This is a genomic window from Pseudomonas sp. SIMBA_041, assembly GCF_046535095.1.
GTDB classification, from domain to species: Bacteria; Pseudomonadota; Gammaproteobacteria; order Pseudomonadales; family Pseudomonadaceae; genus Aquipseudomonas; species Aquipseudomonas mucoides.
On the sequence record NZ_JAWRXJ010000012.1, the window covers coordinates 1 to 110,654 of the forward strand.

A 110,654-nucleotide genomic window follows, 5' to 3' on the forward strand; every position below is an offset into this window, starting at 1 on the left:
GGCGTGTCTTCAGCGTTGTGGCTGGGCGCGGCCATCGGTGTGCTCGGTTTGGCGGTGATGCTCAGTTTCGGTCTCGGTAAAGCGCCGATTGCCGAGGCGCTGCAACGCTGATTTCAGGCTTTGAGAATGTTGTCCTTGAAGTAGTCGATCAACACTCGCAACCTCGGTGCCGTCTGCTTCGACGCAGGCCAGAGCATCCACAGGTTGCCGGTGTGGTCGGTGTAGTCCTCCAGCACCACCTTCAGCCTGCCGTCGGCCAACGGCTGACGGATTGAAAAATCCGGCAGGCAGGCAATCCCCACCCCATCAATCGCCAGGTACGTCAGCGGGTCCATCGTGGTGCAGGTCAATGCCCGCGCCAGGTTCGGCTCGATGTGCGTATCGCCGACGCGCAGTGGCCAACGCTCGATCATCCCGGTGGCCGGAAATTTGTGCAGCAGGCACACGTGGCGGATCAAGTCGTCCGGGTGCACCGGGTCGCCATGGCGCTCCAGATACGCTGGCGACGCCACCAACTGCAATTGATAACCCCCCAACTTGCGCGCCATCAGCCGCGAATCCTGCGGCGCGCCCGTGCGGATCACCGCGTCGAACCCTTCCTCGATCACGTCCACCATGCGGTCGGACATGTCCACGTCCAGCTCGATGTCCGGGTAGGCACGCATGAACCCGGCCAGCACCGGCATGATCAACACGTTCTGGATCGGCACGCTGATGCGCACCTTGCCGCGCGGGGTGGCGGACAACTCCAGCAACTCCATTTCCGCCGCTTCCACTTCACTGAGGATGCGTTTGCAACGGTCCAGAAACAGTTCGCCTTCGGTGGTCAGGGTGACGCTGCGGGTGCTGCGATGAAACAGCCGCACGCCCAGGCGCTCCTCCATGCGCGCCACGCTTTTGCCGACGGCGGAGGAGGAAATCTCCAGCAGGCGACCGGCTTCGGTAAAGCTGCGGGTTTCGGCCACATGAATGAAGGCCGTGATGCCGCTGAGGCTGTCCATCATTTGAGGTGTGCTCGGTGCTGGGAGAGGGTCAAGGCAGAGTAGAGGCGGGCGGGGGAATTGGGAAGGGAAGTCTCGGGAACGGAGGTGCGGCTAATCGCGTTCAGGCTCACTCCTGCATTTGATCTACGGTGAACACTCATTTTGTGTCCGACGGAGATCAAATGTGGGAGCGAGCCTGCTCGCGATGGCGGTCTTACATTCCGCGCAAAGTTCAGGCGCTTTGTTGGTAGAACGGATAGTCAGTAAACCCAACCTCAGTACCACCGTAGAACGTGTCGCGGTCGTAAGCATTCAACGGTCGATCATGGCGAATACGTTCCGGCAAGTCCGGGTTGGCGATGAAGTCGCGACCGAATGCCACGAGGTCGGCATCACCCGCTTGCAGAATCTGCTCGGCCGATGCAGCGGTGAAGCCACCGGCGGCGATGATAAGGCCGTCGTAGTGCTTGCGAATCAACTGCGAAGCGACCGGGTTCTGGTCCTTGCTCTCATCGATCGAGTTACCCAGCACCCGTGGTTCGATCAGGTGCAGGTAGGCCAGTTTCAGCGTGGCTAATTGTTCGGCGACGTAGACGAACAGCGCTTCAGGATCGCTGTCTTTCATGTCGCCGAAGTTGCCGCTTGGGCCCAGGCGGACCGCAACGCGCTCGCTGCCCCACACCGAAATCACGGCACGGGTGATGTCCATCAGGAAACGCGAGCGCTTGGCGATGGTGCCGCCGTAGGCGTCAGTGCGACGGTTGCTGCCGTCCTGCAGGAACTGGTCAATCAGGTAGCCGTTGGCGCCATGGACTTCCACGCCGTCAAAACCGGCTTCCAGCCCGCGTTGTGCAGCGCTGCGGAAATCTTCGACCAGTGCCACCACTTCCGCTTCAGTCAGTGCGCGGTGGGGTGTGCTGGCAACCCAGCCGCTGGCGGTGTAGGCGACGCCATCGTATTCGACGGCCGACGGGGCGACCGGTTGCGCGCCATCAGGCTGCATGTCGCTGTGGGACTGGCGACCGGCATGGAACAGTTGCAGGAAGATCTTGCCGCCCTTGGCGTGAACCGCTTCGGTGATGACTTTCCAGCCAGGGATCTGTGCGTTGTTATACAGGCCGGGCGAACCGAGGTAGCCGTTGCCGGTGGTCGAGACCACGGTGGCTTCGGAAATGATCAAGCCGCCGTCAGTGGCCCGTTGCGAGTAGTACTCGGCCATCAAGGCGCCGGGCAGGTCGCCGGGCTCGGAACGCATGCGGGTCAATGGCGCCATGACGACGCGGTGGGTGAGGCTGTGTTGACCGATGTTGATCGGGGAAAGCAGGGTTGGGTGATTCATGGTGACCTCCAGTAAGTGTCTGGGCGCCACCTTAGGGCAGTGGTGAAAGCAGAAAAACAGGCCAACGATCCGCACTCTCTGGACGAATCGGTCCGTAATCGACAGGCGCCCGGTCCGCAATGAGCAGACCGGGCGCCCTCGATAACGCTTTAGTGCGCGGCTATCGGTGCGGTGACCGACTTGCCGAACGCTGAGGTGACCGTGATGGTCGGGCTCAGGCCAGTTTCACATTCATCGTGATCCGCGCCGTAAACACCTTCTTGCCTTCGGCGTCATGAATATCCACCGGGACGATCTTGTCGCCTTCGGTCTGCCAGTCCACCGCTTCACCGTCGGCCACTGCCGTCACGTCGCTCTTGGCCTTGGCCAGATACTCCACAGTCATGCCTTTTGGAATCCAGCGCGCACCCGAGGGGATCGACACGTCAGTCATTGTCCCCGCGGCCAGTTCGGCGGCGTTGCACATCGCAATCGCATGCACGCTGCCCAGGTGGTTGGTGATCTCCCGCTTGAACGGCACCTGGACCGCGGCATACCCCGGGCGCAATTCCGAGATCAGCGGGTTGATGGTGCTGAAGTAGGGCGCCACCTGACAGGCCATTTTGCTGAACGCTTCCGGACCTGCGCTGTTAAACATGCTGAGAAACTGACTCATGTTGAAGCCTCACTGACAGTTGGTTTTACAGAACGATGTTCCGTAACAGAATAATGTTCTGTGACGGAACAGTATTCTGTCGCGGTGAAATCTGTCAACCTAACGGTGCTTACTCATGGGCAGTGCTCTGCCTTGTCATGGATTTACTCGGCCTGTGTCCCGCATGGAAACTCCAGATTTACTCGAACGCTGCTACCCCGGCAGAAGAGCCGAACTCAAGCGCGATATCTTCAGAAAGGCCCTGGCCCTGTTTAACGACCTGGGGGTCGAAGCCACGACCATCGAAATGATCCGCGCCGAGTGCGACACCAGCGTCGGCGCGATCTACCACCATTTCGGCAACAAGGAAGGCTTGGTGGCGGCGCTGTTTTTCACCGCGCTGGACGATCAGGCCCAGCTTCGCGACCGCTACCTGGCCGAAGCGCAGACGACCGAGGAGGGCGTGCATGCGCTGGTGCATAGCTACGTCGACTGGGTCGACAGCCAGCCTGAATGGGCGCGGTTCCAGTACCACGCACGGTTCGCCATCACCAAAGGCCCGTTCAAGGACGAGCTCGCGAGCCGCAACAAAACCCGTAATCACACACTCGGCGAATGGCTGGCAGCGCCCGGCCGGCGCGATGAATTGCGCGCGGTGCCGGGTGAACTGTTGCTGTCACTGATCATCGGCCAGGCCGACAGTTACTGCCGCGCGTGGTTGTCGGGGAGAGTGAAGGGCAGTCCCAAGGCCTACCGCGAACTGCTGGCGCAAGCCGCGTGGCGCTCAATCTGTGACAATAGCCTGGCCGATGCCCAGTAAGTCTTTTCCCGGAGTCAGAATTTCAATGCCCCAACTCACCCACTTCGCAGCCCCGTGCCCGGAGCACATCAACAGCCAGATCCTGCAACTGGTCGTCGATAACCTGACCGACATCAGCATGGTCGGCATCGGCCCGAGCAACCCGCTGTACAACGTCTACCAATACACGGTCGGCTTCGAAGTGCACCTGTACCTGGAAGCGCTCGACGGGTCCAAGGGGATTGCGGTCGAGTTGATCGTCGCCAGCGACGACGAAGACCCGACGAAGGTCATCGGCTTTTTGCTGTACCTGCCGATCAAGGACGATCCGCAGGCGTGTGGCGTGGCCTACATGGCGGTCGACGTCGGCCATCGTCGCCAAGGTGTCGCGCGCGCCATGCTGCAAGACATGATCAAGCGTTACCCGCACGCCGAATTGACCTGCGCCGTGGCCAAGGTGCCGTGGTTCGAATCGATGGGTTTTCAGGTGCTGGGCGTGCGCGCTACGCAAGTGCTGATGAACACTCGCGACCACAGCAGCGAAGGCTTGATGGGGTTGCTGGATGTGACGTCGATCTACAGTTCGCTGGAAGTTCGGCAGATCCATCACTACTTGCTGCAGAAGCACGGCAAGCGCGCAATGATCGATGCCGAGAAGCAGCGCGACCGGCATCTGGACCAAATGACCCGCAACGCCAAGGTGTTTGTGCTGAATCGTTTGGGCCAGAACGCGGCGAACGAGCCTCGTCTGGACTAGACTCACAAGTCCTTTCGGGAGCGCACGGTCGCCGAGCCGTGATATTCTGCGCGCCAACTTGGTTTGACCTAATCAGTTTGCCCGTCTCGCAGACGCGCAAACAGGATCAATGTCGCTCAAGCAGCTGAAGCCAATAATGATAAAAAGTCAGTTCAGTAGGGACATATAACTGAGGTCGATGGAGACACATCGGCCTTGTGTGCCCACCCTCCAATCCTCATGCATGAACACCCACGACATCCTGCCTGTATGCCGTGAATCAGGGGTTTTTGACGTGAAGATGGAAGGGCGGATGGCGTTTTATCATAGGTGCTACAGATGTTTAAAAAAATGAACACGGCCCTGCTGGGGCTGGCTTTGTCGATGGGGATCACGTCCGTTCAAGCGGAAGAGGCAAAGAAAGTCGATGTGTTGCTGATTGGCGGCGGCATCATGAGCGCAACGTTGGGTGTGTGGCTCAATGAGCTGGAACCCGGCACCTCGATGGAAATGATCGAGCGTCTCGACGGCGTTGCCCTCGAAAGCTCCAACGGCTGGAACAACGCCGGGACCGGTCACTCCGCCCTGGCCGAGTTGAACTACACCCCGGAAGACGACAAAGGCAACGTACAGATCCCGAAAGCCGTTGAAATCAACGAAGCGTTCCAGATCTCCCGTCAGTTCTGGTCCTGGCAAGTTCAGCAAGGCGTGCTGAAAAACCCGCATTCGTTCATCAACTCCACGCCGCACATGAGCTTTGTGTGGGGCGATGACAACATCAAATTCCTGAAGAAGCGCTACGAAGCCCTGCAAGCGAGCCCGCTGTTCGCCGGCATGCAGTACTCCGAAGACCCGGCTGTGATCAAGAAGTGGGTTCCGCTGATGATGGAAGGGCGCGACCCGAACCAGAAAATCGCGGCCACCTGGACCCCGATCGGCACCGACGTGAACTTCGGCGAGATCACCCGCCAGTTCGTCGCGCACCTGCAAACCACGCCAAAGTTCGACTTGAAGTTGTCTAGCGAAGTGCAAGACATCACCAAGAACGAAGACGGCACCTGGCGCGTCAGCTACAAAAACCTGAAAGACGGCACCAAATCCGAAACCGACGCCAAGTTCGTGTTCATCGGCGCTGGTGGCGGTGCACTGCACCTGCTGCAGAAGTCCGGCATTCCCGAAGCCCAGGAATACGCAGGCTTCCCGGTCGGCGGCTCGTTCCTCGTGACCGAAAACCCGACCATCGCCGAACAACACCTGGCCAAGGCCTACGGCAAAGCCTCCGTCGGCGCACCGCCAATGTCGGTGCCGCACCTGGACACCCGTGTCCTGGACGGCAAGCGCGTCATCCTGTTTGGCCCATTCGCGACCTTCAGCACCAAGTTCCTGAAAGAAGGCTCGTACCTGGACCTGCTGACCACCACGACCACGCACAACGTGTGGCCAATGACCAAGGTCGGCATCAAGGAATACCCACTGGTTGAGTACCTTGCAGGCCAACTGATGCTGTCTGACGAAGACCGCATGAACGCCCTGAAAGAATACTTCCCGAACGCCAAAGCCGAAGACTGGCGCCTGTGGCAAGCCGGCCAGCGCGTGCAAATCATCAAACGTGATGAAGCCGCTGGTGGCGTGCTGAAGCTGGGTACCGAAATTGTGTCCTCTGCCGACGGCTCGATTGCCGGCCTGCTGGGCGCATCGCCGGGTGCATCGACGGCTGCGCCGATCATGCTGACCGTGCTGCAGAAAGTGTTCAAAGACAAAGTGGCTTCGCCGGCCTGGCAGGAGAAGCTGCACCAGATCGTGCCGAGCTACGGCACTCAGTTGAACGGCAGTCCTGAGAAGGTTGCGCAGGAGTGGGCTTACACTTCCAAGGTGTTGGAACTGACTCCGCCACCGGTGATCCCGCAGTTGGCGGCTCCGGTTGCTGCTCCTGGTGACGCGCCAAAAGCTCCGAAGGCTAATGCTGCTAGTGATATGGCTTTGTAAGTAGAGGCCTTGTCAAAAGCCCACTGAACCGGAGACGGTCAGTGGGCTTTTTTGTGGAGGGTGGTTTTGTGTAAAGGATAGATTCAGATTGTTTGACGGAGCGGCTTTCAGCCAGAAGCAGCCGGTGGACGGAGCGATAGCAAACGAGTAGCTATGCTTGCTCAACTGCCGGAACTGATTGAGCTTTCCGTCCATGGGGTATAAACCCCTTCAGCAGACACCCGACTGTCACAATGCCCGGCCTAGTCGAGGCTAGACGACAGAAAAAGGAATGTTATCCACCAAGCCTGTGAAGGTGTTATCACGCCACTTGGGGGCAATTTAGCGTTAGGCCCAAAGAGGAGTTCGTCATGACCGTAGTCGATAGCCTCAGGTATTTGCGCGTCGTTCTGGTTTTGGCGGGCCTCGCGTGCCTTGCTCTCTACCCACTTATGTTGTTCTGGCCGTCCGGCTGGGCCTGGCACGTCGGTCACTCGGACTACCCGATGATGATCGTTGGCATCTACGCCACACTTGGCGTGTTCCTGATCCTGGCCGCACGTGATCCATTAGCCAATCTGAGCCTAATCTGGTTCACCGTGTGGTCTAGCGCCGTACACGGAGGAATCATGGCCGTCCAGGCGTTCACCCAGCCGGAGCAAATGGGGCACTTGGCAGGTGACGTGCCGGCGCTCTTCATCGTGGCGGCTGCGTTGGCTATCTTGACGCACCGCTCACAATAAAGGGATGAAGAGGGCGGTCGTGCGTAATGCTCAATTGGCTCCCGGCAGGCATGGCTCATGACTGCGGAAAGTTTGAACCGGTATCTACCATAGCTTCAAAATCGGAAGGCTGTTGGTGTTGGCCGTTTGCTGCCTGTCACTAGTCCTTAAAATAACCTGGTTATTTCATTCAAGATCCGATCCTGCGTTTCAACACTGGGTCTATGACGATAAGCCACTGCTAAAAATGCAACGCCTTCGTAGTCGCAGCGGATCGAAAAAGTCATCCCTTGACGAAACCCAAAAACGGACCTGTCTCCGGCATCAACAAAATATCTCGCTTTTGTAAGCGCTGATTGAGCGTGCTTCAGGCATTCAGCTTGACTAAGCGAGTGTTGTATCCAGCTGGTAGTGACACGTACAGAAGACGTCTCGCTATCATCGATCGGTGGTCGAGCAATGGCTTTGGCAGGTGTATTGATATTGTCGTTACTGGAACAAGCGGTCAGCCCCATTGAGATAACAGTCAGCAAAAAGCCAAAACGAAGTCTCGAATGTTTAAGTGAGTGTCGCATCGCGGGGCGTTCCTCTGACGATGTGCAATGAATAAAAAATGCCTTGTGATGCCATGCTGCTCGTCTCTGGCGTAGAAACAGACGTTGTTAGCATAGCAGTGGAAAAGTGGCTTTCTGGCAGCCGATCTGCAAGGTCAGCTATTGGCCGGTTGCTGTCTGTCACGAAGGGCAGCAACCGGCCCAAAGCGGAAGTCACGTCTAGGTCACGGTATTCGACGGTGCGGATCGGCAAGGAAGGTATTTGCTAAATCGGTGCGCCTCGACCCTTTAAAGCGGCCGGTTAAGCACAAGTAAACGTGCTGCCAGAGCTGTCATTACCGCAGCGAAACCATAAGCACCAAGGCGTTTAGATATTATTCCTTTGCTGAGGCGCCCATGCAGCCGTCCAGCGCAGAACCCGAGTAGGGAATGGAAGATCAATGCGATCAGCGCAAGCAATAAACCCAGGAACATCAATTGCGAGGTGACGTTGCTGGCACCTACGGTGACGAACTGCGGCAGGAATACCATGAAGAACAACAGCGCCTTGGGGTTTAACAGGCTGTTAAGCGTGGCGCGGGCCACGATCTTCCGAAGCGAAGTTTGTGTAGCTAGAACATCAGTGTCCGTAGGAGGAATCTTCAATGCCTGCCAGGCCAGCCACATCAGATAACAAGCGCCCGCCCACCGTAGCAAATCAAACGCCGGCGCCCAACTCATCACCAGCGCACCGAGACCTGCACTAACCATGACGCTCATCAGCACATCGGCCAGGGTTATTCCCAGTGCTGCGGCGAGGCCGGCGCGCCAGCCGTGGGCAACTGCATGGCTACTGACGATAGCCATGTTAGGGCCAGGCACGATCAGCAACATCAAGGCGGCAGCAATGAACAGGTAGAGGTTAGTGGTGTCCGGCATAGAGCAATACCTCCTTGGGTGAGGAGTGATGCTAACCGGTAGTAGTTAGGCAGAAGCAGGTACAGTGGGGATGGATTTGGCCGCAACAGTATGGTGTAGAGAGGCCCAATCCGTTCGAAGCATGGTGAACCAGGTGATCGCAATCTTTGGTCGCAAGGAGGAGATCGGCAAGTGACCACAGTATTGGCGCAATTGCTAAACGCCAACGTTGAATCGCAATTGTGCAGTGTCTGGTTGGCTAGCGTCACCGATGAGTGAAATGCTGCTGTATGAAGTCGTGATCTACTTCGACCAGTCGAGGGTATCTGCTTTCGTCAAGCGTTTCGCGAAGTCGCCTAGAGTAGCTTGCCTGGTCAAATGCAACTTGGCAGCTGGCGTTGTCAAAGAATGACCTGAGATGGACGAGTGCCTGATCAAATGCGGGGCTTTCAATTCGCAGAAACAGACCTGTCAAATCTTGTTGGTCCGTGAGCTCTCGATACAAGTCGATTGCGAAAATACTGCCTCCGTTATTTTGAGCATGATACACATGCACGTCGCCGTAGCCGTTGTAAAGGTGGGCGAAATACAACTCGTGGAGTTCGAGAATGTTGACGGGGATTTCAAGGGTGGTAAAAACCGCCTGCAGGTCGGCGCTGGGAGTCTTCTGGTCACCTTCCCAGGTTACTAAATCTGACATCGATACGCAGATGTCGAACTCTTTGGCATAGATTTTTTTTTGGACATTCTCATTTCATCGCTGAGTGTTGGAATTTTTAAGGTTTCGGGACGGTGTAGGCGCTTTCATACTCACCCCACAGTGCTCCGGCTATGCCGCAGTATTGTGGGGTTGCTCTCTCAGGCCAGTTGAATCAAGGGGGCGCAACAATGCGCCGTCTACCGCGAACACTTGCAATCCGTTGCGCTCGCAATCCCATTGATGACCTGTCTGGCGGAACAAGGATTCGACCGGGTCGGCCTGGTGACGCTGACGTGATCGACGTCCAATCAGCGCCGGGACGACGCGATCACGCATGTTCCGCTGCCAACATTGACCTGAATTGGGAAATGCTCTCTGAAGATAGCCCGGCACTTTCAAACACTGCGCAGGTGAAGCTAACGGGGGCGGTGCCTGGAGCAGTAATGATGCGATCCGCCATCACCGCTATTAAGCTGCTTCGGTAAAGCGTGCAGCCTTCATAACTGACGGCATTCTGTAAGAAGTCAGCGCTGTTCGAGGTATGAGGAACCGTATCTAGAAGCCCGGCCCTCGCAAGTGCCAGCGTTCCTCCACAGATACCGGCAAGGGTTGCTCCACTTGAACGGCTGGCATGAAGAAAGTCTCGAATATCCGGCGCTTCTGCACTTTCCCAGACCATTCCTCCAATAACGACGACAACGTCCGGTTTCCAGTCCAGACATTGATGCAAGCTGCTGTCGACCGTCACAGCCAATCCACCTTGCGAACGAAACTCCCCCGTAGCAGGAGCGAAAAACCTAACGTCGATCCCGTAAAAAGGGGAGGCCGTACCCGCAATGAAAGCGTATTCCCAGTCCGCAAAACCGGGTGTCAGTATCAAACCCACGCGTGCCATCAGTCAGAATCCTCCATGAATACCCGTAACATATGACGAGAACAAACAGCCATCAAGGGCTGCTTCGGGTCGAAAGCGGTGAGTCCTGATCGGCAGCTTTCGACCCATTGCGGCCAGTCGTGCAGTCGCGACCTCTGCTGCCTTAAAGGTAGAATATGTAGCATTTGAAAATCTAACACTGTTGTATAGAAATTATCAGCCAAGCTTCAATGTGAGCGTTTAAAAACCGCTTTTTTCCTATTTTCTGAGGGCTTATTGAGCACCCATCGGTTTATACTGGTTACACTTCTCCTAAAACCACCCTATGTTTCTCCGGAATGTTTAAATGACCGTAATTGCACGATTCTCCCCATTGAATCAACGGCTGTTTGTCGGAGATATTGCTGAATCAAGCTTATCTGACAAAGTCATTCCTTGGCCTACTCTAGGGTGCTCATCTACAGTTTTTCCCGAAGGCTCGGGGTTCACCCTTGTTGGCTACACGCAAAAAATCTCGATCATCAACGAGTCTTTAATCATCTGTTGGGCAGGAACTAAAATTTATGCACGCTTTGCCGAAAATGAACTGAGGGAAGCCCTTAAAAAAGAGAACGACTTCCCCACTTTAAAGGCTGCTCTATACAAAATTGCCAACGAAGTCGGGGATAATATAGAACTTATCGGGTGTTATTTAGAACACTCTAATGGGCGCACCAAACTTCACGACTTTCAATATGACACAACATTGCGATATGAAGAGCAATCTGGTTGCTGGACTGCGGCGGGCACGGGCGCAGAAATATTTTTTGAGCAGTTGCGAAGTCAAAGCGCTCAGCCAGAGTCTATCAATCCTGTCCATCCAGTTGACAAAGCTTTCACAGTTACGAGCGCTATGCTTTACGAAGAGCACACCAGTAAAAGCCCGCTTTACAGGTACACTGGTGGTGCCTATGAGATCGCATATTTAGTACAAGGAAAGTTCAGAAAACTCGATCACCATGCCGCCGCTTTTTGGAGTGTTGAGATTGGCGAAGACGGATTGCCCGACGCTCCACTACTTCATTCAGTAAATTTGTATTACTACCATGAAGATATATTCGCCATAACAGCAATCAGCGAGACTCGCCCTACCAAGGATGGGGCGATTATAGAACAATTCAGTCACTTTCTTGCCGCTCCTTTGGAACGTGAGGTTACCAAAGCGGAGCTCGATAATTTTCGCCCGACATACTCGCCGCAGCATTTCAATCACATTATAGAAATCCACTACCCAGGTGTGGCTCTAAGAAAGCTAAGAGTGACTGAGTATTCGCAAGCTTCCGCGATACAGTTTATTGACGATAGCGGCTTAGTCAGCATAAAGGTGGATAGTAAGCTGATCGTTGATCAAGTCATCATATTCGAGCAACGACGAAAAGCTCATCAATCTTGTTAAGCGACAAAAAGCTTGGTTTCGACGAAACGTTTGAAATCGCCTAAGGTGAACTGGTTGGGTCCGTTAACTACCCTTTGAGTTCGCCTGTACTAGGAGGTGTGATGATTTACAGCTTGGCGGGTAGTAACTCACCTGTGGTAGTTCCTGAAAATAAAAATACCAAGTTGCCGCTGATGAAAATAGGCAACTATCGGCCAAAAGCGGACTGTGCAGAGCATCACCAATGACAGCCGTCAATTGATGCGTAGTCTAAACAAGACTAACCAACTCGACTTTTTTAATTCTTTGAGCCGAGTGAACAGTATCGAACTCGCGATCGCTCGTTTGCGGTGTGATGCCGTCAACAACTTCAATGCCAAGAAGATTCCTCAGCGGTATTAGTGATTGAGGAAATGTGGATTCCAATACAAGGATCGCTCTCGCGATTTGAGGGCGTGCTTCAGCGAGCAGCACTGCGTCCATAACAGCTCTGTATTTAACGCATTGGAATAGCCCCCTTACAATGTCAGATTCCGCAGAGACTGCAGATTTGACCTCCGCAGCTACCCAAACCGCTTTGCTATTGAACGAGACGTCAAGGCTGTCACCGGATGGTAACCGGTATTCGGTCACTCCCACTGGGATGTTAGAGCTGAGTCCGATGACGCGCGGGTTACATGCAACATAGTCTTTGAGCGCCTTATGGTCCTCGCTCTCTCCAGCGCCGTAGCCCTCACTGGCTTTTTTTAAGACAGGTGAAAAGTCGCACGCTACTGGCTCAAGCGAAAGCGCTTCAAGAACTTCGTCCCATCGAGTAAAGGAAAAGACGTGCGCAAGTTCTGCCTCAACAATGACACGCTTCTGGCGAAGCGGAAGTCCTGAAAAGTCCTCTTTTTTCACGAGAAACCAACCAATGCCCTCTCCTGGTAGGCCGGTGTTCTTGTTGATCACGAGACACTGAAGAGGTGGAACCTTGGCCTTCCATATCTTTGAGAGACGTTCTAACGATTGGCCAATGCTCCCAAGAACATAATTAAGGTTGCGCGGATTAGGCATCCCCAGTTCTTCGGCAAGATCGGAATAAAAAACTGGGACACCCGCCTTCGCTTGACGAACAAGCAGAGGAAGCGCTGCGCGGGCACGTATTTGATAGGCCTTATCACCCGAAATTGGCTCAGAAATCTTCGCGGTACTCATTTCTCTCCTTGAATATATAACTGGTTGGACGTCATGTCTCGGAAGACAGTTATGAGCGTATACAATTATTCGGGATCGAGAGTGGCCTATGGCTATCATTCGCAGCAAGGTCCGCATTGGGTCGACAGTCGTCTTCACGTGACTGACAGCTTTTGGCCGACTTCTGCCTGTCGAGACCGGTTGAATCCAGAACCCATTGCAGACGTTCGAGACAGGCTGCTGCTGGTCGATAGATTGATTCAGCTGTCGCCTAGCAGCATGATGTGAGTGGCATGGACATTCTCTGTTCGCAGGAAACCACAGTGCAGGTAAAACGCGTCTCCTTCGGACGTATCAGTGGAAAGACGCACGCTCTGAAAGCGAAGAGTGGCATGTGCGACCAGCTCTTTTACTAGCGTTTGACCCACGTGTTGCCCCCTTGAAGAAGCCGCGACGTAAACCCGTCGCAGCCTTGCCGTATTAGTCTCGCCATATGGATCAACCGAAAGGCCTCCGATGCCTATCAATTGTTGGTTGACATAAGCCGCTATAAGACATTCTCCGGGTGCATCGAAGCGATTCGCTCCGGAGCGCCATTCGGCAATCAGTCGAGTGAGAAACCTGAAACCCTCTCCAACAGCCTCTTTTTCCAAGGCCAGAATCTGTGGCGGCAGGTGCGTGATCTGATGAATCTCGACTTTTTTCATGCATCGTCCTTGAATCGGGGGTGAAACCGTTTTGTCTGGTCGAGGATCTTCGTGTGCACTCTATGAGATATGCAAGTGGCAGATATCGACCCTTTGCAGTCGTTTGAAAGGGTCTACTAGATCAGGGGCGATTCAGGATCTAGCATTCGATATAGTCAGCTAAACGCATTACGTCGCTCACATTTTCAAGCCTGACAGTAAACTCTCCGGCGTTAGTTTCTTTTGCACCGGGAATTCGACCAATGATTTCCTCACGCGAAAATTTTGGGAGCCGGAGGCATGGTTTCCTGAAATAGAACAACATCCATCTCTGGTTCGGAATGAATGCAAAATCCCAGTCGTTGCCACGCAAGAAACGAAAATCCTTGATGTGTCCGTGCGAGCCTGGAAAGCAGTCATAGCCTTTCAGCGTTGATGCCCATCCAACCATGTACAAGAACGCGTGTTTAGCTTCTGGAGTGCACAGGATCTCGTGGTATTGCCGGAAAAGCTCACTGTTCTCAGCTCCGCGCAGCATCTCGCAATCTCCCATTAGTTAGTGAAAGAGCACAAGTATGGTTTATGCACCCGGTTTCAGAAGCGCGGCCCGTCGGAACCATCCATCAGTTCCTTGCTACTGTCGGTCTGGGCCCGGCCCGGGCCTACTGGACTCATAGGAGTGACGCCGGTTTCTAGTCGCAGTAGACCGATAGGTAGATCCGATCAAGCCCACCCGGTACGGCACTAACAAGGTCGCGGGTGTCGCTACTCAAGGAGAATCACGCCCATTTCTGGAGGCGCATTGAATGACTGCTTCTGGCCGATAGCTGACTTCCACGAATGGCGGCTCTATTGCACAGGGGGACGACTATTTAGCAGGTGATTTCGAGGCCTCCACACGCAAACATTCCGGGGTACGGTATTCGAGGGTTGGCATCGGTGCCCGCAAATCTTTCCCATCGATCCGCTGCAAGCGACTCAACTGAGTGATGCACTTGTTATCATGCATGTTCAAGGTGACTTCGTATTCAGCGTTGGCTACTGGAATCAGACTAAGGTGCGTCATGCACAACCAGTTTTGGCCGCTGGTGGCGACATGGATATAACCCTCGATGCCCGGCTTGACCTTGATCTCCAGATAGCCTCGGGCTTTGGCCGGTGGCGGAATGATCATGCCCGCACGGCGCAAAGTATCAGGCACGTAAAGGTTGTTGAGCTCCCCTGTCGCTCCTTCGCAGCGCTGGTCGTCAAGATAGTAGAGACGGGCGTTTGGGGCATTGGCAACGAATCTAAGTTTGGCGGCGTCCGGCTCGGTGGCGTCGACGTAAGTGTTCTTGGCCGCACAACCCGCCAGCAAGCTGTAAAAAAGCGCAGCGATGACAATGGCGCCTGTGAAACGAAGCGTGAAAAACGGCATGAACTTCATCCTTGATATACGAAAGCTAGCGCGGGATGCTACTAAGCGGCATTGTTGCTGTCCATTTATGGAATCGCGCGTATGAATCGCCTCTAGTTTTGTTGATACCTCGAAGGGCCGATTTTGGCCGATCGCTGCCTGTCGCGAAGAGCAGCAACCGACCCGATATAGTCGGTCATGGGCCATACGAATAAGCACAAGTCAGATCTCGTACTCCGGTGTTAAATCGACCGCCTCTTGCGCTCTTGGAAAAGCAGCATCTCTGCTTCGGGCCCTTGATCGAGTGGAGTCAAGGGCCACCTATTGAGAATTATTCGAAGAATCTGTCTATGCCCATTAAATGGGGTCTTTAGACTGAATACTTCCCCGGATCGACGCGTGGTAAGCGTCGGCGATCGAAGAACTAAACGGTTCTGACGGCCAAAGGTTTGTGCCGACGATACAGAATCGTCGTCGCCGTGAACCCGCACACCGCCGCGAACATCAGCCAGTAGGCAGGTGATGCCTTATCGCCCGTGGCCTGGACAAGCAGCGTCGAGATTGCCGGGGTAAAACCGCCAAACACCGCGGTGGCCAAACTGAAGGCCAGTGAAAACCCGACGACCCGCACGTTCTGTGGCATGACTTCGGTCAGTGCCGCGACCATGGCGCCGTTATAAATGCCAAAGAAGAATGAGAAGTACAGCAGAACAGTAAGCAGTCGTTCGAAACTCGCCGCCTCTGCCAGCCAGTGCATGGCGGGATAGGCGGTGAAGATGCACAGCAACGATATCGCCAGCAACAGTGGCCGACGGCCAATGCGGTCGGAGAGGGCGCCGCCGATGGGCAGCCAGATAAAGTTGCTGATACCGACCAGCAGTGTGACCGCCAGGCTGTCGGTGGTGCTCAGGTTCAGTACTGTCCTGCCAAACGTCGGTGTGTAGACCGTTATCAGGTAGAACGTGGTAGTGGTCATAGACGCCAGCAAACCGCCCGCCAGTACGGTGCGCCAGTTGTCACGCATCGAGCGAAACACTTCGCGAGTGGTTGGACGATGGCTGCGAGCAGTGAAGGCAGCAGTTTCTTCCAGTGAACGACGAATAATGAAAATGAACGGGATGATCACGCAGCCAATGAAGAACGGAATACGCCATCCCCAATCGGCGATTTCAGCGGCTTGCATCGTGGCATTGATCGTGTAGCCCAACGCGGCCGCGACGACGATCGCCACCTGTTGGCTGGCCGATTGCCAACTGGTGTAGAAACCGGTGTGCCCGGGGGTGGAAATTTCCGCCAGGTACACGGAAACACCGCCCATTTCCGCGCCAGCGGAGAAGCCCTGTAGCAGCCTGCCCAATAACACCAGAATGGGTGCCGCCACGCCGATGGCGGCATAGCCCGGCACCAAGGCGATCAATACGGTACCGGCGGCCATGATCGACAGCGTCACGATCAGCCCCTTGCGACGACCCACCTTGTCGATGTACGCGCCCAGCACAATGGCACCTAACGGACGCATCAGGAATCCGGAGCCGAATACCGCGAAGGTCATCATCAGCGAGGCAAACTCGCTAGTGGCTGGAAAGAAGGTCCGGGAGATGTAGGTCGCGTAGAACCCGAACAGAAAGAAGTCGAACTGCTCGAGAAAGTTACCGCTGGTGACCCGCAATATGGCGCCCAATTTGGACCCCTTGGCTCGGGTTGTTGCCGTTGTCGTTTTCATCATGGCTACCGTTATGCTCACTATTGTTTTTGGAATGAGTGCTTTAACCGTCAGTCGCTGCCGGCGTTGATCGGGTTGGGTTGACGCTTCTCGATGGCGTGTTTGAGCAGCGCTGCGCTGCGGAATATTCCATGGGCGAATTTGCTGTAGGGCATGGTCAAGAAAAACGCCATGACCAGGCCGAGATGAATCGCCAACATCAAGCCCAGGGCGCTGGTTTCACGCAAAGCCAGTAGCGCCAGGCCGCTTGCGCTGACCAGAAACAGCAGCGCGATGAAGCCGCGATCCATGGGTTTTTGGTTCTCATCGCCGTGCGCAGGGTTGCGACGCAGGTTCAGCCAAAGCAGACCCGCCGGGCCGATCAGCAGGCCGATGCCACCGGCAATACCCAACATCACCGGCAAGCTGAAGATCGGATAAGGCGCCGACCACTTCAGCAGATAGTGAAAGAGCGTGGCGACACCGGTGGCGGCGAAGCACAGCATGAAGCCGTAGAAGGTGAGGTGGTGGAATCGGCGTCGCCACAAGGTGAATTGATCGTCGGCATTGTTGCAGCCTTCGCCATGGCCGCCGTCCAGGTATTTGAGCTTCGCGACGTTGGCCGTAGCCTCCAATGCCGCGGACGTTTTCAACGGCAGTGGCGCTGCGACCGGTGAAACGTTGCGCCAGAAGCGCCGTACACCCAGGGTCAGTGCCAGTACCGCAAAGCCGAACACTGAGCCGAACATCAGCGCCAGGGTGTTATGCGGGAAAATCTGGTAGAAATTGCCCCCGGGAATGGCCGTGAACAGATTGCCCATCAGCATCAGGGTCAGGCATAGAAACAAGGCCAGTCCCCCACCGGAAGCCAGTGCCAGGGTCAGGCCGTTGCGCTGATACAACCTGCCCATTACTTGCGGCCAGGCGTATTCGGCGTAGGTATCCAGGCGCACTTTGGCCATGGCTTTGGGTATGTTGACGTCGAATTCGTGTGGGGCGGCGTACTGACAGGCGTGCAGGCACGCGCCGCAGTTATGACACAAGTTCGCCAGGTAATGGATGTCGGCCTGAGTGAATTCCAGGCGCCGGGTCATCGCCGGAAATACCGCGCAAAAGCCTTCGCAATAACGGCAGCTATTGCAGATGGTCATCTGCCGCTGGACTTCACTTTCGTCGAGATTCAACACCGGGATCAACCCGCCCGACGCTTGGGGATCAAACAGTTGCATAGCGAGACTCCGTGTTTGCAGATGAAACGCCAAAGCCCACCGAAGCGGCCGCCTGTACACCGGCGATGCGGCCGAACGCGGTACCGATGGCCATGCCGATGCCGGCGGTGTAGCCCTTGCCCAGAACATTGCCGGCCATCATTTCTCCCGCGACGAACAGGTTGGGGCTCGCTTTGCCGTTGAAATGCACGGCAGCGGTTTCGTCGGTGGCGAGGCCGAGGTAGGTGAACGTGACACCCGGTTTAAGCGGGTAGGCGTAGAAAGGTGGTTTCACCAATGGCCGCGCCCAGTGGGTTTTGGCGGGCGTCAGTCCTTGGGTGTGGCAGTCGTCCAACGCCGTGTGATCGAACGTGCCAACGCGGCAGGCGTTGTTGTAGTCCTCGACAGTCTTGACGAATTTTTCTTCAGGCAGCTTCAACTGGCGGGCAAGGTCTTGCAAAGTATTGGCGGTGGTTCCGGGAAAGACCGGCGGCATGAAGCGGCCGATGGCTTGTTGATCGATGATCGAATACGCCTGCTGACCGGGTTGTCCGGCCACCAGACGCCCCCAGATCGCATAACGTTTTGGCCAGAAATCCTCACCTTCGTCGTAGAAGCGTTCGCCATCACGATTGACCACCACACCCAGCGATACGCAGTCGATTCGGGTGCAGATGCCGCCGTCGTAGAGTGGCGCGCGGGCATCAATCGCGACCATGTGTGCTTGCGTCGGATCGCCAATCACATCTGCGCCCAGGTCGAGCATGCGCCGTAGCAAAATGCCGGTGTTGAATCGGGTGCCCCGGATCAGGAAATTGTCCGATGGCCATTCACCGCGTTCGTTCTGACCCCAGGCTTCGCGCAGCCATTCACGGTTGGATTCGAAGCCACCGGCCGCCAACACGCAGGCCCGGGCTTCAATGCGTTCTGCGGCGAAACGCTGACCATCGACCTCATGTTCGCCCACATGGGCGGCGACGAATTTACCGTCGTCCAACTCGATGTCGGTCACTTGCGTGTTGTAGCGAACTTTTACACCCAGGCGCTCGGCGCTGCGGAAATAGGCATTGACCAGCGCTTTGCCGCCGCCCATAAAAAAAGCATTGGTCCGCGCCACGTGCAGCGCGCCGGACAGCGGTGGCTGAAAATGCACGCCGTGTGAACGCATCCAGTCGCGGCAAGAGGACGATGCCCGAATGGCAATGCGTGCAAGCTTTTCATCCGTGAGGCCACCGGTGACCTTCAGCAGGTCTTGCCAGTATTCTTCTTCCGGATAGGCATCGATCAGCACGTCCTGCGGTTCGTCGTGCATGCACCGCAGGTTACGGGTGTGTTGGGAGTTGCCACCGCGCCAGATTTTCGGAGAGGCTTCCAGCAGCATCACGCTGGCGCCCGCTTCTCGCGCCATCAGAGCGGCGCACAAGGCAGCGTTGCCACCCCCTATGATTAAGACATCGATCATTATCGCTCCTCGATTTGCAAGGAGGCGGGAACGAAGTGCTCCTTGCGAGTGGGGAGAACGATAGGGTGAGCAAGGAGTGGCCGAAAGGCTGTGTTTGACGCGGGGTGTTTAGTTTTTCTAAAGGCTTTGTCGTCAGAAGAGACTAATGGGGCCGGGATGAGGAAGGATCAAGCGTCTACACCTTCTATCCATGTAGCTCCAGGCCACTGTTTGTCGACCACCAGCTGTCGTGCCACATCGACGATGACCAGACGCGTTGCCAGCGCCGCCGGAGAAAGTTCGTCGTCAGCCAGCGTCGCCAGAAGATTACGCCGGCCCACATGGGGATCGGCAATCCTGATCACTGAAAGTCCGGACCCGTCTTTCAATGCAGCGGCCGCCCCCGGTTGTATCGTTGCCGCATGACCTGCCCGAACGGCGTTCATCAAAACAGCGAGACCGTCGACTTCCATAATGACGTTGGGTGTTAGCCCGACCCGCTCGAACGCGCTCATCAATGCCGAGCGCAATCCATGTTGCGCGCTGGGCATCACCAGCGGCAGGCCGCCGAGGTCTGCTAACTGCACGCTATCACCAGAAGGCGCTTGAGGCAGGCTGGGCGAGGCAATGACAAACAGCTTTTCATCCAGCAGCGGAGTCACGCTCCAGCGTTTACCCCCTTCGAGCTGGAACAGGATGGCCAGATCAATTTGCCGTGCGTTGAGCTGCGCCGCCAAGTGGCCGGAAAGCATTTCCACCAAATGCAGTTGTATGTCCGGATAACGCGCACGCATTGCGTTGATCAACGGCAACGCGAGCACCGTTGCCGTAGTCGGCGGTAAACCGACGCTGACATAACCGCTCATTCGCCCGCGATGGGCGGCCATGATTGCGTTTTCCGCCTGGCGTAGCGTCAATTGGGCATGGTGTAAAAACGCAAATCCGGCGCTAGTGGGCGTCACGCCGGTGGAGGTTCGATTCAGGAGGCGGGTGCACAGTTCGCTTTCCAGCTTGGAGATTTGCTGACTGAGGGCTGACACACCAACGTCCAGTTCAAGTGCCGCACGCCCCAGACTGCCAAGCTCGATAATTTTTACGAAATAGCGCAGTTGTCTCAATTCCAATGTGGCGGCTCCTCGCGAATTTGTTTTTCAAATACCTGAACGTTCGCCATACAAGTTGCGAAGCCCGAAGAGGCAGCATTCTCGCAGGTTTGGGCTGACCGTTGAGCGCGTGCGCGTTGTCGAGGATGGTAGCAGCTGACCCGAAGCTGTCTCGAGACTGTGGCCACCGACCCTGGATTTCATACCAGGGTGCCTTAGACGGCACTTCGATGGGTTGCTGCTTGTCGGTAAAGGTCGTGTCTAGCGGACCCAACGCTATAGATATCCAGTCTGCGTATTCACCCCGGCTTCGCGACCAGAACAGCGGCGAACCGCACTGGCGCCATATTGATGAATGCTTAGTGCTTGCTGATCGTTGCCAGCGCGTTTCGCACACTGTCTCCAACCCCACAGGAACCTACATTGTGGAATAATTTTTTACATTCATAGGATAAGCTGATCAATCTGTCTGATCCCGAGTGCGCACCATGGCCATAAACTTCGACCTCAACGACCTGCAAGCTTTTCGCGCCGTGGTCGAGCAGGGCAGTTTTCGCAAAGCCGCCGACACCGTGCGTATCTCTCAGCCTGCGCTGAGCCGGCGCATCGAAAAACTTGAGGACGCCCTCGGAGTACGATTGTTCGAACGCACTACACGCAAGGTCAGCTTGACTCAGGCCGGGCGCGGTTTCATGCCCAGCGTCGAGCGCTTGCTGGACGATCTGGACGTGGCGCTGCTGGGCATCAGCGAAGTCGCCTCGACCCGGCTTGGCCATGTCACGGTGGCCTGCGTGCCCTCGGCAGCGTATTACTTCATGCCGCGCGTGATCGCCCATTACCACCGGCAGTTCCCGAGGATCAAAGTAAAAGTGCTCGACTCCAGCGCCCACGACGTACTCAGCGCCGTCGTCAATGGCGAAGCCGATTTTGGTCTGAGCTTCATGGGTACGCTGGAGACTGAAGTCGAGTTCGAGCCATTGGTGCAGGAAGGTTATGTACTGGCCTGTCGGCGCGATCATCCGTTGGCGGGTCGAACCAGCGTGACCTGGGATGAGTTCTATCAGCAGGATTACATCTCGCTGGACAAGACCTCGGGCAATCGCTTTTTGCTGGATCAGGCGCTGACCGGCATCGTGCCGCAACGGCAGAGCATCTGTGAAACCCGGCATGTGACGACGATGATCGGCTTGGTTGAAGCGGGGTTGGGGGTCGCTGCGGTGCCGCTGATGGCGATGCCGGCAGCGGATCACCCGATTCTGACGCGGGTACCGCTGACCGACCCGCAGGTGATGCGCAGTGTCGGCCTGATCAAGCGCCGGGGTCGCACGTTGACCCCGGCTGCGTTGGAACTGGAACGGCTGGTGGTGGAAATGAAAGTTCAGGTCAGCGACTGACCGAATCCAGCCCGGTGGCCTTGACATCCGGTTGAGCGGCCGAGGACGCCAAGTACTCCAGCAACGCCTTGGCTTCAGCCGGGTGTTGCGCGCCTACGGGAATGCCGGCAGCAAAACGCGTTACCGATTGCACCGACTCTGGAATCTTTGCCACAAAACTTACGCCCGGCACGGGCAGCAATTCGCTGACCTGCTGGAAGCCCAGTTGGTAGTCGCCGGTGGCAACCACCGAACCCACGGGGATTTTCGGGATCATCTTCGATTTGGGTTTGAGTTGGTCTTCAATGCCCAGGCGCTTGAACAACTGATCCTCGATGTACACGCCGCTGGCGCTATCGGAATAGGCGACGGACTTCGCGTCGAGCAAGGTTTTCTTCAGTCCGTCAACGGAGCTGATGTCCGGCTTCGTCGCGCCCTCACGCACTACGAGCCCGATTCGGGAATCGGCCAGTTCAACCCGTGAAGCGGGATCAACTTTGCCTTGCTTGATCAGGTCATCGAGGGCGTAGCCGACCATGATCACTACGTCAGCCTTCTCGCCACGGGCCAAGCGATTGGGGATCGCTTCCGGCGCCTTGCCCATCGATGGGCCAAGGGCGGTGTCCAGCGTGTTGCCGGTGGACGCGGCGAATTTCGGCCCGAGAACTTTGTAGGCCGCGGTGAAACCGCCGGAGGTCATCACGCGGATCTCTTCTGCCTGGGCGACGGAGCTCAGGCCGAGGCTGGCCACCAGGCCGAGGGCGGCGAAATTAAATAGTTTGTTCATGGTCGTGTTCTCACAAAAGGGCAGGTTCAAGAAATCGCCGGTTGCAGGCGGCCGGTGGAGCGGCGGTAGAGATACAGCGTCGCGCACAAGGCACAGAGTGCGGCGAAACTCATCCAGTAACCGGGTGCGGCCTTGTCGCCGGTGTACTGGATCAGGAAGGTCGACATCGCCGGAGTGAAACCCCCGAACACTGCCGTGGCCAGGCTATACGCCAGTGAAAAGCCGGCAACACGGACTTCGACCGGCATGATTTCGGTGAGCGCCGCAATCATCGCGCCGTTGTACAAACCGTAAATGAACGACAACCACAGTAAGACCAACAGCATGTTGACGAAGCTTGGCGCGTTGACCAGATAAGTCAGCGCTGGATACGCCGTGGCGAGGGTTAACAGCGCCATGGCGATCAGCACTGGACGCCGACCGATGCGGTCAGACAATGCGCCGCCAATGGGTAACCAGAAGAAGTTCGAAACACCCACCAGCAAGGTCACCAATAACGCATCGGACGTACTCAGGTGCAGCACGGTTTTGCCGAAGGTTGGCGCGTACACGGTGATCAGGTAAAAAGCCGTGGTGGTGAGGGCGACCATCATCATCCCGGCGAACACGATGACCCAGTTCTGCGCGAGGGTGCGGAACACATCGCCCATACTCGGCCGATGTTTGCGCGCTTCGAACTCCTTTGTTTCTTCGAGGTTACGGCGCAGGAAAAAAATGAACGGCACGATCATGCAACCGACGAAAAACGGAATCCGCCAGCCCCAATCGGCAATCATTGCGGGCGCCATCCACTGATTCAACCCGTAACCCAAAGCCGCCGCGACGATAATTGCCACTTGCTGGCTGGCCGACTGCCAACTGGTGAAGAAACCTTTGTTGCCCGCCGTGGCGATCTCCGAGAGGTACACCGAGACGCCCCCCATTTCCGCACCGGCCGAGAAGCCTTGCAGCAAGCGACCGATCAGTACGATAGCGGGCGCAAATAACCCGATGGTTTCGTAACCGGGCACCAACACAATGAGAATCGTGCCGCTGGCCATAATCGACAGCGTCACGATCAACCCTTTGCGCCGACCCACATCGTCGATGTAAGCACCGAGTACCACCGCGCCCAACGGACGCATCAGGAAACCCGCGCCAAACACCGCGAAGGTCATCATCAAGGAGGCAAACTCACTACTGGCCGGGAAGAACACAGCCGCAATCTGCGTAGCGTAAAAACCGAAAAGGAAGAAATCGAACTGTTCGAGGAAGTTGCCCGAGGTAACCCGGAAAATGGCACTGGCGCGTGAACGCCCGGAAGGGTTTGATGTTGTCATTGACCTGTACTCCACCGCTTTTATGACGTGCGCTGCCTGGACGCGGCGCACGGTTCTTATTAGGGCGAATGGTGGAACAGGATGATCGATATGATAAGTGCATTGTTGGCATGCATTAATGCGTGAAACAGATCAATGCGAGCGAAGGAGAGGGTCGGTAAACGTAGAATCCGATCTCGTCGACGCGACTGCTAAACATGGGACTGGGGAAAAAGAGACAAGAGTAGGCTGGAGCTTACGAAGTCGTTTGCAAAATATCTATGGCCGATGTCGGTGCAAACGTCATCACCCTGCAGGTGACGGCCTCTAGCCGAAAAAAGACGTAGGCTGAGCGTTCGCTAATGGGCGAATTCTGCCGGTCGCGACCGGCAGTAAACGATCCAATGCAATCAGCCGAATCAGGACGTAGAGTTGCCGAAACATTACGTCTGCCGACGGATTTATCGCAGCCGTAACAGCGGCCATAAGGCAGGCATTAGAAGTAATACCCAATGTTGATATTGGTCCGGTAGTACCAGGTATTGCTGCCAACCGAACTGGTATTGGTAAAGCCCGTACCGTTTTCCGCGCCGCCATAGGGGTTGGCGTTTTTTGCCCAGGTCAGATCGACCCACGCCATGATCGGCATGGCCAGGAACTGTGCGCCGACAGTGTACATCTGCGAGTCGTCCCAACCGCTCTTGTCTTTCATCATGCGACTGTAGTCGTTGTAGAGCTTGATCTTCTTCAATTGCCCCAGTTTCGGCGTCGGGATGTCATAGCCGACGTTCAGCGAAGCAATGGTGGCCTTGGAGGCAATCAGATACGCGGGCGTCAGGCCGTTACCGCCCATCAGCACCGAGTCGTTGCTGACACCGGTAGGGTTTTTAGGGTCGTACTCGTAGCGAATGCCTTGGGTGGAGACGGTCCACGCGCCGGCGTTGAAGATGGCGTGGATACCGCCGGCCCAGTAATCGCCGTCGTCTTTGGTGGTGGCGTTGTAAAGCTGGGCGGTGGCCACCGACGCGCCGATTTCGGTTTTCCAGCCGTCATTAATAAAGGTCCGCGCGACCCGGGCGTTGATCTGGTTGTGTTTCTCGTTGTCCTGGCGCGACTGGGTGAAGGGGATCGCATTGTCCTTGAGGTCGGCGTAACGCCCGATTTCCGGCGAGTAGCGAATGTCGGAAGGCAACATGCGCGGGAAGTACCCCAGTTGCAGATCCCAGTCCTGATCCTTGTAGCTGTATTTCAGGCCTGTGCCGGCGCTGACGCCATAGCCCATGAAGAAGGGCAGGTGATAGCTCCAGCCAAATTGTGGATAGGGTTCCAGACCAAACGGTTTGAATGGAGCGCCCAGTTGCAGGTTTGAGTTGCTGTTCAGGCGGTAGCCGACGAAGCCCCGGTCGATGGAGCGTTTGCCGTCATCCTGAAACCAGTAGCCGACATCACTGTAGAGATTTTTGTAGGTCGCCTGTACGTCGACACGGAAGGTGTCGAAGAGAAAACGCCCGTTGTTTTCGGTGGTGTCCCAATGCTCGTCGCGGTAGTTGGTTCGCAGGGCACCACCGATGTCCAGACTGCTTTCGCCATCGTCGCTGCGCCAAGCGATATGCGGAAACGGCTTTTTACCGGTAGTCGATGTCACGGGCGCGGCGGGACCGGGTTCACCGGCGAAGCTCACGCAACTGCTCATCATCAGTCCCATACATATAAGGTAATGCTTCATGTTGACTCCGCTGCTCAATTGAACGCTACAAAGTGACTGGCAACACTTTTCCGTTCGCCTTAACAGTGGCGATGGGTGGATAACGGCAAGTGTTGCTTTGATTAAGTGCGTTTCTGTTTTTGTTGTTTTATGGGTAATACGGCGTATGGCCTATGAACTCAGGGTTACCTGAGCAGAAACTATGCCAACTGCCAAAAGTCTGTTGGGTGCTTAAAAACTCAATAAAAACAATTGTTTATATGGGAAACATATTTGTTTGTATTGCCCATGAAACAGGCGCGTCGAGGGGTAACGAAACTGCACGTTCAGTGTGCGTTTTTTATTTCACGCGCATAAAAAAGGCCGACATATCTGTCGGCCTGTTTAACCCTGGAAACTTGATACTCGCGTTATAGATCCAGGACCAATCGCCGACTCTTGCAACCCGACACACACACCATCATGGATTTGTTGGCCGCACGTTCGGCTTTGGTCAGCACGCCGTCCCGGTGGTCGACATCACCTTCCAGTACGCGTGTTTCGCACGACCCGCAGACCCCTTCGCGACAGCTGTACTCGATGTCGCAACCCGCCTCAAGCAGTACGTCGAGCAAACTCAAACCCGGCTCGATCGACAGTGTCTTGCCGGTTTTTTTCAGCTCGACGCTGTAGCTGCTCTGCGCGTCTTCAGACGGCGGCAGTTCTGCCGCCGTGAAACGCTCGATATGCGCATGAGGGTAACCGAGGCCTTCGCAGGTACTTTCGAAAGCATCGAGCATCGGCGTCGGGCCGCAGCAATAGAAGTGCGTATCGCTCGGCTGACCCGCCAGGTAGGCGCTCAGGTCTGGCGGCATGCCCTTTTCATCGTTGAAGTGATAGACGACTTTGGCACTCAAGCCGCTGAGTTCCTCAACCAGCGCGGCTTCCTGTCGCGAGCGGGCGCAGTAGATCAACTCGGCGGATTTTCCCAGCGCCAGCAGTTGCCGGAACATGCAGTAGATCGGCGTGATACCGATACCGCCAGCCACCAGCACGCTATGTCTGGCACTGAGGTCGAGCTGGAAATTATTGCGCGGCGACGAGATTGGCAGTTGCATGCCGACCCGCAGCTGCGCATGCACAAATTCCGAGCCGCCACGGCTGTTGCGATCTCGCAGAATGCCGATCACATAACGGCCTTGATCGCTTGGCGAGTTGAGCAGTGAATAACTGCGCACCAGTCCGTTGGGTAAGTGCAAATCGATGTGCGAGCCGGCTTCAAACGGGGCGAACACCGTGTCGCCAAACGGCCGCAACTCGACGCTGATGATGCCTTCGGCTTCGTAGCGCAGTGTGTGCACGCGAGCGGTGAGGGGGGAGGAATGGGACATCGGTCACCTCTTTTCGACAGTACGCAAATCGAGATCGAGACGCGCGCCGGCCTCGATCTCCACCCGCAGTTCGGGAAACACCAGCGCGCTCACTTCAACCAGCGTGGAGGTAGGAAAAACCGCCTGACCTTCGAAGAAGTCACGCCGTGCGCGACCCACTTCGTCCTTGTCGGCGATCTCGGTGACATACACCGTCAGCCGGTAAATGTTGCCGATATGCCCACCCGCCGCCTCGACCAGCGCCCGGACTTTGTTCAACACGACCAGTGTCTGGGCGTAGGCATCGAGCGGCGCGTCTGCCACAACGGCCAGGCGTGTAGCGGGATGGCCGGTCATGCCGGACATCACCACTTCATTGCCGATCAGCAAGGCATTCGACCAGGTGGCGCTGGCCGGCTCGATCAACGAGCCAGCCTGAACACGTTGCACGGCTGCGTTCATGGCACCTGCTTCGCGTCGATCAGCTCCAGTTGGGCCTTGGCCGCGTTTTTCAGGTAGCGACGCAGACGCACCACACCCAAGTCATGCTGGTAGAGGTTTTCCCGCTGGTTGGCGTCCGGTTCCATGAACTCGAGCAGCACCCGGTCCTGTTCCAGCACTGCCCAGTGGCGTGCTTCCAGGCGGTTTTTGTAGAGGAAACGCCAGGTATCGCGCTGCCAGCCGGTCAGTGGACGGCAACGCCAGTGGAACACCGCGGACAAGGAGCGGCTGCTCGGCGTGTAGCTGCCGATGATGGTGAAGTTGCCGCCCGGGCCGCCGGTTTTCGGATAGGGGATTTCCAGGCGCAGCCAGTGGCAGCCGTTATCCATGAACTCGGTCCAGTCGAAATTCACCCCGCGCTGGCCTTCTTTCTCGAAGAAGAAACCGTTGTCGGTGTCGCGGGTGACGAACTTGGCGGTGGCTTCGCCTTCGCTCATGGAGTGCGACATCTTGTGCAGGTAGGTGCCGTGCATCGGGTCCATGACGTTGTCGATGACGTAGCGATAATCGCCTTTCCATTCTGTGTAGCAGAGGAAGCTGCTCCATTCGGGGGAGGTCAGTTGCTCTGGCAGGACCAGCTCCGGAGGGGTGTCCACGTGCGGATCTGCAGCGTTGTACAGAAAGATCGCGCCAGCGGCTTCACGGGTGTGAAACATGCGTGTCGGGCGGCTGCCTTCAAGCTTGCAACCAGGGCTGCCGGGGACTTTGGTGACGGTGCCGTCACAGCGCACTTCGACGCCGTGATAAGGGCATTGCAGACGGTCACCCAGCACCGGTCCCTGGGACAGCGGCGCGCCGCGATGAGGGCAATGATCTTCAAGGGCATGGACGCTGCCGTCATTGTCGCGCCACAGGGCGATTTTGTAGCCCAGACGGCGAATTGACACCGGTTTTTCGCCCAATTGATCGGAGGGCAGGACCGGGAACCAAAGGTTTTTCAACCCGTTGGCCAAGAGGTTTTCAGCTGGATCGACGGTTGTATTCATGTTCATTTCTTATTGTCCTCCGGCGGGTCATTCGCCCAGCCGAGCCATCAGGGTTTTATAGGCGTCTGCTGTCCACTCTCCGGTGGTCAGCGGGCAGGGCGGCCCGGCCAGATTCAGGTGCGCGAGCAGATCGGGCAATTCGGTCACTCCGTTGCCGAAGGCGCGCTCGATGGAGTCGCCGAGCAACTCTTCGAACTGGGTGTTCGGACGTTTGCGGGCTTGATGGGGCTCCAGGTAGGGTTCGGTATTGCTCATCTCATTGATCTCCGTTACGTACCCGTTCGCGGATCATTTCGCGCACGGGAATAAAGTCATACGTCGGGAAAACTTCGGTGCTGAACACGCCCCAGGCCGACCGTTCGAGCTCGACGTTGAGGGTCGGCAGCAGACTCGGCGGCAACCGCAGGGTGACGATTTGGCCCAGGCCCATGGCCACGGTCCAGGACACCACCTCGACGCCTTGCGGGGGAAACCGTTCCCACCAGTCCTGCTGCTTCATGTGCCGCTGAATGTCTTCCAGGTTCTTTGATTGGTCGTGCTTGAGCAGTACGGTCACCAGCAAGGATTCGCTCATGGCTGCGGTCCTGATCACGCCACGTTCGGCATCGGCACGGCCCAGGCGTCATAGCCATAAACCCAGTCGGCGTTACCGCCGTCCTTGAGCCATTGGTTGCCGCGCGAGCCGATCTGGATCTGGCTGGTGCGTTGCAACCGCGCCTGCTGATAAGCCTGCAGGGCATCGGCGATTTGCGCGGTGCCGGTCAGGTCTTGCAAATGGCGAGCGAGCACCACCGCATCTTCGATCGCCTGGCCGGCGCCCTGAGCCATGAACGGCATCATCGGATGGCAGGCATCGCCCAGCAGCGTCATCGCCCCTTTGGACCAGAACGGTAGCGGATCGCGTTCATACAGCGCGGTCTTGAGCACCTCGTTGCACGCATCCAACAGAGCGCGAGCATCCGGGTGGAAGTCCTGATAATGGCTACGCAACTCGTCGGCATCGCCGGCGCTGGTCCAGGACTCTTCATGCCAGCTGTCTTGAGCGGTGGTAGCGAAGATGAAAATGTCCCGACCCTGGTTCAGCGGAAACGTCACGATCTGGCTTTCCGGTGTCGGGCCCCACCATTTAGTGAACGCCTGAATGTTCGGCACATGGGCCACGCGTTCGGCAGGTACGACGGCGCGGTAAGCGACCACTCCGGTAAAGCGCGGTTGCTCATCACCGAACAGCGCATTACGCACTACCGAATGGATGCCATCCGCACCGATCAACAGATCGGTGAAGTGACGGCTGCCATCCTTGAAGCGCAACTCGATGCCGTCGGCGGTTTGCACGACGTGGTCGGCGCGTTTGCCAAACTGCACCTGTTCTGGTGGAAAGACGTCCGCCAGCGCGGCCAGCAGATCGGCGCGGTGAATGGTCAGTTGCGGTGCACCGTATTTCTGTTCGGCGGCATCGGACATTTCCAGGCGCGAGGTTTCCTCGCCGCTGTCCCACAGGCGACTGATCCGGTGCGTTGGACGAGCGGCCGGAATGCGCACGGCGGCGCCCACCCCAAGACCATCCAGAGCACGCACGGCATTAGGGGTCAGGTTGATATCGGCACCGACCCGCAAAAAGGCTTTCGACTGTTCGAATACGGTGACGTTATGGCCTGCGCGATGCAGGGCGATGGCGGCGGTCAGGCCGCCGATTCCGGCACCGGCGATAGCGATATTCAGCGAAGACATGGACGACTCCTGCTCAGGATTTCGGTTTGTCGGTGAGGAACTTGCCTTGCGGCGCTTCGACATGTTGCTGGCGACGGGTATTGCCATCGATGCCGCCGGCAATCGCCCACTCAGCGAACATCGTCGGGCCCGGCTCGAAGTCCCGTGGCTGCCATTCGCCGGTCAGTTGGTCTTCGTCGGCGTAGTACTCGACCAGGGCGCCGGCCGGGTTCTTGAAGTACCAGAAGAACGCCGAAGACACCGGGTGTCGGCCCGGGCCGATTTCCGTGGCCCAGCCGCGGCGGGAGATGTGCATGCCGCCGCCGAACACTTCGTGCACATCGCGCACGGTGAAGGCGACGTGGTTCAAGCCGGCACGAGGGGCGGGCAGTTGCAGCATGAACAGGTCGTGGTGGCCACCTTCTTCGGCGGTGCGCAGGAACGCTCCGCGATCCGGATAACGGTCCGAGGCCTGGAAGCCGAAGCGCTCGTGATAGAAGGCTTCGCAGGCATTCACGTCCTTGACGAAAAACACCACATGACCGACTTCGATCGGCGTGGCGCGGTCGTAGATCGGCGCGGCTTTGTTGATCCGGCCTTTGGTCTGCCAGGTGTTATGGCCGCTGCACTCGATCTCCAGGTCACGTTTGCGGGTCACCTGCAGGCGGATTGCCAGGCCGTTAGGGTCGGTGCAACCGATGCGGCCATCGGCTTCGATGAAGCCCGGATCGTTGGCGATTCGTTCGCTATAAAGCTTCAAGTCGGCGTCGCTTTCGACGCCCCACACCACTTCGCGCACGGTTGAACCGGCTTCGATGGCAGGTGGCAAACCGGCCTTGTTGATGTCGGCGAGCACCACGCGGCAACCGTTGAGGGTTTCGAAGATCACTTCATCAGGCTGCTCGCTGACTTTAGTCAGGCCCCAGTCGCTGAAAAAACGCACGCTGGTGTCGAGGTCCTCGACGCCGTAGGTGACTTCATCAATGCCTAAAACGCTCATAACCCAACCTCTCGTTGCGCACCGGCCCAGGCCAGTGGCTGTTCATTCATGCCCCAATAAAGGCTTTTCTGTTCCATGTACTGCAGGATGCCGAGGCGACCTTTTTCACGGCCCAGACCGCTGTCGCGCCAGCCGCCGAACGGTGTGGAAATCGAGAACTGTTTGTAGGTGTTGATCCACACCGTACCGGCCTGAATTTTTCGGCCCAGTGCCCAGGCGCGTTTGTAGTCGCGCGTCCAGATGCCGGCGGCGAGGGCGTACAGGCTGTCGTTGGCCTGTTCGAGCAATTGCGCTTCGTCATCGAAGGGCATCGCCACCAAAACGGGGCCGAAGATCTCTTCCTGACAAACCTGTTGGCTGTTGTTCAGGCCTTCGAGGATGGTCGGCGGGTAGTAATAACCCTGGTCGTACACGCCGCCGCTCGGACGTTTGCCACCGAGCAGCAGGCGTCCACCTTCGGCCAGCCCCAGAGCCACATAACGCTCCACCGAGTCGCGGTGGCCGGCGCTGATCAACGGACCCATTTGGGTACGTTCATCGGCCGGATCACCGACGCGCAGTTCGGCCGCAGCGGCCACCAGGCGCGACATGAACGGCTCATACAGCGCGCGGGCGACGAACAAGCGCGAGCCGGCGATGCAGGCTTCGCCTGAAGAGCTGAAGATGCCGTACAGCACACCCGCCACCGCGTGGTCGAGGTCGGCGTCGTCGAGGACGATGGTCGGTGATTTGCCGCCCAGTTCCAGCGACACCGGCATCATCTTGTCGGCGGCGATGTGGGCAATGTGCTTGCCGGTTTTGGTGCCGCCGGTGAACGACACGCGCTTGACCAACGGATGACGGGTCAGCGCATCACCGAGCAGTGAACCTTTACCCGGCAGCACACTGAGCAGGCCTTTAGGCAAGCCTGCGTCTTCGCAGATGCGCGCCAGTTGCAGGGCCATCAACGGGGTGATTTCCGCCGGTTTGATCACCACCGCGTTGCCCGCTGCCAGCGCCGGAGCGACCTTCTGCGCCTCGCTGGCAATCGGCGAGTTCCACGGGGTGATCGCGGCGATCACGCCCATCGGTTCGTACACACTCATGCTGACGAAATCACCACGGGACGGCGTGATGGTTTCTTCGAGGGTTTCACAGGCCGAAGCGAAGAACTGGAATGTGCCGGCGGCGCTGGCCACCAGGGCACGGGTTTCGTTGATCGGTTTGCCGTTGTCCTGGCGCTGCAATTGCGCCAGTTCCTCGCTGCGCTCACGGATCAGCTCGGCGATGCGGTAAAGCACGCTGGCCCGTTCGTGAGGTTTGCGCTGCGCCCAGCCGCTGTGCAAAAACGCCTGATGGGCGCCTTGCACGGCGTCTTCAACGTCGTCGACACTGGCGGCATTCAGCCAGGCGACGGCTTCGCCCGTGGCGGGGTAGCACGTGGCATAACGCTCGCCGCGACCGAGGCGCCAGTCGCCGGCAATGCAGATCGGTAAAGTCTGTTCGAGAGTCATCGACGGTCCCCTAAATCGAAATCGCGTGGGCGTGGTTGCCCAGGGCGCGGACGACGCTGTAAACGGTCAGCGCCGAGGTCTTCGGGTTGGCCAGCAGCGGTTTGCCACGCAAGCTCAGTTCGAAACCGCCAAAAGCGCCGCGAGCCTCGAAGTGATGGACGTTCTCCTCGCTCAGCGGATCGGCGATCAGCGTCACATGGGTGCGATCCAGGCCGAGCCCGGCCAGCGACAAGGTCGCGGCGACGTTGGCGTTTTTTGGATAGAGCCGTGCCGCTTCCCGGGCGCTGCCCTGAAAAATCACCGTGGCTTCGGTAATGTTGTCCAGGTCACAGGCCTGTTCAGCGGGGGTGTTTTTCCAGGCTTTAGCCGGTTTGCGGCCGGTGTAATTGACCGAATCCAGCCCGCCGACTTTGGCCGCCGACAAGGCGTCGATGCCGCCGATAGCGCCGGGCAGCAACTCGATGCGGGTCTGGCCGCGTTCGGCTGCTGCTTCCAAGCGTTCAACCAGGCCAACTTCGGACAGCGCGCCGACCGAGACGATCAGGCAGGCAATGCCACGTTCCAGCGCCGGCAACACATGTTCTTCGATGGCGCGGTGGCCGGCGCACTCGACCAATAGGTCCGGGCGGGCGTCGGCCGGTAAGGCGGTCAGCACCTGCGGTGGTTGCTTGAAACTGGCCAGCCGCTGGCGCACCAATTCTTCAGACCCGGTCGAAGCGATGACGTAGTCAACGCACAGCTGCGGGTCCTTCTCCAATAGTTCGAGCACGCCGACGCCAATGGCGCCGCAGCCGATCATGGTGATATGCAACATGACGAAGTCCTCAGGCCGTGGCTTTTTGCGCTTTGGTTTCGCTGTTGGGCGGACCGGCGAACTGGGTAGCGAAGCTGCCGACGGCGAGCATGTCCACTTCCAGCAGGAACGGGCCGGGTTGAGCCAGTGCGCCGTCGACCACGCGGCCGAAATCCTTCAGGTCGGTGACCAGGCCGTGGCGCAGGTTCAGCGATTCCGCCAGCTTGGAATAATCCGGGGTGTGCAGGTCGACGTAGCAGTGACGGCTGCCGTAGACCGCGTCCTGAATGTTGCGGATCACGCCGTAGCGCTGGTCGTTCATCAGCAGAATCACCACGTTGGCTTTTTCTTGCACCAGCGTCGCCAGTTCGCCGAGGTTGAGGATAAAACCGCCGTCACCGGCCAGGGCGAAGACCTTGCGCTCAGGGGCTGTTTCAGCCGCAGCGACTGCCGCGCCGATGCCCATCGACAGGCCCTGGCCAATGCCGCCGCCGAGGGCATGCACGCCAGCTCGCGGGTGGAACAGGGTCAGCAGGCGGTTGCCCCAGATGCTGTTGGACAGCGTGACGTCACGTACCCAGGAGAAATTGCGCCCGGTGATGGCTTGCAGCTGTTCGACCATGGCCGAGTACGGGCCGAGGTCGGCGATCAGTTGCGTGCGGGACTTTTCGCGCACCTGCTTGAGCTCGGCAAGGAAGGTCGGATCGATTTGCAGCCGACCTTCCAGACGATCCGCCAGACCTTCAAGTGCCAGCGCCGAGTCGCCACAGATGAACAGTTCGCTGTTATAGCTGCGACCTTCGATGGCCGGGTTGGCGTCGATGCGCAAAGTGTTGCGTGGCAATTTCAACGCGTACTTGAAGGTTTCATTGCTGCGCAGACGGGAGCCGGCGATCAGCAAGGCATCGCAGCTTTGCAGGAACTGCTCGACCAGTTTGTTTTGCGAGAACGCGCCGAGGCAGCGTTCGTCATCTTCGTTGACCACACCGCGACCCTGGGTCGAGGTGATCACGCCGACGCCCATGTCCAGCAGGCGTTTGACTTGAGGCCCGGCGTGTCGTGCGCCGCCGCCGAGCCATAGCAATGGACGGGTGGCGGTGGCCAGACGTTCGGCCACCAGGTCCAGCGCTTCGGGCGCGGGGACGGCCACTGGGATTGGCAGCGGCGAGAGGTCGGTCGGCATCGTGATAAAGGTCGACTGGATGTCGATCGGGATTTCCACGCTGACCGGCCCGGTGGGAGCGGTCAGCGCAGTCTGCACGGCCAGCTTCATGGTGCTGATGGCGGTTTCGACACTGCGCACACGGAACGCAGCCTTCGATACAGCCTTGAGCATGGTCAGTTGGTCGCGGGCTTCGTGGATGTAGGCGAATTCCTGATCCAGGTACGGTGTTTCGATCTGCCCGGTGATGTGCAGCAGCGGTGTGCCGGCGGTCAACGCTTCGACCATGGCGCCTGCGGCGTTGCCGGCTGCGGTGCCGGTGGATGTCAGGCAGACACCGAGGCCGCCGGTGGTGCGGGCATAGGCGTCGGCCATATTAGTGGCGCCGGCTTCCCCACGAGCCATGACGAAGCGGATATTTCCGCGAACGGCGAAGGCATCGAGGATCGGCATGTTGTGGATCGAGATCACGCCGAACGCGGCCTTGACGTCGCACTGCTCGAGAAACGCGGTGATGGCAGCGCCAACGGTGACAGTATTTTCATTACGCATGACGGGACAGGCCTCCAGAAACATCGATATGGCTGCCTGTGGTGTAAGCCGACAGAGGCGAGGCCAGAAACAGGATCGCGCGGGCCGCTTCAATCGGCAGGCCCAGACGCCCCAAGGGAATGTGTTTTTGTTGCGCGAGCCGGGCGGTCCATTGGGTCCAGTCCAGGTCCCGCTCTTCGCGGGCCTCGAAACGTCGGCGCCATTGCCCGGACTCAACCAGGCCAATGAGGATGCCGTTGACCCGAATACCCTGACCGGCAAATTCGGTGGCCATCGAGCGCACCAGGTTCATGACCCCGGCGCGAGCGGCCGAGGTGGCGACCATGTGCGGTTCCGGCTGGCTGGCCAGCAGCGAGTTGACGCAGACGATGGCCGCGTTCGGCTGGCGTTGCAGCTGTGCCATGAAGGCGTGGACCGGGTTGATCACCGAGAAGAACTTCAGGTTCAACTCTTCGGTCCAGGCGCTGTCGGTGGTGTCGGCGAAGGTCGACACCCGACCTTGCCCGGCGTTGTTGATCAACACGCTGGCCGGGCCCAATGCGGCCAGACTGGCGGCGGCAAACGCCTTGACTGAGTCCGCATCGAGCACGTTGCAAACTTGGGTGAGCAGCCGTGCTTCGGGGAAGCGTTGACGCAATTCGGTTTCAGCGTTGCGCAACCGGTTTTCGTCCCGGCCGCAAAAGGCCACGGCCGCGCCGGCTTCGAGCAATAACTCGACGCAGGCCAGGCCAATGCCCGAAGAGCCACCGGTGACAATCGCGGTGCTGTCTTGCAGTTGATAAAGGCTCATCTCAATCCCTCATCAATGCAGTGACGCGGTGCCCGTCATGGGCAGCAGCGCTGTTGTAGTTGAGCAGGCGCGACAGTTCGTCGGCGCTACGGCGCACTTGCAGGAGCAACTCGTTGAAGTTGACGTGAGCGATCTGTGCGGTCGGGATCGTGACGCCCAGCGCGGCGACGATCCTGCTCGTCTCATCGCGCACCGGGGCGGCAACGGTCGAGATCGTTGACTCGAAGAAGCCTTCGCTGCTGACGAAACCGCGCTGGCGGTCAGCCTGAACCAGGTCGAACAGTTCCATCACGGTTTTCGGCGTGCACGGCGAGAACTGCTCCAGATGGTCTTCCGGGTACAGCTCACGCAACTCGGCCAGCGACAAGTCTTCGAGCAGAATTCGTCCGAGGACAGTGGCGTGGGCGGGCAGGCGAGTGCCGACGTTGACCGCACTGGAGAACACTGACGGCGGCGAGACCTTGGCCACGTAAACGATCGAACGACCATCGCGCACCACCAGGTTGCTCGGGTAGTTGAGGCGGTCGCACAAGCGAGCCAGCAGCGGCTGGCCCAGTTCGGTCAGTTCCAGCGAAGCCAGGTATTCAAAGCCCAGGCGTAGCACCGACATGCCCAAGCGGTATTCATTGCCGCTGCGGGTGACAAACCCCATGGTTTCCAGGGTCGACAGCAGACGAAATATGGTCGAGCGTGGCAGTGCCAGACGCCGGGCCAGTTCTGGCGCTGTCAGCGTGCGATTGCGCCGGCTGAATTCGCAGAGCAGCAGCAGACCGCGCTCCAGGCCCGGCACGATGTATTTGTCCTGAGCGTCCTTCAGCAGATCTGAATCGTTCATAGAGATGCACCTGTCAGGGATTCTTTAATGGCAAAGGCCAGACGGCCCGCCACGACATAAGGTTGTTCAATAGGGCTGGCATGCCCGGCATCGGCAATCAGGTTGAACGTGGCGCCCAACGCCTTGGCCAGGGTCAGGCAGCTTTCGGGCGCGGTGATGCCGTCGGCTTCGCCGCAATGCACTTCGCAAGGCATCGACAGCGGTGGGTGCCGCAGCAGGTCATCGCTGCACAGCAGTTCAATGGCCTGGCGATAGCCATCGGGATTGAGCCGCGCCATGTTCCATCGCACCCAGGCCAGTGCTTTCGGGCTGGCGGCGGGTGAAAGCATGTAGGGACTGCGTTGCTCGGCCATCTGCTGAATGCTCAGTTGTTCCAGGGCACGCAGGCGTTTGTTGCGCACTTCCTGACGCTGCAACGCGCGTGATGGATGGCCATAGCCTTGGGCCGGGCTGATCAAGACCAGCCGGCTGATCCGTTGCTGCTGCACGCCGCTGGCGAACGCCGTGGCAGTAATCGCGCCCAGGGAATGACCCACCAGCACACAGCGCTGGATGCCCAGTGCGTCGAGCAGTTGCAGCAGTCGTTCGGCGTAGTCCGAAGCGTCGGGGGCCAGCGATCTCAGCGGCGTGGAATCACCGTAGCCGGGCGCGTCCCAGGCAATCACCCGGGCGCTCTGGCCAAGCTCCTGCGCCACCTCTAACCACGACGCCGAGCCTGAGCCGATCCCGTGCAACAACACAATGGCCGGCCCGGACCCGCATTCGCGAAAGGCTTGGCGACCGCCGGCGATCTCCAGCGTACGCACCGGAAAATTCAGGGCCAGTTGTGCCTGGAGGTCAGCCGTGAGCGGCGGGACGAGATTATCGATGGCGTACGACATGGGCTTATCCGCGCTTGATCGAGGCCAGAGGATGTTCTGGCGGGTAGGTCGGGGTCAGCGGTTTTTTCGCGCCGAGCATCACGCACATCAGCGCGTCTTCATCGCCGATGTTGATCTCTTCGCGGTACACGCCGGGCGGCACGGAAATCACGTCGCGGTCGGTGAGGATGGTTTCGAAGCGCTCGCCGTCCTTTTCGATGATCACTTTGAGTTTGCCGCGCAGCACGAAGAACACTTCTTCAACGTCAGTGTGCAGGTGCGGCGGGCCTTCATGACCGGCCGGAATCACCATGGTCGAGAACGTGAAATTCTCCGACGGGATGGTGTTCATGTCGGTGCTCACGCCGGTGCCGCCGGTGCCGATGTAGCGCATTTGCGCACGACGGAATTTCGGATCGTAGTCGGCCTGGAACTTCAGCGCGTTCCAGTCGTACTTGCGCGTGTCATAGCGAGCGATGCGGGTTTTCATCCAGCTTTCGAGATCGCTGCCGGCTGGCTGTTCCCAGCTTTTCGGGGTGTCTTGCTGTGCTGATAAATCGGTCATGGCTGTCTCCAGATCAAGTCAAGGCATGACGAACCCGCCGTTGACCGGCAAGGTTTGTCCAGTGATGAAACGGGCGAGGTCGGACAGCGCGAACAACACGGCGCCGCTGACGTCTTCGGGAAGTTGTGGGCGTTGAATGGCCCGGTGATCGTTGTACAAACGGTGACGTGCTTCGGGCACGTAGGCGGTCGCTTCGACCAGCACCAGGCCCGGCGCGATGGCGTTGACCGTGATGTTGTCGGTGCCCAGTTCGCGGGCTAGGCTGCGGGTCATCGCGATGATTGCGCCCTTGCTGGCGACATAGGCCAGCAGGTTGGGCGCACCCCACAGCGGCGTGTCCGACGCCAGGTTGACGATGGCGCCATGACCGCTGGCGCGCAGGGCCGGCAGACACGCCTTGGTCATCAGCCAGGTGCCGCGCACGTTGACTTGCATGACCTGATCCCAGGTCTCGAGGCTCAGCTCTTCGCAGGTCTTGCCGCCGGAATTGGTGATTGAAGCGTTGTTCACCAGGCCGTCGAGGCCGCCGAGCAAGCGGGTGGCTTCAGCCACGCAGGCATCGATCGAATCGGGTTGCGCCAGATCAACTGTCACGCCATGCACGGTCAGGCCTTCGGCGACGAGTTCAGTGGCCGATTGCTGGACGCGCTCGGCAAGAATGTCGGCGATCACCACGTGGGCACCGGCGCGGCCGATGGCCTGGGCAAAGGCATAACCCAATCCGCGGGCGCCCCCGGTGACCAGGATCCGGCGGCCTTCGAGCAAACGATTGAGGGCCGTCATCATTGGGTACTCAGCATGGCTTTGGGCATGTAATGCAGAACGCGTTTCTCGGCCCAGACCACCGCGCCGTAAGAGAGCACACCGATCAGCGTGAGCATCACAATGGCGACGAATACGCCCGCGGTGTTGCCCTGACCTTCGGCATCGACCAGCAGGAATCCCAAGCCCTGGTTGCCGCCGACCAGCTCACCGACGGTGACGCCGATCACAGCCAGGGTGGAGGCAATGCGCAAGCCCGAGAACAGCGCGGCCATGGCCGATGGGAACTCCACCAGGCGGAAGATCTGCCAGCGACTGGCGTTCATGGTCCGGACCAGGTTGATCATGTCCGGGTCAACGGTGCGGATGGCCGACAGCACGTTGATCATCACCGGGAAGAACACAATCAGGATGGCAATCAGGATCTTCGGGTAAATCGTGTAGCCCAGCCACATCACGAACAGCGGGGCGAAGGCGACTTTGGGGGCGATTTGCAGGGCCAAAATGTATGGCGACAGCATGGCTTCGGCAGCGGGCGAGAGCCCGAGCGAAACACCGATCGCCACACCGAGCAGAGCGCCCAGGCCGAAGCCGACGATGATCTCGAATGCGGTGATCAAGGTATGTTGCAGCAGACCGCCGGTTTGCCACATCACCACACTTTCCTGGGCCACGCGGCTCAGGTGCGGCATGACGAATTCGGGCATGCCGAGCAGTCCCGGGCCCCATTGCCAGAGCACCAGGAACAGGATCAGCAGGGCAACGCTGCCGAGCATGGAGTTATTGAGGTTTTTCATCGTGTCGTTACCTTGTTGTCACTCGCCGTTATTGCGCAGCTGTTTGGGTGTCGATGAACTGATTGGTGTACAGGTCGTCGAGCTTCGGTTCCTGGTTGACGATGCCTTCGCTGACATAGAACGTGCGGACCGCTTCCAGCCGCGCCGGATCGATGCGACCCAGTACGGTTTGGTTGGCGTAGACGTGTTCGACGTAAAGCTTGAAGACCTTCTCCAGCGAATCTTCTTTGCCGGCGTAGGCGGGGACAGCTTTGGCGAAGGTGAGTGCCGCGGCGTGCGGGTCCTGGATGATGTCGCGCATGCCTTGCAGGGTGGCCTGGACCACGCCGCGAACAATTTCCGGGTGCGTCTTGATGGCGTCGTCCGACGCGAGAATTGCCTGGGCCATGCTTTCGAAAATTTGCGATTGCGGGATCAGTTTGATCTTCACACCGGCTTCTTCGGCGTTGACCACCCAGTCCGGTACGCCCGCCATCGCCTGGGCTTTGTCAGCCGAGAATAACTGCCAGACGCCCGACGGGCCGGCAGCCTGGATGTTCACGTCGGTTTTGCTCAGGCCTGCTTTTCGAAGGGAGGCGAGCAAGGCGTAATAGGTGGTGTCCGAGTAGGACATCACCGTCATGGTCTTGCCCTTGAGGTCAGTGATCGAGTTGATATTTTCGGCGGCGTTGGTGGCAATCATAGTTACACCGCCGGCGCCCAGCACGGCGACGGAGCGCACCGGAATACCGTTGGCCCGCACCACAATCGGGGTATCACCCAGGGCACCGCCGAGCATGGCGTTACCGGCACCGATCTGCTTCGCCACGTCCACACCGCCCTTGGCCGCGATGAAGGTCATGTTCAGGTTCTGGGCGGCGTAGTAACCCTTTTGCTGGGCAATGATCCACGGGGCGAACGCCGGCGAGTTCGGCGGCGCCGGCAACAAGTAGGTCACGTCGGTGGACTGCGCCTGCGCGGCGAAGGCCATGCCCAGGCCGAGCGCAATGCCGCTGGCCTGGCTGAAGCGTTGAAACAGAGACTTGAACATGCGTACTCCTGAATCGGTTGATGGCCGCAAGGGCGTTGATCAATGCAGTTCGGTGTCTTCGCCGACTTTCAGCAATTCCATCAGGCGACCGGCCAGCGGACCGATCTCCGGCAGCTTGCGGCGCTCCAGCGGGTTGTCGCGAAACGGCAGGTCGACGTTGATTTCTTCGATGATGGTGCCCGGGCGGGCACTCATGACCAGCAACCGGTCGGACATGGCGATGGCTTCGATCAGGTCATGGGTAATGAACAGGGCGGTTTTCTTTTCGTCGAACAGCATCCGCGCCATGTCCTGCTGCAGGATCATCTTGGTCTGCGCATCCAGGGCCGAGAACGGCTCGTCGAGGAACAGCACTTGCGGGTCGATGGCCAAGGTACGAGCCAGGGCTGCACGCTGCCGCATGCCGCCCGACAGCTGGAACGGGTAGTGGTCGGCAAAGCCTTGCAGGTGGCAACGATCGAGCAGATCTTTGGCCACGGCCTGACGCTTAGCGGCCGGTACACCTTGAATTTCCAGGCCCAGTTCGACATTGCGACGAATGCTGCGCCATGGCATCAGCAGGTCTTTTTGCAGCATGAAAGCAACTTGGCGAACCGGACCTGTCACCGCTTCACCGCCGACAAACACTTCGCCTTCGGAAGGTCGATAGAGGCCGGAGCCCATGTTCAGAATGGTGCTTTTGCCGCAACCGGAAGGGCCGATGATCGACACCACTTCACCGCGGCGAATCTTGAAATTGACGTCGCGAATGGCAAACGGCGCTTCGGACTTTCCTTTGGCCGGGAAACATTTGCCGACATTGCGAAATTCAATTTCGATGGGCTCCAGATCTTCCTTGGGAGCGGGTTTATTCCATTGAGGGGCGATGGCGTACATCTCGTTCACAGCCATTGGGAAGGGTCTCTGGTCTGTTTTATAGGTGATACGGTGTTTATTGCATGAACAATGCCACTGAGTTGCCCAGTTGGTTTTTTCTTAAAAAAACCTTTCTTATTATGAAGTTACGTTGAATTTCTCATTTCACGCACGTTTCATATATGAAACAAGGTTTCCTGTGTGGCACGAAATTGCACATTTGATGTGTATTACAGGGAAACTGCGAAAGGGAGGATGCTTGGTTCAGTAACGCCGAACGCCGGAACATGGCGGATTTGTTTCAAGTATGAAACGAGTTATTTCATGTGCCCGTGTACTTATATAAGCAGGAGTGATTAGCGGGGAGGTAAGGGGCGTGAGGTTTACTGCGCGGATAAATACCCGATAGTTTGGTATGTCGCAGGGAGCAGGCCACGCCTTTGCCTTGTGCGCACACTGCGCGGTACTTTTTGATGTGATGAGTGGGGTCTTTTTCCAGTTTCCGGATCAAGTGCGCAACCATCCAGACGTTACGTTTGAATGGACGTCCCGGCACTCGTTCGAGGATGCCCGCCACCTGCTCATACGTTACGGTGTCGCCAGCAAGGTAGACGATTTGGAGGTGAAGCCCACACCGGCTCATCGAACCGCAGAAGTCGAGAGCACCCAGACAATGATCGGTTGTTTGCCCACCTCAAGCGCTTCCTGAAATTGGATCGCTTGCGACTACGTGGCATGAGTGGCGCGACCGATGAGTTCATGTCGCCGGCTGGCCAAATTTACATCTCAAGGGCCACCGGTCACGGGATAAGTGCGCCTGCACTAAGCAAAAAAACTCAAACTAACCCAATAGCAGAGCAGCAAAGGTCAACGAAGAGCTGAGAAATCACTCAAGTGGTGAGTAGACTCTCTGGCGGTGATGATGCTTGAGTTCAGGCGAGCTGAGAATCCGATTGTTTTCAACAGAAATCGGCCGATTTCAGCCCTTCCCCGAAGGACTGATTTGGGTCGTCTTCTGCCGGTCATTACCAGGGGGCGTGCTGGACAATGGGACGATGACCTGAACGCAGAGCGCGGCTGCGAAGCTATCGAGTTTTGGCTTTTTCGCCGTGACATCCGGGTAGCCGACCTGCTACATATCGGCAAGTTGGACTTGATCTCTACCACTTGATTTAGCACTGTACATCGCGGTATCAGCGCGCCGAATGAAGGCGTCAAACGATTCTGATGGAATCCACGTGGCAACGCCGAAGCTACACGTCGCCTGTCCAATATCATCAAATGGCAGGTTGCTTATTAGAGCTCGAAGCTTTTCTGCCAGTAGCCTTGTATCGTTCAGTTGGCTATCCGGGCAGATCAATGCAAACTCTTCTCCGCCTGTTCTGCACAGCAGATCGGTTTTGCGCGTTGCCGAACGTATTCGTGTGCACAACGACTTCAAAACGTTATCACCACACTGATGGCCCCAGCGGTCGTTGATGTGTTTGAAGTGATCGACGTCAAACATGATCAGCGACAGAGGGCGGTATTGCACGTTAGCCTCGATGAGCAGGCGCTCCATCAACTCTTCGAAGTATCGGCGGTTATAGACTCCGGTCAGGTGATCGGTAATGTTCAACAACCGCAAGTCTTTCGTGCGTTCATCAACCAGCGAGAGGGCGCGGGCGCGCTGCGTAATCAGCAAGTACACCATCAAGGTCAGCAGCAGCGTCAACCCAGCTCCGAACACGATAATTAGGCTGATGGACAGTGCGTAGCTGTTGGCGACCAGAAATGTTGGGCTGGGTCTAAACTGGATCAAGTAATTTTGGTCGGCTACTTTCAGTAGCCGCTGCGCGTACAGCGCTGAAGGGGCCGCAGGGGCAATGCTCTGATAAATGTTTTCCCCTTGATGCTGTGTGTCGATCAATGAAAGTGTCACGTTCAGTCGTTGCAGACTTGGTAATGGAATGCCTTGTTCCATCAACGAAGCCAAGCGTACGGTGGAGACAACGAACCCCTGCAAATTATCATCGTTCAATGGAACCTCAGGGGACTCCTGGAATACAGGTGCGACAAAGAAAATCCCCGACTGCCCATTGGTCATTTTCAACGGTTCCGACACAACTATTTGACGTGTTTCTCGTGCCTTGCTCATCAAGGCTTGGCGACCGGGGCGAGCCAGAACATCCATGCCCGGTATTATCTTTACGTCGTCGCGCTTCAATAAGTAGAGCAATATCCAGTGTTCAGGCCGGCTGGCGAGGGGGACTTTTTCGCCGGTGACGGGATTAATTTCATGGTATGAAAAATCACGGGTGCCATTGAGAAGCGCCTTAGCGCGAAACGCTTGGAGATCCTTCTCGAGAATCCTTGGTACCCAGCTATAGGCTTCGTCCTCTTCCACTAGAGGCGTAACGAATCCCAGAAACTCCTTTTCAGTGACATCGTCGGCGTTGATAAAGAAACGCCTTACAACGTCTAGTTTCAAGACCTGAGTATTAAAGCGTCGTTGCAGGCGACTGAATCTTTCGTCGACCTCCAGTTGAAAAGCAACGCTAACGGTACGTTTCTCTGACCCTACGAACAGAATCAGCACCAAGAACGTGACGGCGACCCCAGCCAGGCACACCAGACCGCAAAGGGTCACGTCTGATGCTTTGAGTGCGTTCTGACGAGTAGACATCATTTTGTGTTCCTTGCTCATCGCCAACAACAGCGTGCAGTGACTTGGAGTACTTTTGCAGTATCGGCACGCCCGTCGTTATCTTTATAAGGACACCTTGGCCGACCCTCAGCAGGCTTCGGTCGATAGGCATACGGCAGCCAGTTTGGCTGCGCTCAGGCATGCCCAAGCTGGCAAATGGCAAAGTCGCGCAACCCGCTTTTCTGGATCTTTCTCGACCGACTGCTTTTGGCCGATTACCGATTGATTCAAGAGACAACATTGCTACCTCTTTCACCCTCCGTAGGAAGTACGTGTCAGCCCATTCAACAACACTTGAGAGCTTATGTTTAAGCACCCTCAAGGTTACGTCCTGAAAGCTACAAAACCTTGTGCCTTTGCCTACGGGTACGCCAGAATCCGCCGGCTTGTGCGCTTTTGGGCCTCTCGGTAACTTGACTCGTGTCACTGCCCATCAGTGATCGGGTTTCGCAGCCCGGGTAATCTCTAGACGCACAACGTCTACGTCCATGAACAGATGCTTCGTCAGGTCTGTCCCTCATGTCATGTCATGGCGGCTGTGCGTGGGAGACCTTCGGGTCTGCCGGGTTCCTAGAGTCCTGGTCTGCGAACCCGCGTACAGTTGCCACCTTATTTTTCGTTTCGCAGCGAATCGTGGCAGCTCCATTTCTCTAGGAGTTTCACCATGTTCAAGGTAACCCCCAATCCACCAGACACCGATCCAGTGTCCCCGTACGAACCCGATTCAAAAAAGCTCAACGAGGCCGCCGAACGCGCCCTCAACGTCCACTTCCCGTCGAACGCCGACATCAAAGCCACCCCGCGAACACGCAGCACGCTATTTTCCGTGGACCCGAAAGCCACAGCCGAAACCCTGGCGGTTTTTTTGGTCGAGACACTGGCTTCGCTTGATGTGATGGTCCACCACTTGGTGGATCATCTGGAGGGGGAGGCGCGCTACGCGCTGCTGGGCATTTCCAACAGCATCATGGTGGCAGAGATCACGGCGAATGGAGTGCTGGATAAGATTGAGCCAGCTGTGTGACCGCTGTTTTGTGACGAAGGAACTTGCCACAGGTTATTCGTTGTTTCAGCAGGGTGTGCAGTCAGAAGCCCCGTCCCCTCTGAGGGGGCGGGGCTTCATGCATTTCACCCCCTCGCAATAACCCGGTGATCAGCCATGGACTACTGAATCGTCAACGCCACATGCCCCTTGTTATTCCCATAGCAATTCCACGCGTCATTGGCATAGGCATAGAGATACCCCGAACGCTTCGGCGTGTACGTGCAGCCGTGGCCGATGAGGAAGGTTTCCGGTTTCAACAGGACGCCTTTGGCGTCGACACCCTCGCTGTTGGCGATTGCGCCGACGAGACTGAACCAAGGGTAATTCTCGTGGCGGCGGGTGAAGTAAAAGTTTGCGTCGCTGTTGTTGAACAGCTTGCTGTACCAGGTTTCCAGTTTGCCCAATGCCGCGCCGGCCACGTAGGCCAGTTCGCTGGGTTGAAAATGCTTGCTCACTGGCCCGGCCGGGTCGCAAACGATCGAGGCGTCCAGCCACTCACCGCTGGCGCTAAAGGTGTACGTGGTGCCAGCGTTGAGCCACAGGCCGGTTTCGTTCCACGGCTGGCGGGCGGAGATGTCCAGTACCAGCGGGTTAGGCGGTGCCAGCAAGCGCGCTTTGCGGTAGGGCGATTGGGTGATGGGGGGGACTTTCTGCCGGTCCAGTGCCGATGTGTGGAACAACGTCTGTTGTGAGCTCATGTCGGCCACGCTGCGGGGTTGAGTCGGCAGCACAGTGAACACGCCATCACAGGAGTCGTGCAGGGTGTCGTATAGGTCTGGCTTGATCTGCTTGACAATATTGGGGTCAAAAATCAGTCCGGCCGCGCTCGCCTCATCAATCATCCACTTCAACGCGCCATTGGCCAGGCCGCAGTTCTGGTAGCCACCGCCGACGTCTGAATGCACGCCGGGGAACCAGATTTGCTGGAGGTCGGTGCCCGCCGGCGGCTTGCTCCACAGCGTCGGCTGGAACGAGGCGCGGCGTTCGTCCATCGCCAACGCGTGGCGGGCGTACTTGACCGAGGGGTGCAGCGTGGTGTCGTGGAAGGTGTAGCGTTCGCGATTGTCGAGCAGATTGAGCAATGCCATGTCGTCGGGGATGCCCAGCGCACCGACGGTGTCCCAGACCCCAATGAAACGAATGGGGATCGAATTGCCAGCCTTGTTGTGGAACTGCCAACCTTGCGCATCCCAGTCTTTGCGCTCCTCGGTTTTACGCCGGTAGCCGTAGGTGAGCAGGGTCTGGATGCGCGTCCAGACCTCGGCGGGTGGTAACCCGACGATCTGCAACAGCCCGCAGCGGCCAATGAACCCGGCAAGGCTGCGCACCGTGTAAGCGCCGCGGCTGAAGCCGAACAGGAAGATGTTGTCGCCGGGCTGGTAGCAGTAACAAAGCTTCTGGTAGGCGCTCATGATGTTGTCATCAAGGCCGGCACCGGTGCCTCCGCCGACGGCTTTATCCCACCAACTGCCATTGGTGCCGACACCGGGGTGATAGTAGGTGGTTTGTGCTACGCCCTTGGCGTTGTCAGCTACGGCGTTGTAAAGCCGCACCACGTTGGTGGGGGCGGGGATGCCTTGGTCGAGTTGGTCGGGGGTGTTCCAGGTGCCGTCGCAGCAAATCACCAGATTAGTCATGGCAAATCCTTTTTCCCGGCAAGCAGGTGCCGGTTGACGAAGCCCGACGGTGGGTTTGGCTGCAGACTGCTGGCCAGTATCAGGCGTGTCGGGGGGAAAGGGCAGCAAACAAGATTCAAGATCAGCACCGCTTGGGCGTCAAGCGGTGCCAGCCTAAAACGCGGCAACAACCCTGCCTCAGTCCTCCAGCGTCTCTGGCGAAACGACCCACACGCTACACGGCATTTTGTACAGCAGGTGTTCCACCGTACTGCCGACCAATCGCTCAATGCCACGATGACCGACCCGGCCCATCACGATGACGTCGATGCTATAAGCATCGGCATAACTGGAGAGGACCTTGGCCGGGTCGCCCATGATCATGTGCTGACGCTCCGGCGGGATGCCATTGCGATCAGCCAGATCGCGGAAAGTCTGGCCCTGTGCATCGAACAGTGATTTGGCTTTGCCTGATGAGAAAAACGCCGAGGCATTATCAAAGCCGAATTCGTTAGCGCTGATGGAGGAAAGGTCATGGGCATAGATCACATCGAGCTCAGCGTTACAGATGCTCGCCAGTTTCGAGGCTTCGCGCAGAATCCTGTCGTTGAAACCCACGTATTGACCGTCACGATGGAACGGGTCGACCGCGACGAGGATTCTTCGCGGCAGCGCGTGCTGCACATTGCTGACAAAATGCAGCGGCACCGGGCATTCGCGCAGCAGATGGATATCCAGTGGCGTGAACATCAGGCGTGACAGCAGCGATTCATGCTCCAGCGCCTTGATCAGTACCGCCATCGGCTGTTCTTTGAGGTGAATGAGGATTTCTTTCAGAGGTTTTTCTACCCAGACCACCTCCGTGGTGACGTGCACGCCGATTTTACGCAAGGGCCGGGCTTGGTCTTCGAGCCATTGGCGATGACGCTCGACATAGCCCAGGCGCATCTGCTCCAGCGCTTGTTCGTTGACCAGACCGGCGGTCGCCAGTCCCTCCAGGTAGTCGAACGCCACGATATGCAAGGCGGCCCCCGCAGCCTTGGCCAATGCTGCGGCCCGGTCGAAAGCGGGGCTGTTTTCCATCAGCGGCGAAACGACCAGCATGAAACGTGATTGCTCAGACATGACAATTCTCCCGTAGGTCATCGCAGAAACCCTTGCACTCAATGTCGACCGTGCGTTTGGGCCGTAAGGCCTGGTTCTTATCCTGCTGCTGGAGAGGGGGGGTGGGTTTGATCTTTGTCAAAGAGACGGTTGACCGGTTTCAGCGCCTGACGCGCGGTCAATCACAGGCGGCCTTTCACAAAGTATTGACCATTATCAATTTCCGTTCCGCCACCCAGGTGCAGTCTTGCGTCAGTGCCCGACTCCATCGCACGACATGGCCGGGGGCATTCGTCATGGCCATGATTTGTTGGCACACCGGCGGGACAGGTGTGTTGGAGATTGCGATAACACCGTGATGACGGATGGGTGATTCTCGAGGTCGACGGGAGGTGTTTATGATCATTGCGATTACAGAAAAACGGACGACCCATCGTTGGGTCGTGCACCTGGATAACCTGGAAGTGAACTTCAACCGCCAAGAGGAAGCTCAGGCGTTCGTTGGTCAACTCAAGGCACGGATCAACGCGCCGCATAAATGGCCAGACACCGCTGCCCAACAGGTATTTAAACGGGAGGCACGGGGTAGCCATTTGGCGACGACCATTGAGTAGTCCTGGCGCTGTTCACCCGTGGGCAGACAACTTGTTGTCTTGAACGTTTAATCAGAGGACGGGGTCAGGCCACTGAAGCGACAGGCATTGCCGCCGGTTTTTTTGGCGTGGTACATCGCGTTGTCGGCTTGCTCAAGCAATGCCTCGGCGCTGACACCATCAGCGGGAAACAGGCTGATGCCGACGCTAATGCGCGTTTCTATATGATGTTTATCGATCATGAATGGCTGATCAATCGCGGCAATCAGATTATTGGCCAAGGCCTCGATCTGGTCCCGTTGATCCACCCCCGTGATCAGAATCGCAAACTCGTCGCCGCTCAAGCGGGAGACGACATCGGACCTGCGCACGGACCGGCCCAGGCGTTCGGCAACCGCTATCAGCAGCTTGTCGCCACAGCCGTGTCCCAACGTGTCGTTGATGGACTTGAAGCGATCCAGATCGATAAACATCAGGGCCAGCGACTGTTGGAATGTCGTGGCGTGTTCCATCGCCTGTTCAAGCAGATTCAGAAACAATCTGCGGTTAGGCAACCCGGTCAAGGTGTCGTGAAACGCCAGTTGCTGCATATTCGCGCGTTCCTCATCCCTCACTTTGAAGTTGTGCAAAATGGCGATGAAGTGCGTCACCACCCCCTGATCGTCAATTACTGGGGTGATGACCTGATTGACAGTGCAATGACCTCCGTCCTTGCGTCGCTCGACCATCTCTCCCTGCCAGGTCAGCCCCGCCAGGATCGTCAGCCACAGGTCCCGATAAAAGGTGGTGCTTTGTCGTCCCGAAGAAAGCAGGTGCGGGGTTTTCCCGACCAGCTCGGGCTTTGAATAGCCACTCAAGAGGCAGAACGCCTTATTGATCCAGACGATGCAGCCCGTGCGCTCGGTGATCAATACCGGATTTGTCGCAGCGTCCAATGCTCTTACCAACAACTGCTGGTCATATTCGATCATTGCCCCCTCCGATACCGCCATTGATGCGTTAAGCCCCAATTCAGGGTAGGCCGAAGGGAAAGGGGGGCGGTTGATCAAGATCAAGTCAGCCGCGGCAGGAACGCTCAATCTGGATGCCTGTTATCTCTATCCTGATGGCCGTGTACCGAGGTGCCCCATGTCGCAGACTCAGCGTTTACTGTTAATTGCCCCCCCAGCCATGACCCGTACACCGGCTTTCGACCGTGCCGCCGCGCTGGCACTGGCCATGCAATTGCCGTTGCACATCGTCGCGTTCGATTATTTGCAAGCTTTGGCGGTGGCCGGTCTGTTTGCCTCTGAGCAAATGAGTCTCGCCCGTGATGGTTATCTGCAAAGCCATCGGCAATGGCTCGCGGAGCAAGCCGCGTCGATGAGCCAACAGGGCGTGGAGGTCACCAGTGAGGTGGTGTGGGTACAGCACCCTTATGAGGAGGTTTTGCACTACGTCAACGAGATGCCACTGGTACTGATTATCAAGGATGCCCAGGAAGAGTCGGCATTGAAGCGCGTGTTTTTCACGCCACTGGATTGGCAGCTTCTGCGCGATTGTCCGGTGCCGGTGCATCTGGTGACCAATGCCGTCCATCCACGCCCCCGCAATGTGCTGGCGATCATCGATGTCTTGCGCAGTGAAGACCAGGACCATGTATTCAATGACCAGATCATTGACGCAGCCGCCAAGCTTGCCGCCCTGTGTGATGCCCGGCTTGATCTGGTGCATGTGTACGACTGGACGGCAATCTATGCCCAGGACATTGGCTTTGGCGCACTGCCCATGGCCACGGGGATCTATGAAGCCCTGGGGGCGGCGCAGCACGAAGCGTTTGCAGCCATCGCCGAGCGACATGGCGTGCCACCGCAGGATCGGCATTTCATCGAGGGGTCACCGCTGACGAGTATTTGTGATTTTGTCGCCGAGCATCATACGGACATCATTGTCATGGGGACGGTGCAGCATTATGGGTTGAACAAATTGTTGGGGACTACCGCCGAACAGCTCTTGCACCGGGCCCCCTGCAGTGTGCTGGCGATAAAACCGGGCAGGGCGTTGCAATCCTGAGTGCCAAAGCGCCCCACGATGTGCCGTTGGCCTGCACATCGTGGGGCGCTTGTTTACAAGCAGAGGCGGTGAATCACCTGACGGGCGTCATCGGGGTCATTGTGTGTATCGAAGCCCAGTGTCCGGGCCAGGTCGCGCATCGATGTATTGCTGGCGGCGTCCACCGAATACATCTGGCGAAAGCCGTTTTTGCGCGCCGTCTTGATCAGGTGCTCCATCAGCAACGTCCCCAGCCCCAGGTGCTTCCAGTCGTCGGCGACCGTCACGGCGCATTCACATTCATGCTCATCGGTGGCGGCGTAACGGCTGATACCGATCTCGATCAATTGGCCGTTTTCGTGAACCAGCGCGATGTAGGCGACGCGCTTTTTGTTATCGGTGTCCATCAACTGATCGAGCATCGCAGTGCCAGGCTCGTTGATCTGTGCGAGAAAACGCATGTGCCGGGATTCGGGCGACAGTCGCTTGATAAACGCGTATTCACGGTCGCGGTCTTTTTCTGCCAGCGGCCGGATCAATACATGCCGGCCGTCCTTGAGCGCTTCGATCCAGTATTGCCCGAGGACCGCGGCGTAAGCCGCTGCAGCCCGTTCGTTGTGGTCTTTGACGGTAAGCATGGGGAGATCCTCCATCCGGTTTGTACAGTGTGCGCGCGGTGACGAACCGCACGGCTCATTCCTTTCTACGCCGTTGGCAGCGGTCAAACCTGATCTGGATCAGATGCCCGTAATGTGGGGCGCTGATTGACGTGTGTTTGATGTAAATCAACGGGAGGGAGGGTGCCGAGCGCAGTCTTGGAGCAACCGGCGCTTAACGACCGGAGTCGAGCGGAGGTGTGTGATGGGTCAATTTCATCGTTTGCTGCTGATTGCCGACCAAACCCTGCATCAATCTCCCGCCTTGCTGCGCGCCGTCGCGCTGGCCAAGGTGAGCGGGGCGGCGCTGGATGTGCGGGCCTTTGTCGAGCCGGCGCCGATCGTGCATTTGTGGGAAGAGAAAACGGACGACGCCGGGTATCAGCGCTACTTGCGCCGCTATCGTCGCTGGGTGGCGGATGAGGTGGAGCAGCTGGGTGGCCAAGGGCTGGATGTCACGGTGGAAGTGATCTTCACGACCCATCCATTGCTGGATATCCTGAAAACGGTTGAAGAACTCAAGCCCGACCTGGTGATCAAGGATGTCATCCTGGAGCCGGTCCTCAAGCGAGTGTTCATTACTCCACTCGATTGTCATCTACTGCGCGAATGCCCGGTTCCCGTGCATCTGGTCAATCAGGTTCGTTACAGCTTGCCGCACCGGGTCGTGGCCGCTGTGGACCCGTTTGATCCCTCGACTCAAATCAGCGGACTGAACGACACCATCATCCAGACGGCCAATGCCCTGGCCCTGCAATGCGACGCCCCGTTGCACCTGCTATATGCCTACGATTTGTCGCCCGCCTTCAATGGTGATGCGCCACTGTCCGGGGGGGGCTGGGGTGTGGACTACATCGAGGAACTGCGTGAATCCTTGCACCTGGCGTTTGTCACCCTGGCGGATCGCTACGGCGTGCCGCCTGAGCGGCGGCATTTCGTGATGGGCCTGCCGGTGCCGGTGATCAGTGAATTTGTCGAGCAATACCTGGCGGATGTGGTGGTGATGGGCACTGTGCACCGAGTGGGGATTGACCGCTTGATCGGCAGTAACACCGAACGGGCGCTGTATTCGGTGCCGGGCAGCATTCTGGCGGTCCGGCAGGGCGTCAAGGTGTGAGCACGATGGCGCCATTGAACTGACCGGCCCGCAAGCATTCCAGTGCCTGGTTGGCATCGTCCAGGGCAAAGCGGGTGACGTCGCAATGCACGGACGTGTGTTGCAGCTCCTGAAAAAATGCCGTGCCGTCGTTGCGGGTCAGGTTGGCTACTGAGCGAATGCTGCGTTCGCCCCACAGCAGACGATAGGGGAACGCCGGGATGTCGCTCATGTGAATACCGGCGCATATCACGCATCCGCCCTTGATGGTCGTGGCCAGGGCCAGCGGCACCAGCGCACCGACAGGCGCAAAAATCAGGCTGGCATCAAGCAAGTGCGGCGGTGGTTGATCCGATGCCCCCGCCCACTCGGCACCCAAGGATCGGGCATAGTCCTGGCCTTCGTGGTCATCTGGTCGAGTGAAGGCATACACCTTCTGCCCTCGGCCTCGCGCCACCTGGATTGCCAGATGCGCTGCCGCCCCGAAACCATAAAGGCCCAGGTGACGTGCTCCTTTGGCCATCTGTAACGCCCGAAAGCCGATCAGCCCGGCACACAGCAGCGGTGCCGCTTGAATGTCCGAGAGACTGTCGGGAATCGGGAAGCAGAAACGCCTGTCGGCGACGGTGTATTCGGCGTAACCACCGTCCAGATGACATCCGGTGAATTGCGCCTTATCGCAAAGATTTTCCTGGCCTGAGGTGCAGAACGCACACTGACCACACGTCCAGCCAAGCCACGGTACGCCCACCCGCTTGCCGATCCAGTCGGGCGCGACGTCAGCGCCCACTGCAGTGACTTCACCGACGATTTCATGACCCGGCACCCGCGGCAGTATGGCTTGCGGTAATTCCCCGTCAACCAGATGCAGATCGGTGCGGCAGACCCCGCAAGCCAGGACTTTGATTAATAGTTGGTGGGCGGCGGGTATCGGGATGGGGCGGTCTTCCCGTTGCAAGGGCGCGCCGGCAACCTGTAGCACCATGGCACGCATGATGTTTCTCCAGACGTGCAAGTGTCAGCGCTGGGGACGGTGACAACCGGCGACGAGTTGCTTGAGCCCTTCCAGGTCCAGGATCTTTACCTCTCGGCCGGCGATTTCCACCAAACCTTGATCCCGAAGGTGAGCAATGCCCCGGCAGATGGTTTCCAGCCGCAACCCCAGGTAGGAGCCGATTTCTTCGCGGCGCATTTTCAGAACGAAGTCCCTGGATGAATAGCCACGGATACTGAAGCGCTGCGACAGGTTCAGTAAAAAGGCTGCCAGCCGCTCATCCGAGTTCATGTTGCCCATCAGCATCAGCATGGAGTGATCACGCACGATTTCACGGCTCAGCAGCCTGTTGAGGTTGTGCTGCAGCGACGGCAGGTTTTGGGCGAGTTTCTCTAGCTGCGCAAAGTGGATGGGACACACTTCGCTGTCCTCGAGGGCAAACGCATTACAGGCGTGTTCGTCGGCACTGATGGCATCCAGACCGAGCATCTCGCCCGGAATGTGAAAGCCAGTGACCTGTTCACGCCCATCCACTGACAGCATGCTGGTTTTGAATGAGCCGATGCGGACCGCGTAAAGCGAAAGCAGGGGATCTCCCGTGCGGTACAACGCTGTCCCCTTTTTTACCTTGAATCGTTGCACGATCAGGGTATCAAGGCGTTCGACTTCCGGGCCGCTCAAACCGATTGGCAGACACAGCTCCAGCACACTGCAGTTGGAGCACGCTGCCTTGAGGTGATGAATTTGAAGTGGGCGGGTTTCAGGCATGGGGAACGACGCCATCTGGGTGGGGTGCATTAAGCATAGGTGGTGCTGCCCCGCACGTGCATTTCATTGCGGGGTATGGCGGGGTATTCGACGAATGGGGAATGCCCCGCGCGGATTGGGAGCCGAGATACAGGGGGCCCTCCGGCACCTTGACTGGCGCCGCCACTTTGAAACTTGATGTAAATCAAGTCCTGAGCGTTTCAGGCACCCAGAATCGACCCATGACAATCGGCAGGTCCGACGATGGGCGGGGAACTTCATGAGTAATTTTCTGAATGATGAGCAACTGGAAGGGCTGGACGCCTACTGGCGGGCTTCCAATTACCTGGCTGTCGGGCAGATCTACCTCAAAGATAACCCCTTGCTCAAGGTGCCCCTGACCCTGGCACACATCAAACCTCGGTTGCTGGGCCATTGGGGGACAACACCGGGGCTTAACCTGATCTACACCCACCTTAACCGCCTGATCAACCAGTACGACCTGAACATGCTTTTTATCGCAGGTCCCGGACACGGTGGGCCTGCGGTTGTTGCGCAGACCTATCTGGAGGGGACCTACACCGAATTCCGTCCGTCGGTGGAGCGCAATACCAACGGCCTGATTCGTCTGTTTCGGCAGTTTTCCTGGCCGTACGGGATCTCCAGCCATGTGTCGGCACAGATCCCGGGCTCGATCCATGAAGGTGGCGAACTGGGTTATTGCCTGGCCCACGCTTACGGCGCCGCCTTCGACAACCCTGAACTGATCGTTGCTTGCGTGATCGGAGACGGCGAAGCGGAAACCGGTACGCTGGCGGCCAGCTGGCACTCCAACAAGTTCCTCAACCCCGCACGTGACGGGGCGGTGTTGCCGATCCTGCACCTCAATGGCTACAAAATCGCCAACCCCACGGTGCTGTCCAGAATCAGTGAAGATGAACTGTCAGCCTTGATGTATGGCTATGGCTACGATCCTTATTTCGTTGAGGGCGATGATCCGGCGCAGGTGCATCAGGCCCTGGCCCGGACGCTGGATACGATGGTGCTGAAAATCCGCGAGATTCAGCGCGAGGCGCGCCAGACTCGGCAATCCGGAGCGCCAGAACGGCCGCTTTGGCCCATGTTGGTGTTGCGCACCCCCAAAGGCTGGACCGGCCCGAAATTCGTCGATGGCCTTCACGTCGAAGGCACCTGGCGTGCGCATCAGGTGCCTCTGGCCGATTTCCAGCAGCCGATTCATCTGCGGCAACTGGAGGAATGGCTCAACAGCTACCGCCCGGATGAACTGTTTGATGCCAATGGCGCCTTGCAGCCCGAAATCGCTGCACTGGCTCCCACCGGCCACCGACGCATGAGTGCCAATCCCCACGCCAACGGTGGCTTGCTGTTGCGGGCGCTGGACCTGCCGCAGTTCACCGACTATGCGGTGAAGCTCGAGGAGCCTGGCAGCCTGCGCGCGGAGGCCACGCGGGTACTGGGCACGTTTTTGCGCGATGTGATGAAAAACAACCTGTTAACGAAAAACTTTCGTTTGTTCGGCCCGGATGAAACGGCCTCGAACCGACTGGATGCGGTCTACGAGGTTAGCGCCAAGGCCTGGATGGAACCGCTGGAACCAGACGATGTGAACCTGTCGGTCGATGGCCGGGTCATGGAGATCCTCAGCGAGCAGGTGTGCGAGGGCTGGCTCGAAGGCTATTTGCTGACAGGTCGCCATGGTTTGCTGTCCTGTTACGAGGCGTTCATCCATATCGTCGATTCGATGGTCAATCAGCATGCCAAATGGCTGAAAACCGCTGCCGAAGTGCCATGGCGCAAACCCATTGCTTCGCTCAATTACTTGCTGACGTCCCATGTCTGGCGTCAGGACCATAACGGCTTCTCCCACCAGGATCCGGGGTTCATCGATCTGGTGGCGAATAAAAAGTCAGACGTGGTGCGGATCTACCTGCCGCCCGATGCCAATTGCCTGTTGTCGGTGGCTGACCACTGCCTGAAAAGCCGCAATTACATCAACGTCATCGTCGCCGGCAAACAACCGGAGTGGCAGTGGCTGGATATTGATGCGGCCATCCGACATTGCCAGACGGGGATCGGCCGTTGGGACTGGGCATGCCGGGATGATCAGGACCCGGACGTGGTGATGGCCTGCGCCGGTGACGTGCCGACCCTGGAAACCCTGGCGGCAGTCACCTTGTTGCGCGAGTACGTTCCGGATTTGCGCGTCAGGGTGATCAATGTGGTCGACCTGATGGTGCTGCAGCCTTCCTTCCAGCATCCCCATGGTTTGCCGGACACGGCGTTTGATGAGCTGTTTACGGTCGATAAACCGGTGATTTTTGCCTTCCACGGGTACCCCGCGCTGATCCACCGCCTGCTGTACAAACGCACTAATCATGACAATTTCCACGTCCGTGGCTTCAAGGAGGAGGGCGCGACCACGACGCCGTTCGACATGGCCGTGATCAATAACCTGGACCGTTATCAACTGGCGCTGGACGTCATCGAGCGAGTTCCCCGTCTGCATGATCAACTGCAAAACGCGCGGTCGCGATACTGGTCGACGATGGAAAAACACAAGCTCTACCTCATCGAGCACGGGCAAGACATGCCCGAGGTGCTGAATTGGCAGTGGACGCCTGTGGCCGATGGTTGAGGTGGGGGGAGCTGATCTAAATCAAGGTCACGCAGGTGCCGCAGGAGGACTCTAAAGTCACGCTGGCGCCTGATCCAGCGAAACGCCACCGCGAGCCTGGGCAGCAGGCAGCAAGCGACGTTCAACCCCCACCTGACTGGAGGCAGATCATGAGCCAGTATCAACGGTTGTTACTGATCATCAACCCCGCCCTGCGCCATTCCCAGGCAATCCATCATGCCGCAGCACTGGCCAAGGCCAGCCATGCGAATTTGCATATTGCCGCCTTGATTGCTCCGTGGAAAATGTTGTCACTGCTCGAGGAAGGCGACCGGAAAATGGCTCGGGAGCGGTATCTGCAGGACCATCAAGACTGGCTGAAGGAGCAGGCAAGAAACCTGCGTGACCGGGGGATCAATGTGACCACCGAGGTGGCATGGGCGGATGACTTGCCGCAAGACATTCTCGATCACGTCTCGGACATGCAGCCCGACCTGCTGATCAAGGAGGTTCTGCATGAATCGGTGCTCAAGCGTGCTTTTTTCACGCCTCTGGACTGGCATCTGCTGCGTCACTGCCCGGTACCGGTTTATCTGGTGGGCGGGAGCGGCTTTGTCTTGCCACGCAGGGTTGTGGCGGCGGTCGAAGTGTCGGAAACCGAGTCTCCCGACGACGAGCTCAATGACCGGATCATCCAGCAAGCCAGCGGCCTCGCCATACAGTGTGATGCCGAGTTGCATTTGCTGTACGCCTGCGATATTTCCGCCGCCTTCCTGGCAGACATGGATGGCCTGACGCTGGCTGACCTGACCAAAGCGCTGCGCAGTGACCTGGAGAAGTCATTCCTCAAGTTGGCCGGTCGGTATGGGGTGGCCTCTGATCGTCGACATTTCATTTTGGGAAACCCCGTCAAAGCATTGAGCGAGTTTGCCTACGATCATCAAGTGGATGTGATTGTGATGGGCAAAGTCCAGTCCCATGGAATGGATAAGCTTCTGGGCAGCACAACCGAGCATATTTTGTATCAGGTGCCTTGCAGCGTCTTGGCGGTCTGAAGAGGGCGGGGCGGTCAGACCCGACTGACAGGTGGGCGTGACAGAGAGCGCGAGGTCGGCGTTTGCTATTTGCGCTTCCAGTATTTCTGCATTTCAAGAAACAGAAACGAGGCCGTCCAGGTGATGAGTACCAGGCCGGTCAAGGCTTGCAGGCCGGTCAGGTATTTGAGATTGCCCACGGGCGAAATATCGCCGAACCCGATCGTCGTATAGGTCGTGAAGGAAAAATAGACGCAGTCCAGCAGAGAACCATCAAAGTTGCCTGTCAGGCTGCCCCATTCGCCGGAACGCACCATCAGGTAATAGACCAGCGCGAAGCACCAGACTTCCAGCGCATGGGCCAGCAGCGCGCCGAACACCCCGACAACAATCCTGAAACGGCTCCAAAGCTTGAGCCGGGGCAGCCAATCGTTCAGGCGTAGCAGGCATTCGTAATGAATCACCACGACAACGATGACCACCAGTGTATTGATCAAGGTAACGGCCAGCATGGCAAACCTCCGGTGGCAGCGTAGGTGTGAAGGACTGCGCCAAAGGGGGGCGACAAGGGCGTTCCTCAGGCAGGTGCCACGTTCGGTTGTGTCGGGGCCTGGGCGGGTTTGATCGGCATCAGTGGTGGATATTCTTGCGGCGTCAGGGTTTCTTTTTCCAGCAGCAGGCGTGCACCGGCATCCAGATCAGCCCGCCGACTGTGGAGTAAGGCTTTCGCCCGTCCATAAGCTTCATCGAGCAGGGCACGAATACCCAGGTCAACTTCCCTGGCGGTCTGTTCTGAATAGTCTCGCTCGCCGCCGCCCATATGTTCGCCCAGATACGTCGCGCTTTGCCGCTCCAGCACCGACTGCCCAAGTTCGTCGCTCATGCCAAACCGGGTGATCAATTGCCGGGCGATATCAGTGGCACGGGCCAGGTCATCGGCCGCCCCGGTAGAAATCTGGCCATAAGCAAGGTATTCGGCGGCGCGTCCGGCCATCAGGACGACAATCCGGTCCTTGAGCATCTGGCAGCTGATGAGGAAGTGATCTTCGGTCGGTCGTTGCAACGTATAGCCCAGGGAACCGATGGCGCGAGGCACGATTGATACTTTGTGAACGGGGTCCATGGCCGGCAGGCTACTGGCAGCCAGGGCATGCCCCATCTCGTGATACGCCACCACCTGGCGCTCCTCGGGGCGTAGCAGGCTGCTCTTGCGTTCAACCCCCGCGATGATACGTTCCACCGCGGCAGTGAAATCGTCCAGGTTGACCGACTCCGCGCCGCGGCGAGTGGCGACGATGGCCGCTTCGTTGACCAGGTTGGCCAGGTCCGCGCCCGTGAAGCCCGTGGTGATGTCGGCAATACGCTCGCCATCCAGGCCCGGCTCTGTGGTGATCTTTTGCAGGTGGACCTTGAGGATCGCTTGCCGGCCTTTTCGGTCCGGGCGATCAATCAGCACCTGACGGTCGATCCGGCCGGCTCGCAGCAGCGCCGGGTCGAGGATCTCTGGCCGATTGGTCGCGGCCAGCAATACAACGCCCTCACGAGGATCGAATCCGTCCAGTTCCGCGAGTAATTGGTTGAGGGTTTGCTCTTTTTCGTCATTGCCGCCAAATGCACCAACGCCCCGCATTTTGCCCAGCGCATCCAGTTCGTCGATGAAGATGATGCAGGGCGCCGCCTCCCGCGCTTGTTCAAACAGGTCGTGCACCCGTGCGGCTCCCACCCCGACGAACATTTCGACGAACTCCGACCCCGAGATCGAGAAAAACGGCACACCGGCTTCCCCGGCGATCGCTTTGGCGACCAGGGTCTTGCCGGTTCCCGGCGGACCGACCAACAGGGTGCCTTTGGGGATGTGCGCCCCCAAGCGTGCGTATTTGGCCTTGTCCTTGAGAAAAGAAACGATTTCCACCAGTTCGGTCTTGGCTTCATCGATACCCGCCACATCGGCGAAGGTCACTCCGGTATCGCGCTGGACGAACACCTTGGCCCGAGACTTTCCGATGCTCATCAACCCTCCCATTCCTTGTTTTTCCGCCATTGAGCGAAACAGGAAATGCCAGACCACCATGATGAGGGCGAACGGCAGCAGCCAGCCCAGCAGGCCGCTCAGAAAGGTATTTTCGTTGACTCCGGCAAAGCTGGCACCCGAATGGGCAAGCTCCGCCGCCAGCGCCGGATCGACCCGTTCCGTCGAGAACAGGGTGTGCCCTTCGATAGGCTCTTGCAGTTTGCCGCTGATCTGACCTGCTTCGACCTTTAAGTCGCTGACCTTTTGCTCCTTCAGCAATTGCAGGAACTGGCTGTAGGGAATGTTCTGCACAACGTGACGATCGACAAACAGTAACTGAGTGAGGGTGAACACGACAAACGCGATCAGGAAGTAGGAGAGGTTCCACTGGTGTGTTTTTTTCATGACGTTCACTCAGCAAGAAGACAGGGGCAGGGCAGCCCGCCTTGAGTCGCCCGGAGGGCAACTTCCCTATTGGCGGCGTTGATTTCAGGCTTGAACTCAAGTGCTTCCAGGATGGTTTTACGCCAACTCAAGTTGCTCATGACAGCGCCCTCTGTTTCAGGTGCGGCCTTTAAGCCGTCTGGACCCGGTTCACTTTTTCTACGCCCCGGCGGCATAAAAACATTGAGTTAAATCAACAAGGCTTCAGTGAGCCACTCACTCACTGTCAGCGAGCTATAAGTTGACAAAAATCAGAGTGCGCAAGCGCTGGCGTCCGATACTTTGGCAATCCAGGTGAAGTACACCGCTGCGATAAACCGAGGGGAAAAGTCATGAGCAAGCGCTTGTCCTTTGTACTACTGAGTATCTTGTTGGCAACGACCGCCGGTTGCAGTCATCGGCACGCTCAGGAAATTGACGCGCGATTGGAGGCCGCTGAAAACAACGCCGCGACCGCTCGGCTGCGGGCCGATGAGGCGTACAACAAAGCGGAGCAAGCACAACGGGCTGCCGATGAGGCCAACCAGCGCGCCAATCGAATAACCGATAAAGCGAAACTTAAATAATCAGCCATGGCAGGAAGCCTCAGGCTGGACGGCGGGCTGGCCGTCAGTCAGGTAAAAGCGCTCGCGGGACGAGGTCTATGATGCTCAAACTTAAACGTATCCTGTTGATTGCCCCTTGCGAAATGATCCGCACCCCGGCGTTTGACCGCGCGCATGCGCTGGCCTGTGCCACGGGGGCGCTGTTGCACATCGTCGCATTCGATTATGTGCAGGTGCTGGCGGTGGCCGGGTTGTTTGATCACGATGCAATGGCTCAGGCGCGGGAGGGCTACCTGCAGGTGCACCGACACTGGCTGGAGCAACAAGCCCGGTTTCATCAATACATCGGTATGCAGGTCACCACCGAAGTCGTCTGGTCCAGGTCCACCCCTGCGCACATAGTGGAATACGTCAATGACTTCCATGCGGACCTGGTCATCAAGGACGCCACGCATGTGCCGGTACTCGACCGCGCGTTCCACCGGCCCCTTGACTGGCTGTTGCTGCGCGACTGTCCGGCGACCTTGCATCTGGTCAGCGACGCAAAAAATTCCAAGCCGATGAGCATTCTTGCGGCAGTCGATTTGTCCCATCTCGAAGAGCTGAGCCACGGGCTTAATGACCGGATTCTCGATCTGGCCTCGACAGTGGCGGCCTCCTGTGGCGCCGACTTGCACGTACTCAACGTCAGCAACTGGTCGGTGGTGGGGGATACCGAGAGAAGCGTGCCGACACTGAGCCTGGATAACAGTTTCAGCGATGCGATCAATGATGCTCAGCAAGAGGCCTTTGATGCGCTTGCCGAACGTTATTGCATCGACAAGAAACGCCGACATCTGCTGAAGGGCATCCCTCACAAGGTGATCGTGAAGTTTGCTCGACAACAGGCTTTTGACTTGGTGGTGCTGGGTACCGCCTATCATCACGGGATCGACCGGTTCATCGGCGGTACCGTCGAGAGTGTGCTGAACAAGGCGCCGTGCAGCTTGATGATCGTCAAGCCATCGCGCCCCCAAGGATGATCAAGGAGACGGCCATGCGAATGACATTTCTCGGTGCGGCAGGCACGGTCACAGGCAGCAAATACCTGTTGGAACACAGGGACCAGCATGTGCTGATCGATTGCGGCCTGTTTCAGGGCTACAAGCAACTGCGATTGCATAACTGGGACCCTTTTCAGCTGCCGGTCCGCGATCTCGACGCCATTGTGCTGACTCATGCTCATCTTGATCACAGCGGCTACTTGCCGGTGCTGGTGCGCAACGGTTATCGCGGGCCGGTTTATGCCACGGCGGCGACTTGTGAGCTGGTGAAAATCCTGCTGCGAGACAGTGGTCGCTTACAGGAAGAGGAAGCCGAGTTTGCCAATCGGCATGGCTACTCCAAACACGCACCGGCGCTACCACTTTACACCGAACAAGACGCTGAACGGGCGCTGAAGCTGTTGCGACCCCTGGAGTTGCATCACCCGGTGAACATTGTGCCCGGCATGAGCATTAAGTTGCGCGGCGCCGGGCACATACTGGGCGCCGCCACCGTCGAAGTGGTGGCCGATGGCGTAACGCTGGTGTTTTCCGGGGATTTGGGGCGGCCGAACGACCCGCTGATGTTCGCGCCGGAAACCATCGAACAAGCTGATTTCTTGCTCATTGAGTCAACCTACGGTGACCGTCTGCACCCTGACGAGCCTCCGGAGAAAAAACTGGCCGAGGTCATCAATCGCACGGCCATGCGTTATGGCATCACGCTGGTGCCATCGTTTGCTGTCGGGCGTGCTCAATTGCTGATGTATTACTTGTATCGGCTGAAACAGACGCATGCCATTCCAGACCTGCCGATCTACCTCAACAGCCCTATGGCGACAGATGTCACGCGCTTGTACCAGCGCTTTCGCAGTGAGCATCGGCTGTCGCTGGAGGACTGCGAAGGCATGTGCCTGGGCACACACTTTGTGCGGTCGACTCGTGACTCTATTAATTTGGATCAGCAGCGCACCCCGGCGGTGATTATCGCCGCCAGCGGCATGGCGACAGGAGGGCGGGTGCTGCACCACCTCAAAGCATTGGCGCCGAATCCGCTGAATACTCTGTTGGTCCCAGGCTTCCAGGCAGGAGGCACTCGCGGTGCGCAGATCGTCGCCGGTGCGCCGTCGGTGCGCATCCACGGTAAAGACGTGCCCATCCGGGCGGAGGTGGTGCCCATGGAAACGTTGTCCGCGCACGCCGACGCTGATGAAATCATCCAGTGGTTGCGCGGGTTCAAACGACCGCCGAAGCATACTTATGTGGTACATGGCGAGCCCAACGCCGCGGATGTATTGCGCCGACGCATCAGTCTGGAACTGGGGTGGTCAGTGTCCGTGCCCGAGTACCGCGACAGTGTCGAACTGACCCTTGACGATCAGCCATCAAGCCTGCCTCTCTGACTTAAAACGCCTCGCCGATGTCCCGGCGAGGCGCATTGTCCTGAATACATGCGTCGTCGTACAACATCGACGGATGACTTCAGTCCCCGCGTGTCACTAATATCGCCCGACGAACAACAAGCCGTGAAGCCCATCGCCAGAGCGTTCAGCGATGATTTGGCTTTTAAACGGGGGTGATTCTCTAGACCAACGGCAATTTTTCAGATTGACAGCGTCGTATGGGACTCGATATAAAAGGCACAGTTGTACGACGACAGACGATTAGCGATCTGTTCATCCTAAAAATAAGAAAGAGTGTCGGCCCATCATGAATTCAACCTGCGTCCTCACCTCGCTGAATGCCGCTGCTTCCGGTTCGTTCCTGACGCTTTACCCGTCTGCGCCATCTCGCCCGTCACAGGCGACTGTCCCGCCAAACGCTTCCTCGCATCACTGCATGCCCGGCTTGCGCCATTGAGATCGCGCTACGCGTGAGTTAACCGATAGCGCAAAACGGCTAATCGCAAGACACGGCTGAACCTGACCAGCCTTGGCGCGGATTCCTCGCGTTTTGGCGATGCTCTACGACACAATTGATCTCGCTTGAAACCGAGAGATCATCACCATAATCCAATAATAAAGTGATGCCATGAATCTGAACGAGCCCATCAATGCGCAACGCGTCGGCCAGGCGGTCGGCAAATACCGCTGGACGATCTGTGCACTGTTGTTTTTTGCCACGACCGTCAACTATCTGGACCGCCAGGTACTCAGTCTTTTAGCGCCGCAGCTGTCGACGCAATTTGGCTGGAGTAACACCGACTACGCCAACATCGCCTCGGTTTTCCAGTTTGTGTATGCGATTTCCATGTTGTTCGCCGGCCGCTTCGTCGACAAGATCGGCACCAAGAAAGCGTACATGTTAGCGATTGGCATCTGGTCCACCGGTGCGGTGATGCACGCCTTTGCAGTGCCAATGGGTGAGGGCATCGGCTTCCTGAGCAGTGCGCTCGGGCTGGCTGTCATTCCGGTGTCCATTGCCGGTTTCATGTTGTCGCGGGCGGTTCTGGCGATTGGTGAGGCGGGTAACTTCCCGATTGCGATCAAGGCCACTGCGGAATACTTCCCGAAGAAGGAACGCTCGTTCGCCACCGGCATCTTCAACTCCGGCGCCAACGTCGGCGCGATCCTGGCGCCGATCTGCGTGCCATTGATTGCCGGCATTTGGGGCTGGGAAGCAGCGTTCATCGTGATTGGCCTGTTGGGCTTCGTCTGGGTCGCTGTCTGGATCGCACTCTACGAGAAACCGGAGCAGCAAAAACGTCTGTCGGCCGAGGAACTGGCCTACATTCGTGCCGATGAACCGGTGCAAGTGGTCACCCCGCAAGTGTCGGGTGTCGCTGCCAAAAAAGTATCGTGGTTCAAACTGCTGACCTACCGCCAGACCTGGGCGTTTGCCTTCGGCAAGTTCATGACGGACGGCGTGTGGTGGTTCTTCCTGTTCTGGCTGCCAACCTATCTGTCGGCGCAATACGAGATGAAGGGCGCGGCCATCGTTGCACCGCTCGCCGTGTTGTACAGCATGACGATGATCGGCAGCATCGGCGGCGGCTGGTTCCCGAGCTACTTCATGGCGCGCGGCGACAAGCCGTATGACGGTCGTATGAAAGCCATGCTGGTGATCGCGTTGTTCCCGTTGGTGGTGTTGTTGGCGCAGCCATTGGGTTACATCAGTTTCTGGGTGCCGGTGTTGTTGATTGGTGTAGGCGCGTCGGCGCATCAGGCGTGGTCGTGCAATATCTTCACGACCGTGTCTGACATGTTCCCGCAAAAAACCATTGCGTCGGTGGTCGGTATTGGCGGCATGGCGGGTGGTCTGGGCGGTGTGGTGATGACGAAGATCGGTGGTTACGTGTTCGACTACTACAAATCGATCAACGACATTCACACCGGCTACATGATCATGTTCGCGATCTGCTCGCTGGCCTATCTGGTGGCCTGGAGCGTGATGAAGGCGCTGGTGCCACGCCACAAGGAAATCACTGACCTGTAAAACGGCGGTCCATGCAGTAAAAGCCCCGTCCCACATCAGTGGGGCGGGGCTTTTTCGTTTCGGGCATCTGATCCGTATTTTCCTGGTCCATCTGCCTCTGTAATGCACTCAGTTGCAGGCTCACAATGACGGCCTACCGCGAATTCACAATGTTGGAGGCTCCAATGGGCAAGATGGCAATTTTCCTCGGTGGTTTTCTGGTGTTGACCATTCTGATTGGCGCACTGGCCACCATCTCTCCGACTTAATCCTTTGCTCTGATATGCGACTGCCGGTCAAACATCCTCCCGCCAGCGCCGCGCCTGCACCACCAGTGCCGGCGCAAAGTGCAGCACCACCATGCGCACCAGGTGATGGGTGAGGATGAACACGACATTCAGCCCGCCGCTGAAGGCGACGAGGGCGATGGTCTCGATGGCGCCCGGCATGTACGCCAGCCATAGCGACAAGGGATTGCTGCCCAAAAACTGCCCGGCGACGCCAGCAAATGCGGCGGCGATCAGCAGCATCAGGCCGACCGACATCACGGCGGTACGGCCGTGATGCAGGAGTTCGCCGAAAGAGATGTCCTTGAATTTCGAACCAATCAGCGCGCCGAGCAGCACGGTCGCGAAGTCGACACTCCATGACGGCATGTGAAAGCCCTGCAAGTAACCGGACTTGAGGTAGACGCCAGTGAGCACGATGGCCGTGAGCATGAACGGTGCCGGCACGCCGATGTTCAGCAGCAAGCGACCGAGCAACAGGCACAAGGCGATCAGCGACAGCAGGGGCAGTGCCATGCTCATGTCTTGCAGGTTGCTGTCGGCCATCGCCAGGTGGGTCTGTCCGGGAATGCAGAAGCTGACGAGAAGGGTGATGGCGAGCAGTCGCACCAGATGCACGACAATCACTTTGCTGGACGCGCGTTCGGATTCGAGCAAGTCGAATATCGCAGCAAGTGCGCCGGGGTAGACCGCCAGCAGCGAATCCTTGCGGTTCCATCCGGCGATTTTCAGCAGCGCCAGGCCGGCCACCGAGCTTTGCACCATCAGGCAAAACAGCATCAAACCGAGGCTGGGGAGCATGGCCGCGACGGTGTGGCTGTCCCACGCGGTAAACATCAGGCCGGTCGCGATCCCCAGTACGATCTGCACGTAGCCGAGGCCGAAACGCAGGGTAGGGGAGAAGTGCAGACGACTGGCGATCAATGCCGTTGCCAGAATCGACCCCAGCAACAGGCCATGGGGAATGCCCGCGTATTGCAAGGCACCGCCGACGCCGGTGGCGATCAGTAAACAGAACAGGGTTTTCATGAGTCTTCCTTGATCGTGAATGACCGACACTTCCATTCGGGCCCGGCATGTTTTCCCACTGAATGGCACCAGGCGTCAAGAACGCAGGTTGACTCGTCAGGCATGTCCGTTAGGCGACATCTCCTGGCTTACTAGCGTTAGTCGGTAATCCGCAGAAGCGTTAGAGTCGAGATCACGTTCCTGGCAAACCCGGATGCCCTCGATGACGCGCCCTCGCTTCCTACCCGACAACTTCACCCTGACCCTGATCGGCGTCGTGCTGCTCGCCAGTTTTTTGCCCGCCAGCGGTCAGGTCGCGGTGGGCTTTGGCTGGCTGACCAACATCGCCATCGCGCTGCTGTTTTTCCTGCATGGCGCCAAACTGTCACGCGAGTCGATCATCGCCGGCGCCGGCCACTGGCGCCTGCATTTGCTGGTGTTCAGCCTGACCTTTGTGCTGTTTCCGCTGCTCGGCCTGGCGCTCAAACCGGTGCTGTCGCCCCTGATCGGTGACGACCTGTACATGGGCATGCTCTACCTCTGCGCGCTGCCGGCCACGGTGCAGTCGGCCATTGCGTTTACCTCCCTGGCGCGGGGGAATATTCCGGCGGCAATTTGCAGTGCGGCGGCGTCCAGTCTGTTCGGGATCTTTATCACGCCATTGTTGGTGACGCTGCTGCTGAATGTGCATGGCGACGGCGGCTCGACGCTCGATGCGATTGTGAAGATCAGCGTGCAACTGCTGCTGCCATTCATTGCCGGGCAGATTGCGCGGCGCTGGATCGGTGCTTGGATCGGGCGCAACAAGGGTTGGCTGAAGTTTGTCGATCAGGGATCGATTCTGTTGGTGGTCTTCGGCGCGTTCAGTGAAGCGGTGAACGAGGGCATCTGGCAGCAAATCCCACTGTGGGAACTGGCCGGGCTGGTGGTGGCGTGCTGCGTGTTGCTGGGGCTGGTGTTGGTGGCCTCGACGGTGCTGGGCAAAGCCTTTGGTTTCAATGTGGAAGACCGCATCACCATCCTCTTCTGCGGCTCGAAGAAAAGCCTGGCCACTGGCGTGCCGATGGCCCAAGTGCTGTTCGCCGGCAGCACCATCGGCGTGTTGATCCTGCCGTTGATGCTGTTCCATCAGATTCAGTTGATGGTCTGTGCGGTGCTGGCCCAGCGCTACGCCAAACGCCAGGAATCGGTTGCCGAACTGATGGCACAAGTAGATCCTTGAACGCCTGAGTTCCAAGCGTCGTCTGGAGTTGTGCATGAAGGTTGGCGTGATCTCCGATACCCATGGCTTGCTCCGCGCCGAAGCGGTGGCGGCGCTGGAGGGCTGTGAGCGGATCATCCACGCGGGTGACATCGGCAGCCGCGATATTCTCGATCAACTGGCATCCATTGCTCCGCTGCAGGTGGTGCGCGGGAACAATGACCTGACCGAGCCTTGGGCGGCAGATCTCGAGGATCTGCTGCGCTTTGAACTGAACGGATGGGGCACGTTGCTGGTGCATGACATCGCCGATGTTCCGGCGTTGCTCGATGCTGACATCAAACTGGTGATCACTGGCCATTCGCACCAACCGCGCATCGAATGGCGCGACGATACGCTATTCCTCAACCCCGGCAGCGCGGGGCGGCGGCGCTTCAAGCTGCCGGTGACGCTGGCGTTGATTGAGGTGCTGGAGAGCTCGATGGAACCGCGGCTGGTCTCGTTACTGGACACCACTCAATCAAACTGCAGGGGATCTCTGTTGTGGCTCAATACCGCTGATATTTCGAACCGAACTCAGGGCGGTTCTCCGCCACCACCACACCAGCGCGAACGGCGTTGCTCGGACTGATCAGCGCCACGCGTTCACGCAGTTCTTGCAGCCGATCCGCGCCGCCTTCAACGACACGATTTTCGATCAATCGATCCGAACCACCTTCCACCAACCGTTGCTGATGCTGACTGTGGGACACGGCATGGGCGGTGTTCGCCGATGCCAGGTTAGACAGACCGAGACCACCGACCAGTGCCAGACCAAGTGCCAGGGACGAGACTCTCGAGAAGTTGAACATGGGTGATACTCCGTGCGTTTAGTGTGAGTGGGGCGGTAGCGGCTGCTATCCGGTGATCACAGTTAAACGCTCGGGTGTATCGGTGATGTGTGCTGTAACCCGTCGAAATCGGGGTTTGCGTATCTGTCGCGGGTTCTTATACAGACGGATACAAAACCCCATCAGGATTCGGCGCCGAGCAACTCCACCGGGTAGGAGAACACGTAGCCTTCGCTGCGCACGGTCTTTATATAGGTCGGTTCGCGCGAGTCATCAAGCAAGCGTTGGCGCAAGCGGCTCACCAGCAAATCGATGGAGCGATCGAACAGGTCGGCATCACGGCCTTGGGTCAGGTTGAGCAACTGGTCGCGGCTGAGCACCCGTTGCGGGTGATCGAGAAACACGCGCAGCAACCGGTATTCCGCGCCACTGAGGGCGACCATGGTGTCGTTTTCATCCAGTAAGTGGCGAGCCGTGGTGTCGAGACGCCAGCGGCCGAAACCGAGCAGGCGACCGGTTTCGGTGATCAGCAGGTTCGGTGGCAGCATCCGTGTACGGCGCAATACCGCGTTGATCCGCGCGAGCAATTCGCGGGCGGCGAAGGGTTTGGTCAGGTAATCGTCTGCGCCCATTTCCAGGCCGAGGATGCGATCGGTTTCGTCATTACGAGCGGTGAGCATCAGGATCGGCGTGGCTTTGTGCTTGCCGGCGCGCAATTCACGGCACAGCACCAGGCCGTCATCGCCGGGCATCATCAGGTCCAGCACGATCAGGTCGACCTGATTGGTTTCCAGAAAATGGCGCATCTGCCGGCCATCCGCAACCACCGTGGTCCGCAGGCCGTTCTTCTTCAGGTAATTGCCCACCAGCTCGCGGATCTCGCGATCGTCATCGACGATCAGGATGTGGTTCACATGCTCCATTGCTCAACCCTCTTTTTATTCGATTCGGAGAATTGTATCGCACTGTATCGCAGGCGCTGTTTGACACCTTACGCCTTAATAACGCGGTGTTGACGACACATGGCAGATACCTGCGGGCGATTAAATGGCTTCCATCGAGACAAGACGACTTGCCTCACCGCCACCGACTATCGTCACCGCGAGTGCGGCAATCAGGGCGGTTGATCCATCCACTGAGTCGTGCAAAACAACCGACAAATGACGGGTAGGGAAATCACTATGAAGATGAATGTGTTGAGCCGTAAAACCGAATCACGCCGCCGCTTCCTGGCACCAACGATGCTCGCTGTTGCGCTGATGCAGTTCGGTGTCCTCAGTGCCGCCACAGCGCAAGCCGCGACCCCGACTGCAGAGCCGGTGGTGGCGAACGTGGAGTCGCACGACTCGTTCGGGCCGCTGAAGCACGTCAAGGCTGGCTTGTTGAATGTGGCTTACGCCGAGGTGGGGCCTGCTGACGGTCCCGTGGTGATTCTCCTGCACGGTTGGCCCTACGACATCCACAGCTACAGCGAAGTGGCGCCGTTGCTGGCGGCCAAGGGGTACCGGGTGCTGGTTCCATACGCCCGGGGTTATGGCGACACGCAGTTCCTGTCGGACAAGACCCTGCGCAACGGCCAACCTGCGGCGCTGGCCAGTGACGTGATTGACTTCATGGATGCGCTGAAGATCAAACAGGCGGTACTCGGCGGCTATGACTGGGGTGCGCGTTCGGCGGACATCGTCTCGGCGCTGTGGCCGGAGCGGGTCAAGGCGTTGGTGTCGGTCAGCGGCTACCTGATCGGCAACCAGGCCGCAGGCAAGAACCCGTTGCCGCCCAAGGCTGAATTGCAGTGGTGGTACCAGTTTTATTTCGCGACCGATCGTGGCCAGGCCGGCTACGAAAAAAACCGTCACGACTTTGCCAAGTTGATCTGGCAGACGGCGTCGCCAAAATGGGTGTTCGACGACGCGACCTATGATCGCAGCGCTGCCGCGCTGAACAACCCGGACCATGTCGCGATCACCGTTTTCAATTACCGCTGGCGGTTGGGCATTGTGCAGGGCGAGCCGCAATACGAAGCGCTGGAACAGAAGTTGGCCACGGCGCCATCAATTACGGTGCCGACCATCACGATGGAAGGTGACGCGAACGGCGCGCCGCATCCGGCGGCCGAGGATTACGCCAAGCGATTTACCGGCAAGTATGAGTACCGGCTGATCAATGGCGGCATCGGCCACAACCTGCCGCAGGAAGATCCGCAGGCGTTTGCCAAAGCAGTGATTGATGCTGATCACCTGTAACCCCACTAACCCCCTGTAGGAGTGAGCCTGCTCGCGATGGCGGAGTGTCATTCAGCATCAATGCTGACTGATCTGGCCTCATCGCGAGCAGGCTCGCTCCTACAGGGGTAAAGGGTGTTAGTCGGATCGTGGGTTATGCCACGACCTGATAACACGGCACATACGCCGCGCCACCCGGCAGTTTCATCCGGTGCTGGGCGACGAACGCTTTGAGCAATTGATCCAGCGGACGCATGATCTGGGCATCGCCACGGATCTGATACGGCCCGTGCTGCTCAATCAGGCGGATACCCTTGTCCTTGACGTTGCCGGCGACAATGCCGGAGAACGCACGGCGCAGGTTGGCCGCCAGTTCGTGGGCCGGCATGGCCAGGCTCAGCTCCAGGTTGGCCATGTTTTCATGGGTCGGGTCGAACGGGCGCTGGAAGCCTTCGTCGATCTTCAGCAGCCAGTTGAAGTGGAACGCGTCATTGCGCTCGCGGCGGAACTGTTTGACCGCTTTGAGTCCCTGAGTCATCTGCCGTGCGACTTCCGCCGGATCGTCGATGATGATCTCGTAATGTTTCTTCGCCGCGTCGCCCAGCGTGGCGCCGACGAACGCGTCCAGTTGCTCCAGATACGGTGCGGCATGCTTGGGCCCGGTGAGGATGACCGGGAAGGGCAGGCCGTCGTTGTCCGGGTGCATCAGGATGCCGAGCAGGTACAGGAATTCTTCGGCCGTGCCCGCACCCCCCGGGAAAATGATGATGCCGTGGCCGACGCGCACGAACGCTTCCAGGCGTTTTTCGATGTCCGGCAGGATCACCAGCTCATTGACGATCGGGTTCGGCGCTTCGGCGGCGATGATTCCAGGTTCAGTCAAGCCGAGGTAGCGACCGCCGTGGATACGCTGTTTGGCGTGGGCGATGGTCGCGCCTTTCATCGGGCCTTTCATCACGCCGGGGCCGCAACCGGTGCAGATGTCGAGGCTGCGCAGGCCCAGTTCGTGGCCGACTTTCTTGGTGTATTTGTATTCTTCGGTGTTGATCGAGTGACCGCCCCAGCAGACCACGATCTTCGGTTCGACGCCGGGACGCAGTGTGCGGGCGTTGCGCAGCAGGTGGAACACGTAGTCGCTGATGCCCTGGGAGGTGCTCAGGTCGATGCGCTGGCTGTCGAGTTCGTTTTCGGTGTAGACGATGTCACGCAGGGCGCTGAACAGCATTTCACGGGTGCTGGCGATCATTTCGCCGTCGACGAAGGCGTCGGCCGGGGCGTTCAGCAGTTCCAGGCGTACGCCGCGATCTTGCTGGTGGATGCGGATTTCAAAATCTTTGTAGGCTTCGAGAATGGTCTTGGCGTTATCGACATGGGCGCCGGTGTTGAGAATGGCCAGGGCGCACTGGCGGAAGATGTTGTAGGTGCTGCCGGAACCGGCTTCGCTCAGTTGTTGGACTTCGCGTTGGGAAAGGGTTTCCAGGCTGCCTTTAGGGCTGACCGAGGCGTTGATTACTTGTCTTTGGGTCATTCAGTGATCCTTAAAACGATGTCACTCGCCGAACCGCGCGAAGGGCATCCGAATAGTGTGTATCCATGGATGAAGATGGCACGAACTGCGCTATACCGCCATGTCCCCCGTTTGACGATGAAAAGATGAAAAGGAGCCCCAGCATAGCTAAATCCCTCGCAGAGGCGATAATGCCTGGCTTTCTTTTTGTCTCTGCTCCCAAGGAAACCTGTCGCGATGTTCGAAATCCAGCCGCAGAACGCTCAAACCTATCGACAACAGACGCGCCGCAGTACGGTGATTATTGCCCTGATGTTCCTCGCGCTGGCGATGGTGCTGTCCACGGCGGCGGTGGCGGTGTTCGGTGAGCCCGGCGGCGACAACCTGCGGTATAACGTCGGCGGTGTGTTTATCGCGGTGTTGCTGATGGTGGCGCTGATGCGCGGCAAGTTCTGGAACCAGCCATGGATGGCTGCGGCAGTCTACGGCTGGCAGCTCAAACGCAGCCTGATGAGCATCACCAACATCATGCATCAGGTCACCGCAGCGGTGGCGACCGGTGATCCAGTGGCCATGAAACTGCTGCGTTTCTATCACCTGGGCCTGCACCAGATGCACGAGCTGGACGCCAACTCCAGCGACCACAGTCAGCTGGTTCGCGAAATGGATCAGCACAAGGCGCGAATGGAGGAACTGGGTATCGACACCGACCAGACCCGTCTGGATCCAGCCTGGCTTGAGGCGGTGAAGCAGGCGTCGAGATAAGGTTTCCCGACACAAACTCGTCACGGGGCCGGCAAATCACCTATCGTGTTTCTGATGCGACATCTAAAGGGCGAACAGGAAAAATCGCCCTGTCATAACAAATCAGGGACTGTCATGGGGAATCCGTCCATCAAAGATCCGATTGCAAACCCGCGTCCGGCCACGCCTTGGGTGCCCGGCCAGCTCGAATCAAGGCTCAAGGTCCGCTATGCGGTAGTGCTGCTCGTGGCGGTGTGCCTGTCGATGACGGTGATCGTGTTCTGGGAAGCCTGGAACTCGCGCCAGTACCATCTGCAGGACAAAGAAGTGGCGATGTCCAACCTGGCGCAAACCCTGGCCTCGCAGGCGCAGGCGTCGATCAAACAGGCCGATACGCTGCTGTTTGCCTTGGTGGACCGCCTCGAAAACGAGGGCGTCGGCCCGCAGCAACTGCCCCGGTTGCAACGATTGCTCCGCGCTGAACGTGATGAGCTCAAACAACTGCATGGCTTGTTTGTCTACGACGAACAAGGGCGCTGGATCGCTAACTCCAATGGCGCAGAGGTGCCCAACGCCAACAATTCCGACCGTGAATATTTCATCTTCCATCGTGACCATACCGACCGTGGCCCACATATCGGTCGTTCGATAAAAAGTCGCTCGAGCGGTGAATGGATCATGACCGTGTCGCGCCGGATCAATTATCCGGATGGCCGATTTGCCGGGGTGGCGCTGGCCACGATCTACCTCAGTCATTTCCTTGAGCTGTACGACAGCATCGACATGGGCCAGAACGGGGTGATCAACCTGATTGCCGATGACGCCAGCATTGTTGTACGTCGGCCGTTCAAAGCGGCTGACATTGGCAGCAGCGTGGCCAAGGGGCCGCTGTTTACCCAACTGTTGCCTAAAGGCGATTCCGGCACGGCCACTGTCAAGTCGTTTGTGGACGGTGTGGAACGGGTGGTCGGGTTTTGGCGGGTCAGCGGTTATCCGCTGATCATCTTTACCGCGCTGGACAAGGAGGAGGTGCTGGCCAGTTGGCGCAAGGAGACGGCGCTGAGCGCGGGGATCGTATTGTTGCTGCTGCTGTTTCTGGGCGCGCTCGGTTATCGCCTCATTCACTTCATGAAGCAGCAACATCACTTTCAGCGCGTGTTGCTTGATGGCCAGGAAAAACTCATCGAGGTCAATCGCAGCCTTGAGCTGCTGGCCCTGGAGGACGCGTTGACCGGGCTGTCCAACCGGCGTCAGTTTGACCTGTTTATCCTCGCGGAAATGGGCCGCGCCCGGCGCACCCAGACCCACCTCGCGATGCTGATGATCGATGTCGATCACTTCAAGAGCTTCAACGACCGCTACGGTCACGTCGCCGGTGATGAGTGTTTGCGCCGGATCAGCTCGATCATCAAGGACAACATCAAGCGCCCCGGTGATCTAGCCGCCCGTTATGGCGGCGAAGAGTTCACGGTCGTGCTGCCTGGCACGGACTATGTCGGCGCTTTTCTGGTGGCTGAAAAAATCCGTCACGCCGTCCTGCTGGAGGACATTGAGCACCTGGACAGCGCAGAGGGCAGGGTGACCGTCAGTATCGGCGTTTGCGCCTACAACACGGCCTCGCAGGACCAGCCCGACGATGTGGTCACCGCAGCGGACAAGGCCTTGTATGTGGCCAAGTCCAGCGGGCGCAACATGAGCGTGATAGCCAATTGAGGTCAGATAAAACGGTCGCTGCCCTGGACCAGTTTGGTGGACAGGTACGACTGCTTGAGTTTTTCCAGCCACCACCCTAATGCCCGGCCGTCATGATCGCCGCGCCAGCCGGCGTACAGGATGTTCGGTTCGCGTGGGTCGGCCATCTGTTTTTCAACCAGCGTGCCGTTTTTCAGTAGCGAGCCCACCCGGTGCCGGGGCAGCCAGCCGACGCCCAGGCCATCGCATTGAGCGAGGACTTTGGCGCGCATGGTCGGCACCGCGAGCACCGGTTGGCCGCCCGACACGCCGTAGGTGCTGCCCTCGGTGACCCGCGACGAGTCCGCCACGACGATCGCCCGGTGCTGCGCGACCATGGCCCGGGAAATCGGTTCTTTGGCCTTGGCCAGCGGGTGTTTCGGTGAAACTGCGAACACCCACTCCATTTCCCCCAACTGCATCCAGCGCAGGGTCGGAATCGCCGGTGGCTCGTTGGTGGCGCCAATGATCAAATCCGCGCGCCCTTCACGCAGGGCTTCCCAAACGCCTTTGAGCACCTCTTGGGTGATGCGCAGCGGCACGCCGGATTCCAGCGCATCAAACTCATGGATCACCGGAATCAAGGTTTCGAATTCGAGCAGTTCGTCAGTGACAATCCACAGTCGGCTTTCCCAGCCGTTGGCCACTTGCTGCACCCGTTGGGTCAGGCGGGACACGTCCTGCATCAACCGCGCCGCTTCGTTCACCAGCAACTCGCCGGCCGGGGTGAGCTGCAAGCGGTAGCGACGGCGGTCGAAGAGCAGCGCGTCGAAGCGTTCTTCCAGTTGCCGCGCGGCGTAGGACACGGTCGACGGCGCCTTGCCCAGGTGCGCTGCGGCCCGCGACAGGCTGCCGGTTTCGCGGATGGCCTGGAGCAAAGTCAGGTCTTCAATCGACAGCATGGGTTCATCCTCGGCGTTGGTTTCAGGCGGCCCGGCGCAGTTTCCACTGCCTGAACAACCGACGATAGACCAGCACGTTGATCGCCAGCACCACGCTGCCCAGCGCCAATTGAATCGGCGGCGTCAAGCCGGCGGGGTAAATCACCGGCCAGATGTAGTGCTCGATAAAGCCACCACCGTAGCCGGTTTGCCCGGCGGCCTGGCGCATGAGGTTTTCCCACGGGGTCAGCGGGCAGGTCAGGTGCAAGACTTCGACCATCACACCCCACGCAGCAGCAGGCAGGTGGGCCCAGATCAGCGGCCGCCATTTGAGTACCAGCAGCCCGCCGAACAGCACGAACAGAATGAACAGCAGATGAAACAGCACCAGCCCGTCGGCGGCGATCCGGTAAAACATGTCGACTCCGTGACCTGTTGGCGAATCGCTTCATGGTACTCGGACGTCTCCCAGTGATCAGCGCAAATCCGCGAACTCGGCGCGCATCCGCCCGTTGTGTTTGGCGCGATAGAGCAATTTGTCGACCTGCTCGATGAAGTCCACAGCCGTCGCCTGTAGCGGCGCGACCGTGGTGCCGACGCCCAGGCTCACGCTCAACAGCGGCGATACCGGGGAAAATGCATGGGCAATCTGTTGTTGGCGAATCAGGTGCAGGCATTTGCGCGCCACCAGCCGTGCGGACTCGGCGTCGGTTTCCGGGAGCAGCCAGACGAATTCTTCGCCGCCGATCCGGGCGATGAAGTCACGCGGACGATTGGCCGCCAGCGACAACGTCTGGGCCACCTGGCGCAGGCATTCGTCACCTTTGATGTGGCCGTAGTGGTCGTTGAATTGCTTGAAGTAGTCGATGTCGAGGATCAGCAACGACAACGGCAAACCGGTGCGCTGGGCATGGCCCCATTCGCGTTCCATGACGGTGTCGAACATACGCCGGTTGGCGATACCGGTGAGGCCGTCCTGGAACGAATACTCTTCGAGTTGCTTCTGCAGCCGGCTCAGGTGTTCTTCGGTTTTCTTGCGTTCGCTGATGTCGAACATGAAGCCCACCAACGCTTCGACTTCGCCGTCCTTGCGCACCACGTGCACCACGTCGCGAATCCACACGTAGTCGCCCTGTTGGGTCAGTGCCCTATAATCCGCTTCATGATCGACCCCGGCACGCGATTGCGAGACGCAGAACTCCACCACGTAATCCCGATCGTCCGGGTGCATGCGCTCGACCCAGTCGTTGACCGTCACCCAACTGTCCTGTTTCCAGCCCAGCAACGCCTCGATCTGCGGGCCGATGTAGCTGAAGGTCATGGTTTTCCAGTCGATCCGCCAGGGAATCGCATTGGTTGACTCCAGCAGGGTTTTATAGACATCGCTATCGGGTTCGACTGAGCTCATGCAGGGCCTGGCCTCAAGGAAATATGCAGCGCCATCATGTTGCTACTATCGAGGCGAATCAAGCGCCCGGCCGATGAACGGAGCGCCTTCGCTGCACACGCTCACGACGCAAGTGCGCAAGATTGTTCAAGCCATCCGCCGCGACGGCTGGCACAGTCTCGGGTCTTTCACCGGTTGTAGGGCGTTATGACGAATTCAATCATGCCGCGCAGTGCCTTTCTGCGTGGCGCTGTGGCGATCATGCCGCTGTCCCTGGCCACCGCGCCTTGGGGCTTGCTGGCCGGGTCCATGGCCATCGAGGCCAACCTCACGCCGCTGCAAGGGCAGGGCTTGTCGAGCATTGTGTTTGCCGGGGCCGCACAGTTGGTCGCCATCGGCATGCTCAAGGGCGGTGCCGGGGTCTTTTCGATTCTGCTGACCACTTTGCTGCTGACCTCGCAGCATCTGCTGTATGGCATGAGCATGCGTTCGGTGATTTCGCCGTTGCCGGGGCGTTGGCGGGTGGGGCTGGGCTTTTTGCTCACCGACGAGTTGTTTGCCTTGACCAGTCAGCACGACAAACAGCAATTCAATCGCTGGTACGCGCTGGGCGTCGGGCTGACGTTTTACATCGCCTGGAACCTGTTCACGCTGGCGGGCATTGTGCTGGGCAGCAGCATTCCGGGGCTGGAGCATCTGGGCCTGGACTTCTCCATCGCCGCCACCTTTATCGCCTTGATTACGCCGGTGGTGCGCAACGCGCCCACGGTAGTGTGCGTCGCGGTGTCGCTGTTCTGTTCGGTGTTGTTCAGCTACTGGCAATGGGGCTCGGCGCTTGTACTGTCCGGGTTGGCGGGTATGACCGCCGGTTTTATCTGCAACAAACTCTACCTGGGGCGAACAGCATGATGGTGTGGGCGGTGATTGTCGGAATGGGTGTGCTGGTGTTTCTCAACCGCTACGTGTTTCTCGAACCCCGGTTGCCGGTGCGCTTGAGCAGCAATGCCCGGCAGTTCCTCGGGTTTGCCGTGCCCGGCATGTTGACCGCGATCTGCGGGCCGATTGTGTTCATGCCCGACAAGCAGCTGAATCTGCAGTGGGACAACCCGTACCTGATCAGTTCGCTGGTGGCGGTGGGGCTGGTGCTTTACACCCGTAACACCTTGCTCAGCATGCTCTTGAGCATGGGGTTTTTCTTTTTGCTGCGTTGGTGGCTCTGAGTCGAACGCTCAAATGTGTTCTACGCTTAATGGGTCCCTTCACTGGAAGAGAGGTGCGCATGGCCAACGATCAAAAACATCCGGATTTTGACGATGAGGATGAACCCACGGAGGAAGAGATCAAGCGGCAGGAACGTTCGCGGCAGGACTGGAAACATGACGACAGTCGGGAGCTGTCAGACCGCGACCAAGAGCGTCCGCTGAAGCCCTGACCCCATGCACCACAACCTTTGTAGCAGCTGACGAGCAGCGCGAGGCTGCGAAGCAGTCGTAAATCCTGCTGACGCGGTCTATCTGAAACACCGCATGCGTCGATTTTACGACGGCTGCGCAGCCGGACGCAGGCTTCGCCAGCTACAGGGTTGTGTTTTTGCTTGGATAAGTTAGATCGCCTCGTTCCAGCGTATTTGGGTGATGCCCAGTTGCGTGGCGGTCAACCGCGCGGCGTCGAGGGTGGCGTGTGCAGCGATCTTTCGCCCAGACTGCGGATAGGCATGGGCGGACGCCGAATGAATCGCGTCGACATCCGAAAACTGTTCGGCCAGTTTGAAGAAGTGCCGACGAACGCCTTCAAACAAGTAGTGCACGGCGTAAGGGACGAGCTCGCTCATGTCTTGCTCCTGAGTTCAGCCTGGGCTGGGGCTCAGCAGTTGAATGGAGAATTCAGGGAGATCTGCGTTACAAGCGGTGTGCAGAAATAACAAAGCTGAAAAGAAGGAGGCCCGCAGGCCTCTACTACTGTGAGTGCAACGAAGTCCGGTTCGTTCAGTTCTTGTGCTGAACGGCACCGGGCATCATTTTAAAGGTCTTCCAACGACGGAAAATCCGGATGGGAAGCCCGATAACCCAATTTCCTGTCGATCCATGCATTTAGCTCGTTGACCATGACCGGCGGGGTGCCGGCGTAGGTGGCGAGGGTCGAACGCAGGATGTTGTTGATATTGGGGATAGAACGCAGGTTCCGGGTCTTTATGTATTGCCCGATAAAGCAGTCAAGTTGATAGCGTTCTGTCATGGACAGGTACACACACTCCAGGCTGCTGACTTGATTAATTACAAGATCGTCGCGCAACTTAGTTCTCTGCAATGCTTGTTGATTTTATAAGGATTTCCTTCTTTGTTGACTTTTTGGTCAACTTGGCGATGCCATTGGAAATGCGGCGCGCATCCTAACTTTAGTGTTACGGAATGTATGTACGATAAAGACATTGTCGGACAAGCGGTTGAGGGCCGATTTCAAATACACGCAGCATGTGTTTCTGATATGAAACAGTCTGTGTAACGTTCATGCGTTGAAGTCATTGAACGATAACTTTCCTGTCTATACAGGACTGTTCAACTGATCAGTCCTGAACAAGCTGGTCAATCAACGTGCGAGACTGGTTTCTGACGTTGCCGACCGCCTTGTCGACCCTGTACCACTCAAACATTTCACTGGGTTCCCCTTGCAGCAGCACCATCTGTTCGGCGCGTTCTTTGGGCGTGGCCGGGTCGAGCCATTCGCGCGCCAGTTCCGGCGACAACACCACCGGCCGCCGGTCATGAATGTCGAGCATGCCACCGACGCTGTCCGCGGTGATGATGACAAAACCGTCGTCGCTGCGTGGTTCATTGCCAGCGCCCGGGAACTGGCCAATGGCGGCGCAGTAACTCGGTGCGCCGTCCTGTCGACGAATCAGCCATGGCAGTCGCGTCGAATCACCCGCATCGACCCATTCGAACCAATTGTCGATCGGTACAATCGCCCGGTGTGGCCAGATCGCCCGAAAGAACGGACCGTGCGCGACTTTTTCAACCCGCGCGTTGATCGGCGCCGCGCGATCCTTGGCCCAGTGCGGGCGCCAACCCCAGCGCACCGGATCGGCGTGCAGCCCGTCCGGCTCAAGATGGAGCAGGGCGATTTGAGTGGTGGGTGCCGCGTTATAGCGGGCCAAGGGCTCATCCCCGACGTGATTGATCATTGCGTCGGGAATGCTCAACACGGCAACGAAATCGTGAATGCCACGGTACTGCGACAGACGTCCACACATCGGCTGAACCTGCGGTTGGAAAGCGCTGACGGGAATGTTCAGCTTAGCTTTCGGATCACCCGTGCGTTGGGGGGGCGGGTCGCGGAACCAAACACTGTGTACCCTGATCAAACCTCGGCCCGCGTCACTGACGGGGCGGCGAAGGAAGAGCGGGCGAAGGATTTTTGCCATTCATAGTGTTGACCGTCAGGGTCTGGCCCAAGGCAAAACATGAAGCAGCTGTTCAACATATTCTGCGTACTCGCCATTGCCACCGGGCTGGCAGGCTGCATTTCGGCCCCCATCGCACTGACCCCGCAGACGGAACACCGTCTACAGGCCCAGGCGCCGATTCGTTTTCTGCTGACTTTCGACGATGGCCCCAGCGCGTCGAGTTTCTGGAACCCTACCGCTACGGTGCTCGACAGCCTGAAGGACAATCCACTGCAACACGACATCAAAGCGGTGTTTTTCGTGCAGACCGGTGCGCCGCGCGCCGGCGACAGTGATATCGGGCGCGAGCTGATGCATCGCGAACACGCAGAAGGGCAGGTGCTGGGATTTCACACCGCAACCCACTGGCACACCAATCACCGTTCGCTGAGCCCGGAAGAACTGGAGCAGTCGCTGAGCAAAGGCAGTGCCGACATCGCGGCGATTACCGGTGCGCCGCCGACCCTGGTCCGCCCGCCATTCTGGAACTACGACAAACGCGTCTTCGCGGCGTATCAGCAGCACGGCATGCATGTGCTGCTGACTGATTTGAGTGCCAACGACGGCAAGATCTGGGGCTTCAACGCCAGCCCCCGGCGTCGCTCTCATATGCTGCGTTCAATGTCTGAAGTGCGTGAGCGCATCGCGCAGGGCGAGTTGCCGACCGTGGATGGGGTGATTCCGGTGGTGGTGACCTTCCACGACCTCAACCGCTACACCGCCCGGCATGCCCGGGAATACCTGCAAATCCTGATCGACAGCGCCAAGGCCACCGGCGTGCCATTGGCGCAAAAACCATTTTACGATGATCACGACGCCGTGCTGCGCGCGGCCATGGCGCGTACCGTCAAGGACAGTTCCCAGCCAGTGGAGCTGCCAGGGTTCTGGAACTGGTTCTGGGACCGGAATTCCCATTAAAACCTCGCCAATATGCGAGGCAGGTATCACTTTCAGTGAGCATTGGCTGGGGCGTAAAGGAAAAAGGCCATCTATCCTGAACAGGTTGATTTCGACCGACCGCCACGGAGGCGACAGCGATGGTTCCCATTTCAGTCCTTTGCAACATTGTGGAGTCTGGCTTCGAGCCACTTTCTTGCGAATGCACGGAGAGTGCCGACGGACTGCTGTGCATTAAGGTGTTCGAGCCAGCCACCGGGTGCATTCACTTATTGATCAATGGCGTGTCTACCGCTGAATTGACCACAGTGCGCGAAATCTCCGACCTGGTGGGCGAACTGCGTACCGAGATTAGAGCCGGCCGCCGGGCGTTTGCCGGCTGACGGTCAGGCCCGGGGTTGCAGCTCTTCGATCATTTTCAAACAATGATTCAACCCGGGTGACACATCACCCACCCTCCGACTGAGAATAATCGGCGAGGTGGCGTTGTCTTCCAGCAGCGGGGTAAAGCCTATGTCGTCGCGGTGCAGCAATTGCACCGAGGCCGGCACCAGCGTGACGCCGATCCCGGCCCCTACCAGACCGATGGCCGTTTGCAGTTCGTTGGTCCATTGCGCCACGTGAATGCTCACGCCATAGGACTCGAACAGTGCAATCACATGGTCGGCATAGCTCGGGCGCGGATGGCCGGGGTACAGCACAAATGGTTCCTTCGCCAATTCGCGCAGGCTGATCGGCCCGGCCAGCAGGGGATGCCCGGCGGGCAGGGCGGCGACCAGCCGATCTTCGGTCAGCACCGTTTGAATGATCGCCGGGTCGTCGATGCGTATTCGCCCGAAGCCAATATCGATCCGCCCGGCCTTGAGCGCCTGCACTTGTTGCAGCGTGGTCATTTCCGACAGCCCCAGTTCAAGCTCCAGAGGCTCGCCGCTGCGCAGACGGCGGATCAGTTCCGGCAGTACGCCGTACAGGGTCGAAGGCGCGAAGCCGATGCCCAGCCAGGTCTTTTCCCCCAGGCCGATCCGCCGCGTGTTGTCGCAAACCTTGTTCAGTTGTTCGAGCAGGGCGGCGGAGTGTTCATGGAAAAACCGCCCGGCCTCCGTCAGCTTCAGCGGCCGGCCACGCTCCAGCAACAACACCCCGAGTTCGTCTTCCAGTTGCTGGATCTGCCGGCTCAAGGGCGGTTGGGCGATGTGCAGCAGCTCGGCGGCGCGGGTGAAATTGAGGGTTTGAGCCAACACCTGAAAATACCGCAGATGACGCAGTTCCATGGGGCCTCCGAACGTCGGTCGTTTGCATACCTTTAAGGTATCAAGTCAGACCAATTCTATATTGGCATCGTAAAAAAAGCCGTACGAGAATCGGTTCCAGAACTTTAAGAACCTGATGGGTATCGACATGCGTGCAACAGCCATTGAATCGATCGAGACGATCATCGTCGATCTGCCGACCATCCGCCCGCACAAGCTGGCGATGCACACCATGCAGAATCAGACCCTGGTGATCATTCGTGTGCGCTGCGCCGATGGCATCGAAGGGATCGGTGAATCCACCACCATCGGTGGCCTGGCCTATGGCAATGAAAGCCCGGACAGCATCAAGACCAACATCGACAAACATTTTGCGCCGCTGCTGATCGGCCAGGACAGCGGCAATGTGAACGCCGCCATGCTGCGTCTGGAGCGCAGCATCCGCGGCAATACCTTTGCCAAGTCCGGAATCGAAACCGCGTTGCTCGACGCTCAGGGCAAGCGCCTCGGCCTGCCGGTCAGCGAGTTGCTCGGCGGGCGTGTTCGCGATGCCTTGCCGGTGGCCTGGACCCTGGCCAGCGGCGACACCGACAAAGACATCGCCGAAGCGGAAAAAATGCTCGACCTGCGTCGTCATCGGATCTTCAAACTGAAAATCGGCGCCGGTGAAGTCAACCGCGATCTGGCCCATGTCATCGCGATCAAAAAAGCCCTGGGTGACCGCGCCAGTGTGCGGGTCGACGTCAATCAGGCCTGGGATGAAGCGGTCGCATTGCGCGCTTGCCGAATCCTTGGCACCAACGGCATCGACCTGATCGAACAGCCGATCTCGCGCAACAACCGCGCCGGCATGGCGCGCCTGAATGCGATGAGCCCGGCGCCGATCATGGCCGACGAATCCATCGAATGCGTGGAAGACGCCTTCAATCTGGCACGCGAAGGCGCCGCGTCGGTGTTTGCCTTGAAGATCGCCAAGAACGGTGGCCCGCGTGCCGTGTTACGCACTGCCGCGATTGCTGAAGCTGCCGGCATCGCCTTGTACGGCGGCACGATGCTCGAAGGCGGGCTCGGCACGATGGCCTCGGCCCATGCCTTTATCACTCTGAACAAACTGGCTTGGGACACTGAACTGTTTGGCCCTTTGCTGCTGACCGAAGACATTCTCAGCGAGCCGCTGGTGTATCGCGATTTTGAACTGCATGTTCCGCAAACACCGGGCCTGGGCCTGAGCCTCAATGAAGAACGCCTGGCGTTTTTCCGTCGTGACAAAACATCCACTTCCGTTCATCAAGCCTGAGGAGAGATCATGCTATTCCACGTCAAAATGACCGTGAATCTACCGGTCGACATGAACCCCGAAGCCGCCGCCAAGCTGAAGTCTGACGAGAAAGCCCTGGCCCAGCGCCTGCAAGAGCAGGGCACGTGGCGCCACCTGTGGCGCATCGCCGGGCACTATGCCAACTACAGCGTTTTCGATGTCGACAGCGTCCAGCAATTGCACGACCTGCTGATGCAACTGCCGCTGTTTCCCTACATGGCGATCGAGATCGACGCGATGTGCCGGCATCCGTCTTCCATCCGCGAGGATGACCGCTGAACCCAGCCTGTTCAGTTCGCTACGCTAATAATTACAAGATGAGGATCCACCATGAACGTCAAGATTTCCCACACTGCCAGCGCACAGAAGTTTCTCGAAGACGCCAGCGGCCTGCTCAACGACGCCGGCAACCCGCGTGTCAAAGCCCTGATCTACCGCATTCTGCGTGATTCGGTGAACATCATCGAAGACCTGGCGGTGACCCCGGAAGAATTCTGGAAAGCCGTCAACTATCTCAACGTGCTGGGCGCGCGTCAGGAAGCCGGGTTGCTGGTGGCCGGCTTGGGTCTGGAGCATTACCTCGACCTGCTGATGGACGCCGAAGACGAGCAGGCGGGCAAATCCGGCGGCACGCCACGGACCATCGAAGGCCCGCTGTACGTAGCCGGCGCGCCGCTGTCCGAAGGCGAAGCGCGACTCGATGATGGCCTCGATCCGGGTGTGACGCTGTTCATGCAAGGGCGCGTGTTCAACACCGCCGGCGAGCCGCTGGCTGGCGCCGTGGTGGACGTTTGGCACGCCAACACTGGCGGCACTTACTCGTACTTCGATACCACGCAATCGGAGTTCAACCTGCGCCGCCGTATCGTCACCGATGCCGAAGGTCGCTACCGTTTCCGCAGCATCGTGCCGTCGGGTTACGGCTGCCCGCCGGACGGTCCGACCCAGCAATTGCTTGATCAACTGGGCCGTCACGGCCAGCGTCCGGCGCACGTGCATTTCTTCATCTCGGCACCGGATCATCGTCACCTGACCACCCAGATCAACCTCGATGGTGATCAGTACCTGCATGACGATTTCGCCTACGCCACCCGCGACGAGTTGATCGCCCACATCAGCTTCAGCGACGATCAACAACGCGCCGCGGCGCATGGTGTGAGCGGGCGGTTTGCTGAAATCGAATTTGACTTCACGCTACAGTCGACCGCCCAACCCGAAGAGCAACAACGCCACGAACGGGTTCGCGCGCTGGAAGATTGATAGCGCGATCAAACCTGTGGGAGCGAGCCTGCTCGCGAAAGCGGAGTGTCAGTCAACGTCGATGTTGAAGCTGACGCCGCCTTCGCGAGCAGGCTCGCTCCCACTGGGGTTTTCAGTCTGCCGACACAATGTTATGCGCGCTGTTCTAGAATGGAACTGACACCGCCAATAACAACAACGAGAGTGACCCGATGATGCACGCGCAACTGTTGAGTCAGCGCAGCAGAATATTCGACCATGCCGACCCTTACGCGGTGTCGGGTTACGTCAATCAGCACGTCGGCAACCATTGCATCCTGATGCCCAATGTCGGCCGGCCGTTGGCCAGCCTCGATCACCGCAAATTCGCCAGCCTGGACCTGTGCCGCATCAGCTACGGCGCCAGCGTGCGGGTGACCTCCGGCGCACTCGACAGCATCTATCACCTGCAAGTGCTGCTGCGGGGCAACTGCCTGTCGCGCGGGCGGGGTCAGGAACATTACTTCGCGCCCGGTGAGTTGCTGCTGATCAACCCCGATGAACCGGTTGACCTGACCTATTCCGACGATTGCGAAAAATTCATCCTCAAGGTTCCGACTCGGTTGTTTGAATCGGTGTGCGATGAACAGCGCTGGCGGTATCCGGGGCAGGGCGTGCGATTCTTGGAGAGTCGTTATCAACTCGATGAGCTGGAGGGTTTCGTCAGCTTGCTCGCGATGATTTGCCAGGAAGCCGAGGCCACCGAGCAGATTCCGCGTGTGCAGGAGCACTATGCACAGATCATCGTCAGCAAAATGCTCAGCCTGATGAAAACCAACGTCATTCGCACAAGCCTGGGTTCGCCCGCTTTCGAGGTGATTGCCGACTACATCGCACGCAACCTCAAGCACGACATCGACAGTGAGGAACTGGCACGCCAGGCGCGAATGAGCCTGCGTTCGCTGTACGGGTTGTTCGAGCGCAATGCGGGAACGTCGCCACAAAACTACATCCGGCAGAAAAAACTAGAGCGCATCAACCTGTGCCTCAGCGACCCGACGTGCAACGTGCGTAACGTCACGGAAGTGGCCATGGATTATGGCTTCCTGCACCTGGGGCGGTTCTCCGACAGCTACCGCAAACTGTTCGGCGAATTGCCCTCCGACACCCTCAAACGCCGCCATTGACCGACCACACCTCCCCGTAGCCGCTGCTACACGCAGCCTCGCAGGCTCGACAGCTGCTACAGGTTCCGCGACAACTGCAGTAAACGGATAAACGTCTGCACCCAGCGGATAGTCCGCCTCATCCCTCCGTCCTAGCATGGCCCTGCCTGAATAAAAACAATGGAGGCGGCGGCCATGTCCCTGCGACCCGAATACCTTCACTCCCTGCTTGAAGACGACAAGGAAACCGGCATCTACCGCTGCAAGCGCGAGATGTTCACCGACCCACGGCTGTTCGACCTGGAGATGCAACACATCTTCGAAGGCAACTGGCTGTACCTGGCGCACGAAAGCCAGATCCCCAATGTCAACGATTTCTACACCACCACCATGGGGCGCCAGTCGATCTTCATCGCGCGCAACAAGGACGGTGTGCTCAACGCCTTTATCAACGCCTGCAGCCATCGCGGCGCAACGCTGTGCCGGCACAAGACCGGCAACAAAAGCTCCTACACCTGCCCCTTCCACGGCTGGACCTTCAACAACTCCGGCAAGCTGCTCAAGGTCAAGGATCCGGCCGCGGCCGGTTACCCGGCGAGCTTCAACTGCGAAGGCTCCCATGACCTGACCAAAGTTGCGCGATTCGAGTCCTATCGCGGCTTCCTGTTCGGCAGCCTCAAGGTCGATGTGGTGCCTTTGGTTGAACACCTTGGCGAGTCGGCCAAAATCATCGACATGATCGTCGACCAGTCCGCCGATGGCCTGGAGGTACTGCGCGGGTCTTCGAGCTACATCTACGAAGGCAACTGGAAACTCACCGCCGAAAACGGCGCCGACGGTTACCACGTCAGCTCGGTGCACTGGAACTACGCGGCCACCCAGAACCAGCGCAAACAACGCGATGCCGGCGACAGCAACCCGACCATGAGCGCCGGCACCTGGGCCAAGCAGGGCGGTGGTTTTTATTCTTTCGACAAAGGCCACATGCTGCTCTGGACGCGCTGGTCCAACCCCGAAGATCGCCCGCTGTACGAGCGGCGCGACGAACTGGCCCGGGATTTCGGCAAGGCTCGCGCCGACTGGATGATCGAGAACTCGCGCAACCTGTGCCTGTACCCGAACGTGTACCTGATGGACCAGTTCAGCTCGCAAATCCGCATCGCCCGGCCGATCTCGGTCAACCGCACGGAAATCACCATTTACTGCATCGCCCCCAAAGGCGAAAGCGACCACGCCCGTTCCAGCCGAATTCGTCAATACGAGGATTTCTTCAACGTCAGCGGCATGGCCACCCCGGACGATCTGGAAGAGTTTCGTTCGTGCCAGACCAGCTATCAGGGCAGCGTCACCACCTGGAATGACATGTCCCGGGGCGCCGAACACTGGATCGAGGGTGCTGACGAGGCGGCCAAGGAAATCGACCTGCACCCGCTGCTCAGCGGCGTGCGCACCGAGGACGAAGGCCTGTTCGTGCTGCAACACAAATACTGGCAGCAGACGATGCTCAAGGCACTGGCCGCCGAACAGTCCGAATTGATTGCCGTGGAGGCCGTGCAATGACCATCACCTATGACGCCGTGCGTGATTTTCTGTACCGCGAAGCACGCTACCTCGACGACAAGCAATGGGATGACTGGCTGGAATTGTACGCCGCCGATGCGTCCTTCTGGATGCCGTCCTGGGACGACAACGACGAGTTGACCGAAGACCCGCAGCGGGAAATCTCGCTGATCTGGTACGGCAACCGCACGGGGCTGGAAGACCGCATCTTCCGTATCAAGACCGAGCGGTCCAGCGCGAGCATTCCGGACACCCGCACCTCACACAACCTCAGCAACATCGAGCTGCTCGAACAGGCGGATGGTCTGTGCAAGGTGCGCTTTAACTGGCACACCCTGAGCTTTCGCTACAAGACCGTTGACAGCTATTTCGGCAGCAGTTTCTACACCCTTGATGTGCGCGGTGAAAACCCGCTGATCAAGGCCAAGAAAGTGATCCTGAAGAACGATTACGTTCGCCAGGTCATCGATGTCTACCACTTGTGAGGCGGCTGTCATGACGCATTCCATTGCATTCAATTTTGAAGACGGTGTCACCCGGTTCATCGACGCCAATGCCGGTGAAACGGTGGCCGATGCCGCGTACCGCCAGGGCATCAATATCCCGCTGGACTGCCGCGACGGCGCGTGCGGCACCTGCAAATGCTTCGCCGAGGCCGGTCGTTATGACTTGGGCGAGGAGTACATCGAAGACGCTCTCAGCGCGGAAGAAGCCGAGCAGGGTTTTGTCCTGACTTGCCAGATGCGTGCCCAGAGCGATTGCGTGGTGCGGGTGCCGGCGTCCTCGGAGGTTTGCCGCACGCGGCAGGTGAGTTATGACGCGACGATCAGCGCGGTGCGCCAGTTGTCTGACAGCACCATCGCGCTGTCGATCAAGGGTGAAGCGTTGAGCACCCTGGCGTTTCTGCCGGGGCAATATGTGAACCTCGGGGTTCCGGGCAGCGAGCAGACCCGCGCCTATTCGTTCAGCTCGTTGCAGCGCGACGGCGAAGTCAGTTTCCTGATCCGCAATGTGCCCGGCGGCTTGATGAGCAGCTTTTTGACTGGCATGGCGAAGGCGGGCGACAGCATGAACCTGGCCGGGCCGCTGGGCAGCTTCTATCTGCGCGATATTCGCCGTCCGTTGTTGCTGCTGGCCGGTGGCACGGGGCTGGCGCCGTTCACCGCGATGCTGGAAAAAATTGCCGAGCAGGGCAGCGAACATCCGCTGCATTTGATCTACGGCGTGACCAACGATTTCGACCTGGTGGAACTCGATCGCCTCGAAACCTTCGCCGCACGCATCCCGAACTTCAGCTTCAGCGCCTGTGTGGCCAACCCCGACAGCCAGTATCCACTCAAGGGCTACGTGACCCAGCACATCGAGCCGCGGCATTTGAACGAGGGTGACGTCGACGTCTACCTGTGCGGCCCGCCGCCGATGGTCGAGGCGGTCAGCCAGTTCATCCGTGAGCAAGGCGTCCAGCCTGCGAATTTCTACTACGAGAAATTCGCCGCCAGCGCGGCTTGAGTAGTACACGCGAAGGGGGCGGGACATTCAACGGGGATGTCGCCTGTTAGACCGCTATCGCGAGCAGGCTCGCTCCTGCAGGTCAGGGTTTTTTCACGAGGTGGGTATGAACAGATTTCACGAAAAAGTGGTGCTGATTACCGGGGCTGCGCAAGGCATCGGGCGGCGGGTGGCTGAGCGCATGGCCGCTGAGGGGGCGCGGTTGATTCTGGTCGACCGCTCCGAGCAGGTGTTTGAGGTGCAGCAGCAGTTGGGCCAACGTAATCAGGTGCTGGCCCTGACCGCCGACCTTGAGCAATACAGTGAGTGCAGCCGGGTGATGCGCACCGCCATTGAACGTTTCGGGCGTCTCGACGTATTGGTCAACAACGTCGGCGGCACGATCTGGACCAAGCCGTTCGAGCACTATGCCGAGGAGCAGATCGAAGCCGAAGTCCGCCGCTCGCTGTTCCCGACGTTGTGGTGCTGTCATGCGGCGCTGCCGTTCATGCTGGAGCAGGGCAGTGGCGCCATCGTCAACGTCTCGTCCATCGCCACGCGCAGTATCAATCGCGTGCCGTATGGCGCGGCGAAGGGCGGGGTGAACGCACTGACCGCTTGCCTGGCCTTCGAAACTGCCGGCCGCGGGGTGCGGGTCAATGCAACCGCACCCGGTGGCACCGAAGCGCCGCCCCGGGTCATTGCGCGCAACACTGCCGAGCAAAGTCCTGAGGAAAAAGTCTGGTATCAGCAGATCGTCGACCAGACGCTCGACAGCAGTTTGATGAAGCGCTACGGCACGCTGGATGAGCAGGCAGGCGCTATCCTGTTTCTGGCCAGCGACGAAGCGTCCTACATCACCGGCATGATCATGCCGGTCGGTGGCGGCGACCAGGGCTGACACTCACTGAAAACAACCCGCCTATCCAAGGCCTGGCTTGAACACGCTTACAAGCGGCGCCGAAACGCCTTGACGATCTGGCGCGTGGCGTCGCTGGTGCTCAGGTTGTCGACCGTCTCCAGCGGGTGCCAGATGCAGTCGATGATTTCGTTTTGGGGCCGGGCCTGCTCAAGGTTCGGCACCGACGCTTCGTAGACATGGTGGCGGGTGCCGCCCGATTCCAGCTCCATGAGGTACAGCAGGTTGTCGGCGCCCAGGCCGGTTTCTTCTTGAAGCTCACGCAACGCGGCGCCCGCCGTGGTTTCACCGGGTTCGACTTTTCCGCCGGGCAAGCTCCAGCGACACCTGGTTTTGCGCACCAGGAGAACATGTCGGTCCAGTTCGCAAATGACCGTTGCACGTACTTTCATCGGTTACCTAACAATTGCGTGTCATAAAAACGTAATAAAAATGCAACATTCGGGCCGTGATCTCTATTTCAGGTGTTAGAGCGAAGTTCTCGGCGAAAAGTGCAATTGAACGCTGGATTACTGACGCGACGTCTGGTCGGCACTTGAGCAAAGGTCGGGTGTAAGGTATTGCAGGCAATCGTCGGTTCCACTACCGAACAGGAGGTGACCATGAGTGTTCCGATACTGAATAAAATGCACATGAACGGTTATGACGTACTGAGCGTAAACAACGGCCCCTGGCGGGTTTGCACCCAAGGTGACCGCTTGGGGTCTTTCAGCAGCAGAGAGGAAGCGCTGGCCTATGCTGCATCGCTTCCCACCTATAGAGCGAGGACGGTTCGCCCGTTAGCTCAGCAGTCAGAATGACGACACCCTTGAAGCCCCGGAATGCCGGGGCTTTTTTGTTTCAGAAGCGAAGCGCAGAGGATTTTAAACGCGACATTGGAGTGATAGGGTGGCCGTTTTCAATTCAAGGAGGAACCCATGTTGAAAGGGCGCTGGATGTCTCTGGCCTTGGTGTCTGCAATAAGTTGGGCTTGCGCAAGCCCGGCTCAAGCCCAGGCGTTGGGCGAAATTAAAACCAACCCGCAGGTCTGCGAAGCGTTCCGTGTATTGGCCGGATCGATCATGCAGTCTCGTCAAAACGGCGAATCGAAAGCCAGTTTGCTCGCCATAAAATCGGGCAATCCCGACCACGACACGTTGGGGGCAATGTTGATCAACGAAGCGTACAGCCAGCCCGTTCGCGATTCTCAAGCGCAGAAAAGCCAGGCAATCAACACCTTCGCCGATAAATGGCGGGATACCTGCAACAAGCCTGTTGCCGGCTAGGCCGCTCAGTAGCCTCCGCCACCGCTTGAGTGTGAGGGTTCCCTGGCTTTCTGTTGAACGTGACTCCATTGCGCGCAAGTCATGAAGCTTTTGTGGTCGACCTTGCCGTTGCCATCGAAGCTGACGTTGTACGGCTGATGCTGGTCCGCGTGCGTCAATGTGTAGTCAAAACAACTGCCAGGCTGCACCGTGCGGTCGGTGATCGAGACCGGTTGACCGCCGATCTGCTGCACTTGATCCTTGCTCATCCCGGTCTGGACTTTGGCGACCAAGGGCTGGGTACCGTAAATATGTTCCTCGGTGCTGCAGCCACCCACCGCCAGCAGGACTGCCAGGGTGAACAGCGACTTGTTCATGACAGTGCTCCCGTTAGTGAGCCTTCTTCCGACTGATCACCTTGGCTTTCACTTCCTCGGCATAGCCCGCCAGGCGTGCTTCATCGCCCTGAAACAACGCGCATAACTTGAGAACGGCTTGCGCATCCACCTCATTACCCGCCTGGCGTAGCTGTTGCTCAATGCGCAGCAACTCGACCGCCGACCACCTCAAATCTGACGCAACGCTTTGCAGGTCACGGCGAAGTGCGTTTTCATCTTCGTTAAGCCACATGACGACCTCCAGCAATCTCTCGATAAGAAAGAGTAGTTCCATTTAGAACGGCGTAACGTTTGTTCGTCAGATTCCCGCGGGATAGAAGGTGCGTCCGTTGGTCGGGAAGTTGAGGGCGAGTGACCTTCGCGGTTGTCGTACGAAGGTCAATGAACTTCGTCAGGGCGGGGCCACACTCTATGAGCAATACCGATGACTTCAAATTTCATGCCCATGAGTTGATTGTTGACCTGGATACCGCCACCACAGAGATGATGAAGCTGATTTCAGCGCATCAACTGAGCGGCCCGGAGTGGGAGCGGGTCACGCAATGGCAGCATGAAGCCTATGAGCGGTGGATGGCTTATCTCAACGAAAGAACCTATCCAGAGCCTCCAGGAAACAATGCTCCACATTGAGTTGTATTCAATAGATGGATGTCCGGCCGGCGAAGCGTTACATTTCGCGTTTTACGGGATAAGGATGCGTCATGCGGATGTGGATTGGGGGAGTAACGCTGGCGATGCTGGCAGGTTGTTCGTTGCCGGCGTCTGTGGTGCCGGGTGAACCCAACGTCAGCAAATACAGCGACAAGCCGCCCAAAGAACTGGCGGCGTGTATTTTGCCGGCGTGGCAGAAAGAAATTCCGAAAACGACCCAGGTCGGCATTTCCAATGGCTATCGGCTGAATGCGCCGAGCATCATCACGGCGGATGAAATTCTCGATATCGTCAAGTACAAGGACGGCAGTCGGGTTTCGCTGTATCAGGGGCCACCTTGGGCCAAGTCCGGCGCCATGCGCAAAGCCGTGAAGGATTGTCTGTAAAGAGGCACACCGGCCTTTTCAACTGGGTAATTCTTCCCAGCTGACATCGATCAGGCCGCCTGCTTGCGCGTGACTTCGAAGTGCCTCGTCGTTTTGTTGATCGTGATTTTGCCCATATGAAAGTCCCAGCCCTGAATGCAGGCAAGCGTAATACCATGCGTCTGCGTGACTCATGTGCGTGTCTGGCTGTACGAAAACGTGCCGGTCATCGTTGAAACGGTAGGTGATTTGAAAATAGCGAGTGTGAGTCATCCGATTCTCCAGGTGCTACCGCTACGACATTAATGGCGTAGTGCCAGTTCCTTTGGATTTCGGACATCTGTCTGCATGAGCAAAAGGCAGAATGTGTACCGGTCATCGGACGCGGTTTACTGATGGTTGTCCCGACCCGCGTTGCGCCGCTCACTGCCTGAAGGATTGCCGAGGTTGATCAGTCTTCTTTCTACCAGAATGTTTTCGAGCGCCTGGCGCGCGACGGGGTCCAGTTGGTGTTCTCGCTCCTTGAGCTCCAACAGGATCGGGCTCGACCAGGCGCGATAGGTTTTTTCGACACTGCGAATGGACGGCATTTATCTCTCCTTGATCAGGGGCCCCCACCTATGAGCGGGGGCGTTTGATTGCGTAGAGACCCTAGTTGAGGAAAGCGGTTTTCGCCAACAGATTGCACTGCAATGGTGCGACCGTTTCAGCGCATCACATTTTGTGCGCGCCGTTCTGCTGCGTCGATCTATCAGTCAGCAGCTTTTTCGAGGTGTTTTGATGGTTTGGCAACTGGTCGCTGAGGTCCCAGATTTCCAGCATTTTTGCGTATTCAAAGGCGTGGCGAGGATCCATCTGAATCCACTCCTTAAAGGCCAGTTTTTCATCCTGCGTGCAGGTGTTTTCTTGTAAACGCATACACCAATGAGCGGCTTGGCTGAGGATGGCTTCGTCCATGTCGCAAGAGCTGGGTGGATTCATTGACTGCTACCTGTTTGGCCGGATAACGCACCTTACGAGGCCGTTTGGGAAAAAAACGTCAAAAAGAAGTCGAGTTGATTTCAATGCTTCGCGGTGTTCAACCACACCGATACACACAAACCGCTATTGTTCAGCACGAATAGGGCGCAGGGGAGAAGGTATGGGAGGACACTTGGCGGGGACTGAGGAGGGGAACTGACGACAACGCTCTGGTTCTTGGTGACCAGGCAACGAAGTGGATTGGGGATTTTCAGAAAACCGTTTTAATCGATGCATTTGGGCTATTAATTAGAGGATCTTTGATTTTCGCAGTCTCTCTTCAGTGCTGATGGGCAAAGGACGAAACGATGAGTAGCGAAAGTCCAGGTACTAAAGCTGAGCCTATTCGTATTCCGCGCACGATCTGGGCGCTGGGCTTTGTCAGCCTGTTCATGGATCTATCCTCTGAACTGGTACACAGCTTGCTCCCTGTATTTTTGGTGACGACATTGGGTGCGAATGCGTTGACCGTCGGCGTGATCGAGGGGATTGCAGAGTCGACCGCGATGCTGGTCAAGGTATTCTCTGGCGCTATCAGCGACTTTATGGGGCGGCGCAAAGGGTTGCTGCTGCTTGGATACGGTTTAGCGGCTCTGAGCAAACCACTTTTTCCTCTTGCGCATTCGGTTGAAGTCGTCTTTATCGCACGTTTTCTGGATCGAATCGGCAAAGGCATTCGTGGTGCACCCCGAGATGCCTTGGTTGCAGATGTGTCGCCAGCAGAAATCCGGGGTGCCTGTTTTGGGCTGCGACAGTCGATGGATACCGTGGGTGCTGTTCTTGGCCCCATTCTGGCCATCCTGCTTATGCTATGGCTTGCAGATATCCAGCGTGTGCTGTGGTTTGCAGTGATCCCCGCAACAGTAGCGGTGGTGCTCATTGTCGCTGGAGTAAAAGAATCTACCCAGGCCTCCAGCACACATAGATTCCGTTCTCCAATTCATTGGAGCGTCCTTCACGACTTCTCCTCCGGATATTGGTGGGTCGTCATTATTGGCGGGGTGTTTACACTTGCCCGTTTCAGCGAGGCGTTTCTGGTATTGCGGGCGCAGCAGATAGGACTGTCGATCACCTGGGTACCGCTGGTGATGGTGATCATGGCACTTTTTTATGCGTTGTCCGCTTACCCGGCCGGCTGGCTGTCCGATCGTGTCAGTCGCACGAAGCTGCTCTGTGTGGGCATGGGGTTACTCGTCCTGGCGGATCTTGTGCTTGCTCAGTCCAGTTCAGTGATCACGATGATGTTGGGTGTCGCGCTGTGGGGACTCCATATGGGATTTAGCCAAGGCATTCTTGCCTCGCTGGTAGCTGATAAATCACCCAGAGAACTCAAGGGAACCGCCTTCGGCATTTTTAATCTGGTCAGCGGTGTCTGTATGTTGATGGCCAGTGTAATAGCGGGCGGGTTATGGCAAAGCGTTGGATCGGACAGCACATTCCTCATGGGGGCAGTGATTGCCTTCACAGCGCTACTCCTGCTGTTACTCAAGAAACAATAACGCCTCAGGCGAACAGGGTTGGCTCCTGGATAAAATCAACTGGATTTTTCTCGGAAATTGGAACCGGTGACTCTGGGCGTCTTTGTCGTTCAAGCCTTTCGAACAGCCCCATACCAGCCAACATGGCCATGACAAACACCACGCCCTTGAGAATGCCTGAGCCCATCAATACCAACGCGGGGCCAGGACAAATCCCTGCCAATCCCCAACGGGGCTTGGGATCCCTCTCTAGCCTTCATCATGGTGGGCCGGCCATCGGGCGCAACAGCCCGCCGACGATGCCGCTGATGCCGGCTGCGCCCCCAACTGATCGATGGCACAGAGCGGCTAGACCCAAGTGCTCTGCTTTGACTGACTAGCTACTCGATCTTCACCGATATGATCATGTCTGCATGGCGCAATCCAAGGGCTAAAAGTGGATTTCCGCGGTTTTGAGACCCAGGTCTCGAAGCTCAGCGATCAAGTCATCCAGATGCCCGAAAGTCTCGACTTCTTCGTTGTCATCAACCAAGAAATAACTTCTCCCTGCGTCCTTCTTGAAGAACACAATCCACTCCTTGGGGTTAGTCGGGTTTGCGATTACATGGGTGTCAAAAGTCACGCCTTCGGCATGTTTGTCTTTCACATTTTTACGATTCATGTCAGTTACCACGCTACGCGCGTTCTTAAATTCTGTATTGGCAGTGCATGCCCGGCCAGCTCCATCTGAGCTTTCACTGTAAAAAATTACCAGCCGCACGAGGCGGTTGATCAAGGGCATTTAAATTATCACTGGATGTTAATATTATGCACATGCATCCACTGAGGATCTAGCCATGATTGCGATTGCTGAGGCATGGAAGGCGGGGTTGTTGGGGCGAGGACACTGGCTTCGCAACCTAGTGTCCGGTGTGATCGTCGGGGTCGTTGCGCTCCCCCTGGCAATGGCGTTTGCCATTGCGTCTGGCGTCAAACCTGAGCAAGGCATCTACACCGCAATCGTTGGTGGTCTGCTGGTTTCACTCTTTGGGGGAAGCAGCCTGCAGATTGCCGGGCCGACAGGTGCGTTCATCGTGATTCTGGCGGGAGTCACGGCCAAGCATGGCGTTGACGGTTTGCAAATCGCCACGATGATGGCGGGGGCCATGTTGTTATTGCTGGGGATGGCACGGCTCGGTTCAGTCATCAAGTTTATCCCTGACCCGGTGATTGTCGGATTCACCGCGGGCATTGGCGTGATTATCTGGGTCGGGCAGTGGAGAGACTTTTTCGGTTTACCGGCTGTCAGTGGAGAGCACTTCCATGACAAGTTCTGGCATTTGCTCCAGGCCCTGCCGGATCTTCATGTCGCTACCACTCTGCTGGCGGTGATTAGCCTTTTCCTGGTCATTACTGCCTCTAAAATTCCCGGACTCAAACGGGTACCTGGCCCGCTAATCGCAATGGCGGTAGCGACAGCGATACAGTCAATCGTTCATTTCGAGGGGGTAGCCACAATTGGCAGCGCATTTGGGGGCATACCTCAAGGCCTTCCAGCGTTGAGCCTGCCTGAAGTTACAATGTCCCGCGTCATCGATTTGATTGGTCCGGCATTCGCTATCGCCATGCTTGGAGCAATCGAATCGCTGTTGTCCGCAGTGGTGGCCGATGGCATGGCGGGCACCAAGCACGATTCCAATCAGGAATTGATCGGTCAGGGAGTGGCTAATTTGGTCTCGCCATTATTTGGCGGCTTCGCCGCTACCGGAGCCATTGCCCGTACTGCAACCAATATCCGCAACGGCGGTACGAGCCCTCTGGCCGGCGTTATGCACGCGGTCACCTTGGTGCTTATTATTCTGTTCCTCGCACCACTAGCCTCAAACATCCCCCTGTGCGCGCTGGCCGCGATTCTTTTCGTGGTCGCGTACAACATGAGCGAGTTGAAGCACTTCAAACGCATGGTCCAGCGGGCCCCACGCGCAGACGTTGCTATCCTGCTCATCACCTTCAGTCTCACTGTGTTTAGTGATCTGGTGATCGCCGTGAATATCGGCGTTATTCTCGCCATGTTGCACTTCATGCGTCGAATGGCCTCATCTGTAGAGGTGCAACAGGTCGTCGAGCACGAGCTAGAACACGAGTTGAGGGCCAACGGGCATGTTCGCCTGCCTCCAGGGACACTGATTTATACAATTGAAGGGCCATTGTTCTTTGGCGCGGCTGAGACCTTCGAGCGTGTCCTGGCACAGACCCATACCGACCCGCGCCTGCTGATTATCCGCTTGAAGCGCGTACCGTTTATGGATATCACTGGATTGCAGGTGCTGGAGGAGGTCATCCAGCAACTGCACAAGCGGAATATCGTCGTGAAACTCTGCGAGGCGAACGCGAAGGTGCTCAACAAGCTTGATAGGGTAGGTATCTTGCAAGAAATCGGCATGGAGCATTACCACGCCGACTTCAACACCGCGCTGGATAAAGCTTTCACTCTCGCAGAGGGTAAGTCGGTCCTCTAGCAGCTAACTGCCTGTATTGGGTTATGACTTGGTGCCGGTGGCATGCTTGCTCTTGGTCGAATAGCTGGCACCGTGGGTGTCCAGGTAGTCACGAATCAGTTGACGGACAACCTGCGAAGACGTCAGGTCTTGCGCTGCACAGAGTTCCTCGAACGCTTTTTTCTTGACGGGATCAATGAGCACGGTGAGGCGCGCAGTCTTACTTTCCATGGTGTATTCAATCACTCAAGTCGCTAGATGTTAATCAAATTGTAATGGCCTTGTCCGGTGCTGTCACTGTGCTGCCCGCGCCCTGGACTTTTCTCATGAGAAAATATTTGGCTCTCGCTGTGGGCACTGGCTTGGACGCGTGGCGAAATCCGCCATGCCAAGAGGGGGGCGTTCCCGTGGGTCGTCCGGACGCAGACCGTCGCCGATGTTGTCAAGGCCCAGGGCAAACCGGGTGTGCTTATTGATGAAGTCCTGGTTCACCGTGCCGCTTTCAATGATGTAGTTGGCGATGTGGTTTGCGTTCATCAGCCCGCGATAGTGGGGAATCTCCAGCCGAACCTGCGTTCATACCAGGTCACGATGTTTAGACAGGCCTCCAATCAGGTTTTTCTATCGAGCAACGGTGAAATGGTCGCTCCTGTACGTTGATTATGATGAAGCACGGTGAGTGTGGGGTCTGTGGCTTTCTTGATCGATGTCAACCACATGGATCGGACGGCTCTGTAGTCTCCAGAGACCGACATCCCGTACGTTTGTGCCGTAACGGGTTGCCTTGACTCAAGGCGAAACCTCCATGATCTATCCGCTGTTTCTGACGTTGCACCTGTTTGCCGCCCTGATCTTTATCGGCACTGTGTTCTTCGAAGTGCTGTTCCTTGAAAGCATCCGCAAACAGCTACCTGCCAGGGTCATGCTGCTGGTCGAGCAGGGCATCGGCCGGCGAGCGCGCTCGCTGATGCCGTGGGTGCTACTGGTATTGTTTGGTGCGGGGCTTGGCATGGTCGGGCTGCGCTATCTGCCAGTCCTGGCCTCACCATTGGCTTCCTCGTTCGGCACATTGCTGGCCATAAAAATCGCGGTGGCCGTCAGCGTACTGCTGCACTTCCTGGTGGCCATGTTTTTGTTCAAAAGTGGCCGAATGAGCCCGCGATACCTGCAGTTCATCCACGGCAGCCTGTTCTGTCACATGGTCGCTATCGTGCTGCTGGCCAAGGGAATGTTCTATCTGACCTGGTGAACGGCTTTGAACGGTGGCCTGTTCTTCCAAGACGTTGCTTGTGCTTGATGCAAATCAAGGCGTATTGATCGTCTACCCCCGACACTGATGATCCGCAGCCAGCCTCTGAGATCCGTCATGCTGAGTTGGTGTTCCGATCCATCGGCCAGCAGGGCGATGACCAGGTTTTCCAGGGCAATCACTCGGACACGCAGATGAACCAGTTCGGCGTTGGTCAAGGCGGGCGGAGCGGTAAACGCTTTGTCATCGAGAGATGTTGCGGCATCTTGATCGTCCCAAGTTGATAGGCCACTTGGGAAAGGATTTTTATTGAGCATGAGAGACGTCTCCAATTCTATTAAAGCATTAGCTTAGCCCCGGGATTGCGAAGGAGGTGAGCGCAGTCACCCGATGTCGATTCTTGATGTGTATCAAGGCTGGCTTTGCGTAACGTCTGTAGGTTGGAATAAAGCCTCCCAATGACCGGAGATCGGCATGGCCAAGAACTTCCCCATCAACCCCAAGCACCCCGAACGGATCTGTTGGGGGTGCGACCGTTATTATCCGGCGAAGTCCTTGGCCTGTGGAAATGGCTCCGATCGTACGATGCACCCGGCCGAACTTTTCGGCGAGGATTGGCATGTGCCTGGTGACTGGGGCATCGAGAAGCTCATCACTACTGACAAGCCGACAGATGATGTAGCGGACACCTGGACTGGCAGTCAGAGCGAATAGGCTTAATTGTATGAGGGACAGCCATTTATTCCCCTGTGTCGTTAAGAGGCTTCAATGATTCTGACGATTAAAAAGTTGGTATTAACCTAGTTGGTATGTCGGATTAATTATTGATTTCCCAGTGTTCAAACAACCAGAATTTGTATTTGATGAAACCTGATGCCGCAAAAAAGCTAGCAGATATCGCATATTGACAGCTAATCAGGCTCAAATTACCATCCGGCGCCATTGGTAGTTAATACGCTAAAGGCGAAGCAAAAGTGAAAAAGTTACTCTTTCTGCTGGCCCTGCTTTCCCCTGTCATGGTAATTGCTGGCGAGCCTGATCATCTTTCTATTTGCGATAAGCTCATGCCGGATATTACGCATAGTTATGATGTATACAACTTGGCGCTGGTGAATAATGGTAGTTCATATGTGCCGGGTGAAGGTGTTGTGCTCTGTGTGTATGACGGTGTTGTTCGGAAATTTTTCGGTGATAATGCTGTAAGAGTTATGGCGACATTTAATGTTGCCAGCAATAAATACAATGTCCGGTTCTGATAGTGGGTCGTCACTCGGGGGGGCGTTCTGACGCGCCTTCAGCGGGTTGTTGGCATCATGTTTTTTCATCATCTATATCAATGGGCGATCGTACTCGAAGCGTTAGCGGGCCCACGCCCTCGAATGCACGAGGGTGGACAGTAACGGTAGTAATTTCAAGGAGAAGGAGATGGCAAAGTACCTCATCGCTCATGTGCGTCAGGGTGGGCAAAACATGATAATTTTCCCACTGGATGCTTCATTCGGCAGTCAGTCTAACCACTCGCAAGAAGCGATTATGAGGACGTTTCAGTTAGCGGCTGCCGGCGCAAGTCTCGCGGGACATGTCGTCGTTATCTGGCGGTCGGGGAATCACACTTACTTCAGAGCACCCTATGCGTGGCACTCTTTTTTCACATCACCAGACGCTTATACATTTGTGATGAGCAACCTCAACAAAGAGCTAACGATCTAGCTCTTTTACAAGATCGCCGAGTTCTATCGCGCTACATCATTGCAATCATCCTGGCAGCGCGGCATCACCCCTGCGGGTGGGCTTTATATTCATTCTTGAATCGTTAAGTCAGCCCGTAACTCCTGCATCGTGGGTAATCCCGGATTCCGGGATTACCGCACCTCCAGCAAGAACACACCTTCCCATGGTTGGCAAAAATCCCGGCGTTATTTCCGCACGTTCTGGTACAGCATCAACCGTGAGGTTTCATGCATGGCGCGGGTCAACTCTGACAATCGCTTGAACTCTTCGGGGTGTTGCTCGGCGACGTTGTCCAGCGGCGTCGGTGAGGCGAGGTCATGGAGAGTTGGCGAGCTGCCGTCGTGTTCCATCTGTAGCAAGTAATGTTGAGTCACGCCGGCAATCAGCGGGAACGTGCCTTCGCGCAACACCAATGGAACCACGCGTTCGCCTTCGGGTGCAGGTTGCTGAATATCACGTCCCATGCCGCTGTTGCGAAATTCAAGGCCGGCCATACCGGCCACCGTTGGCAGTAAGTCCACCAGGCCGACGGCTTCCTCGACCTTGCGCGTCCCGATCAGGGCGGGCGCGTGGATGATCATCGGCACTGCGTTGCTTTCCAGACCCAGTTGCTCGTAGGCCGGTGGCAGGAAAGGGATCTGGGCGATGCGGGTGTTGTGGTCGCCAAACAGCACGAAAATAGTGTTTTCGTACCAGCCGCCGGCCTTGGCAATTTCCATCAAGCGTCCGATGTTGAAGTCCAGCAAACGCACGGCGTTGTATTGTTCGACACTGCGCGAACCGGCGGCCTGGACTTGCTCCAGAGTAGGGTGCTTGACCTCGAATCCGTCGTTGCTCTTTGGAATCGTGAAGGGGCGATGGTTGCCGGCTGTTTGTACGTAGGCGAAGAACGGTTTGTCCTTGGGCAGCGTTTGCAGGATCTGGTCGGTCTCTTTGAACAGGTCCAGATCCGAAATGCCCCAGACATCCACCACCGGGGATTTCCAGTCTCGCTCGTCGTACAGGCGAACGCCGTCGATACTTTGCTTGATCAAGGCATTCATGTTGGCCCAACCGGCGTTGCCACCAATGGTGTAGATCTTCTCGTACCCGGTGAAGGCATTGACCAGCGTGTTTTGGTTGGTGATCAGTGGATGACGCGTCGCGGTATCCTGGCGAGTAACGTCAGGTACCCCGCTGATGCTGGCCCAGACGGTTTTTGCGGTCCCCGTCACCGGCACATAGAAGTGCTTGAAGAACCAGCTCTGCGTGGCCAGGCGATCGATATTGGGCGTCGGATTAATCGGGTTGCCATAGGCCCCGACAGCGCTGGTGCCCAGCGACTCAAGCATCACGAACACCACGTTCGGTGGCCGCGAGCCCGCTACTTTGTAGGGTTGTGGTGCCTGGTGACGGACAAAGTCAAGGGCCTGTGGATCGGGTTGGTCAACGCCCAGATAGTTAGTCATGACCGCATACAGTGCGCGTACTGTCGCTTCGTCATAGCGCGACTGGCCGACTTTGACGGTGTCGTAGAAGAAAATGACCGGGTTCAGGCCCAATGCGGCGATCTGGTTATTGCCCGAGAAGAACGCATCACTCCAGCGCAATGGCACCGGATTTTCAAGGTTCAAGTGCTCGACACGGCCCAAAATACCCAGCAGTACCAGCACGACCATCAACGCACTGCCCCACGCCGCGGAGAGCCGGTGAATGACGTTGCGGGGGCGGTCCAGCGTGACGCGCTCCAAACGGATCAGCGCCAGTGTCACGAACGCGACGGTTGCCAGCCAACCCAATGAAATCCAGATGACCGGGTAGGTTTGCCAGACCATATCACGGGATATTTGCGCATCCTCGATGAAGCGCAACACCGTGGCGTTGATCCTCACGCCGAGGTAGGCGTAATGGCCAAAATCGACGATGTAGATCAGCAGCATGGCGCTGAGAACGGCGACCAGATACCCCCGGGCGATGCAGCGAACGAGGTGGTTACTGATCAGGTTCCAGCGAGGGATCCAGGCCAATAACGCCAATGGCAGCATGACCAGAATGGCCAGGCGCAAGTCGAAGCGAAAGCCGATGCCCAGAGTTTCCAGAACGGCATTGTCGTCGCTCAGGGCTTTGGCGTCGAAACCGGAAAAGCCGAAAAAGAACACCACCCGCAGCAGTGCAAACAGCACAAACGCGATCGCTGTTGCGCCCAGCCAATAATGCAAACGTCTCGATTTCAGCCAGCCCATCGATGTTTCCCTATTAAGAATTTCGTTAATTTTCAAACGGATTCGTTTGGTATTGGGCGGCGCAGCGTGATGCATCGGCGATACGTCCAGCGCGTCCCCAGCACCAGCAGCGTCAGGCCGCAATACAGGCCCAGTAGTGGATCAATCAGGTAGTCCCAATAGTTGTGGGAAGGTTTGATCCCGGCGAGGAAGGCCAGGGTCGCGCTCGTCAACAACACGACGGCCAGGTAATTGCGCAGGTAAAACAGGCTGAACGTCAGCAGTGCAACGACAAACAACAGGGGGCGTGGGCTGAACCCCCGTCGGTAAGGGTCCAGATCACTCAAGCCCAGCGTTGCCGGATATAACACCAGGGCCATGACGGCGAAGAGGATCAGTACGCCGGTTTGATCACGCTGCGCGGGCGGCAACACATCCAGTCGACGCAGGCAGCCCCACCCCATGAACACCAATGAGGTGATCGCGAGGTCATCCATGTGGCTGCGCAAGTAAGCGGCCAGCGAAATCCCGTCCAGTGGTATGAAGCTTGCGACCAGCAATGTAAGCAACAGCGCGATGCGCCAGACCCTGTTCAGGCCAAAAGACGGCATTGCCAGGAAGATGATCATCGCGAAGCTGAGATGGGCTTGCCACAGGCTGATCATTTGAGACGCTCGGACAGCCAGATATCGTTGAAGGACACGTGTTTGATGAAGGTGTTGTTCCAGGTATAAACCAAGTGATACATCCCGTCGGGGCTGCGGATGAAGTACGGGTATTCGTATTCAAACTCACACCCTTCGCTTTTGCAGACGCGTTTGTCGAGGTTGTCGAGGAATCGCGCCTCCAGCGGTTGGCGGAGCTTGCCACTGGAATCGCGGAACTCTTTCCCGATGATTGCCTTATAGGCGAGGGGTGAATACGGATCGCCCTCGGGGTCCGGTGATTTGTCCAGATCGCGCACCAGGCGCCAATCGTCCATTTTCGCATCGGTGAGATAGAGGCTCAGCTTGAAGCGCCCCTCTTGCAGGTCATTGAGCGCTACCAGCAATCCGTGTCCGGGCGTCGCAACGGCCGCCAACGAGGAATTGGGGTTCGATGGATCGAGCGGATAAGGTTCGCTCCAGGTCTGTCCGGCATCCTCGGTGCGGCTCGCCAGGACTCGGTGGTGCGTGTCGCCGGCATAGCGCAACATGGCGACACCACGCTGACCGTCCAGCGGAACGACCGCGGGTTGCAATGAGTTATTGCCGTGGCTGATGCGGTATTTATCGATCACTTCACCGTCTGCGCTCAAGTACAGGTACTCGGCAAACTTGCCCAGAAACTCGTGGTAGACCGGCAAGCCGATGGAGCCGTCGGCATGGAACACCGGTGCCGACCGGACCAGGGTGCTGATGTTCAGAAAGGGTGAAGTGATTAATTGGCGCGGTGCCGACCAATTCATACCCAAGTCGTCTGAAACCATCACATTGACCGCGCTACCGGCCCAGCCGCCCATGGACACGGAGACGAAGAACAGCCACAGGCGATTGTCCGGCGCCAGTGCAATGACCGGGTTGCCCAGTTTTCGGATGTATTTTCGAGTGCTTAGCTGGGTCGATTCCCGAGTGGCCATGACCTGTTCTTCACCCCACTCGCCGGTACTCACGTTGAAGCGAGCGGAGCGCACCTGCACGTCGGCGGCGCCTTCGCGAGTGCCGGCGAACCAGACCGCCATCAAGCTGCCGTCAGGCAAGGCTGTTACCGCTGAAGAATGCACGAAGTCCACCAGCCCGGAGGAGGCGAAACGGCTGGTATAAATGGGTTTGGCCGTCTGATCCGTCACCGGCAAAACCGGGCTTGTCGGGGCAAAGGAGGAATGCTTGGGGGCAGGGTGGGTGAACCATGCGCCCGCAAAGAGGCAAGCAAGGGCGAGGTAAACACCTAGGGCCGGAATGCTGGGGAGCTTTATGTGCATGATGAAGGCGTTGGCATCTCATGGCCCGAAAAGGCGCACAAGCTAACACTCGGTAGTACAAGATCGGACTTTATGTATTTCTATTGTGTAAGCAGTTGTTTTGAGCGTGGGGCCCTGTTCGCGAACAAGGACTGATTGAGTCGCTGAGACCACCGGGTTAGATGGATTGCGCATTTATTCCTGGTGCGGGGAGCAATTGTGTTCGAGGAAAGCGCCTGACCCTGGAACACCCTCGCGGCGCGAGGTGGCAGGGGAGACAACGATGACAATGACGCTCGTATTGATGGGTAACTATGCGATCAAGGGGCCGTTCTGGGCACTTTGTTCCGAATCCCTGCCACCAGCGACTTTGGCCACCGGGATTGCGGCGATCAATACCTTTGCCCACCTGGGGACCGGCGCCATGAGCTCAGTGATTGGGGTGTTGCGTGATCAGACCGGGAGCTTTCCTATCGCACTGATGCCGCTCTGTGCATTGACCGCAATTGGTTCGCTATTGGTGTTTATGATTGGCAAAAAGAACCGTCGTGCGGCGCAAATCGCTTCGGTCAGCAATTAACCTATTCACTCGGGGGAGGCTCGGAATGGGCGGGCCTCCTCGTAGCCTATGATCCATTTTTCAAGATGTAGCGTTGATTGCCGAACTCGCTTGGACAAAACCGGGTAGACAAAGCTGGAGCCTGCACCGTTAACATCGGTGAGGCGACCGTTAGACCCAAATATGCAGAAGCAGTGGTGGGAAAACCGAGCGAGATCAGGCAGGCCAGCCTCGCTCACATCATGGACAAATAGGCCATGAGCAAAACGCCCAGGATTGCCGTAATGACATTTATGCCAGGGCCAGCATTGACGCTGTAGCCAAGCGGGATCTCAACGGGTTTGAGGGTCTTGACTACCTTTTTGTATTGCCAGGATGACCAACAGGCAACCCATGAACCCAGCATCAGAAAAGCCAGTCCGATCCAGAACGAAAAATGTTTCCCAGGAGGACCCAGAACGCCCGGCTTCAGCATTTGCAGCAGTAGTCCGGATCGTTCAATCACAAAGCCAAATGCCATCAGCGAAAGGCTGGTTCGGTTCCATGCCAGCAACGTTCGCTCAGCGGCAAAGAACACGCGTGGATCGTTCAGGTCGGACATCAAAATCTCCTTGTTCAAACAGGTTTTGAAACTGCTCCGCTCAGAATAGTTTTAAACACCAGCAACCCACCACGGGCACCTTCAGGCACCCGCAAGTGTGCAACGGTGGTCGCTCAGCAACGGTTACAGGTTTTGATGCCTAGCAATGTATAGACAGGGCAGAAACGGAAAATGCCAGTGGCCAGCGGCACTAAACCTATCCAACCCCACACGCCGATCACACCGGACAGACTGAGGCCAATGAGCAGCAGACCGGCGATAATGCGCAGGCTGCGGTCAATGGTTCCAATGTTCGCTTTCATGGCGATCTCCCAATCAATGGCTACGCCGGGTCTCCAGCGCAGTAAACAACAACATGCCGGCCAGCATGGCCAACATGAATACGATCACTTGCCAGCGTCCTGTCAGCAGAATTGCCACTGCGGGACCCGGACAGATGCCAGCGATTCCCCAGCCGATGCCGAACACCAGGCTCCCGCCAATCAAGCGCGGGTCCAGCTCACGTTTGACCGGTAGCTGCATTGGCCTTCCCAGCAGCGAACTGGATTGTTGTCGTGCCCAGGTTAGCGGGCCAATGGCCGCACCAATTGCCCCGACCATGACCAACGCCAAGGAAGGGTCCCAAGCACCGGTTAGATCCAGGAAAGCGAGTACTTTGCCGGGGTTGGCCATGCCTGCCAGAAGCAGACCCAAGCCGAACAGCAGGCCCGCAATGAACGCAGTCAGTTTGGTCATGTTCAACTCCCCAGCAGATGACGCAAGACAAACACCGTGACGAAACCACTGAACATGAAACACGCAGTGGCAACCATCGATCGCGGCGAAAGGCGCGATATGCCGCACACCCCATGGCCACTGGTGCAACCTGAACCGTATCGTGTGCCGATGCCCACCAATAGACCGGCGACGATCAGTCCGAACCAGCCACTTTTGAACTCAATCTGCGGCAACGTGGCGAACAAGCCCCATAGAAGTGGCGCGATGAGCAGGCCCAGGAGAAAAAGTGCTTTCTCACTTACCCCCTCGCTCCCACGCTGTAAAAGACTGCCGATCAGACCACTGATGCCTGCGATACGCCCGTTAGCGACGACGAATAGACTGGCCGCCAAGCCAATCAATGCGCCGCCAGCAAGGGACGACCAGGGAGTGAAGTTGAGCCAGTCGACATTCATGGACCTTCTCCGACGCAAAATTGTTGATACAGGGTCTGGATGACTGCCAATGCTGCGGGACTGCTGATGCGATAGAACACCTGCTTCCCGTCACGGCGGGTCTCTACCAGGCCTTCGCGGCGAAGCACAGCCAGCTGTTGAGAAAGCGTCGGTTGCTGTATCCCCAGCAGTGACTCCAGATCGCTGACATTGCGCTCACCCTGAGATAGCTGGCATAGGAGGATCAAGCGATCCGGATTGGCCAGGGCTTTAAGGAATTGGCTGGCAGCATCGGCATTGGCGTGTAGCTGCTGGAGATCTGATTCGGGCATACGATTGATCACTAATTGTTCAGTTAGTCAGATTATAGTATATAAAAAAACTAAGTGTATAGCGGCATTCAATAGGGCTCGTCACTGGCAGGGGAGGTCGGGGCAAGTCTCGGGCTATAGGCGAGTCTTGGGCAGTCCTGGAAGTGGATGACTCATGTTCATGACTAAATAGCTTTCACCAGCAAGGCCACCGCAACCACCCGTGGTGCCGTCATAATTAAATGTCGCGTCTTGGGTAGTTCGTGTGAGTCGGCGGTGGGTTCTGTTTGTTTGAAAGGACGCCGGAGGGAGGCGCTGGAAAAATTAGTTGGTTCAGCATTTTCCGGGGGAGGGTTGCGGAAATGGCCGAAAAGATGCGGAAACGATCCGCTGAAGCCTGGACGGAAGCTCAAACCCCAGAAACGACAAAGCCCTGAATAATCAGGGCTTTGTCGGTACAAATATGGCGGAGGCGATGGGATTCGAACTCATGGACCTGTTACAGTCGACGGTTTTCAAGACCGTTGCCTTAAACCACTCGGCCACACCTCCGTTTGCGTTGCGGGCGCCATAATACCTGAATGAAACACACTGTCAAACTCTCTGCATAGCTTGTTACAGAGCGTCTGTTATGATCTTTGCGACTGAACGTTTCATACCAACAGGAGTGTCGCCATGCGCGAACAGGATTACGCAGTTAATAACAGCGTGCAGGCTGAGCAGCTAGAGGTTAGCCGCGTCCTGCGCAATACATACGGCTTGCTCGCTCTCACCCTCGCATTCAGCGGCGTGATGGCGTTTGTCGCTCAGCAGATGCGTGTCGGCTACCCGAACGTGTTCGTGGTGCTGATCGGCTTCTATGGCCTTTTCTTCCTTACTAACAAACTCCGTGACTCGGCCTGGGGCCTGGTGTCGGCATTTGCCCTGACCGGTTTCATGGGTTTCCTGCTCGGCCCTATCCTCAACCGCTACCTGGGCATGCAGGGCGGCGCTGAAGTGGTCAGTTCGGCGTTCGCGATGACGGCGCTGGTGTTTGGTGGTCTGTCAGCCTACGTGCTGATTACCCGCAAGGACATGAGCTTCCTCGGCGGTTTCATCACTGCAGGCTTCTTCGTGCTGCTGGGTGCGACGCTGGCGAGCTTCTTCTTCCAGATCAGCGGCCTGCAACTGGCGATCAGCGCAGGTTTCGTGCTGTTCTCCTCGGTCTGCATTCTGTTCCAGACCAGCGCCATCATTCACGGCGGCGAGCGCAACTACATCATGGCGACCATCAGCCTGTATGTATCGATCTACAACCTCTTCATCAGCTTGTTGCAGCTGTTTGGCATCATGAGCCGCGATGATTGATCGAAGGCCTTGAGTAAAAAACCCGCTTAGGCGGGTTTTTTATTGCCTGGGATTCAGGGTTACTCGGCAATGACGATGTTGCCATCGGCCTGTTGGCGGTAAATGGTGTAGGGCAGCAGCAAGGTGTCGAGTGCGCCGGACATCACCACGTCAATCAGCACAATGGCTGGAGCGTTGGTGTGGGTTTGTGCATCCAGTCCATTTTGCAGCGGCGCATTCAGACTGCAAAAATCATAAGTCACACCGCTGTAGATTCGCGGAATGGCGCCGCAATAGGATTTCTGATCCTTAAGACTTTTAGACGCCACTTCGTCACCGCGCACGGCCGTTTGAATCGTGCCGCAGCCCGTCAGCATCAGCGCCGCCAGTAGCATTGCCTGGGTTTTCATACCGCCAATCTTTCGCCGGAAAACCTCAATCTACGCCAGTCGAGAGCAAACATCACTTACGCCATCGGTGGCAACCGGCGTTTGACCGGAGTCTTCTTCACGATTGCCGTGTTGGTTTCGGCGTGGGTATTGAGGCGGTCGAGCAGGGTGTCCAGTTGTTCCATGGAGCGTACATGCAGGCGCGCGATGAAGCAGTCGTCGCCCGTGACTTTGTCGCACTCGGTGAATTCGGGGATTGCCTGAATCTGTCGCTCCACTTCCTGCAACTGACCCGGCAAAGGACGAATCCGCACGATGGCCTGGAGTTGATAGCCGAAGCATTTCGGATCGATTTCCACCGTGTAGCCCTTGAGCACACCGCGTTCTTCGAGGCGGCGCAGACGCTCGGCGACACTGGGCGAGGACAAGCCGCTGAGGTGCGCCAACGCCTTGAGCGAGCGCCGTGAATCTTCCATCAAGGCGCTGATCAGCACTTGGTCGATATCGTCGGTCATGGCGAAACCTCTGTAAGGCAATAAATTGAAACTGCCTTGATAAAAAAGGCAGAAACCGAGTTTAGCCTGCTTTTTGCGCTGGAGAAGCCCCCGGGTGGATTGGCATACTTTGCGCTCAAACACAGGAGTCTGAAGATGGACAAATCAATACGTCGCGGCTCATTCGAGATGAGCGCCGCCATGCTGATCTCCGGGACCATTGGCTGGTTTGTGCTGGTGTCCGGGCAACCGGTGCTGGACGTGGTGTTCTGGCGCTGCCTGTTCGGGGCGGGCACCTTGCTGATGATTTGCGCGGCGTTCGGCTTCTTCCGTCCCGGCATTCTGACCCGTATCACTTTCCTGTTGGCGGTGCTCAGCGGCGTGGCGATTGTCGGCAACTGGGTGCTGTTGTTCGCATCCTATTCGCGCGCCTCGATTGCCATTGGCACGGCGGTCTACAACGTGCAGCCGTTCATGCTGGTGGGCCTGGCCGCGTTGTTCCTCAACGAAAAGATCACCCTGCAGAAGCTGTTCTGGCTGGGCATTTCCTTTGTCGGGATGCTCGCAATTGTCAGCGCCCATGGCGGGCAGGGCGAGAGCGGTAATGATTACCTGATGGGGATTGGTCTGGCGCTGGGTGCTGCATTCCTTTACGCCATTGCCGCGCTGATCATCAAGCGCCTGACCGGTACGCCACCCCATCTGATCGCCTTGATCCAGGTCTGCACCGGGGTGCTGTTGCTCGCACCGTTCGCGCACTTTTCAGCGCTGCCGCAAGCGCCGAGTGCCTGGGCCAGCCTGGTAACGCT

The 110,654-nt window shown here is 57.8% G+C and carries 121 protein-coding genes, 1 tRNA gene and 4 pseudogenes (1 of these 126 running past the window's edge); 46 read left to right on the forward strand and 80 right to left on the reverse strand.

The window, feature by feature from the left end; all coding sequences use genetic code 11:
• Positions 1-113: 113 nt before the first annotated feature.
• The 3 genes from SB725_RS25175 to SB725_RS25185 all read right to left on the reverse strand — a co-directional run bounded on the left by SB725_RS25175 (position 114) and on the right by SB725_RS25185 (position 2,977).
• Positions 114-1,001, reverse strand: a complete 888-nt coding sequence (locus tag SB725_RS25175; protein ID WP_027926072.1) for a LysR family transcriptional regulator — start codon at positions 999-1,001, stop codon at positions 114-116.
• A gap of 214 nt (positions 1,002-1,215) precedes the next feature.
• Positions 1,216-2,322: an alkene reductase gene (locus SB725_RS25180; RefSeq protein ID WP_410922738.1), complete on the reverse strand. Its 1,107-nt coding sequence runs from the start codon at positions 2,320-2,322 to the stop codon at positions 1,216-1,218.
• Between the two features lie 214 nt (positions 2,323-2,536).
• A complete protein-coding gene (locus tag SB725_RS25185) occupies positions 2,537-2,977 on the reverse strand; it encodes a hotdog fold domain-containing protein (RefSeq protein WP_027926074.1) in 441 nt (146 codons plus the stop codon).
• A gap of 163 nt (positions 2,978-3,140) precedes the next feature.
• On the opposite strand from SB725_RS25185, the gene SB725_RS25190 reads away from it, so the two are divergent.
• The 4 genes from SB725_RS25190 (at position 3,141) to SB725_RS25205 (ending at position 7,199) form a co-directional block, all read left to right on the forward strand.
• Positions 3,141-3,776, forward strand: a complete 636-nt coding sequence (locus SB725_RS25190; RefSeq protein WP_027926075.1) for a TetR/AcrR family transcriptional regulator — start codon at positions 3,141-3,143, stop codon at positions 3,774-3,776.
• Positions 3,777-3,801: 25 nt separating this feature from the next.
• On the forward strand, positions 3,802-4,512 hold the full coding sequence (locus SB725_RS25195) for a GNAT family N-acetyltransferase (protein WP_410922739.1): 711 nt from the start codon (positions 3,802-3,804) through the stop codon (positions 4,510-4,512).
• A 318-nt stretch (positions 4,513-4,830) separates the two neighbouring features.
• A complete protein-coding gene (gene mqo / locus SB725_RS25200) occupies positions 4,831-6,477 on the forward strand; it encodes a malate dehydrogenase (quinone) (RefSeq protein WP_410922740.1) in 1,647 nt (548 codons plus the stop codon).
• A 350-nt stretch (positions 6,478-6,827) separates the two neighbouring features.
• Complete coding sequence (locus SB725_RS25205; RefSeq protein WP_410922741.1) at positions 6,828-7,199, forward strand: DUF6632 domain-containing protein; 372 nt, start codon at positions 6,828-6,830, stop codon at positions 7,197-7,199.
• Between the two features lie 146 nt (positions 7,200-7,345).
• On the opposite strand, the gene SB725_RS25210 is transcribed toward SB725_RS25205, so the two are convergent.
• The 5 genes and pseudogenes from SB725_RS25210 to SB725_RS25230 form a co-directional block, all read right to left on the reverse strand.
• The gene (locus SB725_RS25210) at positions 7,346-7,753 is read right to left on the reverse strand and encodes a hypothetical protein (RefSeq protein ID WP_155953754.1); all 408 of its coding nucleotides are present in this window, start codon (positions 7,751-7,753) and stop codon (positions 7,346-7,348) included.
• 267 nt (positions 7,754-8,020) lie between these two features.
• Complete coding sequence (locus SB725_RS25215; RefSeq protein WP_194940242.1) at positions 8,021-8,650, reverse strand: LysE family translocator; 630 nt, start codon at positions 8,648-8,650, stop codon at positions 8,021-8,023.
• A gap of 244 nt (positions 8,651-8,894) precedes the next feature.
• Positions 8,895-9,329, reverse strand: coding sequence for a hypothetical protein (locus SB725_RS25220; RefSeq protein ID WP_410922742.1), 435 nt, complete (start codon positions 9,327-9,329; stop codon positions 8,895-8,897).
• Between the two features lie 153 nt (positions 9,330-9,482).
• A pseudogene (locus SB725_RS25225) lies at positions 9,483-9,680 on the reverse strand (IS4 family transposase); the annotation flags it as partial.
• A complete protein-coding gene (locus SB725_RS25230) occupies positions 9,658-10,224 on the reverse strand; it encodes a DJ-1/PfpI family protein (protein ID WP_410922743.1) in 567 nt (188 codons plus the stop codon). The gene SB725_RS25230 and the pseudogene SB725_RS25225, both read right to left, overlap by 23 nt.
• A 325-nt stretch (positions 10,225-10,549) precedes the next feature.
• Here SB725_RS25230 and SB725_RS25235 point away from each other — a divergent pair, with 325 nt between their 5' ends.
• Positions 10,550-11,638 carry a hypothetical protein gene (locus tag SB725_RS25235; RefSeq protein ID WP_410922744.1) on the forward strand — a complete coding sequence of 363 codons (1,089 nt, stop codon included), beginning with the start codon at positions 10,550-10,552 and terminating at the stop codon, positions 11,636-11,638.
• Between the two features lie 249 nt (positions 11,639-11,887).
• Here SB725_RS25235 and SB725_RS25240 read toward each other — a convergent pair whose 3' ends face one another.
• The 8 genes from SB725_RS25240 to SB725_RS25275 all read right to left on the reverse strand — a co-directional run bounded on the left by SB725_RS25240 (position 11,888) and on the right by SB725_RS25275 (position 20,350).
• Positions 11,888-12,814 (reverse strand): hypothetical protein, encoded by a 927-nt coding sequence (locus SB725_RS25240; RefSeq protein ID WP_410922745.1) that lies wholly within the window; start codon positions 12,812-12,814, stop codon positions 11,888-11,890.
• A 239-nt stretch (positions 12,815-13,053) separates the two neighbouring features.
• Positions 13,054-13,500: a GNAT family N-acetyltransferase gene (locus tag SB725_RS25245; RefSeq protein WP_410922746.1), complete on the reverse strand. Its 447-nt coding sequence runs from the start codon at positions 13,498-13,500 to the stop codon at positions 13,054-13,056.
• Between the two features lie 139 nt (positions 13,501-13,639).
• Positions 13,640-14,017, reverse strand: a complete 378-nt coding sequence (locus tag SB725_RS25250; protein WP_410922747.1) for a hypothetical protein — start codon at positions 14,015-14,017, stop codon at positions 13,640-13,642.
• A 330-nt stretch (positions 14,018-14,347) separates the two neighbouring features.
• Positions 14,348-14,896 carry a hypothetical protein gene (locus SB725_RS25255; protein WP_059182762.1) on the reverse strand — a complete coding sequence of 183 codons (549 nt, stop codon included), beginning with the start codon at positions 14,894-14,896 and terminating at the stop codon, positions 14,348-14,350.
• A gap of 403 nt (positions 14,897-15,299) precedes the next feature.
• Complete coding sequence (locus SB725_RS25260; protein WP_027923556.1) at positions 15,300-16,601, reverse strand: MFS transporter; 1,302 nt, start codon at positions 16,599-16,601, stop codon at positions 15,300-15,302.
• A 47-nt stretch (positions 16,602-16,648) separates the two neighbouring features.
• Positions 16,649-17,806, reverse strand: a complete 1,158-nt coding sequence (gene tcuB, locus SB725_RS25265; protein WP_059182764.1) for a tricarballylate utilization 4Fe-4S protein TcuB — start codon at positions 17,804-17,806, stop codon at positions 16,649-16,651.
• Positions 17,793-19,247 carry an FAD-dependent tricarballylate dehydrogenase TcuA gene (gene tcuA / locus SB725_RS25270; protein ID WP_027923558.1) on the reverse strand — a complete coding sequence of 485 codons (1,455 nt, stop codon included), beginning with the start codon at positions 19,245-19,247 and terminating at the stop codon, positions 17,793-17,795. Before tcuA ends, tcuB begins: the two co-directional genes overlap by 14 nt.
• 167 nt (positions 19,248-19,414) lie before the next feature.
• On the reverse strand, positions 19,415-20,350 hold the full coding sequence (locus tag SB725_RS25275; protein WP_027923559.1) for a LysR substrate-binding domain-containing protein: 936 nt from the start codon (positions 20,348-20,350) through the stop codon (positions 19,415-19,417).
• A gap of 467 nt (positions 20,351-20,817) precedes the next feature.
• On the opposite strand from SB725_RS25275, the gene SB725_RS25280 reads away from it, so the two are divergent.
• Entirely contained in the window at positions 20,818-21,723 is a 906-nt protein-coding gene (locus SB725_RS25280) for a LysR family transcriptional regulator (protein WP_059182766.1), read from the forward strand.
• Here the strand turns inward: SB725_RS25280 and SB725_RS25285 are convergent.
• The 23 genes and pseudogenes from SB725_RS25285 to SB725_RS25395 all read right to left on the reverse strand — a co-directional run bounded on the left by SB725_RS25285 (position 21,713) and on the right by SB725_RS25395 (position 44,197).
• Positions 21,713-22,489 (reverse strand): substrate-binding domain-containing protein, encoded by a 777-nt coding sequence (locus SB725_RS25285; protein WP_027923561.1) that lies wholly within the window; start codon positions 22,487-22,489, stop codon positions 21,713-21,715. The genes SB725_RS25280 and SB725_RS25285 overlap by 11 nt on opposite strands.
• Before the next feature lie 26 nt (positions 22,490-22,515).
• Positions 22,516-23,808 (reverse strand): MFS transporter, encoded by a 1,293-nt coding sequence (locus tag SB725_RS25290; RefSeq protein WP_410922748.1) that lies wholly within the window; start codon positions 23,806-23,808, stop codon positions 22,516-22,518.
• Positions 23,809-24,283: 475 nt separating this feature from the next.
• Complete coding sequence (locus SB725_RS25295; RefSeq protein WP_194940233.1) at positions 24,284-25,513, reverse strand: hypothetical protein; 1,230 nt, start codon at positions 25,511-25,513, stop codon at positions 24,284-24,286.
• Between the two features lie 389 nt (positions 25,514-25,902).
• On the reverse strand, positions 25,903-26,862 hold the full coding sequence (locus SB725_RS25300; protein WP_027923564.1) for a PDR/VanB family oxidoreductase: 960 nt from the start codon (positions 26,860-26,862) through the stop codon (positions 25,903-25,905).
• A gap of 3 nt (positions 26,863-26,865) precedes the next feature.
• The gene (locus SB725_RS25305) at positions 26,866-27,303 is read right to left on the reverse strand and encodes a Rid family hydrolase (protein WP_027923565.1); all 438 of its coding nucleotides are present in this window, start codon (positions 27,301-27,303) and stop codon (positions 26,866-26,868) included.
• On the reverse strand, positions 27,300-28,334 hold the full coding sequence (locus SB725_RS25310; protein WP_027923566.1) for an aromatic ring-hydroxylating oxygenase subunit alpha: 1,035 nt from the start codon (positions 28,332-28,334) through the stop codon (positions 27,300-27,302). Before SB725_RS25310 ends, SB725_RS25305 begins: the two co-directional genes overlap by 4 nt.
• 21 nt (positions 28,335-28,355) lie before the next feature.
• Complete coding sequence (locus tag SB725_RS25315) at positions 28,356-28,583, reverse strand: recombinase-like helix-turn-helix domain-containing protein (RefSeq protein WP_027923567.1); 228 nt, start codon at positions 28,581-28,583, stop codon at positions 28,356-28,358.
• Position 28,584: 1 nt separating this feature from the next.
• Positions 28,585-28,902 carry a hypothetical protein gene (locus tag SB725_RS25320; RefSeq protein WP_027923568.1) on the reverse strand — a complete coding sequence of 106 codons (318 nt, stop codon included), beginning with the start codon at positions 28,900-28,902 and terminating at the stop codon, positions 28,585-28,587.
• A 14-nt stretch (positions 28,903-28,916) separates the two neighbouring features.
• A complete protein-coding gene (locus SB725_RS25325) occupies positions 28,917-30,059 on the reverse strand; it encodes an FAD-dependent monooxygenase (RefSeq protein WP_027923569.1) in 1,143 nt (380 codons plus the stop codon).
• 13 nt (positions 30,060-30,072) lie between these two features.
• Positions 30,073-31,038, reverse strand: a complete 966-nt coding sequence (locus SB725_RS25330; RefSeq protein WP_027923570.1) for a VOC family protein — start codon at positions 31,036-31,038, stop codon at positions 30,073-30,075.
• Positions 31,035-32,531: an aldehyde dehydrogenase gene (locus tag SB725_RS25335; protein ID WP_194940232.1), complete on the reverse strand. Its 1,497-nt coding sequence runs from the start codon at positions 32,529-32,531 to the stop codon at positions 31,035-31,037. The genes SB725_RS25330 and SB725_RS25335 overlap by 4 nt, the downstream gene beginning before the upstream one ends.
• A 10-nt stretch (positions 32,532-32,541) precedes the next feature.
• Positions 32,542-33,345, reverse strand: a complete 804-nt coding sequence (locus tag SB725_RS25340; protein WP_027923572.1) for an aspartate dehydrogenase — start codon at positions 33,343-33,345, stop codon at positions 32,542-32,544.
• Positions 33,346-33,355: 10 nt separating this feature from the next.
• Complete coding sequence (locus tag SB725_RS25345; RefSeq protein ID WP_059182768.1) at positions 33,356-35,038, reverse strand: thiamine pyrophosphate-binding protein; 1,683 nt, start codon at positions 35,036-35,038, stop codon at positions 33,356-33,358.
• Complete coding sequence (locus SB725_RS25350; RefSeq protein WP_027923574.1) at positions 35,031-35,828, reverse strand: SDR family oxidoreductase; 798 nt, start codon at positions 35,826-35,828, stop codon at positions 35,031-35,033. Before SB725_RS25350 ends, SB725_RS25345 begins: the two co-directional genes overlap by 8 nt.
• A gap of 1 nt (position 35,829) precedes the next feature.
• Positions 35,830-36,663: an IclR family transcriptional regulator gene (locus tag SB725_RS25355; RefSeq protein ID WP_027923575.1), complete on the reverse strand. Its 834-nt coding sequence runs from the start codon at positions 36,661-36,663 to the stop codon at positions 35,830-35,832.
• The gene (locus SB725_RS25360) at positions 36,660-37,544 is read right to left on the reverse strand and encodes an alpha/beta fold hydrolase (RefSeq protein ID WP_410922749.1); all 885 of its coding nucleotides are present in this window, start codon (positions 37,542-37,544) and stop codon (positions 36,660-36,662) included. Before SB725_RS25360 ends, SB725_RS25355 begins: the two co-directional genes overlap by 4 nt.
• A gap of 4 nt (positions 37,545-37,548) precedes the next feature.
• Positions 37,549-38,088 (reverse strand): cupin domain-containing protein, encoded by a 540-nt coding sequence (locus tag SB725_RS25365; protein ID WP_027923577.1) that lies wholly within the window; start codon positions 38,086-38,088, stop codon positions 37,549-37,551.
• A gap of 18 nt (positions 38,089-38,106) precedes the next feature.
• Positions 38,107-38,874: an SDR family oxidoreductase gene (locus tag SB725_RS25370; RefSeq protein WP_172825941.1), complete on the reverse strand. Its 768-nt coding sequence runs from the start codon at positions 38,872-38,874 to the stop codon at positions 38,107-38,109.
• Positions 38,871-39,647 carry an ABC transporter permease gene (locus tag SB725_RS25375; protein ID WP_027923579.1) on the reverse strand — a complete coding sequence of 259 codons (777 nt, stop codon included), beginning with the start codon at positions 39,645-39,647 and terminating at the stop codon, positions 38,871-38,873. Before SB725_RS25375 ends, SB725_RS25370 begins: the two co-directional genes overlap by 4 nt.
• 28 nt (positions 39,648-39,675) lie before the next feature.
• Entirely contained in the window at positions 39,676-40,677 is a 1,002-nt protein-coding gene (locus tag SB725_RS25380; RefSeq protein WP_059182769.1) for an ABC transporter substrate-binding protein, read from the reverse strand.
• Between the two features lie 39 nt (positions 40,678-40,716).
• Positions 40,717-41,553, reverse strand: coding sequence for an ABC transporter ATP-binding protein (locus SB725_RS25385; protein ID WP_050590200.1), 837 nt, complete (start codon positions 41,551-41,553; stop codon positions 40,717-40,719).
• Positions 41,554-41,962: 409 nt separating this feature from the next.
• Positions 41,963-42,151 (reverse strand): annotated as a pseudogene (locus SB725_RS25390) (aromatic alcohol reductase); the annotation flags it as partial.
• Between the two features lie 513 nt (positions 42,152-42,664).
• Positions 42,665-44,197, reverse strand: a complete 1,533-nt coding sequence (locus SB725_RS25395; protein ID WP_256218388.1) for a diguanylate cyclase — start codon at positions 44,195-44,197, stop codon at positions 42,665-42,667.
• Positions 44,198-44,882: 685 nt separating this feature from the next.
• On the opposite strand from SB725_RS25395, the gene SB725_RS25400 reads away from it, so the two are divergent.
• Entirely contained in the window at positions 44,883-45,242 is a 360-nt protein-coding gene (locus SB725_RS25400) for a DUF6124 family protein (protein ID WP_027923584.1), read from the forward strand.
• A 140-nt stretch (positions 45,243-45,382) separates the two neighbouring features.
• On the opposite strand, the gene SB725_RS25405 is transcribed toward SB725_RS25400, so the two are convergent.
• Both SB725_RS25405 and SB725_RS25410 read right to left on the reverse strand, forming a co-directional pair.
• Complete coding sequence (locus SB725_RS25405; RefSeq protein WP_410922750.1) at positions 45,383-46,900, reverse strand: DUF2235 domain-containing protein; 1,518 nt, start codon at positions 46,898-46,900, stop codon at positions 45,383-45,385.
• 177 nt (positions 46,901-47,077) lie between these two features.
• Positions 47,078-48,004, reverse strand: a complete 927-nt coding sequence (locus SB725_RS25410) for a universal stress protein (protein WP_194940227.1) — start codon at positions 48,002-48,004, stop codon at positions 47,078-47,080.
• A gap of 377 nt (positions 48,005-48,381) precedes the next feature.
• Between SB725_RS25410 and SB725_RS25415 the strand changes: the two genes are divergently transcribed.
• Positions 48,382-48,597 (forward strand): hypothetical protein, encoded by a 216-nt coding sequence (locus SB725_RS25415; protein ID WP_410922751.1) that lies wholly within the window; start codon positions 48,382-48,384, stop codon positions 48,595-48,597.
• 47 nt (positions 48,598-48,644) lie between these two features.
• Here the strand turns inward: SB725_RS25415 and SB725_RS25420 are convergent, their stop codons facing one another.
• A complete protein-coding gene (locus SB725_RS25420; RefSeq protein ID WP_256218391.1) occupies positions 48,645-49,631 on the reverse strand; it encodes a diguanylate cyclase domain-containing protein in 987 nt (328 codons plus the stop codon).
• A gap of 73 nt (positions 49,632-49,704) precedes the next feature.
• Here SB725_RS25420 and SB725_RS25425 point away from each other — a divergent pair, with 73 nt between their 5' ends.
• Positions 49,705-50,628 carry a universal stress protein gene (locus SB725_RS25425; protein WP_059182775.1) on the forward strand — a complete coding sequence of 308 codons (924 nt, stop codon included), beginning with the start codon at positions 49,705-49,707 and terminating at the stop codon, positions 50,626-50,628.
• A 53-nt stretch (positions 50,629-50,681) separates the two neighbouring features.
• On the opposite strand, the gene SB725_RS25430 is transcribed toward SB725_RS25425, so the two are convergent.
• Positions 50,682-51,245, reverse strand: coding sequence for a GNAT family N-acetyltransferase (locus tag SB725_RS25430; RefSeq protein ID WP_194940225.1), 564 nt, complete (start codon positions 51,243-51,245; stop codon positions 50,682-50,684).
• Positions 51,246-51,468: 223 nt separating this feature from the next.
• Between SB725_RS25430 and SB725_RS25435 the strand changes: the two genes are divergently transcribed.
• Positions 51,469-52,380 carry a universal stress protein gene (locus SB725_RS25435; RefSeq protein ID WP_027923592.1) on the forward strand — a complete coding sequence of 304 codons (912 nt, stop codon included), beginning with the start codon at positions 51,469-51,471 and terminating at the stop codon, positions 52,378-52,380.
• Here the strand turns inward: SB725_RS25435 and SB725_RS25440 are convergent.
• Together SB725_RS25440 and fnr are read right to left on the reverse strand one after the other, a co-directional pair.
• On the reverse strand, positions 52,370-53,353 hold the full coding sequence (locus SB725_RS25440; protein ID WP_410922752.1) for a zinc-dependent alcohol dehydrogenase family protein: 984 nt from the start codon (positions 53,351-53,353) through the stop codon (positions 52,370-52,372). The two genes, SB725_RS25435 and SB725_RS25440, sit on opposite strands and share 11 nt — an antisense overlap.
• 24 nt (positions 53,354-53,377) lie before the next feature.
• Entirely contained in the window at positions 53,378-54,121 is a 744-nt protein-coding gene (gene fnr, locus SB725_RS25445) for a fumarate/nitrate reduction transcriptional regulator Fnr (protein WP_027923594.1), read from the reverse strand.
• A 259-nt stretch (positions 54,122-54,380) separates the two neighbouring features.
• On the opposite strand from fnr, the gene SB725_RS25450 reads away from it, so the two are divergent.
• The gene (locus SB725_RS25450) at positions 54,381-56,756 is read left to right on the forward strand and encodes a phosphoketolase (RefSeq protein ID WP_410922753.1); all 2,376 of its coding nucleotides are present in this window, start codon (positions 54,381-54,383) and stop codon (positions 56,754-56,756) included.
• 149 nt (positions 56,757-56,905) lie between these two features.
• Positions 56,906-57,790 (forward strand): universal stress protein, encoded by an 885-nt coding sequence (locus tag SB725_RS25455; RefSeq protein WP_410922817.1) that lies wholly within the window; start codon positions 56,906-56,908, stop codon positions 57,788-57,790.
• Between the two features lie 65 nt (positions 57,791-57,855).
• Here the strand turns inward: SB725_RS25455 and SB725_RS25460 are convergent, their stop codons facing one another.
• Entirely contained in the window at positions 57,856-58,281 is a 426-nt protein-coding gene (locus SB725_RS25460) for a potassium channel family protein (RefSeq protein ID WP_310267488.1), read from the reverse strand.
• Between the two features lie 65 nt (positions 58,282-58,346).
• Positions 58,347-60,185, reverse strand: coding sequence for an ATP-dependent zinc metalloprotease FtsH (ftsH, locus tag SB725_RS25465; protein ID WP_027923598.1), 1,839 nt, complete (start codon positions 60,183-60,185; stop codon positions 58,347-58,349).
• A gap of 371 nt (positions 60,186-60,556) precedes the next feature.
• Here ftsH and SB725_RS25470 point away from each other — a divergent pair, with 371 nt between their 5' ends.
• From SB725_RS25470 to SB725_RS25485, 4 genes are all read left to right on the forward strand, one after another.
• Positions 60,557-60,790, forward strand: coding sequence for an Lpp/OprI family alanine-zipper lipoprotein (locus tag SB725_RS25470; protein ID WP_027923599.1), 234 nt, complete (start codon positions 60,557-60,559; stop codon positions 60,788-60,790).
• Between the two features lie 80 nt (positions 60,791-60,870).
• Positions 60,871-61,791, forward strand: coding sequence for a universal stress protein (locus SB725_RS25475; RefSeq protein WP_194940391.1), 921 nt, complete (start codon positions 60,871-60,873; stop codon positions 61,789-61,791).
• A gap of 14 nt (positions 61,792-61,805) precedes the next feature.
• Complete coding sequence (locus tag SB725_RS25480; RefSeq protein ID WP_228758760.1) at positions 61,806-63,194, forward strand: MBL fold metallo-hydrolase RNA specificity domain-containing protein; 1,389 nt, start codon at positions 61,806-61,808, stop codon at positions 63,192-63,194.
• Between the two features lie 628 nt (positions 63,195-63,822).
• Positions 63,823-65,226, forward strand: a complete 1,404-nt coding sequence (locus tag SB725_RS25485) for an MFS transporter (protein ID WP_027923602.1) — start codon at positions 63,823-63,825, stop codon at positions 65,224-65,226.
• Positions 65,227-65,501: 275 nt separating this feature from the next.
• Here SB725_RS25485 and SB725_RS25490 read toward each other — a convergent pair whose 3' ends face one another.
• Positions 65,502-66,521, reverse strand: a complete 1,020-nt coding sequence (locus SB725_RS25490) for an AbrB family transcriptional regulator (RefSeq protein WP_027923603.1) — start codon at positions 66,519-66,521, stop codon at positions 65,502-65,504.
• Between the two features lie 202 nt (positions 66,522-66,723).
• Between SB725_RS25490 and SB725_RS25495 the strand changes: the two genes are divergently transcribed.
• Together SB725_RS25495 and SB725_RS25500 are read left to right on the forward strand one after the other, a co-directional pair.
• The gene (locus SB725_RS25495) at positions 66,724-67,722 is read left to right on the forward strand and encodes a bile acid:sodium symporter family protein (protein WP_410922754.1); all 999 of its coding nucleotides are present in this window, start codon (positions 66,724-66,726) and stop codon (positions 67,720-67,722) included.
• Positions 67,723-67,756: 34 nt separating this feature from the next.
• Positions 67,757-68,212: pseudogene (locus tag SB725_RS25500) on the forward strand (metallophosphoesterase family protein); the annotation flags it as partial.
• A 37-nt stretch (positions 68,213-68,249) separates the two neighbouring features.
• Here SB725_RS25500 and SB725_RS25505 read toward each other — a convergent pair.
• Positions 68,250-68,552: a phage infection protein gene (locus SB725_RS25505; RefSeq protein WP_410922755.1), complete on the reverse strand. Its 303-nt coding sequence runs from the start codon at positions 68,550-68,552 to the stop codon at positions 68,250-68,252.
• Positions 68,553-68,713: 161 nt separating this feature from the next.
• Positions 68,714-69,454 carry a response regulator gene (locus SB725_RS25510; protein ID WP_027923605.1) on the reverse strand — a complete coding sequence of 247 codons (741 nt, stop codon included), beginning with the start codon at positions 69,452-69,454 and terminating at the stop codon, positions 68,714-68,716.
• Between the two features lie 258 nt (positions 69,455-69,712).
• Here SB725_RS25510 and SB725_RS25515 point away from each other — a divergent pair, with 258 nt between their 5' ends.
• A complete protein-coding gene (locus SB725_RS25515; RefSeq protein ID WP_059182782.1) occupies positions 69,713-70,774 on the forward strand; it encodes an alpha/beta fold hydrolase in 1,062 nt (353 codons plus the stop codon).
• Positions 70,775-70,907: 133 nt separating this feature from the next.
• Here the strand turns inward: SB725_RS25515 and ppnN are convergent, their stop codons facing one another.
• Entirely contained in the window at positions 70,908-72,281 is a 1,374-nt protein-coding gene (gene ppnN / locus SB725_RS25520; RefSeq protein ID WP_027923607.1) for a nucleotide 5'-monophosphate nucleosidase PpnN, read from the reverse strand.
• Positions 72,282-72,497: 216 nt separating this feature from the next.
• Between ppnN and SB725_RS25525 the strand changes: the two genes are divergently transcribed.
• Both SB725_RS25525 and SB725_RS25530 read left to right on the forward strand, forming a co-directional pair.
• Positions 72,498-73,025 (forward strand): DUF3087 domain-containing protein, encoded by a 528-nt coding sequence (locus SB725_RS25525; RefSeq protein ID WP_027923608.1) that lies wholly within the window; start codon positions 72,498-72,500, stop codon positions 73,023-73,025.
• A gap of 114 nt (positions 73,026-73,139) precedes the next feature.
• A complete protein-coding gene (locus tag SB725_RS25530) occupies positions 73,140-74,717 on the forward strand; it encodes a sensor domain-containing diguanylate cyclase (RefSeq protein WP_410922756.1) in 1,578 nt (525 codons plus the stop codon).
• A 2-nt stretch (positions 74,718-74,719) separates the two neighbouring features.
• On the opposite strand, the gene SB725_RS25535 is transcribed toward SB725_RS25530, so the two are convergent.
• The 3 genes from SB725_RS25535 to SB725_RS25545 are packed head-to-tail and all read right to left on the reverse strand — an operon-like array spanning position 74,720 to position 77,024.
• A complete protein-coding gene (locus SB725_RS25535) occupies positions 74,720-75,637 on the reverse strand; it encodes a LysR family transcriptional regulator (RefSeq protein ID WP_027923610.1) in 918 nt (305 codons plus the stop codon).
• 22 nt (positions 75,638-75,659) lie between these two features.
• Positions 75,660-76,034 (reverse strand): DUF2784 domain-containing protein, encoded by a 375-nt coding sequence (locus tag SB725_RS25540; RefSeq protein WP_027923611.1) that lies wholly within the window; start codon positions 76,032-76,034, stop codon positions 75,660-75,662.
• 57 nt (positions 76,035-76,091) lie between these two features.
• Positions 76,092-77,024 (reverse strand): sensor domain-containing diguanylate cyclase, encoded by a 933-nt coding sequence (locus tag SB725_RS25545; RefSeq protein ID WP_194940217.1) that lies wholly within the window; start codon positions 77,022-77,024, stop codon positions 76,092-76,094.
• A gap of 186 nt (positions 77,025-77,210) precedes the next feature.
• Here SB725_RS25545 and SB725_RS25550 point away from each other — a divergent pair, with 186 nt between their 5' ends.
• Genes SB725_RS25550 through SB725_RS25560 form a run of 3 tightly spaced genes read left to right on the forward strand, consistent with a single transcriptional unit; the run spans position 77,211 to position 78,435 of the window.
• Entirely contained in the window at positions 77,211-77,912 is a 702-nt protein-coding gene (locus SB725_RS25550; protein WP_194940216.1) for an AzlC family ABC transporter permease, read from the forward strand.
• Entirely contained in the window at positions 77,912-78,223 is a 312-nt protein-coding gene (locus SB725_RS25555; RefSeq protein WP_178129422.1) for an AzlD domain-containing protein, read from the forward strand. Before SB725_RS25550 ends, SB725_RS25555 begins: the two co-directional genes overlap by 1 nt.
• A gap of 59 nt (positions 78,224-78,282) precedes the next feature.
• The gene (locus tag SB725_RS25560; protein WP_194940215.1) at positions 78,283-78,435 is read left to right on the forward strand and encodes a hypothetical protein; all 153 of its coding nucleotides are present in this window, start codon (positions 78,283-78,285) and stop codon (positions 78,433-78,435) included.
• 171 nt (positions 78,436-78,606) lie between these two features.
• On the opposite strand, the gene SB725_RS25565 is transcribed toward SB725_RS25560, so the two are convergent.
• The 3 genes from SB725_RS25565 to SB725_RS25575 all read right to left on the reverse strand — a co-directional run bounded on the left by SB725_RS25565 (position 78,607) and on the right by SB725_RS25575 (position 80,253).
• Positions 78,607-78,834, reverse strand: a complete 228-nt coding sequence (locus SB725_RS25565; RefSeq protein ID WP_027923615.1) for a DUF6555 family protein — start codon at positions 78,832-78,834, stop codon at positions 78,607-78,609.
• A 188-nt stretch (positions 78,835-79,022) separates the two neighbouring features.
• Entirely contained in the window at positions 79,023-79,295 is a 273-nt protein-coding gene (locus tag SB725_RS25570; RefSeq protein WP_194940214.1) for a hypothetical protein, read from the reverse strand.
• Between the two features lie 271 nt (positions 79,296-79,566).
• The gene (locus SB725_RS25575; protein WP_410922757.1) at positions 79,567-80,253 is read right to left on the reverse strand and encodes an SOS response-associated peptidase; all 687 of its coding nucleotides are present in this window, start codon (positions 80,251-80,253) and stop codon (positions 79,567-79,569) included.
• A gap of 210 nt (positions 80,254-80,463) precedes the next feature.
• Between SB725_RS25575 and SB725_RS25580 the strand changes: the two genes are divergently transcribed.
• Positions 80,464-81,363: a polysaccharide deacetylase family protein gene (locus SB725_RS25580; protein ID WP_410922758.1), complete on the forward strand. Its 900-nt coding sequence runs from the start codon at positions 80,464-80,466 to the stop codon at positions 81,361-81,363.
• 119 nt (positions 81,364-81,482) lie between these two features.
• Positions 81,483-81,725: a DUF1652 domain-containing protein gene (locus SB725_RS25585; RefSeq protein ID WP_059182786.1), complete on the forward strand. Its 243-nt coding sequence runs from the start codon at positions 81,483-81,485 to the stop codon at positions 81,723-81,725.
• Between the two features lie 3 nt (positions 81,726-81,728).
• Here the strand turns inward: SB725_RS25585 and SB725_RS25590 are convergent, their stop codons facing one another.
• Positions 81,729-82,613: a LysR family transcriptional regulator gene (locus SB725_RS25590; RefSeq protein ID WP_410922759.1), complete on the reverse strand. Its 885-nt coding sequence runs from the start codon at positions 82,611-82,613 to the stop codon at positions 81,729-81,731.
• A 127-nt stretch (positions 82,614-82,740) separates the two neighbouring features.
• On the opposite strand from SB725_RS25590, the gene SB725_RS25595 reads away from it, so the two are divergent.
• From SB725_RS25595 to SB725_RS25630, 8 genes are all read left to right on the forward strand, one after another.
• Complete coding sequence (locus SB725_RS25595) at positions 82,741-83,889, forward strand: muconate cycloisomerase family protein (RefSeq protein ID WP_410922760.1); 1,149 nt, start codon at positions 82,741-82,743, stop codon at positions 83,887-83,889.
• Between the two features lie 9 nt (positions 83,890-83,898).
• Positions 83,899-84,189 carry a muconolactone Delta-isomerase gene (gene catC / locus SB725_RS25600; protein WP_027923622.1) on the forward strand — a complete coding sequence of 97 codons (291 nt, stop codon included), beginning with the start codon at positions 83,899-83,901 and terminating at the stop codon, positions 84,187-84,189.
• A 51-nt stretch (positions 84,190-84,240) separates the two neighbouring features.
• A complete protein-coding gene (gene catA, locus SB725_RS25605; RefSeq protein WP_027923623.1) occupies positions 84,241-85,170 on the forward strand; it encodes a catechol 1,2-dioxygenase in 930 nt (309 codons plus the stop codon).
• Between the two features lie 191 nt (positions 85,171-85,361).
• Complete coding sequence (locus SB725_RS25610; RefSeq protein ID WP_027923624.1) at positions 85,362-86,315, forward strand: AraC family transcriptional regulator; 954 nt, start codon at positions 85,362-85,364, stop codon at positions 86,313-86,315.
• A 174-nt stretch (positions 86,316-86,489) separates the two neighbouring features.
• Complete coding sequence (gene benA, locus SB725_RS25615) at positions 86,490-87,854, forward strand: benzoate 1,2-dioxygenase large subunit (RefSeq protein ID WP_059182789.1); 1,365 nt, start codon at positions 86,490-86,492, stop codon at positions 87,852-87,854.
• Entirely contained in the window at positions 87,851-88,339 is a 489-nt protein-coding gene (benB, locus tag SB725_RS25620; RefSeq protein WP_027923626.1) for a benzoate 1,2-dioxygenase small subunit, read from the forward strand. Before benA ends, benB begins: the two co-directional genes overlap by 4 nt.
• A gap of 10 nt (positions 88,340-88,349) precedes the next feature.
• Positions 88,350-89,363, forward strand: coding sequence for a benzoate 1,2-dioxygenase electron transfer component BenC (benC, locus tag SB725_RS25625; RefSeq protein ID WP_410922761.1), 1,014 nt, complete (start codon positions 88,350-88,352; stop codon positions 89,361-89,363).
• Positions 89,364-89,469: 106 nt separating this feature from the next.
• Positions 89,470-90,243, forward strand: coding sequence for a 1,6-dihydroxycyclohexa-2,4-diene-1-carboxylate dehydrogenase (locus tag SB725_RS25630; RefSeq protein WP_027923628.1), 774 nt, complete (start codon positions 89,470-89,472; stop codon positions 90,241-90,243).
• Between the two features lie 47 nt (positions 90,244-90,290).
• Here SB725_RS25630 and SB725_RS25635 read toward each other — a convergent pair whose 3' ends face one another.
• Complete coding sequence (locus tag SB725_RS25635) at positions 90,291-90,653, reverse strand: NUDIX hydrolase (protein ID WP_027923629.1); 363 nt, start codon at positions 90,651-90,653, stop codon at positions 90,291-90,293.
• A gap of 210 nt (positions 90,654-90,863) precedes the next feature.
• On the opposite strand from SB725_RS25635, the gene SB725_RS25640 reads away from it, so the two are divergent.
• Together SB725_RS25640 and SB725_RS25645 are read left to right on the forward strand one after the other, a co-directional pair.
• Positions 90,864-91,061, forward strand: a complete 198-nt coding sequence (locus SB725_RS25640; RefSeq protein WP_410922762.1) for a DUF2188 domain-containing protein — start codon at positions 90,864-90,866, stop codon at positions 91,059-91,061.
• Between the two features lie 117 nt (positions 91,062-91,178).
• Positions 91,179-91,526, forward strand: coding sequence for a hypothetical protein (locus tag SB725_RS25645; protein WP_027923631.1), 348 nt, complete (start codon positions 91,179-91,181; stop codon positions 91,524-91,526).
• Between the two features lie 5 nt (positions 91,527-91,531).
• Here the strand turns inward: SB725_RS25645 and osmE are convergent, their stop codons facing one another.
• Positions 91,532-91,882, reverse strand: coding sequence for an osmotically-inducible lipoprotein OsmE (osmE, locus tag SB725_RS25650; protein WP_410922763.1), 351 nt, complete (start codon positions 91,880-91,882; stop codon positions 91,532-91,534).
• 13 nt (positions 91,883-91,895) lie between these two features.
• Complete coding sequence (locus tag SB725_RS25655; protein ID WP_027923633.1) at positions 91,896-92,135, reverse strand: hypothetical protein; 240 nt, start codon at positions 92,133-92,135, stop codon at positions 91,896-91,898.
• A gap of 179 nt (positions 92,136-92,314) precedes the next feature.
• On the opposite strand from SB725_RS25655, the gene SB725_RS25660 reads away from it, so the two are divergent.
• Positions 92,315-92,533, forward strand: a complete 219-nt coding sequence (locus SB725_RS25660; protein ID WP_027923634.1) for a hypothetical protein — start codon at positions 92,315-92,317, stop codon at positions 92,531-92,533.
• Between the two features lie 71 nt (positions 92,534-92,604).
• Positions 92,605-92,940 (forward strand): hypothetical protein, encoded by a 336-nt coding sequence (locus SB725_RS25665; protein WP_027923635.1) that lies wholly within the window; start codon positions 92,605-92,607, stop codon positions 92,938-92,940.
• Between the two features lie 18 nt (positions 92,941-92,958).
• Here the strand turns inward: SB725_RS25665 and SB725_RS25670 are convergent, their stop codons facing one another.
• From SB725_RS25670 to SB725_RS25680, 3 genes are all read right to left on the reverse strand, one after another.
• Positions 92,959-93,192, reverse strand: coding sequence for a DUF6555 family protein (locus SB725_RS25670; RefSeq protein ID WP_027923636.1), 234 nt, complete (start codon positions 93,190-93,192; stop codon positions 92,959-92,961).
• Between the two features lie 116 nt (positions 93,193-93,308).
• A complete protein-coding gene (locus SB725_RS25675) occupies positions 93,309-93,509 on the reverse strand; it encodes a hypothetical protein (RefSeq protein WP_027923637.1) in 201 nt (66 codons plus the stop codon).
• Between the two features lie 124 nt (positions 93,510-93,633).
• A complete protein-coding gene (locus tag SB725_RS25680; protein ID WP_410922764.1) occupies positions 93,634-93,900 on the reverse strand; it encodes a FecR/PupR family sigma factor regulator in 267 nt (88 codons plus the stop codon).
• A 347-nt stretch (positions 93,901-94,247) separates the two neighbouring features.
• Here SB725_RS25680 and SB725_RS25685 point away from each other — a divergent pair, with 347 nt between their 5' ends.
• Entirely contained in the window at positions 94,248-95,438 is a 1,191-nt protein-coding gene (locus tag SB725_RS25685; RefSeq protein WP_410922765.1) for an MFS transporter, read from the forward strand.
• A 4-nt stretch (positions 95,439-95,442) separates the two neighbouring features.
• Here the strand turns inward: SB725_RS25685 and SB725_RS25690 are convergent.
• Both SB725_RS25690 and SB725_RS25695 read right to left on the reverse strand, forming a co-directional pair.
• Positions 95,443-95,646: pseudogene (locus SB725_RS25690) on the reverse strand (DUF6691 family protein); the annotation flags it as partial.
• A 201-nt stretch (positions 95,647-95,847) separates the two neighbouring features.
• Entirely contained in the window at positions 95,848-96,078 is a 231-nt protein-coding gene (locus SB725_RS25695) for a hypothetical protein (protein ID WP_027923640.1), read from the reverse strand.
• 175 nt (positions 96,079-96,253) lie between these two features.
• On the opposite strand from SB725_RS25695, the gene SB725_RS25700 reads away from it, so the two are divergent.
• A complete protein-coding gene (locus SB725_RS25700; protein ID WP_059182793.1) occupies positions 96,254-97,915 on the forward strand; it encodes a SulP family inorganic anion transporter in 1,662 nt (553 codons plus the stop codon).
• A gap of 21 nt (positions 97,916-97,936) precedes the next feature.
• Here SB725_RS25700 and SB725_RS25705 read toward each other — a convergent pair whose 3' ends face one another.
• Both SB725_RS25705 and SB725_RS25710 read right to left on the reverse strand, forming a co-directional pair.
• Complete coding sequence (locus tag SB725_RS25705; RefSeq protein ID WP_027923642.1) at positions 97,937-98,125, reverse strand: ribbon-helix-helix protein, CopG family; 189 nt, start codon at positions 98,123-98,125, stop codon at positions 97,937-97,939.
• A gap of 93 nt (positions 98,126-98,218) precedes the next feature.
• A complete protein-coding gene (locus SB725_RS25710; protein WP_027923643.1) occupies positions 98,219-98,431 on the reverse strand; it encodes a hypothetical protein in 213 nt (70 codons plus the stop codon).
• 268 nt (positions 98,432-98,699) lie between these two features.
• Between SB725_RS25710 and SB725_RS25715 the strand changes: the two genes are divergently transcribed.
• The gene (locus SB725_RS25715; protein ID WP_410922766.1) at positions 98,700-99,143 is read left to right on the forward strand and encodes a CopD family copper resistance protein; all 444 of its coding nucleotides are present in this window, start codon (positions 98,700-98,702) and stop codon (positions 99,141-99,143) included.
• Here the strand turns inward: SB725_RS25715 and SB725_RS25720 are convergent.
• Positions 99,128-99,460, reverse strand: a complete 333-nt coding sequence (locus SB725_RS25720) for a hypothetical protein (RefSeq protein ID WP_410922767.1) — start codon at positions 99,458-99,460, stop codon at positions 99,128-99,130. The genes SB725_RS25715 and SB725_RS25720 overlap by 16 nt on opposite strands.
• Positions 99,461-99,617: 157 nt before the next feature.
• Here SB725_RS25720 and SB725_RS25725 point away from each other — a divergent pair, with 157 nt between their 5' ends.
• Positions 99,618-99,857: a DUF3079 domain-containing protein gene (locus SB725_RS25725; protein ID WP_410922768.1), complete on the forward strand. Its 240-nt coding sequence runs from the start codon at positions 99,618-99,620 to the stop codon at positions 99,855-99,857.
• 260 nt (positions 99,858-100,117) lie between these two features.
• A complete protein-coding gene (locus tag SB725_RS25730) occupies positions 100,118-100,399 on the forward strand; it encodes a hypothetical protein (protein WP_410922769.1) in 282 nt (93 codons plus the stop codon).
• A 660-nt stretch (positions 100,400-101,059) separates the two neighbouring features.
• Here SB725_RS25730 and SB725_RS25735 read toward each other — a convergent pair.
• From SB725_RS25735 to SB725_RS25745, 3 genes are read right to left on the reverse strand one after another with little or no spacing between them, the layout of a single operon-like run.
• A complete protein-coding gene (locus SB725_RS25735; RefSeq protein ID WP_410922770.1) occupies positions 101,060-103,096 on the reverse strand; it encodes an LTA synthase family protein in 2,037 nt (678 codons plus the stop codon).
• Between the two features lie 32 nt (positions 103,097-103,128).
• Positions 103,129-103,740, reverse strand: coding sequence for a hypothetical protein (locus tag SB725_RS25740; RefSeq protein ID WP_027923702.1), 612 nt, complete (start codon positions 103,738-103,740; stop codon positions 103,129-103,131).
• A complete protein-coding gene (locus SB725_RS25745; RefSeq protein WP_059182822.1) occupies positions 103,737-105,035 on the reverse strand; it encodes a sialidase family protein in 1,299 nt (432 codons plus the stop codon). Before SB725_RS25745 ends, SB725_RS25740 begins: the two co-directional genes overlap by 4 nt.
• 262 nt (positions 105,036-105,297) lie before the next feature.
• Here SB725_RS25745 and SB725_RS25750 point away from each other — a divergent pair, with 262 nt between their 5' ends.
• On the forward strand, positions 105,298-105,594 hold the full coding sequence (locus SB725_RS25750; protein WP_228758757.1) for a hypothetical protein: 297 nt from the start codon (positions 105,298-105,300) through the stop codon (positions 105,592-105,594).
• Positions 105,595-105,808: 214 nt separating this feature from the next.
• Here the strand turns inward: SB725_RS25750 and SB725_RS25755 are convergent, their stop codons facing one another.
• The 6 genes from SB725_RS25755 to SB725_RS25780 form a co-directional block, all read right to left on the reverse strand.
• The gene (locus SB725_RS25755) at positions 105,809-106,174 is read right to left on the reverse strand and encodes a YidH family protein (RefSeq protein WP_027923705.1); all 366 of its coding nucleotides are present in this window, start codon (positions 106,172-106,174) and stop codon (positions 105,809-105,811) included.
• Between the two features lie 113 nt (positions 106,175-106,287).
• Positions 106,288-106,476, reverse strand: a complete 189-nt coding sequence (locus SB725_RS25760) for a DUF2892 domain-containing protein (protein WP_027923706.1) — start codon at positions 106,474-106,476, stop codon at positions 106,288-106,290.
• A 13-nt stretch (positions 106,477-106,489) separates the two neighbouring features.
• On the reverse strand, positions 106,490-106,909 hold the full coding sequence (locus SB725_RS25765; RefSeq protein ID WP_059182823.1) for a DUF6691 family protein: 420 nt from the start codon (positions 106,907-106,909) through the stop codon (positions 106,490-106,492).
• A gap of 2 nt (positions 106,910-106,911) precedes the next feature.
• Positions 106,912-107,346 (reverse strand): YeeE/YedE family protein, encoded by a 435-nt coding sequence (locus tag SB725_RS25770; protein WP_027923708.1) that lies wholly within the window; start codon positions 107,344-107,346, stop codon positions 106,912-106,914.
• Positions 107,343-107,657 (reverse strand): metalloregulator ArsR/SmtB family transcription factor, encoded by a 315-nt coding sequence (locus SB725_RS25775; RefSeq protein WP_410922771.1) that lies wholly within the window; start codon positions 107,655-107,657, stop codon positions 107,343-107,345. Before SB725_RS25775 ends, SB725_RS25770 begins: the two co-directional genes overlap by 4 nt.
• Before the next feature lie 443 nt (positions 107,658-108,100).
• Positions 108,101-108,188, reverse strand: a tRNA-Ser gene (locus SB725_RS25780).
• A 123-nt stretch (positions 108,189-108,311) separates the two neighbouring features.
• Between SB725_RS25780 and SB725_RS25785 the strand changes: the two genes are divergently transcribed.
• Positions 108,312-108,983, forward strand: a complete 672-nt coding sequence (locus SB725_RS25785) for a Bax inhibitor-1/YccA family protein (protein ID WP_027923729.1) — start codon at positions 108,312-108,314, stop codon at positions 108,981-108,983.
• Between the two features lie 59 nt (positions 108,984-109,042).
• On the opposite strand, the gene SB725_RS25790 is transcribed toward SB725_RS25785, so the two are convergent.
• Positions 109,043-109,372 carry a YceK/YidQ family lipoprotein gene (locus SB725_RS25790; RefSeq protein ID WP_410922772.1) on the reverse strand — a complete coding sequence of 110 codons (330 nt, stop codon included), beginning with the start codon at positions 109,370-109,372 and terminating at the stop codon, positions 109,043-109,045.
• Between the two features lie 56 nt (positions 109,373-109,428).
• Positions 109,429-109,866 (reverse strand): Lrp/AsnC family transcriptional regulator, encoded by a 438-nt coding sequence (locus tag SB725_RS25795; protein WP_059182827.1) that lies wholly within the window; start codon positions 109,864-109,866, stop codon positions 109,429-109,431.
• Between the two features lie 135 nt (positions 109,867-110,001).
• Here SB725_RS25795 and SB725_RS25800 point away from each other — a divergent pair, with 135 nt between their 5' ends.
• Positions 110,002-110,654 carry the 5' portion of a DMT family transporter gene (locus SB725_RS25800; RefSeq protein ID WP_059182828.1) on the forward strand. 241 nt of this gene lie beyond the right edge of the window, so the window shows 653 of its 894 coding nt (coding positions 1-653); the start codon lies at positions 110,002-110,004; its stop codon lies off the right edge, out of view.

Coding starts and splice junctions, on each gene's coding strand:
- SB725_RS25175 (WP_027926072.1), bottom strand. CDS start 1,001: ATGGACAGCCTCAGCGGCATCACGGCCTTCATTCATGTGGCCGAAACC.
- SB725_RS25180 (WP_410922738.1), bottom strand. CDS start 2,322: ATGAATCACCCAACCCTGCTTTCCCCGATCAACATCGGTCAACACAGC.
- SB725_RS25185 (WP_027926074.1), bottom strand. CDS start 2,977: ATGAGTCAGTTTCTCAGCATGTTTAACAGCGCAGGTCCGGAAGCGTTC.
- SB725_RS25190 (WP_027926075.1), top strand. CDS start 3,141: ATGGAAACTCCAGATTTACTCGAACGCTGCTACCCCGGCAGAAGAGCC.
- SB725_RS25195 (WP_410922739.1), top strand. CDS start 3,802: ATGCCCCAACTCACCCACTTCGCAGCCCCGTGCCCGGAGCACATCAAC.
- mqo (WP_410922740.1), top strand. CDS start 4,831: ATGTTTAAAAAAATGAACACGGCCCTGCTGGGGCTGGCTTTGTCGATG.
- SB725_RS25205 (WP_410922741.1), top strand. CDS start 6,828: ATGACCGTAGTCGATAGCCTCAGGTATTTGCGCGTCGTTCTGGTTTTG.
- SB725_RS25210 (WP_155953754.1), bottom strand. CDS start 7,753: ATGCGACACTCACTTAAACATTCGAGACTTCGTTTTGGCTTTTTGCTG.
- SB725_RS25215 (WP_194940242.1), bottom strand. CDS start 8,650: ATGCCGGACACCACTAACCTCTACCTGTTCATTGCTGCCGCCTTGATG.
- SB725_RS25220 (WP_410922742.1), bottom strand. CDS start 9,329: ATGTCAGATTTAGTAACCTGGGAAGGTGACCAGAAGACTCCCAGCGCC.
- SB725_RS25230 (WP_410922743.1), bottom strand. CDS start 10,224: ATGGCACGCGTGGGTTTGATACTGACACCCGGTTTTGCGGACTGGGAA.
- SB725_RS25235 (WP_410922744.1), top strand. CDS start 10,550: ATGACCGTAATTGCACGATTCTCCCCATTGAATCAACGGCTGTTTGTC.
- SB725_RS25240 (WP_410922745.1), bottom strand. CDS start 12,814: ATGAGTACCGCGAAGATTTCTGAGCCAATTTCGGGTGATAAGGCCTAT.
- SB725_RS25245 (WP_410922746.1), bottom strand. CDS start 13,500: ATGAAAAAAGTCGAGATTCATCAGATCACGCACCTGCCGCCACAGATT.
- SB725_RS25250 (WP_410922747.1), bottom strand. CDS start 14,017: ATGCTGCGCGGAGCTGAGAACAGTGAGCTTTTCCGGCAATACCACGAG.
- SB725_RS25255 (WP_059182762.1), bottom strand. CDS start 14,896: ATGCCGTTTTTCACGCTTCGTTTCACAGGCGCCATTGTCATCGCTGCG.
- SB725_RS25260 (WP_027923556.1), bottom strand. CDS start 16,601: ATGATGAAAACGACAACGGCAACAACCCGAGCCAAGGGGTCCAAATTG.
- tcuB (WP_059182764.1), bottom strand. CDS start 17,806: ATGCAACTGTTTGATCCCCAAGCGTCGGGCGGGTTGATCCCGGTGTTG.
- tcuA (WP_027923558.1), bottom strand. CDS start 19,247: ATGATCGATGTCTTAATCATAGGGGGTGGCAACGCTGCCTTGTGCGCC.
- SB725_RS25280 (WP_059182766.1), top strand. CDS start 20,818: ATGGCCATAAACTTCGACCTCAACGACCTGCAAGCTTTTCGCGCCGTG.
- SB725_RS25285 (WP_027923561.1), bottom strand. CDS start 22,489: ATGAACAAACTATTTAATTTCGCCGCCCTCGGCCTGGTGGCCAGCCTC.
- SB725_RS25290 (WP_410922748.1), bottom strand. CDS start 23,808: ATGACAACATCAAACCCTTCCGGGCGTTCACGCGCCAGTGCCATTTTC.
- SB725_RS25295 (WP_194940233.1), bottom strand. CDS start 25,513: ATGAAGCATTACCTTATATGTATGGGACTGATGATGAGCAGTTGCGTG.
- SB725_RS25300 (WP_027923564.1), bottom strand. CDS start 26,862: ATGTCCCATTCCTCCCCCCTCACCGCTCGCGTGCACACACTGCGCTAC.
- SB725_RS25305 (WP_027923565.1), bottom strand. CDS start 27,303: ATGAACGCAGCCGTGCAACGTGTTCAGGCTGGCTCGTTGATCGAGCCG.
- SB725_RS25310 (WP_027923566.1), bottom strand. CDS start 28,334: ATGAACATGAATACAACCGTCGATCCAGCTGAAAACCTCTTGGCCAAC.
- SB725_RS25315 (WP_027923567.1), bottom strand. CDS start 28,583: ATGAGCAATACCGAACCCTACCTGGAGCCCCATCAAGCCCGCAAACGT.
- SB725_RS25320 (WP_027923568.1), bottom strand. CDS start 28,902: ATGAGCGAATCCTTGCTGGTGACCGTACTGCTCAAGCACGACCAATCA.
- SB725_RS25325 (WP_027923569.1), bottom strand. CDS start 30,059: ATGTCTTCGCTGAATATCGCTATCGCCGGTGCCGGAATCGGCGGCCTG.
- SB725_RS25330 (WP_027923570.1), bottom strand. CDS start 31,038: ATGAGCGTTTTAGGCATTGATGAAGTCACCTACGGCGTCGAGGACCTC.
- SB725_RS25335 (WP_194940232.1), bottom strand. CDS start 32,531: ATGACTCTCGAACAGACTTTACCGATCTGCATTGCCGGCGACTGGCGC.
- SB725_RS25340 (WP_027923572.1), bottom strand. CDS start 33,345: ATGTTGCATATCACCATGATCGGCTGCGGCGCCATTGGCGTCGGCGTG.
- SB725_RS25345 (WP_059182768.1), bottom strand. CDS start 35,038: ATGCGTAATGAAAATACTGTCACCGTTGGCGCTGCCATCACCGCGTTT.
- SB725_RS25350 (WP_027923574.1), bottom strand. CDS start 35,828: ATGAGCCTTTATCAACTGCAAGACAGCACCGCGATTGTCACCGGTGGC.
- SB725_RS25355 (WP_027923575.1), bottom strand. CDS start 36,663: ATGAACGATTCAGATCTGCTGAAGGACGCTCAGGACAAATACATCGTG.
- SB725_RS25360 (WP_410922749.1), bottom strand. CDS start 37,544: ATGTCGTACGCCATCGATAATCTCGTCCCGCCGCTCACGGCTGACCTC.
- SB725_RS25365 (WP_027923577.1), bottom strand. CDS start 38,088: ATGACCGATTTATCAGCACAGCAAGACACCCCGAAAAGCTGGGAACAG.
- SB725_RS25370 (WP_172825941.1), bottom strand. CDS start 38,874: ATGATGACGGCCCTCAATCGTTTGCTCGAAGGCCGCCGGATCCTGGTC.
- SB725_RS25375 (WP_027923579.1), bottom strand. CDS start 39,647: ATGAAAAACCTCAATAACTCCATGCTCGGCAGCGTTGCCCTGCTGATC.
- SB725_RS25380 (WP_059182769.1), bottom strand. CDS start 40,677: ATGTTCAAGTCTCTGTTTCAACGCTTCAGCCAGGCCAGCGGCATTGCG.
- SB725_RS25385 (WP_050590200.1), bottom strand. CDS start 41,553: ATGTACGCCATCGCCCCTCAATGGAATAAACCCGCTCCCAAGGAAGAT.
- SB725_RS25395 (WP_256218388.1), bottom strand. CDS start 44,197: ATGTCTACTCGTCAGAACGCACTCAAAGCATCAGACGTGACCCTTTGC.
- SB725_RS25400 (WP_027923584.1), top strand. CDS start 44,883: ATGTTCAAGGTAACCCCCAATCCACCAGACACCGATCCAGTGTCCCCG.
- SB725_RS25405 (WP_410922750.1), bottom strand. CDS start 46,900: ATGACTAATCTGGTGATTTGCTGCGACGGCACCTGGAACACCCCCGAC.
- SB725_RS25410 (WP_194940227.1), bottom strand. CDS start 48,004: ATGTCTGAGCAATCACGTTTCATGCTGGTCGTTTCGCCGCTGATGGAA.
- SB725_RS25415 (WP_410922751.1), top strand. CDS start 48,382: ATGATCATTGCGATTACAGAAAAACGGACGACCCATCGTTGGGTCGTG.
- SB725_RS25425 (WP_059182775.1), top strand. CDS start 49,705: ATGTCGCAGACTCAGCGTTTACTGTTAATTGCCCCCCCAGCCATGACC.
- SB725_RS25430 (WP_194940225.1), bottom strand. CDS start 51,245: ATGCTTACCGTCAAAGACCACAACGAACGGGCTGCAGCGGCTTACGCC.
- SB725_RS25435 (WP_027923592.1), top strand. CDS start 51,469: ATGGGTCAATTTCATCGTTTGCTGCTGATTGCCGACCAAACCCTGCAT.
- SB725_RS25440 (WP_410922752.1), bottom strand. CDS start 53,353: ATGCGTGCCATGGTGCTACAGGTTGCCGGCGCGCCCTTGCAACGGGAA.
- fnr (WP_027923594.1), bottom strand. CDS start 54,121: ATGCCTGAAACCCGCCCACTTCAAATTCATCACCTCAAGGCAGCGTGC.
- SB725_RS25450 (WP_410922753.1), top strand. CDS start 54,381: ATGAGTAATTTTCTGAATGATGAGCAACTGGAAGGGCTGGACGCCTAC.
- SB725_RS25455 (WP_410922817.1), top strand. CDS start 56,906: ATGAGCCAGTATCAACGGTTGTTACTGATCATCAACCCCGCCCTGCGC.
- SB725_RS25460 (WP_310267488.1), bottom strand. CDS start 58,281: ATGCTGGCCGTTACCTTGATCAATACACTGGTGGTCATCGTTGTCGTG.
- ftsH (WP_027923598.1), bottom strand. CDS start 60,185: ATGAAAAAAACACACCAGTGGAACCTCTCCTACTTCCTGATCGCGTTT.
- SB725_RS25470 (WP_027923599.1), top strand. CDS start 60,557: ATGAGCAAGCGCTTGTCCTTTGTACTACTGAGTATCTTGTTGGCAACG.
- SB725_RS25475 (WP_194940391.1), top strand. CDS start 60,871: ATGCTCAAACTTAAACGTATCCTGTTGATTGCCCCTTGCGAAATGATC.
- SB725_RS25480 (WP_228758760.1), top strand. CDS start 61,806: ATGCGAATGACATTTCTCGGTGCGGCAGGCACGGTCACAGGCAGCAAA.
- SB725_RS25485 (WP_027923602.1), top strand. CDS start 63,823: ATGAATCTGAACGAGCCCATCAATGCGCAACGCGTCGGCCAGGCGGTC.
- SB725_RS25490 (WP_027923603.1), bottom strand. CDS start 66,521: ATGAAAACCCTGTTCTGTTTACTGATCGCCACCGGCGTCGGCGGTGCC.
- SB725_RS25495 (WP_410922754.1), top strand. CDS start 66,724: ATGACGCGCCCTCGCTTCCTACCCGACAACTTCACCCTGACCCTGATC.
- SB725_RS25505 (WP_410922755.1), bottom strand. CDS start 68,552: ATGTTCAACTTCTCGAGAGTCTCGTCCCTGGCACTTGGTCTGGCACTG.
- SB725_RS25510 (WP_027923605.1), bottom strand. CDS start 69,454: ATGGAGCATGTGAACCACATCCTGATCGTCGATGACGATCGCGAGATC.
- SB725_RS25515 (WP_059182782.1), top strand. CDS start 69,713: ATGAAGATGAATGTGTTGAGCCGTAAAACCGAATCACGCCGCCGCTTC.
- ppnN (WP_027923607.1), bottom strand. CDS start 72,281: ATGACCCAAAGACAAGTAATCAACGCCTCGGTCAGCCCTAAAGGCAGC.
- SB725_RS25525 (WP_027923608.1), top strand. CDS start 72,498: ATGTTCGAAATCCAGCCGCAGAACGCTCAAACCTATCGACAACAGACG.
- SB725_RS25530 (WP_410922756.1), top strand. CDS start 73,140: ATGGGGAATCCGTCCATCAAAGATCCGATTGCAAACCCGCGTCCGGCC.
- SB725_RS25535 (WP_027923610.1), bottom strand. CDS start 75,637: ATGCTGTCGATTGAAGACCTGACTTTGCTCCAGGCCATCCGCGAAACC.
- SB725_RS25540 (WP_027923611.1), bottom strand. CDS start 76,034: ATGTTTTACCGGATCGCCGCCGACGGGCTGGTGCTGTTTCATCTGCTG.
- SB725_RS25545 (WP_194940217.1), bottom strand. CDS start 77,024: ATGAGCTCAGTCGAACCCGATAGCGATGTCTATAAAACCCTGCTGGAG.
- SB725_RS25550 (WP_194940216.1), top strand. CDS start 77,211: ATGACGAATTCAATCATGCCGCGCAGTGCCTTTCTGCGTGGCGCTGTG.
- SB725_RS25555 (WP_178129422.1), top strand. CDS start 77,912: ATGGTGTGGGCGGTGATTGTCGGAATGGGTGTGCTGGTGTTTCTCAAC.
- SB725_RS25560 (WP_194940215.1), top strand. CDS start 78,283: ATGGCCAACGATCAAAAACATCCGGATTTTGACGATGAGGATGAACCC.
- SB725_RS25565 (WP_027923615.1), bottom strand. CDS start 78,834: ATGAGCGAGCTCGTCCCTTACGCCGTGCACTACTTGTTTGAAGGCGTT.
- SB725_RS25575 (WP_410922757.1), bottom strand. CDS start 80,253: ATGTGTGGACGTCTGTCGCAGTACCGTGGCATTCACGATTTCGTTGCC.
- SB725_RS25580 (WP_410922758.1), top strand. CDS start 80,464: ATGAAGCAGCTGTTCAACATATTCTGCGTACTCGCCATTGCCACCGGG.
- SB725_RS25585 (WP_059182786.1), top strand. CDS start 81,483: ATGGTTCCCATTTCAGTCCTTTGCAACATTGTGGAGTCTGGCTTCGAG.
- SB725_RS25590 (WP_410922759.1), bottom strand. CDS start 82,613: ATGGAACTGCGTCATCTGCGGTATTTTCAGGTGTTGGCTCAAACCCTC.
- SB725_RS25595 (WP_410922760.1), top strand. CDS start 82,741: ATGCGTGCAACAGCCATTGAATCGATCGAGACGATCATCGTCGATCTG.
- catC (WP_027923622.1), top strand. CDS start 83,899: ATGCTATTCCACGTCAAAATGACCGTGAATCTACCGGTCGACATGAAC.
- catA (WP_027923623.1), top strand. CDS start 84,241: ATGAACGTCAAGATTTCCCACACTGCCAGCGCACAGAAGTTTCTCGAA.
- SB725_RS25610 (WP_027923624.1), top strand. CDS start 85,362: ATGATGCACGCGCAACTGTTGAGTCAGCGCAGCAGAATATTCGACCAT.
- benA (WP_059182789.1), top strand. CDS start 86,490: ATGTCCCTGCGACCCGAATACCTTCACTCCCTGCTTGAAGACGACAAG.
- benB (WP_027923626.1), top strand. CDS start 87,851: ATGACCATCACCTATGACGCCGTGCGTGATTTTCTGTACCGCGAAGCA.
- benC (WP_410922761.1), top strand. CDS start 88,350: ATGACGCATTCCATTGCATTCAATTTTGAAGACGGTGTCACCCGGTTC.
- SB725_RS25630 (WP_027923628.1), top strand. CDS start 89,470: ATGAACAGATTTCACGAAAAAGTGGTGCTGATTACCGGGGCTGCGCAA.
- SB725_RS25635 (WP_027923629.1), bottom strand. CDS start 90,653: ATGAAAGTACGTGCAACGGTCATTTGCGAACTGGACCGACATGTTCTC.
- SB725_RS25640 (WP_410922762.1), top strand. CDS start 90,864: ATGAGTGTTCCGATACTGAATAAAATGCACATGAACGGTTATGACGTA.
- SB725_RS25645 (WP_027923631.1), top strand. CDS start 91,179: ATGTTGAAAGGGCGCTGGATGTCTCTGGCCTTGGTGTCTGCAATAAGT.
- osmE (WP_410922763.1), bottom strand. CDS start 91,882: ATGAACAAGTCGCTGTTCACCCTGGCAGTCCTGCTGGCGGTGGGTGGC.
- SB725_RS25655 (WP_027923633.1), bottom strand. CDS start 92,135: ATGTGGCTTAACGAAGATGAAAACGCACTTCGCCGTGACCTGCAAAGC.
- SB725_RS25660 (WP_027923634.1), top strand. CDS start 92,315: ATGAGCAATACCGATGACTTCAAATTTCATGCCCATGAGTTGATTGTT.
- SB725_RS25665 (WP_027923635.1), top strand. CDS start 92,605: ATGCGGATGTGGATTGGGGGAGTAACGCTGGCGATGCTGGCAGGTTGT.
- SB725_RS25670 (WP_027923636.1), bottom strand. CDS start 93,192: ATGACTCACACTCGCTATTTTCAAATCACCTACCGTTTCAACGATGAC.
- SB725_RS25675 (WP_027923637.1), bottom strand. CDS start 93,509: ATGCCGTCCATTCGCAGTGTCGAAAAAACCTATCGCGCCTGGTCGAGC.
- SB725_RS25680 (WP_410922764.1), bottom strand. CDS start 93,900: ATGAATCCACCCAGCTCTTGCGACATGGACGAAGCCATCCTCAGCCAA.
- SB725_RS25685 (WP_410922765.1), top strand. CDS start 94,248: ATGAGTAGCGAAAGTCCAGGTACTAAAGCTGAGCCTATTCGTATTCCG.
- SB725_RS25695 (WP_027923640.1), bottom strand. CDS start 96,078: ATGAATCGTAAAAATGTGAAAGACAAACATGCCGAAGGCGTGACTTTT.
- SB725_RS25700 (WP_059182793.1), top strand. CDS start 96,254: ATGATTGCGATTGCTGAGGCATGGAAGGCGGGGTTGTTGGGGCGAGGA.
- SB725_RS25705 (WP_027923642.1), bottom strand. CDS start 98,125: ATGGAAAGTAAGACTGCGCGCCTCACCGTGCTCATTGATCCCGTCAAG.
- SB725_RS25710 (WP_027923643.1), bottom strand. CDS start 98,431: ATGAACGCAAACCACATCGCCAACTACATCATTGAAAGCGGCACGGTG.
- SB725_RS25715 (WP_410922766.1), top strand. CDS start 98,700: ATGATCTATCCGCTGTTTCTGACGTTGCACCTGTTTGCCGCCCTGATC.
- SB725_RS25720 (WP_410922767.1), bottom strand. CDS start 99,460: ATGCTCAATAAAAATCCTTTCCCAAGTGGCCTATCAACTTGGGACGAT.
- SB725_RS25725 (WP_410922768.1), top strand. CDS start 99,618: ATGGCCAAGAACTTCCCCATCAACCCCAAGCACCCCGAACGGATCTGT.
- SB725_RS25735 (WP_410922770.1), bottom strand. CDS start 103,096: ATGGGCTGGCTGAAATCGAGACGTTTGCATTATTGGCTGGGCGCAACA.
- SB725_RS25740 (WP_027923702.1), bottom strand. CDS start 103,740: ATGATCAGCCTGTGGCAAGCCCATCTCAGCTTCGCGATGATCATCTTC.
- SB725_RS25745 (WP_059182822.1), bottom strand. CDS start 105,035: ATGCACATAAAGCTCCCCAGCATTCCGGCCCTAGGTGTTTACCTCGCC.
- SB725_RS25750 (WP_228758757.1), top strand. CDS start 105,298: ATGACAATGACGCTCGTATTGATGGGTAACTATGCGATCAAGGGGCCG.
- SB725_RS25755 (WP_027923705.1), bottom strand. CDS start 106,174: ATGTCCGACCTGAACGATCCACGCGTGTTCTTTGCCGCTGAGCGAACG.
- SB725_RS25760 (WP_027923706.1), bottom strand. CDS start 106,476: ATGAAAGCGAACATTGGAACCATTGACCGCAGCCTGCGCATTATCGCC.
- SB725_RS25765 (WP_059182823.1), bottom strand. CDS start 106,909: ATGACCAAACTGACTGCGTTCATTGCGGGCCTGCTGTTCGGCTTGGGT.
- SB725_RS25770 (WP_027923708.1), bottom strand. CDS start 107,346: ATGAATGTCGACTGGCTCAACTTCACTCCCTGGTCGTCCCTTGCTGGC.
- SB725_RS25775 (WP_410922771.1), bottom strand. CDS start 107,657: ATGCCCGAATCAGATCTCCAGCAGCTACACGCCAATGCCGATGCTGCC.
- SB725_RS25785 (WP_027923729.1), top strand. CDS start 108,312: ATGCGCGAACAGGATTACGCAGTTAATAACAGCGTGCAGGCTGAGCAG.
- SB725_RS25790 (WP_410922772.1), bottom strand. CDS start 109,372: ATGAAAACCCAGGCAATGCTACTGGCGGCGCTGATGCTGACGGGCTGC.
- SB725_RS25795 (WP_059182827.1), bottom strand. CDS start 109,866: ATGACCGACGATATCGACCAAGTGCTGATCAGCGCCTTGATGGAAGAT.